This window comes from Streptococcus sanguinis, from assembly GCF_900635155.1.
GTDB classification, from domain to species: domain Bacteria; phylum Bacillota; class Bacilli; order Lactobacillales; family Streptococcaceae; genus Streptococcus; species Streptococcus sanguinis_G.
Genome location: NZ_LR134002.1, coordinates 2,076,175 through 2,191,517, shown reverse-complemented (window position 1 = coordinate 2,191,517; position 115,343 = coordinate 2,076,175). Strand labels below are relative to the sequence as shown.

Here is a 115,343-nt window from a genome sequence, read left to right as displayed (position 1 = left end):
ATGTCAGCGACCAAGAACCCTGCTGGAACTGGAACGATTGGACGAGTGGAGCAGATTGGTACGCCGCAGGAAGTGTATAACAACCCAGTTAATAAATTCGTTGCCGGCTTCATTGGCAGCCCAGCTATGAACTTCATCCCAGTTAAGCTTGAAGGGAATGAGATTGTCGCAGAAGGTCTGCGCTTGACTGTGCCAGAAGGAGCACTCAAGGTTCTTCGGGAGAAAGGTTACGAGGGCAAGGAGCTGATCTTCGGTATTCGTCCAGAGGATGTTAATGCAGAAGCTGCTTTCTTGGAAACTTTCCCTAATTCAGTTGTGCATGCCAAGATTTCTGTTTCAGAATTGCTGGGAGCAGAGTCTCATCTCTATTGTCAAGTGGGTTCTAGTGAGTTTGTAGCGCGTGTGGATTCACGGGATTACCTAGAAACTGGTGCGGGTATTGACCTAGGCTTTGACCTCAATAAAGCGCACTTCTTTGATCCAGAGACAGAGAAGACAGTCTATTAATCAGTTGATAAACAAAGAACGCAGACAGGCTTGTCTGCGTTTTTAAAATGGCTGCTATAACATCATTTTTTATTGAAAGATGCTCAGATTTTTGCTTGTTTTAGTTTTCCGATAAGAATCTCGGCTGAAATGGTGGCATGTGTAAGCTGCTCCCAATTGATTAGTTTTTTTTCAACATGAAAGAGTAAAGGAGTCATCTGCAGCAGGGCAGTTTTCTCCTCAGAATGCAGAGCATGTGTGGATTCTACAGTCTTTCTAGATAGGATTGTAAAGTGTTTCTGGAAGTGCTGGATGATATCTTGATTAGAATAATCTTTCTTGTCCAGATACTGAGCAGCTTTTTGACGAATTTCTTTCAGATGGTTTTCTGTTGGGATGACTTTAATGATAAGCCCCTCTTTTTTCAATACTCGCTGAAATTCATGATAGTTAGCTGGTGAGAAGATGTCCAGCAAGACATCTATGCTTTGATCCTGAACGGGCAAGTGTGCCAAATCACCGACGAACCATTTTACAGCAAGGCTCTGATCGCTTTTGGCAGCTAACTGGATAGAATCTTTGGATAAATCAAAAGCGTAAATTTCTTTGTTGGGAAATTCTTCCTGAATTTTTCGAGCATAGTAGCCCTCTCCGCAAGCGACGTCTAGGATGGTCTGTTCTTCAGGAAGAGCCTGCAGCAGATCCAGCAACGCGTCTAGGATATGCTGATAAAAGCCGACTTCCAAGATGAATTGCCTATTTTGAAAGCTCGTTTTGTCATAGTCTTTAGCTTGTTTAGCCTGGGGAGCTAGATTGACATAACCGAATTTGGCGATGTCGTAGGAATGGCGATTGGGGCACTTGAGGCTGTTTTCTTCCATAGCTAAGCTTTGCTGGCAGAGTGGACAGGCCAGAGCCGGAGCTTGGGCAAAGCGGGCGAGTTTTGGTTTCATAGGCGCTCTCTTTCTATTGTTTTTATATAGCTGAATGACTTCTTCTTGGTAAAACATAGAAAAATCCGATTCAGGTAATCGGATTTTTATCTTTAGTAGGTCAGGACAAAGTATTTCTTCTTACCGCGGCGGATAACTGTCAGCTCGCCTTCCAGTTTATCTGAGGAGCTGAGGACATAGTCTAAATCTTGGATGCGTTCACCATTGACATAGATAGCGCCGTTTTGGACGTCCTCGCGGGCTTGACGTTTGGAGTTTACCACGCCAACTGTCACAAGCAGTTCTACAATATTGAGGTCGTCTTCTGCTTGGACCTGATAGTTAGGAACACCTCGCAGACCTTGTTTGAGTTCCTTAACGGATAGGTTCTTGATATTTCCAGCAAAGAGCTGCTCAGTGATGTTGAGGGCTTCCTGGTAAGCTTCTTGACCGTGAACCAGACTGACCACTTCGCGAGCTAGGACTTTCTGCGCCAAGCGTTCGTGTGGTGCTGCTTCAAATTGTTGGCGAATCTCTTCGATCTCATCCAAGGATAGGAAGGTAAAAATTTTCAGGAAGCGGATAGCGTCTGCGTCCATGACATTCATCCAGAATTGATACATTTCGTAAGGAGAAGTCTTGTCAGGATTGAGCCAGACAGCATTACCTTCTGACTTGCCGAATTTTTTGCCAGTAGCGTCGGTAATGAGTGGAACGGTCATCACATGGCCAGTCTTGTCAGCCTTGCGGCGCAGGAGCTCTGTACCTGCTGTCATATTCCCCCACTGGTCAGAGCCACCGATTTGCAGGGTTATGCCGTGGTTTTGATTGAGGATATAGAAGTCATATCCTTGCATGATCTGGTAGGCGAATTCTGTATAAGAAATCCCTGTCTCAATCCGGCTCTTAACGGAATCTTTACTCATCATGTAGTTGACAGTAAAGTATTTGCCGACGTCGCGCAGGAAGTCGATAAAGCTAATGCTGCTAAACCAGTCATAATTGTTGACCATTTCGGCCTTATTATCGCCTTTTTCAAAGTCCAGAAAGCGAGAAAGCTGATTTTGGATAGATTTTACCCAGCCTTCTACGGTTTCCTTGGTTTGGAGACTGCGCTCTGCATCCTTAAAGGATGGATCGCCAATCAATCCAGTTGCTCCTCCGACTAGAGCGTAGGGTTTGTGTCCAGCTAGTTGCAAGCGACGGCTAGTCAGAATGGCTACCAAGTGGCCAAGGTGCAGGCTGTCAGCGGTCGGATCGTATCCACTATAATAAGAGACTTGTCCTTCTTCTAAGGCCTTGCGTAAAGCTGCTTCATCAGTGGTTTGGAATACCAAGCCACGTTCTTTTAGCTCATCAAAAATGTGCATCATGTCTCTCCTATTCTAAAAGCCAAGAAATTGGCTTATCTATATTTTAAATTTATGTTACTCTATTGTATCATAATGCTTTTAAATAGCAATGTTTCCTTGAAATAAATCATAGATATTTGGTATAATGGGAAGATAACAAGGAGAATCAAACTTGGAACAATTAATAGAGAAATTAAAAGAGTTCTGGGGAAAAGCCCAGCAGTTTATCAAAAAAATACATCTTCCAGAATGGAGCAAGAAGATCGTTAGTGGCAACAATGGCTGGTCTATCGGTGATGTTTTTGCTGTTTTCTTGCGGACTTTTAAACTTCTGATGAATATGGCTTTTGTGTTTATCTTCTTCGGTGGCGTCATCGGTGCTGGGATTGGGATAGGCTATGCAGCTAGTCTTTTCAGTAAGGTGGAAGTGCCCAAGCAAGAAGAGCTGGTCAAGCAGGTGAATAATATCTCTGGTATTTCTAAACTTACCTATGCCGATGGCAGCTTGATTGCAGAAGTGGACAATGATTTGCTCCGCATTCCGGTTAAGAGTGACGCCATCTCTGAAAATGTAAAAAAAGCCGTTATCGCTACAGAGGATGAGAATTTTGAAACGCATAACGGAGTGGTGCCCAAGGCTGTGCTTCGGGCTACGCTCGGTTCAGTTGTTGGAGTTGGCTCGTCTAGCGGGGGGTCAACCATTACCCAGCAGTTGATCAAGCAGCAGGTGGTGGGCGATGCGCCGACCTTCAAGCGGAAAGCGGCGGAGATTGTTGATGCGATGGCTTTGGAGCGCTACATGTCCAAGGATGATATTTTGACGACTTACTTGAACGTTTCGCCTTTCGGGCGCAACAATAAGGGGCAGAATATCGCCGGTGTGGAAGAAGCTGCTCAAGGGATTTTTGGTGTTTCTGCTAAGGATTTGACAGTGCCCCAGTCTGCTTTTATTGCTGGCTTGCCACAGAGCCCGATTGTTTATTCGCCTTATGCAGCGGATGGCAGTCTCAAGAGTGAAGGGGATATGGCTCTGGGCTTGGAACGTGCCAAGGATGTGCTCTATAATATGTATCGGACGGGCAAGCTAAGCGAGAAAGAGTACAAGGAGTACAAGGACTACGACTTGACCAAGGATTTCAAGCCTTCTGAAAGCTCGGAAAAATCTTCGCATGGCTACCTTTACTACACAGCAGTCGAAGAAGCCCAGCAGACCATGTACGAGTACTTGATTCAGCGGGATAATGTTTCTCAGCAAGAGCTGAAAAACAATGACACTGTCAAAGCCTACAAGGAATTGGCCGCTAAGGAACTGAGCGATGGCGGCTATACTGTCACCACCACAATTAACAAGAACATTCATACGGCTATGCAAAATGCAGTAGCCAACTATGGCGGCATCTTGGACGACGGAACTGGCGCAGTTGAAGTGGGAAATGTCCTCTTGGATAATAAAACCGGTGCTGTGATTGGCTTTGTAGGAGGCAGAGACTATGCTTCCAATCAGAACAATCACGCCTTTGATACGGAACGATCACCGGGTTCGACTATTAAGCCGATTCTTGCTTATGGGATTGCTATTGACCAAGGTCTGATGGGTAGTGCCAGCGTTCTTTCCAATTATCCAACTAACTTTTCAAGCGGCGATCCAATCATGCACGTGGACAGCCGTGGTACAGCCATGATGGACCTGCAAGAAGCGCTCAATACTTCTTGGAATATCCCGGCTTATTGGACTTACCGCGGATTACGCGAAAAAGGTGTCAATGTCCGTGGCTATATGGAAAAAATGGGCTATTACATTGATGACTACAGCATTGAGAGTCTGCCTATGGGCGGGGGAATTGAAGTATCTGTAGCTCAGCACACCAATGGTTTCCAAACCTTGGCTAATAATGGAACCTACCAGAAAAAATACATGGTTGAAAAAATCACAGACCGAGATGGCAAGGTGATTTACCAGCATAAGGCCAATCCTGTTCAGATTTACAGCCCAGCAGCTGCTACGATTATGCAGGAGCTCATGCGGGGAGTTATCAATTCTGGGGCTACTACGACCTACAAATCTCGAATCAGTCAGGTCAATGGAACCTTGGCTGGAGCCGATTGGATTGGTAAGACTGGAACGACCAACACCAACGGTGATATGTGGCTGATGCTTTCTACTCCAAAGATGACTTTGGGAGGCTGGATTGGTCATGATGATAATAGCTCTATGGCGGCGTTGACTGGTTATAACAATAACGCTTCCTACATGGCCTATATGGCAGATGCTATCTATCAGGCAGATCCGAATGCCTGGGGTGTTGGTGATAAGTTCACTCTTGATCCGAGTGTGATTAAGTCTGATGTACTCAAGTCCACAGGGGAAAAGCCAGGTACAGTAACGGTGAACGGCCGCTCTGTTAATCTCAGCGGTCCGACAGTGCCTAGCTATTGGGCTAAAAACGGTGCTCCGACCACGACCTACCGGTTTGGTATCGGGGCATCAGATGCGGATTATCAGAAGGCTTGGTCAGCTATACTGGGCGGTTCTACCTCTAATTCTAATTCCAGCTCCAATTCTAACAATAATCGGCAAGGGAACTAGCGCATCAAGAACAGTTTTAACTTTTCAGAAAGCGGATGAAATCCTTGCAATTTCTAGCTAAATAAGGTATAATGATAACAATAATTTGTCGTGTGCTTTATTTGAAATATTGTCCAAATAGAAGCTTACAGCAGTTAAATCAAACTTGAATAAGTCAGATTTAGCTGCTCTTTTTGTGCCTATTTTTAGGAAAAAAGAATTATGTAACCATAATTTAATTTTTCTGAAAATTAAACAAAAGGGACTGATTGTGGCTGTTTGCAGCATTGTAAATGACAGAGGATTTTCCTCTGAAAACATTTCACAGAACTCGCCCTAAAGAGCCTTGAGACAGAGACACATTTCTTCTCGCTTTATCAAGGGCTTAGTATCTTATCATAAAGGAGTAAAAACTTGGCAGGACATGAAGTTCGATACGGTAAACACCGTACCCGTCGTAGTTTTTCAAGAATTAAGGAAGTTCTTGATTTACCAAATTTGATTGAAATCCAAACGGATTCGTTCCAAGATTTCTTGGATCATGGTCTGAAGGAAGTCTTTGAAGATGTACTTCCTATTTCAAACTTTACCGACACCATGGAATTGGAATTTGTCGGCTATGAAATCCGTGAGCCTAAATATACGCTGGAAGAAGCACGCATTCACGATGCTAGCTATTCAGCGCCAATCTTTGTGACTTTCCGTCTAATTAACAAGGAAACTGGTGAAATCAAGACTCAGGAAGTCTTCTTTGGTGATTTCCCAATCATGACTGAAATGGGAACTTTCATCATCAATGGTGGTGAGCGGATTATCGTATCCCAGTTGGTGCGTTCTCCAGGGGTTTACTTTAACGATAAAGTTGACAAAAACGGAAAAGTTGGCTACGGTTCAACGGTTATTCCTAACCGCGGTGCTTGGTTAGAGTTGGAAACAGACTCAAAAGACATTGCCTACACTCGTATTGACCGGACACGGAAGATTCCATTTACCACTTTGGTGCGTGCGCTTGGTTTCTCAGGTGATGATGAGATCTTGGACATCTTTGGTGACAGCGACTTGGTGCGCAATACCATTGAAAAAGATATCCACAAGAACCCAATGGACTCTCGTACAGATGAAGCCCTGAAAGAAATCTATGAGCGTCTTCGTCCAGGGGAGCCTAAGACGGCTGAAAGTTCTCGTTCCCTTCTTGAAGCGCGTTTCTTTGATCCGCATCGTTATGACTTGGCAGCAGTAGGTCGCTACAAGATTAATAAAAAACTCAGCGTCAAGACACGCTTGCTGAACCAAACAATTGCAGAGCCATTGGTAGATGCTGAAACAGGAGAAATCTTGGTTGAAGCTGGTACAGTTATGACCCGCAGTGTGATTGACAGCATTGCAGAGCAGCTGGACAATGGTTTGAACAAAATCACTTATATTCCAAACGACTCAGCTGTCTTGACAGATCCTGTAGAATTGCAAAAGTTCAAGGTTGTGGCACCAACTGATCCAGACCGCGTTGTAACTATCATTGGTAACGCAAATCCTTCTGACAAGGTACGGATTGTAACACCAGCTGATATCTTGGCTGAGATGAGCTACTTCCTCAACTTGGCTGAAGGTATCGGTCGTGTGGACGATATTGACCACTTGGGGAACCGTCGTATTCGTGCTGTTGGTGAGCTTTTGGCTAACCAAGTCCGTCTGGGACTTTCTCGGATGGAGCGTAATGTTCGCGAACGGATGTCTGTTCAAGACAATGAAGTACTGACTCCACAGCAAATCATTAACATCCGTCCAGTGACTGCAGCCATTAAAGAATTCTTTGGTTCTTCTCAGTTGTCACAGTTCATGGACCAACACAATCCGCTGTCTGAGCTCTCTCACAAGCGCCGTCTTTCTGCCTTGGGACCTGGTGGTTTGACACGTGACCGCGCTGGTTATGAAGTGCGGGACGTGCACTATACTCACTATGGCCGTATGTGTCCAATTGAAACGCCTGAAGGACCAAACATCGGTTTGATCAATAACTTGTCTTCTTATGGACATCTTAACAAATATGGCTTTATTCAGACTCCTTACCGTAAGGTAGACCGTGAAGCTGGCGTAGTAACTAACGAAATCGTTTGGCTGACAGCTGATGAGGAAGATGAATTTATCGTAGCGCAGGCCAACTCTAAGCTGAATGAAAAAGGCGGCTTTGCTGAGCCTATCGTTATGGGACGCCACCAAGGTAATAACCAAGAATTCCCATCAGACCAAGTAGACTACATGGATGTATCGCCTAAGCAGGTAGTTGCCGTAGCGACAGCATGTATTCCTTTCTTAGAAAATGACGACTCCAACCGTGCTCTCATGGGTGCCAACATGCAGCGTCAGGCTGTGCCTTTGATTGATCCAAAAGCGCCTTATGTCGGTACTGGTATGGAATACCAAGCTGCCCACGACTCTGGTGCAGCGGTCATTGCCCAGCATGATGGTAAGGTTACCTATGCGGATGCAGACAAGGTTGAAGTTCGCCGTGAAGATGGTTCTCTTGATGTTTACCAAATTCAAAAATTCCGTCGTTCTAACTCGGGAACTGCTTACAACCAACGTACCTTGGTAAAAGTTGGCGATGTCGTTGAAAAAGGCGACTTTATCGCTGACGGACCTTCTATGGAAAATGGAGAAATGGCCCTGGGACAAAACCCAATCGTTGCCTACATGACATGGGAAGGTTACAACTTCGAGGATGCGGTTATCATGAGTGAGCGTCTGGTGAAAGACGACGTCTACACCTCTGTTCACTTGGAAGAATACGAATCAGAAACTCGTGACACCAAGCTTGGCCCAGAAGAAATTACCCGCGAAATTCCAAACGTAGGGGAAGATGCCTTGCGCAATCTGGACGAAATGGGTATTATCCGCATCGGGGCGGAAGTCAAGGAAGGTGATATCCTAGTAGGTAAAGTTACCCCTAAGGGTGAAAAAGACCTTTCTGCTGAGGAACGTCTCTTGCACGCTATCTTCGGAGACAAGTCTCGTGAAGTCCGCGATACCTCTCTGCGTGTGCCACATGGTGCCGATGGAGTGGTTCGTGACGTGAAAATCTTTACCCGTGCTAATGGTGATGAATTGCAATCTGGCGTTAATATGCTGGTTCGCGTCTACATCGCTCAAAAACGTAAAATCAAGGTCGGAGATAAGATGGCCGGTCGTCACGGAAACAAAGGGGTTGTATCCCGTATCGTTCCTGTGGAAGACATGCCTTACTTGCCAGATGGAACACCAGTTGATATCATGTTGAATCCACTCGGGGTACCATCTCGTATGAACATTGGTCAGGTTATGGAGCTTCACCTTGGTATGGCAGCACGTAACTTGGGCATCCATATTGCAACTCCAGTCTTTGATGGAGCAAGCTCAGAAGATCTCTGGGATACAGTGCGCGAAGCTGGTATGGACAGCGATGCCAAGACTATTCTTTATGACGGACGTACCGGTGAGCCGTTTGATAACCGTGTATCTGTCGGTGTCATGTACATGATCAAGCTCCACCACATGGTAGATGACAAACTCCATGCCCGCTCAGTAGGTCCTTACTCAATGGTTACTCAACAGCCGCTCGGAGGTAAAGCTCAATTTGGTGGACAACGTTTTGGTGAGATGGAAGTTTGGGCCTTGGAAGCTTACGGTGCTTCTAACGTTCTGCAAGAAATCCTGACTTACAAGTCAGATGATGTCAATGGACGTTTGAAGGCTTATGAAGCTATTACCAAAGGGAAACCAATTCCAAAACCAGGTGTGCCAGAATCCTTCCGCGTTCTTGTCAAAGAATTGCAATCTCTTGGTCTGGATATGCGCGTTCTCGATGAAGATGACAATGAAGTAGAACTGCGTGACCTAGACGAAGGTGAAGATGATGATGTGATTCACGTTGACGATCTTGAAAAAGCGCGTGAAAAAGCAGCTCAAGAAGCGAAAGCAGCTTTTGAGGCTGAAGGAAAAGAATAAGAATACACACTGATTTAGAAAATGAAGAAAGGTAAGAAATAGTGGTTGATGTAAATCGTTTTAAAAGTATGCAAATCACCCTAGCTTCTCCTAACAAGGTCCGTTCATGGTCTTATGGGGAAGTGAAGAAACCTGAAACAATCAATTACCGAACCCTGAAACCAGAACGCGAAGGCCTTTTTGACGAAGTGATCTTCGGTCCAACCAAGGACTGGGAATGTGCCTGTGGTAAGTACAAGCGGATTCGTTACAAAGGAATCGTCTGTGACCGCTGTGGTGTTGAAGTAACCCGCGCCAAGGTTCGCCGTGAGCGTATGGGCCACATTGAATTGAAGGCACCTGTTTCACATATTTGGTACTTTAAAGGAATTCCAAGCCGCATGGGGCTCACTTTGGATATGAGCCCACGTGCCTTGGAAGAAGTCATTTATTTTGCGGCTTATGTAGTGATTGACCCTAAGGATACACCGCTAGAGCACAAGTCAATCATGACGGAACGTGAGTACCGTGAGCGTTTACGCGAGTATGGTGCAGGCTCATTTGTAGCCAAAATGGGAGCAGAAGCTATTCAAGACCTCTTGAAACAAGTGGACTTGGAAGCTGAGATTGCTGTCCTCAAAGAAGAATTGAAAACTGCTTCAGGTCAAAAGCGGATCAAGGCTGTCCGTCGCTTGGATGTCTTGGATGCCTTCTACAAGTCTGGCAATAAGCCAGAATGGATGGTCCTCAACATCCTGCCGGTTATTCCGCCAGATTTGCGTCCGATGGTTCAGCTGGATGGTGGTCGTTTTGCGGCTTCTGACCTCAACGATCTCTATCGCCGTGTTATCAACCGGAACAACCGTTTGGCTCGTTTGCTTGAGTTGAATGCACCTGGTATCATCGTTCAAAATGAGAAGCGTATGCTTCAGGAAGCGGTTGACGCTTTGATTGATAACGGTCGCCGCGGCCGTCCAATTACTGGGCCAGGCAGCCGTCCGCTCAAGTCTCTGAGCCACATGCTTAAAGGGAAACAAGGTCGTTTCCGTCAAAACTTGCTGGGTAAACGGGTTGACTTCTCAGGTCGTTCCGTTATTGCTGTTGGTCCTACGTTGAAAATGTATCAATGTGGTGTGCCGCGTGAAATGGCGATTGAGCTCTTCAAGCCGTTTGTGATGCGGGAAATCGTTGCTCGCGATATCGTGCAGAACGTTAAAGCTGCCAAACGCTTGGTAGAGCGTGGAGATGAGCGTATCTGGGATATTCTGGAAGAAGTGATCAAGGAACACCCAGTGCTTCTTAACCGCGCACCGACCCTTCACCGTTTGGGAATTCAGGCCTTTGAGCCAGTTCTGATTGACGGTAAAGCTCTGCGTTTGCATCCACTGGTCTGTGAAGCCTACAATGCCGACTTTGACGGTGACCAAATGGCCATCCACGTACCATTGTCAGAGGAAGCGCAAGCTGAAGCTCGTATCCTCATGCTGGCTGCTGAGCACATCTTGAATCCAAAAGATGGTAAACCAGTTGTAACACCATCTCAGGATATGGTCTTGGGGAACTACTACCTGACCATGGAAGAGGCTGGCCGCGAAGGAGAAGGCATGATTTTCAAGGATATGGATGAGGCGGTCATGGCCCTCCGCAACGGCTATGTTCACTTGCATACTCGTGTTGGTATTGCAACGGACAGTCTCAATAAGCCTTGGACAGAAGACCAGAAGCATAAGATTTTGATTACAACTGTTGGTAAAATTCTCTTTAACGCGATTATGCCAGAGGAATTGCCTTATCTGCAAGAGCCAACTAATGCTAACTTGACAGAAGGTGTGCCAGCTAAGTACTTCTTGGAGTCAGGACAAGACATCAAGGAAGTTATTGAACAGCTTGAGATCAATGTTCCGTTTAAGAAGAAAAATCTGGGGAACATTATCGCAGAAATCTTCAAACGCTTCCGTACAACAGAAACATCTGCTCTTCTTGACCGCTTGAAGAACTTGGGTTATCACCATTCTACTTTGGCTGGTCTGACAGTGGGTATCGCTGATATCCCAGTTGTCGAAGACAAGGCTGAGATTATTGAAGAATCCCACAAGCGTGTTGAACAAATTACTAAACAATTCCGCCGTGGTATGATCACTGACGATGAACGCTACAATGCAGTTACTGCTGAGTGGCGGGCAGCTCGTGAGAAATTGGAAAAACGTCTGGTTGCCAACCAGGATCCGAAGAACCCTATCGTTATGATGATGGACTCTGGAGCGCGGGGTAACATCTCTAACTTCTCCCAGTTGGCCGGTATGCGTGGTCTGATGGCTGCGCCAAATGGACGTATCATGGAATTGCCAATCTTGTCTAACTTCCGTGAAGGTCTGTCTGTTTTGGAAATGTTCTTCTCTACCCACGGTGCTCGTAAGGGTATGACAGATACGGCCCTTAAGACTGCCGACTCAGGTTACCTGACTCGTCGTCTGGTTGACGTTGCCCAAGATGTGATTATCCGTGAAGATGACTGTGGTACAGATCGCGGCTTGCTCATCACTTCTATCACAGAAGGCAAGGAAATGATCGAGTCTCTGGAAGAGCGCCTAAATGGTCGTTACACTAAGAAAACAGTTAAACATCCAGAAACTGGTGCTGTCATTATTGGTCCAAATGAATTGATCACCGAAGACAAGGCGCGCGAAATTGTTAATGCTGGTGTTGACGAAGTGACGATTCGATCTGTCTTTACATGTAACACCCGCCATGGTGTCTGCCGTCATTGTTACGGTATCAACTTGGCAACGGGTGATGCAGTTGAAGTCGGTGAAGCAGTCGGAACCATCGCTGCCCAATCTATCGGGGAACCTGGTACACAGCTGACCATGCGGACCTTCCACACGGGTGGTGTTGCCTCTAATACCGATATCACACAAGGTCTTCCTCGTGTCCAAGAAATCTTTGAAGCCCGCAATCCGAAAGGGGAAGCGGTCATCACTGAAGTCAAGGGTGAAGTTACTGCCATCGAAGAAGATGCTTCTACTCGGACTAAGAAAGTCTTTGTTACAGGTGCGACTGGCGAAGGTGAATATGTGGTGCCATTTACAGCCCGCATGAAGGTTGAAGTGGGCGACCAAGTCTCTCGCGGTGCTGCCTTGACTGAAGGTTCTATCCAGCCGAAGCACTTGCTGGCCGTCCGCGATGTCTTGTCTGTTGAAACTTATCTGCTTGCTGAAGTACAAAAAGTTTACCGCAGCCAAGGGGTAGAAATTGGCGACAAACACATCGAAGTAATGGTTCGTCAAATGATTCGCAAGGTGCGTGTCATGGATCCAGGAGATACAGATCTTCTCATGGGAACTCTCATGGATATTACAGACTTTACAGATGCTAACCGTGATGTGGTTATCTCAGGCGGTGTGCCTGCGACAGCTCGTCCAGTCCTCATGGGAATCACCAAGGCTTCCCTTGAGACAAATAGCTTCCTGTCTGCAGCTTCCTTCCAGGAAACAACTCGTGTCCTGACAGATGCTGCTATCCGTGGTAAGAAAGACCATCTGCTTGGCCTCAAGGAAAATGTTATCATCGGTAAGATTATCCCAGCTGGTACTGGTATGGCCCGCTACCGCAATCTGGAACCTCAGGCTGTCAATGAAGTTGAAATTATCAACGAAGTGACAGAACTGCCAGATGGATTTGAAACTGAAGAAAATATTGTTCTTAAATAAAGAACTTTCCCTCCCGAAAATCGGGAGGGATTTTTGTTGTAGCCGATAATTTCTGGCCCGCCACTAGATATTATCCTATAATATAATTAGGAGCAGTGCTTTTTAAGCTCCCCTTTATGACTAAACTATTATAGGAGAATCACTCAAGATTTCCTGTTTCAGTTTTTCTATGATGCGAGATGCCATATTTATTTTTAATCAGGGAGGTAGCTGGTTTTTTTGTAGTATGATAGCGCTAGGTTATACTATTTTAAAAATCCTAAAATAGTAGGAGGGGCAGGTTTGAAATTTTAAAAAAGAGGAGGTTGGTTTTAATGGTAGTAGTCGAAGATTGTGGAGAACAGTAGCTGGCATTTATCTAGCTAGCTCATTCATGAAGGGAGGATTTTGAAATATAAAGAGTAGAAAACAATTAGATTACAAATAGAATAATATTTTATTACAATGAATAAAGATTAAAAAATATAGGTAAAAAACACAAAATTCTGCATAAATCAGGGCTTTAAGCCTATAAATTCTTTCCTTTTTATTTATTTTTTTGAGAAAACCAAAAAATTTCAGTAATTTTAAGTTACAGTTAAGTTAAGAAAATTAAAATAATCTTAAATAAGTTACCAACATGTAAATTACTATTAAGAAAGTATAAAATAATAGTTCATGCTTTGATTATTGAAACGCTTGATGGTAAAATAACTAAGGTTACTTAAAGCAAACATTTTTTAGTAAAAAGTTAATATAACAATGTTGATTTTTGGTGAGGAAAAATGAAGAAAATTAAGGTAATGGTTGTTTTTGGAACTCGTCCAGAAGCGATTAAGATGGCTCCGCTGGTTATTGAACTGAAGAAGCAGGCAGACTTGTTTGAGACAACAACAGTTGTGACTGCTCAGCATCGTCAGATGCTGGATCAGGTACTTGAAACTTTTAAGATTAAGCCTGATTATGATTTGGATATTATGGGGAAGAATCAAACCCTGACAGATATTACTGTCAAGATCTTGCATAAGCTAGATGATATCTTAAAGGAAAACAAGCCAGATATTATGCTGGTGCACGGTGATACGACAACGACTTTTGCGGCTAGTCTTGCAGCGTTTTATAATCAAGTTCGTATCGGCCATGTAGAAGCTGGCTTGCGGACTTGGAATAAATACTCTCCTTTCCCAGAAGAGATGAATCGTCAGATGACCGACTCTTTGACCGACTTATATTTTGCGCCAACGGATCAGAGTAAGGCTAACTTGCTCAAGGAAAACCATCCGGCGGAAACAGTTTTTGTAACAGGGAATACAGCTATCGACGCTCTCAAGCTGACAGTCCAGGCTGATTATCAGCACGAGGTGCTTGACCGTATTGATCCAGCTCGCAAGATGATTTTAGTGACCATGCATCGCCGGGAAAATCAAGGTGAGCCGATGAGAAGAGTTTTTCGAACTCTACGGCAGATTGTAGATGCCCATGATGATGTGGAAATTGTCTATCCCGTTCACCTGAGTCCAGCAGTTCAGGATGCGGCTAGAGAAATTCTGAGTGACAATGAGAAAATTCATCTGATTGAGCCTTTAGATGTGTTGGATTTCCATAATATCGCAGCTAAAAGCTACTTCATCATGTCAGACTCAGGCGGAGTACAAGAGGAAGCACCTTCCTTAGGTAAGCCTGTACTAGTACTTCGTGATACAACAGAGAGACCAGAAGGAGTTGAGGCCGGCACCTTGAAGCTGGTCGGTACAGAAACTCAAGCAGTAGCAGAGGCAATGGAAGCCCTGCTGACAGATGAGTCACTCTATCAGGAAATGGCCCAAGCCAGCAATCCGTATGGTGACGGTAAGGCTTCTGAGCGGATTGCTCAAGCTATTGCCCACTATTTTAAGCAAACGGCTAGACCAGAAGAATTTAAGACAGGAGTAAAAAATGTTTAGGAAAAAAGGACTAGAAAAATCATTAGCAGTCTTTGTACTGGCAATTGGACTAATTCTTTTCTACAGTTGGAATTTTGCAGCTAACATATTTTATATCGGAATCGCGCTGATTTTATTAGGTATTTTTAGTGTCTTTGTCCTATCTGATCTCTTGGTGACATGGGCTATGATTCTGGGTGTGGTTATCGCAACTCTGATCTTGCTCTTTGATGTAACCTACCTACCGGACAATCAAGTTCTCTTCTTGCTTTATGTCTTCCCTGTCAGTGCTTGGCTGACCAGCCGAGTGAATTTCTATCTCCATCAGCGCTTGGGATTAGTGCAGGATGACAGTGAAGATGCTGCTGAGGCCTATGAAGAAATGGTTCAGAAAGTAAATCAGAAACAAGCTCCAGCCTTTCAGGCTTTGTTGGTCCATTGGGCACACAATCATCATTTTTATCAAATTCACTCTCGGGAGTACAAGCGGATGCTCAAGAGAATTTTACGACTGCTTAACTGGGACTTCCAGAATGTAGAAACAGTTTACTATGTATCCAATGGTAACTTTCTCGTTCTGGTAGAAGATCTGGATCAGGAAGTCAAGGAATATTTCCAAGAGAAAGTGCGTGATGATTTAACGATGATGCACTTTGAGAATAAGAAAACTGACCAAAAAATTCAGTTTCAGTCCGGCAGTTTAAAATTGAACGCTCAAAACATTGACAAATTCCATAATTTTGATGACGCTTTGAGCAATCTGGAGCGTCAGCTTGAAACCGACATTATCGTAGAATACTAGGAGGTAAACACATGTCTTTAACAGAAGTATTTTTTATCATCTCTATGGTGCTAAGTATCTTTTTTGCTATTAGCTTTTTGGTCCTCTTCATTTATTATCTGGTTATTTACAATCGGGTCAATAAAAATTTTAGGGCGGTGACTCGTCATGATTAGTCAACTTATTATGATTGTCACTCTGTTCTCCATCTGGATGTCTCTGGCTTGGGCTTTGGTTATTCTATGCTCTTCCGTGCATTTCTGGATGAAACGCAGTGACTTCAACGTGGATACCAGCCCATTGGAACATTATCCTATGGTTACTGTCGTTGTCCCAGCTCACAATGAAGATGTGGTTATCGCTCAGACAACTAAGGCCATTCTGGACTTGGACTATCCTCATGACCGAGTGGAAGTTCTGCTCTTTGCGGACAACTGCTCGGATGACACTTATCAAGAAATGCTGAAAGTTCAGGCTATGCCTGAGTATGCTGGACGCAATATTACAATTACAGACCGTACTGGTACGGGAGGTAAGGCAGGGGTGCTGAATGACGCCCTGAAGATGGCCAAGGGTGAATATATCTGTGTCTATGATGCGGATGCCATGCCAGAAAAGAATGCTCTTTACTTCCTAGTCAAGAAAGTTTTGGAAGATCCAGAACGCCACGTTGCTTCTTTCGGACGCAACAAGACCCGCAATGCCAACCAGAACTTCCTGACACGTTGTATCAACCAAGAAATCGTTGTAACTCAGCGTGTTTACCACGTAGGTATGTGGCATCTCTTTAAGATTGGACGGATTCCAGGTACGAACTTCTTGATTAACACTGAGTTTGTTAAGAGTATTGGTGGTTGGAAAAATGGTGCCTTGACAGAGGACACGGAAATTTCCTTTAAGATTATGCAGAGCGGCAAGCTGATTGCCTTGGCTTATAACTCAGAGGCCTTCCAACAAGAGCCAGAAACCCTCAAGTCCTACTACATGCAGCGTAAGCGCTGGGCTAAGGGGAATTACGAGGTAGTTCTTGCCAACTTCAAACATCTTTTTAGTGGTGGTAACTGGCGCGTGAAACTGGAAGTGTTCAATTATTCTTGTATCTTCTTCTGGTTCAATCTGGCGATTGTCTTATCTGACTTGGTTTTCTTTGCCAATGTAGCGGCGATGATTACCCAGCTCTTTATACCGGATGTGCGGATTCCTTTCGCTTTTGATGCTCAGAATATCTATATCGTCCAGCTGATGCTCTTTAACTGGCTTCTGATGATTTTGCTTTATCTTTTGCAAATCAATATCGCCCTGGCTTCTCAGTTTGGACAGGCGACCACCAAACAGATTTGGCTGGCACTTGTGTCCTATTTGACTTACTCTCAGCTCTTTATCGTTGTCTCTTTAGATGCAGTAGGATCTGTTATCTTGGACAAGATTTTGAAGCGGAAAGAAACCAAGTGGGTTAAAACAAAACGATTTGCAGGTTAGGAGAAAGTGTGAAAAGAACAAGATTAAGATTTATTTGGTTTGTGACAATTCTGGCTGTCTTGGCTGGTATCCTGTTGTACACCCGCATGGGCAGTACTCCTAATATCAAAAAGAAGATATACAGCCAATGGTCTAAAGAATATGTCGTAACCAAGGACAAATTGTCTTATATCAGGACGACAAACAGTAAGACTGAAGATGTTGTGCTGTCTGAGGCACAGGGTTATGGCATGGTGATTGCTGTGGATGCAGCTAAGCAAGGCGATGCCAGTTCGGCTGATTTTGAAAAGCTCTACCAATATTATCTAGCTCATCGTCTGAAAGATACCCAGCTCATGTCTTGGAAACAGACGATTAAGGATGGAAAGAGCAATCATGAAGACGAAAACAATGCTACAGACGGCGATCTCTACATTGCCTATGCTTTGATTCAGGCTGCTAAGCAGTGGCCGGACAAGGCTAAAGAATACCAAGATCAGGCTCAGGCCATTCTGAAAGATGTCTTGGCATATAACTATAATGAAAGTAACGGCGTTTTGACGGTTGGGAACTGGGCAAATGCAGAATCGAAATTTTATAATCTCATGCGGACTTCTGATACATTGCCGCAGCAGTTCCAAGCTTTCTATGAGTTGACAAAGGATAAGCAGTGGCTGACAATCCGGGATAACATGCTTAGCAAACTTGAAGCAATCAGCGCTGATAATAAGACTGGTTTGATACCAGACTTTATCTGGGTTGAAGGCGACAAAGTTCGGGCAGCTGATGCTGATACGGTTGAATCTGCAAATGATGGCTATTATTCTTATAATGCCTGCCGACTTCCTTACAACCTGGCTCAAAGCAAGGATGAAAAAAGTCAAAAAATGCTGAAGAAGATGTTAAACTTCTTCCTCAGTCAAGAAAAGATCTATGCGGGCTACACTCTGAAAGGGAAGGCTCTCAATAGTAATCAGGCTGGCAGCTTTACTGCTCCAGTATTCTATGCGGCTAATAACAATATGGAATTCCGCAAATTGGTGCAGCAGAATAAATATCTCTTCATGCAAGGTTTGCCGTCAGATAATTACTATGACGCAGCTGTGACAACGATGATTGCTTTAGAAACTTTATAATGCAGAAACGAGTAAGATGAAAATTTTGCTTAAGATCATGCAGATAATAGGGTGGGACAAAATGATATTTGTCTCACCTTTTTTGAAGAAAAAGATTGAGATTTATTTCACAAACTGTTAAAATAAAATGGAAAACATTCATCATAAAATAACAATAGAAAGGATATCCTATGAAAGCCTATACTTATGTTAAACCGGGATTTGCCAAGTTTCTAGATGTTGATAAACCTGTCGTACGTAAGCCAACAGACGCTATTGTCCGTATGGTAAAGACCACTATCTGCGGGACTGATCTTCATATTATTAAAGGAGACGTACCTGCCTGCAAGAGCGGTACTATTCTAGGACATGAAGGCATCGGTATTGTTGAAGAAGTTGGTGACAGTGTAACCAATTTCAAGAAGGGCGATAAGGTTCTGATTTCCTGTGTTTGTGCCTGTGGCAAGTGCTACTATTGCAAGAAAGGTATCTACGCCCATTGTGAAGATGAAGGTGGATGGATTTTCGGGCATTTGATTGACGGAACTCAAGCTGAGTATCTGCGTGTGCCCCATGCGGATAATACTCTCTATCACACACCATCTGATTTATCAGATGAAGCCTTAGTCATGCTGTCAGACATCCTGCCAACAGCTTATGAAATAGGAGTTTTAAAAGGTAAAGTAGAGCCTGGATGTACAGTAGCTATCGTTGGCTCTGGACCAATCGGTCTCGCATCTCTGCTGACAGCTCAGTTTTATTCTCCGTCAAAGATTATCATGGTTGACATCGATGAGAATCGTTTAGATACGGCCATGGCCTTTGGGGCAACAGATAAGGTAAATTCAGCGAATGCTGAAAAAGCTGTGCAGGCTATCTTTGACTTGACAGATGGATGTGGAGTTGATGTAGCCATTGAAGCAGTAGGGATTCCAGACAGTTTTGATCTTTGTCAGAAAGTCATTGCCGTTGATGGAACCATTGCTAACTGTGGAGTTCATGGCAAACCTGTAGAGTTTGAGTTAGATCGGCTCTGGATTCGAAATATCAATGTGACGACCGGGCTGGTATCTACCAATACTACTCCACAGCTGCTAAAGGCTCTGGAAAGTCATAAGATTGAGCCAGAAAAGCTAGTGACTCATTACTTTAAGTTGAGTGAAATTGAAGAAGCTTTCAAGGTTTTCGGCCAAGCTGCGAACCATCATGCCATTAAGGTTATTATAGAAAATGACCTCTCTCCAGTCCAATAAAATTCTTAAGTTGTCTTTTACCTATCCCTTTTAATCTTTGGTTAAAAGGGGTTTTTATATTGTTTTCTGATTTTGAGCAAAATAGTTTTGTTCGTCAAAAAATTCATATATAATATACGGTACAAAGAGAGGACGAGTATGTATTGTGTAATTGAGATGTACGGGGACTATGAACCGTGGTGGTTCCTGGATGGCTGGGAAGTAGATGTCATTGCAAAGAAGCACTTCGATGATTATTATGAAGCCCTTAAATATTATAAAAACCGCTGGCTGCAGATGGAAGAGCAGTCACCTTTGTATAAGAGCCGTAGTGATTTAATGACAATTTTTTGGGATCCGGAGGATCAGCGCTGGTGCGAGGAGTGCGATGAGAATGTTCAGCAGTATCACTCGCTGTTTTTGCTGGAGAATGAGTGCAAGATTCCTAAGAGCAAGTACCGGCCAGGCTATACTAAGCAGAACGGCCTTGAAAAGCACCGAGCTTGCTCAGTCAAACTAAAAAACGCTAAGCCTCTTTAAATCGACAGAATATATTTTGCAAATCTGATAATAGAGCAGCAGAAGAGACCTAACTTGTTAGAAGTTAAGTTTCTTCCGCTGTTTTTTCTTTTTCTGGATTTTTTGCGAATAGTAAGGTGAGGAGGATGTATGGTTCAAGAAATTGCAAAAGAAATGATCAGGCAGGCTCGGCAAGAAGGGGCGCAAGATATTTACCTCATTCCTAAGACTACTTGCTATGAGCTTTATATGAGAATTGGTGATGAACGCCGCTTTATAAAGACTTATGATTTTGAACTTCTGTCAGCTGTTATCAGCCACTTTAAGTTTGTCGCAGGTATGAATGTTGGAGAGAAGCGCCGAAGTCAGCTGGGGTCTTGCGATTATGACTGTGAGGAAGCCAAGGTTTCAATCCGGCTGTCGACAGTTGGGGATTACCGTGGTTTTGAAAGTCTGGTCATCCGACTTCTGCATGATGAAGACAGGGAGCTGCGCTTTTGGTTTGAGCAATTGCCGGAGCTGCGCAAGAAAATTCAGGCTCGCGGTCTCTATCTTTTCTCGGGTCCAGTCGGCAGCGGCAAGACGACCTTGATGTACCATTTGGCTCAGCTTAAATTTTCTGGTCAGCAGGTTATGTCGATTGAAGATCCGGTTGAGATTAAGCAAGAGGCTATGCTGCAGCTGCAGCTGAACGAAACCATTGGCATGACTTATGATATTCTGATTAAGCTGTCTCTGCGACATCGACCGGATCTCTTGATTATCGGGGAAATCCGTGATCAAGAGACGGCTAGAGCAGTGGTTCGGGCAAGTTTGACTGGAGCTACAGTCTTTTCGACCATTCATGCTAAGAGTGTTCGAGGGGTCTATGAGCGGCTTTTGGAATTGGGTGTTAGCGAGGATGAGCTAAGAATGGTGTTGCAAGGTGTTTGTTACCAGCGTTTAATTGGGGGAGGGGGTGTCGTTGATTTTGTCAGTCAAAACTATCAAGAGCACGAAGCCGCAGTCTGGAATCAGCAGATTGATCAGCTTTTTGCAGAAGGACATATCAGTGCTGAGCAAAGGCAGACCGAAAAAATTGTCTACGCCTAAGCAGAAAAAGATTATTGAGCTCTTTCATAATCTCTTTAGCAGCGGTTTTCACCTAGCAGAGATTGTAGACTTTCTGAGACGAAGTGCCTTGCTGGAGGAAGTGTATGTCGCAGAAATGCGGGCAGGATTGTCAGCTGGCCAGTCCTTTTCAGAGATTGTCAGCCGACTGGGATTTTCCGACAGCGTTGTCACCCAGCTGTCCTTATCTGAGCTGCATGGCAATTTGACTCTAAGTCTGGGGAAAATTGAGGCCTATCTGGAAAATCTGTCCAAGGTTAAGAAAAAATTGATAGAGGTAGGGACTTATCCTCTCATGCTGCTGGGCTTTTTGGTCCTTATCATGCTGGGATTGCGCAACTATCTTCTGCCTCAATTGGACAGCCAGAATCTAGCTACTCGTCTGATTAATCACCTGCCTCAGATCTTTTTGTGGAGCAGCCTTGCTTTAGCTGTCTTGGTTTCAGTGGCTCTCTTTTACTATCGAAAGTCATCTAAGATTCGTTTTTTCAGCAAACTAGCAGCTCTGCCTTTTATTGGACGTTTGGTACAGGCTTACTTGACAGCTTATTATGCTCGTGAATGGGGAAATATGATTGGTCAGGGCTTGGAGTTGAGTCAGATTTTTGCGATTATGCAGGATCAACCTTCCCAACTCTTTCAGGAGATCGGAGTAGACATGGCGGCCGCTTTGCAAGCTGGACAAGGTTATGCGGACAAGGTGGCAAGCTATCCATTCTTTAAGAAAGAATTGTCCCTGATGATCGAGTATGGTGAGGTCAAGTCCAAGCTAGGCAGTGAGCTGGAAGTCTATGCAGAAAAGACTTGGGAGGAATTTTTCCTACGTATCAACCGAGCCATGAATTTCATTCAGCCCCTAGTATTTATTTTTGTTGCCTTAGTGATTGTTTTACTTTATGCGGCAATGCTCTTGCCCATTTATCAGAATATGGAGGTTCATTTGTAATGAAAAAACTTAATACCTTAAAAGTTCAAGCATTCACCCTTGTGGAAATGCTGATTGTCTTGCTGGTTATCAGCGTTCTCTTGCTGCTCTTTGTGCCTAATCTGACCAAGCAAAAAGATGCTGTTTCAGATACAGGAACTGCAGCGGTGGTCAAGGTGGTAGAAAGCCAGGCGGAGCTCTATGAGCTGAAGAATACCAATGAAAAGGCTAGCCTAAGCAAGCTGGTCAGCGCAGGAAATATCAGCCAGAAACAGGCAGATTCTTATAAGGCTTACTATGGAAAACACAGTGGCGAAACTCAAGCGGTTGCCAATTAAGGCTTTTACACTGCTGGAAAGTCTACTCGTTCTTTTTGTTGTTAGTTTTCTACTACTAGGCTTATCTGGCTCGGTAAGGGCTGGCTTCAATCAGGTTCAAGAGCAACTCTTCTTTTTAGAGTTTGAGAGACTCTATCAGGAGACGCAGAGGCTGAGCTTAGCCAGTCATGAGAAGCTTTCCCTGAAGCTTTCAGGACGGCAGATTTCCAATGGCTATCAAGAGCTGGATTTTCCGCAAACTCTGCAGGAACATGAGCAGCAGGTTATCCAGTTTGACCGGGCCGGTGGGAACTCATCGCTCAGCAAGATTATTTTTCAGACGGAGGACAGGACAGTTGTTTACCAACTTTATATGGGCAATGGCAAGTTTAAAAAGACGACAGCTTCAAGCTAGCATTCTGCTAGAAGCTCTGGTGGCCATGGCAGTTTTTGCGGCTATTGCCAGTTTGCTTTTGGGGCAGATTAGCCGGTCTCGTAAGGAGCAGCGGGTCCTTTTGCAGCAGGAAGAGGTGCTCCGGGTAGCTCGCATGGCTCTGCAGACAGGGCAGGAAGAGCTTCATATCAACGGAATTGCTGTACGTCAGCTTAAGACAGAAAAGCAGCTGCTGGTCTATCATGAGGGGGAGGTAGTCATTCGTGTTCAAAAACCTTAAAGTCAAGGCCTTTACTCTCTTGGAGGCCTTAGTAGCCTTGCTGGTTCTCAGTGGTGGCATGCTGGTCTTTCAGGCCATGACCCAGCTCTTATCTTCAGAACTGCATCAGCAGGAGAATAATCAGCAGCAAGAGTGGCTTTTGTTTGCCGACCAACTGGAGACGGAGCTTTCGCGAAGTCAATTTGATAAGGTTGAAGATAACAAAATCTACATCAGACAGGATGGCAGGGACCTGGCCTTGGGTAAATCCAAGGGGGATGATTTCCGTAAAACAGATAAGAGCGGTCGCGGCTACCAGCCGATGATTTATGGTTTGGAAGCAGCTGATATCCATCAGAAAGGTAAGCTTATTCATATGCATTTTCGCTTTGAAAAAGGCTTAGAGAGGGAGTTCATCTATCGTGTGGAAGAAGAAAGTTGATGCTGGTATTTTACTGTATGCGCTGCTGATGGCCGCTGTCTTTAGCCTACTCCTGCAGTTTTATCTCAACCGTCAAGTCAGCAGTCAGCGTTTGCAGCTTTTCAACAGGGAAAGGACGGAAGCCTATGCAATGGCAGTTCTGACAAAAGCTGGGTCCAAGGAGGATAGCGGTGAGATGGAGTTTGAACAGGGCAAGGCTGTCTATCGCAGGCAAGGGAAGAATTTTGAAATCAGCAGTCAGCTCAGCAGCGGTCATTCTTATTCCTTTACTTTTAGTACTTCTAAGAAAGATGAGGATAAAGCAAAGGAAGACAAGAAAGCAACTGACAAAAAAGAGAAAGCGATTTCGGACGAAGCTGGTAAATCGGACTAATATAACTGTAAAATCTTTGTAATTTTATATATCTTGGAAAGGTTCCTTATTTTTGGTATGATAGGATGAACGGAGGATTCCATGAATTTTGAAAAGATAGAACAAGCTTATACTCTGATTCTCGAAAACGTCCAGAATATCCAAAACGCTCTGGCGACCAATTTTTATGATGCTCTGATTGAGCAGAACGGCATTTACCTAGATGGAGATACGGACTTACAAGAGGTTCTGACCAACGATGAAAAAATCCGCTCTCTGCATTTGAACAAGGAAGAGTGGCGGAGAGCCTATCAGTTTATCCTGATGAAGGCGGCCCAGACGGAGCCCATGCAGGTCAATCATCAGTTCACTCCTGATACAATTGGTTTTCTGATTACTTTCTTATTGGACCAGCTAGCTCACGGAGAGGAAGCTGATGTATTAGAAATCGGCAGCGGAACAGGAAGTTTGGCGGAGACCATTCTCAACCATACCCAAAAGAAGATAGACTACTTAGGTCTGGAGTTGGATGACTTGTTAATCGATCTTTCAGCCAGCATTGCGGAGGTTATGAACTCTAAGGCTCACTTTGCTCAGGGGGATGCAGTTCGGCCTCAGTTTCTGAAAGAGAGTGATATCATTATCAGTGATTTACCGGTCGGTTATTATCCAGACGACAGTATCGCCTCTCGCTATGAAGTAGCGAGTACAGATGAGCACACTTATGCCCATCATCTCCTGATGGAGCAATCGCTCAAATATCTGAAGCCAGGTGGTTATGCTATATTTCTGGCGCCAAATGACCTCTTGACCAGCGCTCAAGCTCCTCTGCTGAAAAAATGGCTCCTAGCCAAGGCTCAGTTTATCGCGATGATAACCTTGCCAGAGTCTATTTTCTCAAGCAGCAAGCATGCCAAAACTCTTTTTGTATTGAGGAAACAAGAAGCGAATAATATTCAGCCTTTTATCTATCCTCTGCGGGATTTGCAGGATCATGATGAAATGTTTAAATTCCGTCAAAGTTTTCAAAACTGGTACAAAGATAGTGAAATTCAAACAAAATTTTGATATAATGATTTTGAAAACGCTTAAAGAGGTGAAGAAATGTCGAAAACAATTTCCATTAATGCAGGAAGCTCAAGCTTAAAATGGCAACTCTATCAGATGCCAGAAGAAAAGGTCTTGGCTAAGGGCCTGCTGGAACGGATTGGTCTCAAGGATTCTATTTCAACAGTGAAGTTTGATGGTCGGTCAGAGAAGCAGGTTCTTGATATTGAAGATCACACGCAGGCCGTAAAAATTTTGCTGGATGATTTGAAACGCTTTAATATCATTGAATCTTATGATGAGATTACCGGTGTGGGCCATCGTGTTGTGGCTGGCGGTGAATACTTTAAGGATTCAGCTCTCGTTGATGAAGAAGTGATTCAAAAGGTAGAGGAGTTGTCTCTTCTAGCTCCATTGCATAATCCAGCCAACGCTGCAGGCATCCGTGCTTTTAGAGAAATTCTGCCAGACATCACCAGCGTGGTAGTCTTTGATACCTCTTTCCATACCACTATGCCGGAGAAAGCTTATCGCTATCCGATTCCGACTAAATATTACACTGAAAACAAGGTTCGCAAGTACGGAGCTCACGGAACTAGCCATGAGTATGTGGCCAAGGAAGCTGCTAAAATTTTGGGTCGTCCGATTGAAGAACTCAAACTTATCACTTGCCATATCGGTAACGGAGCTTCCATCACAGCAGTTGACAAGGGCGTTTCTGTAGATACCTCTATGGGATTCACACCACTTGGCGGCGTCATGATGGGAACGCGTACAGGAGATATCGACCCCGCTATCATTCCTTACCTGATGCAATACACAGATGACTTTAATACTCCAGAAGATATTAGCCGCGTCTTGAACCGTGAGTCAGGCCTGCTGGGAGTTTCTGAGAAGTCTAGTGATATGCGTGATATCCATGAGGCAATGCGGGCAGGTGATGCCAAGGCTCAATTAGCCAACGACATTTTTGTAGACCGGATTCAGAAATACATTGGTCAGTATCTTGCTGTTTTGAATGGAGCTGATGCTATCATCTTTACCGCAGGAATCGGTGAAAATTCTGTAACCATTCGTAGATTGGTTGTTGAAGGTATCTCTTGGTTTGGCTGTAACGTGGATCCAGAAAAGAATGTGCGTGGTGCTGAAGGCGTGATTTCAAGTCCTGATGCCAAGGTCAAAGTCTTGGTTATCCCGACTGATGAAGAATTGGTCATCGCGCGTGATGTTGAACGATTCAAAAATCAATAAATTAAGAAAATCTAAAAGCTCAGTTTGACTGGGCTTTTTGTATGCGTTAAGAAAGGATTTTCTTGGTTATTGGCCTTGAAAACATTGAGCGATTCTATCTCATAGCCACTGTCAGTATTAGTTCTCAATACGTGATATACAAAATGCTTGCAGTTAAGAATTGTCTATACAAAAAGAGAAAATTAAGCTATACTAGGAAGGAAAAGGAGGAAGATATGAAAGCAATTCTAAAAAAATTAGAGTACATCCTACTGACTCTGTTTGTCTTATTTCTCAGCCAGATACCATTTATATTTATCCGACAGATGACTGCTTCTGAGAAGAGTTTTTCAGCTGGACAGACTATCTTTGTGCTGGTGGTATATCTTTTGATTATCTTTTTTGTTCTGAGAATGGCTAAGCAAGAAGAACTGCTGAGTCTTGACTTTAGCTTCTTCAAATGGTCTTCGTTGGGCTGGTTAGCTGTTTCTAATGTTGTCATGATTGGTGTCAACATGTTGGGAGCAATTATTATGATGCTGGAAGGTCAGGCCATATCCACTGCCAATCAGGATGCCTTGAATGTATTATTTCAGCATGTACCCAAGATTTTATTAGTGGTAGGAGCTGTGATTCAGGCCCCTATCTTGGAGGAAGTAGTCTTTCGTGGCTTGATTCCTCAGAAGATTTTTACCAAGCATTATGTTTTGGGATTGGTTGTAGGAGTCATTCTTTTCGGTCTTTTTCATAGTCCGACCAACATCGGCAGTTTTGTTATATATGCAGGTATGGGGGCTGTTTTAGCCGCGGTTGCTTACATATTTAAGCGTTTGGAAATGTCTATTTTGGCACACATGCTGAGAAATGGAGTTGCAGTACTCATTATGATACTGACAGGTTTGGTGAACAAGTAAGAAAGCAGAGAATATCTGCTTTTTTTGTCATTTGAGGCACAAATTAGGACATTTGAGGGGATTTCTCCCAGCTTGCTCTTACTTCTTCTATAATGAGAAGAGAAGAATGGAGAGAATATGCTGAAATTAGAGAAAATCATTCAATTGTTATTGCTGGCTATGTTGACTCAGACGGGACTGCTGCTCATACTTCATCCAATGCCTCATCGCTTGGTCTTTAGTCATGCTAATTTGCTTTTTATGGTGGGCTTGCTGGGATTGCTTTTTTGTTGTGCCTTTTATTTTTCCAGACAACTGCAGGAAATCAAAGGTTCTTTGCGTCAGTCAAGCAACTATCGACACCTGCTTTTCTTGTATTTTTTGATGATTTTGGTCAATGCTGCGGGGGTTCTTCTGCTGTGTGGTAAGGAGGCGCAGTCAGGACAGGCGATGGAGCAGATGCTAACGGAGAGTTTTCTGTCATCTTCTCTTTTGCTTCTGGGGATTGATATTGCCGTTTTATCCCCTGCGGCACCGAAATTTGTTGGTAGGGACTTCTCTCTTCGCTATCGGAAGAGCTGGGGGATTGCACTAGGTTTGCTCTGCTTTTCCCTTGCGAAAAATCTTCAGGAAACTCTGTGTTTTCTCTCCTATCTAGTTTTGGGATTAGTCTTCGCCCATCTCCTCAGGCCTTATTTTCAGCGTTTGGAGCTGTCTATGCTGGCCCATATTCTCCGAAATATGATTATTCTCAGCCTTTTACCCTTTTGCTTTTAGAAAGTGTTTTGTCAAATAGAATAATTATGGTAGAATGGTAAATGAAACAAGGGACTAGATAAGGTCTTCTTGTGAAGTCGAGTGCAGTTCATAGGACTGGATGCTGCATCTGCTGAGAGCTTTGCGGTACACTAGATGAGTGTGCCTTTTTTGTTGAAGAGCAGGGCAGTCGATAGAAATGAGATGAAAGTCAAATGGTAAATCTAAAAGCAATTGCTCCAGATGGCCGAACGGGCCTCTGTGGTATTATCAATGCGACGCCGGATTCCTTTTCAGATGGTGGGCGCTACAACACGGTTGAGACGGCATTGTCTCAGGCTAGAAAGCTGATTGCTGAGGGAGCTCACATGCTGGATATTGGTGGTGAGTCTACTCGGCCAGGCAGTCATTTTGTGGCTATTCAAGAAGAGATAGAGCGGGTGGTGCCGGTCATTGAAGCTATTCGTCGGGAAAGTGATATTGTGATTTCTGTGGACACTTGGAAGTCGGAAGTGGCTGCAGCAGCTTTGGCTGCGGGTGCAGATATTATAAACGATATTACTGGTCTCTTGGGCGATGAAAAGATGGCGGAGACGGCTGCGAAATATGGCGCGCCAGTCATTGTCATGTTTAATCCAGTGATGGCTCGTCCTCAACATGCCAGCTCAAGGATTTTCCCAGAATTTGGCTTTGGTTCAGCCGTCACAAAGGAAGAGTTATCTCTTTTTACAGAGCTGCCGATTGCAGAACTAATGTGGAAGTGTTTTGAGAAATCTTTGAAGGTGGCCGAAAATGCTGGCCTTTCGCGTGATAATATCATGCTGGATCCAGGGATTGGTTTCGGTTTAACCAAGCGGGAGAATCTTCTCATTTTGCAGGAGCTGGGTAGTCTCCATCAGGCTGGTTTCCCTATTTTTCTTGGGGTTTCTCGTAAGCGGTTTCTCGTTAGTATCTTAGAAGAAAACGGCTTTGAGATCAATCCTGAGACTCAGGAAGGCTTTGAAAACCGTGATATAGCTTCAGCCCATCTGACTAGCCTTGCGGCCAGCAGAGGTGTTGAAGTTGTCAGAGTACACGAAGTTGCTAAGCACCGGATGGCTGCTGCCGTTGGCGATGCGATTCGTCTAGCGCAGCAGACAGAAGATCTCAATCTAGGTCAGTATAAGTAAGATGAAAAAACAAGAATTACCTGATTTAAGCTGGCTGGAAGCCTATCGGACAGCCAGTCCCAATTTTGGTTTGGAGCGGATGGAGCGTTTGCTGGAGCTGCGGGGGAATCCGCATTTGCAGCTACCAGCCATTCATATTGCAGGGACGAATGGCAAGGGCTCAACCATTGCCCATCTGCGCCAACTTTTGGAGGTGCGAGACCTGCGTGTTGGCACCTTTACCTCTCCTTATCTAGTCAGCTACAATGAGCAGATTGCCATTAATGGCAATGCGATTTCCGACCAAGACCTTCAGAGATTGCTGAGCCTTTATCAAGACCTCTTGGCCCAGCATGCGGCTGACTCTAGTTTACAGGGAGTGACTGAGTTTGAGATTATAACTGCTCTGGCTTATGATTATTTTGTCCAGCAGCAGGTGGATGTGGCTATTATCGAGGTCGGCATGGGTGGGCTTTTGGACAGTACCAATGTCTGCCAGCCTTTGCTGACTGCAATCACGACAGTCGGTCTGGATCATGTGGCCCTGCTGGGTGACAGTCTAGAGGCTATTGCCCAGCAAAAAGCAGGCATTATCAAGCCTGGAGTTCCCCTTGTGACCGGTAGGTTGGAGCCGGAGGCTCTGGCAGTAGTCGAGCAAAAGGCTGCTGAAAAAGATGCTCCTCACTTTTCTTGGTCTCAAGACTATCAAGTGGAACATCAAGAGTCAGAGGAGGGGGAGTGCTTTTCCTTTTCGAATGCCTATCGGGTCAAAGACTCCTATCAAACAGCTCTGATGGGACTGCATCAGGCGGACAATGCTGGATTGGCTCTGCACTTGTGTGACCTATACTGTCAGCTGCAGTCGCTGCCCTTTTTAACAAAAGAAGAGGTTGAGAGGGCCTTGCTTGCTGCTGTATGGCCAGGGCGTTTGGAAAGGATATCGGATCAGCCGCTCATCCTTCTGGATGGAGCCCATAATCCCCATGCTCTGCGGTCGTTAGCAGCGACATTGGACCAGCATTATCCGACGTATAGAAAGCATATTTTATTTGCTTGTATCCAAACCAAGGCCTTGGATGATATGGTGGAGCTGCTGCAAAAGATTCCCAAAGCAGCTATAAGCTTGACAACCTTTGCTGATCCGCGGAGTTTTTCTAAAGAAAGTATGCAAGCCTTGGCCGAGCAGCAAGGTCTGTCTTACAAAGAATGGCCGGATTATTTAGCAGATTATTTAGCAGTAGAGCATGAGTCAGATGAGCTTTTGCTGATTACGGGTTCTCTTTATTTTCTGGCTCAGGTTAGAAAATCAATCCTTGAGAATCGCAAGTTAGACTTTGCTGAGCGTCCTTCTCAGTCAAGTCAATTATCAAAAAATAAAAATGAACATAGGAGTATATATGGACACGAAGAAAATTGAAGCGGCTGTAGCCCAGATTATTGAGGCGGTTGGAGAAGATGGAAGCCGCGAAGGTTTGCAGGAGACGCCACAGCGCATTGCTAAAATGTACCAGGAAATCTTTGCTGGGCTGGGTGGGACTGCTGAGGAGCATCTGGCTAAGTCTTTTGAAATCATTGACAATAATATGGTAGTGGAGAAGGATATTTTCTTTCATTCCATGTGTGAGCATCACTTCCTGCCATTTTACGGGAAGGTTCACATCGCCTATGTGCCTAATGGTCGGGTAGCAGGCTTGTCCAAGCTGGCCCGAACGGTAGAGGTCTATGCCAAGAAACCGCAGATTCAAGAGCGATTGACCGTAGAGATTGCTGAAGCCTTGATGGACTATCTGGGTGCTCAAGGGGCCTTGGTCTGGGTGGAAGCTGAGCATATGTGTATGAATATGCGCGGAGTCAGAAAGCCTGGCACTGCAACGGTTACTACAGCGGCGCGTGGCATTTTAGCGACGGACAAGGACCTAAAAAATGAAGCTTACAAACTGATGGGACATTGATCTTATCAGTGGTGGAGCGTGTTAGGAAAGGCCAAGTAGTTTTATTAAGGATGAAATGCAGAAACTTGAATCAGAAAGGATAAGGGAATGGATCAGCTGCGCATTAAGGATTTGGAAGTGTATGCTTATCACGGTCTGTTTGGAGCAGAGAAGGAATTGGGCCAGCGTTTTGTGCTGGATCTGATTTTGGACTATGATATGACTCGGGCTGCCAAAACAGGCGACCTGACGGCTTCTATCCACTATGGAGAATTGGCTCAAGATTTGACCCGCTGGTGTCAGGAAAGCAAGGAAGACTTGATTGAGACACTGGCTTACAAGTTGATTGATCGGGTTTTTCTGACTCACCCTTTGGTGCAGAAGGTCAGCTTGGAGGTCAAGAAGCCTTGGGCACCAGTGCCGCTGCCTTTAGAGACCTGCTCAGTCAAGCTAATGCGTCAAAAGCGGAAAGCCTTTATTGCTTTGGGTAGCAATCAAGGCAGCCCAGCTGCCAATCTGGATGCTGCTTTGGAAAAAATGGCAGAGCAAAATATAAGAATTTTGCAGGTATCAAGCCGTATCAAGACAGAGCCTTGGGGTGGCGTTGAGCAGGATCCGTTTCTCAATCAAGTTGTTGAAGTGGAGACCTGGCTCAATCCTGAGGAGTTAATGCAGACACTCTTGGCTATCGAAGCGGCACTAGGGCGCGTGCGGGAAATCAAATGGGGACCGCGTGTGATTGATCTGGATATTCTTTACATAGGACAAGAAGAGTTTTATAGTCCGGACTTGATTGTTCCTCATCCTTATGTGGCTGAACGAGCTTTTGTCTTGCAATCTCTGGTGGAAATCGCGCCACACTTTGTCGATCCAGTACAGAAAAAAAGCATCCGCCAACTCTGGGATGAGGTTGAAAAATGAGAAAAGAAGCTTGTCGTAAGGCAAGTTTTTTTATTGTCTGAAGTTTCTCTGAACTTACCCCTGTATACTAAAGAAAAATCAAAAGGAGTTCAGTATGGAACATACAGTGAAAATAGAAGGAGTCTGCAAAAAGCATGGCAGCAAGCAGATTTTAGAAGATATTTCTTTTACAGCTAGAAGCGGTCGGATTACAGCCTTTCTGGGTCCAAATGGTGCTGGTAAAAGCTCGACCTTGAGGATTCTCTTGGGGTTAGATCGAGCAACAGTAGGGACTGCAACTTTTGATGGGCGAACTTATCAGTTAATGACTTATCCGCTCAGAACGGTAGGTGCAGCCTTTGACGGCATTGGCGGTCTGCCAAATCGAAAGGTCTATGACCACTTGAGAATTATTGCGGCGAGTAATGCTATTCCCAAGTCTCGGATTGATGAGGTTTTGGAGATGACTGGAATCGCTCATAAGAGGAAGGACTTCTTGTCAAGCCTGTCTCTGGGGGAAGGTCAACGGTTGGGTTTAGCAGCAGCTTTGCTGGGTGATCCTCAGTTTCTTATATTAGATGAGCCGACTAATGGACTAGATCCAAGTGGGATTAAGTGGTTTAGAAAGTTCATCCGTCGGCAGGCTGATTTAGGGAAAACGGTACTTCTATCTTCTCATATCCTATCAGAGGTGCAAATGGTGACAGATGATGTAGTCTTGATTCATCATGGGCGAATTATTGAGCAGGGACGATTGGAAGAGGTGCTGCAAGATTCAGACAGTCTAGAAGATCTCTTCTTTGATTTGACAGAGGAGGTTTAAGATGAAAGAAACGATGTCCTTATTGTATTCAGAATGGTTGAAAATCCGCTCAACCAAGGCTTTCAAAGTGAGTGTGGCCTTCATGCTGCTATTGGTGCCTGTCGTATCCTGGTTGGAGGGCCGACAGTATCTGTCTATCGGCTTGGATGCTACGCCTGAGACGGTTCCTAATCTGATAAACGCCATTGATCCGCTGGAATATCTAGGTCTCAACGGGGCTTCTATGGCGGTCATGGTTTTGGTCATTTTAGCTGGAATTTTGGGAGCTATGGAATTTCAGTCTCATAGCTTGAGAACCAGTCTCTTGACCTGTAATAACCGCCTGAAGTTGCTTGTGGGGAAACTCATGACCTTTACTTGCTTTTCTCTTGCCACTAGCTTTTTATCAATCTACTTTAGTTATATGGTCATGCATCTCGCTTTAGGAAAGGAAGGACTTGATCCGATTTTACTTAATCAAGCTGCCTGGAGTCATCTTTTATGGAAGGCACTAGCTACTGCATTGCTAGGTCTCCTGTCATTTTTATTGGGATTACTTGGGCGGACGATGTTGCTTCCCTTACTCTTTCTCGTACCCCAGATTTATAATCTGGGAAACTACCTGGAAGCTCACACGAGTTGGGGAGCTTATCTGCCACAGCCAGCTGGAGAATTGTTTGCTGCAACGCCAACTTCCCAATATGCCAACAATCCCTTGCAAGGGCTGTTGATACTTGGTGCATGGTTACTAGTCATCGGCGGTATGACCTCTCTGCGCTTTTTGAAGACGGATTTAGGAGGGCGATACTGATGATCAAAGCTCTACTTAGAAGCGAATGGATTAAGTTCTGTTCTTACTATCTCGCTCTTGGTGCAGCCTTGGTGGCTCTGGTAATCGTTCCATTTTTTCTGATGAATCTTGACTACAGTCAGACAGCAGTTGGTCAGACGAAGGCTCTGAGCGAGGTTTTGCACGCCCTCTATCTGGCGCAGCCTGTCATCGTCATCTTTACTTCTCTCTATTTTGCCCAGGAGTTTGTCAAGTCTGGGATGCGAACGAATTTTCTAGCCGTATCAAATAGAAGGGCTTGGTTGGCTGGGAAAATCCTTTTTCTGGCCGTGCTGCTCTTGGCTCTCTATAGTGTCATTATAAGTAGCTGTTTCTTTGTTATGCTGGCTCGTTTTGACCTAAGCTTTAGCTGGTCCTTACTGGGGACACTCCTCTATTACAGCTCTTTTGGTATTCTCAGCAATCTTTTTCTGGCTTTTTTAACTGCTGGCCTCGCTTTGCTATTTCAATCTTGGGTTGTGCCGGTGTCGGTGCTCTTTCCTCTCTTGATTGGTCTCAGCCGTTTATTGGCAACATTCATCAAGGAAGCAAAATACCTGCCCGATCTAGCTACCCTAAATCTTTTTGAGTATGAAGGGCTTCAGCATTCAATAGATCTATCAGGGCTGGGAATACAGCTGTTATGGTTAGCTTTGGTTTGGGGCTCTGCTATATTCTTAACCTTGAAACGAGATGTTCGCTAGAGGTATGCTATAATGGAAATTATGAGACAGTATCGTATTTTGGTGGTTGATGACGACCGGAGCATTTTGAAGCTAGTGAAAAACGTCCTAGAGCTCGATGCTTATGATGTGACGACGCTTGATCGGATAGAAGACCTAGAGCTGACGCATTTTGTCGGATATGACTTGATTCTGCTGGATGTGATGATGGAGCCTGTTAATGGTTTTGAGCTGTGTTCCTACATTCGTCCTCATCTTTCGTGTCCAATCATCTTTCTGACGGCTAAGGAATTGGAGGCGGACAAGGTGGAAGGGCTCTTTCGCGGAGCAGATGACTATATTGTCAAGCCTTTTGGAACCAAAGAATTGCTGGCGCGTGTCAGAGCTCATCTTAGGCGGGAGGAAAGACGTGAGGAGCGATATTCTGAAATTGCTTCTTGTCAATTTTATCCAGAGCGCTATGAAGTTGCCTGTTTTGGTAAAGTCTTGAAATTTTCAGAGCGAGAGTTTAAGTTGCTGCATTTACTAGCTAGCAATCCCAAGCAGACCTTTTCAGCTGAACGCTTGCATACCTTGCTTTACCCAGAAAGCTCAGAAACACAGCTTCGTTCCATCTCAGAATACGTATATCAGATTCGTCAAAAATGCAAACAAGAAGGGCTGCAAGCAATCGCAACAGTGAGAGGAATAGGCTATAGATGGCAATTAGAACCCGAAATTTCAAAAGCCTAGTCTGGACAACCAGTTTAAAAATCGTCTTTTTCCATGTTTTGATTTTTGTGCTGATAGGCTATGAATTTACGCAAGGAAGTGATTATGTCCTTTTTACCTTGTTCTTTTGGGCAGGGAGCTTGCTACTGATTACTTTTTATCATATTTTGAAATTGCTCCGAAAAATCGACAGGGAAATAAAAATGCTAAAGAGCGAGAAGCTTTTAGAAGAAAATCAAAGTCAGCTTTTTCGGATTGAGGAAATGCTAGAAGTCTACAGCGATTTACGGAGCAGCCACCAAGAAAATGCTCGTCTTCTAGAAAGAGAGCAGCAGCATAATCAGGAGTTGATTTTACAGCTATCAGCGACATCGCACGATTTGAAGACGCCCCTAACTGTGATTAAAGGGAATGCTGAGCTCTTGGAGTTGGCGCAGTTGAGCCAGCCACAGGCAGACTATGCTTCTGAGATTTTGCAGGCTAGTCACAAGATGGAAGAGTATTGTGGCTCTTTGATTGATTATGCTAAGACCTTTCAGATTGATTCTAATCAGTTCAGTCGGCTTTCCTTAGGGAGCTTTTTGGCTTATCTCCAGGACGATTGGGCACTGTTCAGCAAACAGGAAAGCTATCGTTTTTATCTCCAAGAAGATTGTGCTCTTAGTCTGATTTTGTCGATTCATTTGGACTATCTCAAACGGGCTTTGCTCAATATTTTACTGAATGCGCTTGAACATGCAGACCAGGATCAAAAGGAAGTCAAGCTAACGGTATCAGTGCAGCAGGATCAGTTGGTTTTTGCTATCTGGAACAACGGCCCTTCATTTTCAGAGGAGATGCTGCTGGGAGCGGAACGGCTCTTTTGCCAGAGTGACCAAAGCCGCAATTCAGCTAATCCCCATCATGGTATCGGCTTAGCCTTTTCTAAGCAGGTAGCTCTCTTGCACGGTGGTCGTCTGACTCTGCTCAATCCAGACCAAGGAGGAGCCTGTGTCGAGTTGACTGTGGCTTTAAAAGGCAAATAACAGAGGAAATCAATAAAGATGATAAAAGAGAGTGGGACAGAAATCGGTAATTCGTTAGAATTCGATTTCGTCGTCCCACCTCCGCATAGTTGAGTAGGGCTGTAAAAGCTGATGAAATCAGCGTAGTAGAGCCCACTCAACCACTGCGTCTTGCTCGACAATCCAAAGACAATTGAGAGGCTAGGACTTTTGTCCCAGCCTCTTTTTTTGCCGCTTTCTTCTTGACAACATATGTAAAGGGAGCTATACTATATTTGAAAAGTAAAGTTGGTTTTACATTATGGAAAGGAGGCAGCCTTGGAAAATCGAATTCAAGAATTACGAAAAAGAAAAAAGCTCAGCCAAGAAGAACTGGCTGACAAGCTAGAGGTCACGAGACAAACGATTATTTCTTTGGAAAAAGGCCGCTACAATGCCTCGCTGCTTTTGGCTCATAAGATTGCATCCTTTTTCAATTTAAGGATTGAAGAAGTTTTTCTCTTTGAGGAGGATGAATCATGAAATGGACTTATTTGTGTAAATGGATATTGGCTATTTTGGTGGTTATTACTTTATCTTATCTCCATTTCACCGCCAATTTTATCCCTAAGGAAATCCTGCCTTTTGTGGGAATGTTCCTGATTGTAGTGATCTTGAAAATTTTTCAAGCGTATGAAAAATAGGAGGCTGACATGGAAAGACTAACGAAACAAGAATTTAGGAAAAAACTTCAAAGGAAGGTTATCGTAGGGCGTATCTTAAGCTTTATCATCTTGGTAGGACTGGCCTGGAGCCACTTTCATTCTCTGGATGATCAGCAGGAAGGAGTCATGGTCGGCATACTGCTGGGACTTTCTTTGATGACCATTCGGTATAATCTGGCCTTAAGACGGGAGGAAAATTTTGAGAAGCTCTACATTCAGGTGACTGACGAGCGCAATCGCATGATTGACGAAAAGACTCGTACTTTGCTTTTTAATATCCTTTTGCTGCTGGCAGCCTGTTTGAGTGTCCTGTCCATGATTTTCCCAATCATCTTAAGTCTCAATCAGTTTCTGACCTTGATCATTATTCTAGTTTTGGGGCTTTACTATCTCTTGCGTTTTCTCCTGTCTAAGCGTTATTAACAAAAAAAGCTGGCAGAGCCAGCTTTCTAAACAAGCTTTTAACAGAGCTTGTTTTTTTATTTTCTATAGAGTCTATCATACTGGTAAACAGGGTCCATGGTAACGTGGATGCCTAGTTTGCGCAGGACGTTTTTGTCTTCATCAGTCAGAGTGACAGTGGAGTGGGCCTCGCTGCCCTTGAGATTGCCGAGTTGCTGCATGGCATGCGCAGCATCCTGATTTTCCATGGCTGTGATTGCCAGAGCCATCAAGATTTCGTTTGAGTGGAGGCGAGGATTGCGGCTGCCCAAATGATTGATTTTCAGGCCTTGGATTGGCTTGACATACTCCGGCTCGATCAGCTTGGTCTCTTTGGCAATATTGGCTAGTTTCTTAATGGCATTAATCAATACAGCAGCCGTAGGACCAAAGAGTTCAGAGGTCTTACCGGTTACGATTTCACCGTTTGGCAATTCCAGGGCCAGAGCTGGCTCACCAGTGCTTTCAGCCTTGGCACGCGCAGCAACTGTTACCTTACGGTCCAGCGGTGTGATGCCCAAGTCGTTCATCAAGAGTTCGATTTTCTTGACAGCAGATTCAGAAACGCGCTCCGCCTTGAAGTCCAGAATAGTCTGGTAGTAGCGACGGATGATTTCCTGTTGAGATGCCTCGATGGCAGCATCGTTGTCTACAATGGCAAAGCCGACCATGTTGACGCCCATGTCTGTTGGAGAAGCATAAGGTGATTTTCCAAGGATGCGCTCTAGCATACGCTTGAGGACTGGGAAAATTTCAATATCACGATTGTAGTTGACTGTGGTTTTTCCGTAGGTTTGCAGATGGAAAGGATCTATCATGTTGACATCGTCCAGGTCTGCCGTCGCTGCCTCATAGGCTAGATTGACCGGATGGTGCAGGGGCAGATTCCAAACTGGGAAGGTTTCAAACTTGGCGTAGCCTGATTTGATGCCATTGATTTGGTCGTGGTACATGTTGGATAGGCAAGTAGCCAATTTACCAGAACCAGGACCAGGCGCGGTAACAACGACTAGATTACGGCTGGTTTTGATGTAGTCGTTTTTCCCCATACCTTCAGGTGAGATGATATGGTCCATATCGGTCGGATAGCCCTTGATCGGGTAGTGGATGTAGGAGGCGATGCCATTTTTTTCCAGCTGGCTGCGGAAGAGGTCAGCTGCTGGCTGGCCGGAATACTGGGTGATGACCACGGAGCCTACGTAAATATCCAGCTCATTAAAGGTATCGATTAGTCGCAGCACTTCCTGGTCATAGGAAATGCCCAAATCCCCACGCGCCTTAGAATGTTCAATGTTGTTGGCATTGATAGCAATGACAATCTCTACTTGGTCCTTGAGCTCTTTGAGAAGTCTGATTTTATTGTCCGGCTCATAGCCTGGCAGGACGCGGGCAGCATGGAAGTCTTCCAGCATTTTACCACCGAATTCCATGTAAAGTTTGCCCTCAAATTGATTGATGCGCTCCAAGATATGGTCGCGCTGCAGGTTTAAGTATTTCTCAGAATCAAAAGCAATTTTTTTCATGTATATTTTCACCTCTGCTAAGCATTATAACAAAATTTTCTTCAAATTGGAAAGTTGAAAGGGAAAGTATCAGACAAAAGAGATAGCAGCCCGAATGAAGAACGGACTGCTTTTTGAAATTAATAGTTGGTAATCGTGTCCACCGTTGAGCGATCCAGCTTTTTGACCAAAGCTTGCAGGAAAGCTTGGGCTTGCAAAAAATCGTCCATGGCATAGAGAGTTTGGTGAGAATGAATGTAGCGGGCGCAGACACCAATGGTAGTAGATGGTACGCCGCCACTTTGGAGATGGGCAGCACCAGCATCCGTTCCGCCCTTGCCGCAGTAGTATTGATACTTGATGCCGGCTTCCTCAGCAGTTGTCAAGAGGAAGTCCTTCATAGCTGGCAGCATGAGATGACCAGGATCAAAGAAGCGAATCAAGGTTCCGTCGCCGATGGCTCCTTGACCGCCATAGATGTCGCCCGCTGGGGAGCAATCCACAGCCAGAAAGATCTCAGGAGCAAATTTTGTCGTCGAAGCATGGGCACCACGCAGGCCAACCTCTTCTTGAACATTGGCGCCGACATAGAGTTGGTTGCCTAGTGGTTGACCAGACAAGGCTTGAGTCAATTCGCTGACCATAAGGACGCCGTAGCGATTGTCCCAGGCTTTGGAGATGATGTTCTTGCCGTTAGCTGTGAGAATAGCAGAGCTGTCTGGCACGATCGTGTCTCCTGGACGGATGCCGTAGCTTTCAGCTTCCGCCTTATCCGCAAAGCCACCGTCAAAGACAATATCTGCAATCTGTGGCATAACTGGTCCGCCAGATCCGCGTGTCAGATGAGGAGGGACAGAGCCTGAGATAAGAGGGATTTCCCGACCTTCACGGGTAAAGAGTTTGAAGCGTTGGCTGCTAACGACCAGGGGGTTCCAGCCGCCGATTTCCACCACGCGGAAGGTCCCGTCCGGCTTAATCTCGCTGACCATAAAGCCAACCTCATCCATGTGGGCCGCTACCAACACACGGGGAGCATTTTCAGCTTCTGCATGGCGTACCCCAAAGATACCGCCCAGGCCGTCGGTGACGACCTCATCGACATGGGGAGTGATTTTATCCCGCAGGTAGCTACGAACAGGTGCCTCGTGACCTGAAATGGCAGAAAGTTCTGTTACTTCCTTGATTTTTGAAAATAATGTTGTCATAAACTTACCTTCTTTCTGCCCCCTATTTTATCACTTTTTGCGGTAAATGAGTAGGTAAATCTTATAGCTTGCCTGAATCAACAGGACTGCCCATTCAAGAATCCAGCTTCTCCCAGGAAAATCTGGAATATTGTTTGTCGCCTCTGCTCTTTTGTGTTAAAATATTCTACATGAAAGCTAAAAAAATCATTTTAACCACAACCGCCCTTTTGGGGGCTGGAGCGCTGGCTTTTGGAGCAGCCAAAGTCGTACAGGAGCAGAAACGACTGCGTAATCGGGAGGAAATCGTCGAGCTTGTGCGAGATTTCTTTTCCAGTCAGGGTAGTATTTCCTGTCTCTATGTCAAGCTCTATGAGTCCACAGATGACCGCTTGGTTGGAGGTCTGGTCTTAGAGGACGACCGTCATTTCACCTTTGTCTATGAAAATGGTCAGCTAAGCTACGAGGAAGAAGTATGATTGTTCCTGTAAATATAGAGGAATTGGCTTCTTATGTCAATGATGGGGAGAAGACTGTCTTCTTTTTCACGGCTGACTGGTGCGGTGATTGCCGATTTATCCAACCTTTTCTGCCAGAGATAGAAGCTGAAAATCTTGACTATCGCTTTATCCAAGTGGACCGTGATGCCTATCTGGATCTGGCCAAAGAGTGGGACGTTTACGGGATTCCCAGCTTAGTAGTGCTGGAAAAGGGACAGGAGATTGGCCGTCTGGTCAATCGTGAACGCAAGACCAAGGGTCAAATCAATGAATTTTTAGCTAGTATAAGAGAAAAAGGGAGCGTAAAATGATTTTTACCTATAATAAAGAATATGTCGGTGATGTGCTGATGGTTATTGTTGCGGACAATCAAGGAGCTAAACTGGCGGCTGAGCGCAAGGGACGGGTAGCGCGTGTTTACCGTGAAGACAATGGCCAGACAGTAGCTTGGAATATCTTTGAACAGTCTGACCTTTTTGAAATTGCAGAGCGAGGACAGGTCTTTTTGACAGATGAGCAAGTGGCCATTCTCAATCAGGAGTTGGGCAAGGAAGGCTTCCCAGCGGACTTGATCAATGACAGTCAGCCGAAATTTGTGGTTGGAGAAATCGTTGATATGGTAGCTCATCCAGATAGTGACCACCTGAATATCTGCCAAGTGCAGGTAGCTGCTGATAAGATTGTTCAAATCGTGGCCGGTGCTCCTAATGCCAAAGTCGGCCTCAAAACGATTGTGGCTCTGCCAGGTGCCATGATGCCTAAAGGGAATGTGATTTTCCCAGGAGAACTTCGAGGCGAAAGGAGTCTTGGCATGATGTGCAGCCCACGGGAACTTCAGCTGCCTAATGCTCCGCAAAAACGTGGGGTTATTGAATTATCAGATGACCAGGTTGTTGGAACTCCATTCGACCCAACTAAACACTGGACTGCCTAGGAAGTTGTCAGTATCTGATACACCAGATAGGAGGGAATAAGGTGGCGAAAAATGTTGTGATTACAGGAGCGACATCAGGAATTGGTGAAGCGATTGCGCGTGCTTATATGGAAATGGGTGAGAATGTCGTTCTAACAGGGAGACGGACAGACAGACTAGAAGCCCTCAAGTCGGAGTTTGCAGAAACTTTTCCAAATCAAACGGTTTGGACTTTCCCACTGGATGTGACGGATATGGCCATGGTGAAGACCGTCTGTTCCGATATTCTAGAAACGATTGCTCAGATAGATATCTTGGTCAATAACGCTGGACTGGCTTTAGGACTAGCTCCTTATCAGGACTATGATGAGTTGGATATGCTGACTATGCTAGATACCAATGTCAAGGGTTTGATGGCGGTTACTCGCTGTTTCTTGCCTTCCATGGTAGCAGTCAATCAAGGTCATATTATCAATATGGGATCAACAGCAGGAATCTACGCCTATGCGGGTGCAGCGGTCTATTCAGCCACCAAGGCTGCCGTCAAGACTTTTTCAGATGGGCTTCGAATCGATACCATCGCAACAGACATCAAGGTGACAACCATTCAACCGGGGATTGTTGAAACAGATTTTTCTGCAGTACGTTTTCATGGTGACAAAGAGCGGGCTGCGACGGTTTATCAGGGAATCGAAGCCTTGCAAGCTCAAGATATCGCAGATGCAGTGGTCTATGTGACCGGTCAACCTCCTCGTGTGCAGATTACAGATATGACCATTATGGCCAATCAACAGGCGACAGGATTTATGGTTCATAAAAAGTAAAAAATTTTCATCGAAAAGTTACAAATTTCTGTAACTTTTTTTGATTTCCTGCGAATAAATAGATAGGAGGAAAGAATATGTATAATAAAGTAATTGTAATCGGCCGGCTGACGGCTACGCCTGAACTGCACAAGACTGCGAATGAAAAATCTGTGGCTCGTGCAACAGTCGCGGTTAATCGTCGTTATAAATCTCAGAGTGGTGAGCGTGAGGCGGATTTTGTAAATGTGATTGTCTGGGGGCGTCTAGCTGAGACTTTAGCCAGCTATGCAAGTAAGGGCAGCTTGATTTCTCTGGATGGTGAGCTACGGACTCGTCGCTATGAGAAGGAGGGGGCGACTCATTATGTGACAGAGGTGCTCTGTCATAGCTTCCAGCTTCTGGAAAGTCGGGCTCAGCGTGCCCTGCGTGAAAATAATAGCGCAGCTGATTTGGCAGATTTGGTGTTGGAAGAAGAGGAACTCCCCTTTTAAGCAAGAAGCAAAGACTGGGAAATGACCCAGCTCTAAAAAATCATCATTCAGTTTTGCAGGATGCAAGCTCTGTTTGACTGAAAGTCTATTTCTCTCAAGCTTTTAAAAGTTTAATTATGATTGCCGAGGTGGGACCAAGAATCAAAAATCATGGATTTTTTAGATTCTGTCTCGCCTCTTTTATTATAGCTATTTCTAGAAAGATTTTGCTTTTTGGCGGCTTTGTAATATAATAATGCTATATGTTTCATAAAGGTGCTTGCGGCGTAGGGGGTGAAAAATGGTATCAGCTACGGTCAAAAAACGGATACAGCATTATCAAAAGAAGGCTCTCTGGCCGCTTTTCATTCTGCTTATCTTGGGTTTGCTTTTTGTTTATTTCAAGGGTGTTCTGCCAGATGAGAAGCAAGTCAAGATAGGGGTGACCTACATGACTATGAACAATGACTTTTACAAGACCTTAAATGCGGAGCTGGAGAAGAAAACTAACCAGCAGGGCAGCCGACTCTATGTCCGGGATCCTGAGCTGGATGAGGGCAAGCAGAGCCAGCAGATTGACTTTTTTGTCCGAGAAAAGGTTGATGTCATTGTCATCAATCCGGTAAAAAGCAATAGTCCAAGTATTATTTCCTCTCTTCAAAAGGCTAAGAAAGCTGGTATTAAAATCATCGTAGTGGATGCGCCTATCAGTCAGGATGTAAAAGTGGATACGACAATTGTGTCTGATAACTACCAAGCAGGCGTCCTGATTGCCCAGGACATGATGAAGCGTCTGCCTTCTGCCAATATTCTTCTTCTGGAGCACCGCAATGCCGTCTCTGCCATGGACCGGATTCAGGGATTTATTGATACCATTGAAAATCAGCCTAGCTATAAGGTTGTTTCCCAGAGAGAAACATTGGGCCAGACAGAGGAAAGCATGCCGCAAGTAAAAAGTGCCTTAGACGAAGGATTGGACTTCAATGTAGTCATGGCGCTCAATGATCGGGCAGCTATCGGGGCCTTGGCTGCTATTAAAAATCAAGGTCTTGATAAGAAAATCTCCATCTACGGTGTGGATGGATCGCCAGATATCAAAAACTTTCTGGCTACGACTAGCGATATAGAAGGAACGGTGGCCCAATCTCCCATTCAGATGGGACGCAAGGTGGCGCAGGTAATTGAGCTGATGCAGGAGGGGAAATCCTACGACAGCCAATACCTGATTCCTGTTCACTTAGTTAACAGGGATAATATCAGTCAATACACAGTTACAGGGTGGCAATAATGAGACCTCAAAAAAGTATATTTTACAGCAAAATAGCCCTGATGGTCATCAATCTGGTTGCCATTGTCTATAATGCATCCATCTATCTCTTTGCGACCAACTATGTAGCGGCTAAGGGCTTCAGTCACTCGCTTTTGGAGCGTTTGGATGCCATTCCGGGCTCTCCCAGCTTGATTTTCTGGGTATCAATTAGCCTCTATGGCAGTCTGCTTTTGGTCATGTACTATCGGGAGCGCCACCCCAATCAGCTGTCCGTCTATGACAAGGCGACCATTATTGAAATCCTGCTCATGCTGGTCATTTTTTCCGTCTTGCACTCGTCCTACAATGGCTTGATTCTCTTGGTGTTTGCGGATATTTTCTATGGATCTAAGGAGTTCAATTCTTCCAAGGACAAGAAGTACTGGTTTTCTTTCATTATTTTGAGCTTTGGCATGCTGCTCTTGTCCAACTATGACCTTATGTCGCTCTTTATCAAGTTGCCTTCTCTAGATACCTATATTCGGTTTTATCCAGAGTCCGTCCGGCTGTTACTGCTTTTCGGTAAGAACTTTCTCTACTCCCTCAATATCGTTGTCTTTATGATTTCCTTGCTCTTCTACATCTTGTCGGCTATTACAGAGCGTCATCGGATTGAGGAAGAGCTGCGCATGGCTTCTCAGGCGAATCGCGAGTTAAACTCTTATCTTGCTTTGTCTGAGAAAATAGCAGAAGACCGAGAACGGAAGCGGATTGCCAGAGAGATTCACGATACATTGGGCCATGCCCTGACGGGAATTTCAGCGGGTATTGATGCGGTCAAGGTCTTGGTTGATATTGATACCAATCGGGCCAAGGAGCAGCTCAATAATGTCTCAGTCGTCGTTCGAGATGGTATCCGTGATGTCCGCGGCTCGCTCAATAAGATGCGGCCGGGAGCTCTGGAAAATAATACTTTGAAGGAAGCTCTGATTAAGATTATCCGTGAGTATGAAGCCATCTCCAATTTGGAGATTCATCTCCGCTACGAATGGGATAATATTGACTTGGATATTGCCAAGGAAGACATTGTCTTCCGGGTGATTCAGGAGTCTATTACCAACTCTGTCCGCCATGGGCATGCCAAGACTATCTGGATTGAGCTACTAGAGGAAGAAGAAGCTTATGTAATGACCATTCAGGATGATGGTGTTGGCTTTGATGAACTCCACTATGGCTATGGCCTCAAGCAGATGCAGGAGCGCCTAATGATTATTGGCGGAAGCGTCCGCTTTGAAAATAGGGACGGTTTCTACACGCATATCGAAATCCCCAAAATAGGAGGAAGACATGATTAAGGTTTTAATAGCAGACGATCAGGCCTTGATTCGCGAGTCTCTGCAAATCATTCTGTCTGCCCACGCAGATATTGAGGTAGTCGGGACAGTCGGAGACGGCAAGGAAGTGCTGGAAAAGCTTCATCGGGTACGCCCAGATGTGATTTTGATGGATATTCGCATGCCAGTCATGGACGGTGTTCTCTGTACCAAGGCTGTCAAGGAGCAGTATCCGGATGTTAAGATTATCATTCTGACGACCTTTGATGACGATGAATTTATCTTCTCCGCTCTCAAATATGGTGCGTCTGGTTATATTCTCAAAGGGGTTTCGACAGAAGAGCTTCACGAAGCTATTCAGACAGTCTATCGGGGCGGAGCCATGATCAATCCCAATATTGCCACCAAGGTCTTCAAAATCTTTTCACAGATGGCCCAGTCCAACTTTGCCATCACAGTGACAGAGGAAAATGTGGAGGACATGAGCCGGACGGAGTGGAAGATTATCCAGCAGATTGGCTTTGGGATTTCGAATAAAGAAATTGCAGCCAAACTCTTTCTATCAGAAGGGACAGTCCGAAATTACCTGTCGGGTATCCTAGCCAAGCTCAACTTGCGCGACCGAACCCAGCTGGCTATCTGGGCTGTGCAGACCGGAGTCACCCAGAGAGATTTTAGTAAGGAAAGCGACAAATGAAGTGGAGACTAAGACATGTGGCCCTGCTGGTTGTCCTGATCATATCTGTTGCTCTGGCTTTTGTCTTTTGGGCTTCGGCTCAGGAAAAAGTTCTGCGTATCGGAGTCTACGCTGGCTCTAGCTGGGATGTGCCCAATAGCCGTGAAAACAAGATCTTGGACAGCTTGATAAAGAAGTTTGAAAAGACGCATCCTCATGTCAAGGTCGTCTATGAAAGCGGGATTCCTAAGGATGATTACGCTGACTGGCTGGCGGAGCAAGTCCTGAAAGGCGAGCAGCCGGATCTCTTTATGGTACCGGAAAACGATTTTAGCATGTTGGCTTCGACTGGCGCGCTTAAATCCTTGGATACCCTCCTAACGGATGATGAACGGACAGCCTTTTATCCAGTGGCTTATGAAGCTGGGAAATATCAGGGAGTCAGCTATGCCCTTCCAGTTGAGAGCAATCCTATCATGATGTGTGTCAATAAAGACCTGCTTGAAAAGGAAGGAATTAGCATTCCTGAGTCAGGCTGGACTTTAGAGGATTTCTATGAGATTTGCAAGAAGGTAACCAAGGATACCAATGGCGATGGTGTGGTGGATCAGTACGGTATAACAGATTACACTTGGCAGCAAGCTCTGGTAGCTTACGGCGGCCATCTTACCGATAAATCCGGTATCAATGTAGACAGCTCAGAGATGCACCAAGCCTTGGCCTTTATGAGCAAGCTAGACATGCTCAGCCAGCACTATAAGGTGACTTCTAATGACTTTGATGAGGGACGGGTGGCCTTCTATCCCATGAGTCTGGCCCAGTATCGGACCTACAAGCCTTACCCTTACCATGTTGCCAAGTATTCTAGCTTTTCTTGGACCTGTATCCCCATGCCGACAGCCAATAGCCAGGTGATGGGAACACAGGTTAAGACCTCGCTCTTTGCCATGTCTTCCAATACAAAGCAAGAGAAGCTGGCTTGGGAATTTATGCTCTTGCTGTCACAGGATAAAGAAAGCCAGCAGGCCTTGTTTGAAAAATCTCAGGGGACCTCAGTTTTACCATCTGTGGTGAAAAGTCAACAGGCTAGAGAAATCTTACAGGCTGATGATTTTGGCTTGGATTCCTTGACTTCTGAGAGGCTAAACCACATGATGAATCGCTCCATCATTGACATCAGTCTAGAAGTAGACCGTCATACGATGGACCGGATGGACTATCTGATTCAAAATGCTATGCAGAATCAAGAGATTGACAGTGCCTTGCCGAGCATTCAAAGAGAAATAGAAAGCGGAAAATAATCTGCTTTCTTTTTTATTGCCAATTAAGTCAGAAAAAAGTACAGCTGCCTAGACCAATATGACAAATGTCATATTTTTCCTAACAAATGTCATCTGGGCAAAATGACATTTGACAATATGAAATCGGTTACAAACCTTGTACAATAAAATCATCAATAAATCCTTCGTCATCTAAAGCCTGACTGGGCTAAGAGCTAGAAGGATAAAGGAGGCAGGAAAGATGAAATACCTTGTACTGGTCAGCCATGGGGGACTGGCTGCAGGCGTGCAGAGTTCCTTGAAGATGTTTGCCGGAGACAAGACGGATCAGGTGATTGCGGTCGGTCTTCAGGAAGGCAAGTCAGTTGATGATTTTGCAGTTGATTTTACTCAAGCCTTGTCTGGCTTAAGCGCTGATGACAGTGTCTTAGTTCTGGCTGATATTGTAGGAGGCAGTCCTCTGACGACAGCAGCTAGCGTCTTAGCTGACATGGATAAGCTCGACTCAGCAGTTATTTTGGGCGGTTTGAACCTGACCATGGGACTGACTGGCTTGGTTATGAAAGACATCTTAGACGGAAAAGAGCTGGCTCAGGCTATCCTTTCCGAGGCCACAGCTGCTTTGCAGGAATTTGAAGTCGTAAGTGATGCAGCTGACGAAGATGATGACGACATTTAGTGCTTCCGCTATACATTATAAAAGATAAAAGGAGATTTTAAAGATGACAGTATCATTTGTACGGATTGACGACCGCATGATCCACGGTCAAACAGTCACTCGCTGGGCTAAGGAATACCCTTGTGATGGCTTGATTGCAGTTAATAATGCAGCAGCAGGAAACAAGGTTTTGATTCAGGCCTACAAGGGAGCTTCTGATAAAAAGACTTTTGTTTGGACCAAGGAAGCCTTCAAGGAAAAATCAGGCAAGGTCACCGAGTCAGACAGTCGCTATTTCCTCATTACAAAAAATCCTGTGGACATGAAGGAAATTCTAGTGGACCAAGGTTTTGTACCTGGTGATGTCAAGGAAATCATCATCGGTCCTGCTAATGACCGTCCGGGAGCTGTTAAGCTGGGCAACAATCAGTCCATCACCCAGGAAGAGGCAGAAGCGATTGAGGCGATCGAAAAAGCAGGCTACAAAGTCAAATTCCAGCTCTTGCCAGATGTTTCCATCGGTTACTGGAGCGATTTCAAGTCTAAATTTGGTTTTTAATTACAATAATGAAAAGGAGAGTCTATTATGACAATTTCTTGGCTGCAAGCCGCTTTACTGGGTCTTTTTGCTAGTTTAGCTTCTATGCCTGGTATGGGTGGTTCTAGTATTGGTAACTACACTCTGGGACGTCCTCTGGTCGGAGGTTTGATTAGCGGGTTGATTCTTGGAGATTTAAAAACAGGGATTATGGTCGGGGTAGCCCTTCAGGTCCTCTACATCGCTCTGGTAACACCAGGTGGTACAGTTTCCGCTGACGTGCGGGCGATCTCTTACATTGGGATTCCTCTCGCAATCTTGTTTGTTCACTCAAAAGGTATCACATCCGAATCTGCTATCGCTGCAGCAGCTGCACCGATTGGAGCAGCAGTTGGTACTATCGGTACAGTTCTCTTCTATGGAACAGCAACTACAAACTTGCTTTGGCAACACATTGGTTGGAAAGCCGTTGAAAAAGGCGAATTCAAAAAGCTTTACGCTGTTGACTGGGTCTATCCTTGGATCTCCCACTTCGTCTTCTCTTTCCTTCCAACCATGATTATCACGAAGTTTGGTCCGAATATGGTTGAACTGATGAAAACCCACCTGCCAATGGATGGCTTCATCATGAAATCCCTCTTTACAGTCGGAGCTCTTCTCCCATGTGTCGGTATTGCCATTCTTTTGAAACAAATCGTTACGAAAGCTGCTGACTTTATCCCATTCTTTGTGGGCTTCACCTTGGCTAAGTCACTTGGTCTTAATTTGGTTGCCAGTGCAGTTGTTTCATTGATTTTTGCAGTAATTTACTATGAATTGGAAGTAATCAAATCAGCTCGTGTGACCGCGCCGGCTGGTGGGGCTGACTTTGATGACGATGAGGAGGATATCTAAGATGGCTGAAAGAAAGAAAATAACCAAAAAGACTTTAGCGAAATCATTCCACCATTGGTACTATGGTCATTTGACTTGCTTCTCCCAAGAGCACATGCAGACTTTCGGCTACTTGACCTCTATGCTGCCAATCGTGGAAGAACTCTACAAAGACAAAGCAGAGCAGAAAGAAGCTATGCAGACCTACACGGCTTTCTTCAACACAGAACCTCAGCTCGGAGCTTTGGTAGTGGGGATTACAGCTGGTTTGGAAGAAGCGCGTGCCAATGGTGACGCTGTTGATAGCGAAACTATCAATGGTATGCGTGCCGGTCTTATGGGACCTATCGCAGGTATTGGTGACTCTTTGGTGGTTGGAACTTTGATTCCGGTTCTGCTGGGGATTGCCCTTGGCCTCTCGAAAGGGGGAAATCCTATCGGGGCTCTCTTCTACATCCTTGTCTGGAATGTTCTCATCTATGGCGGTATGCGCTTTGCCTACTTCAAAGGCTATGAATTAGGGGACAAGGCGGTAGAATTCCTTGTAGGACCTAAAGGACAGGCCCTTCGTAAGGCAATCAGTGTCATTGGTGGTATGGTTATCGGGGCAGTTGCTGCAACTTGGGTATCTGTAACGACTTCATTAGAGCTGAAGAATGCTGATGGCGAAGCCTTCCTCAAGCTGCAAGAAAAAATTGACGGTGTTTATCCAGGTCTCTTAACAGCTGGCTTTATCACCCTTTGCTGGTGGCTGATGGCCAAGAAAAAAGTATCACCAAACCTCGTTATGCTCCTCTTGGTTATCATTGCTTTGATTGGTGTAGCGCTTGGCATCTTTGACCCTCAACTGAAATACTAATTCTCGCTCAATTTTAGGCTGGCAGTAAGTCCGATTTGCTGCTCGTCTAGTATAAATTTGTTTGAGCAGAGTAAAAGAAAGAACGGAGAAGATCATGACAGAACAAGAATTGATTCAGGGCTATGAAACAGAAATTCACTACCAGAAGCATATGATTGAAAATCTAGGACGCTGGTTCAGTCTCTTCTTTGCCATTGCCAGCATCGGTCTTGTTCTGATTTATCTCTTTCATGAGACTAATCTCCTAGCGCTGATTGCAGGAATCGTCCTAGCTCTACTTGGTATCTTAGCCATGCTTTTGTTTGGCTATGGTATCTATAGAGGGCGCCTAAATCTGCAAAAAGTGATTGATGATTTTGAAGCAAAACTAAAACTTGCAAGATAGACATTTCTCCCCCTAAAGACAAGTCTGAGAGGATTTTAGCTCGGACTTGTTTTTTATTTTTTGACTTTAGGAGCAAGTAAAGCAAAAAAATAAAATTTTTCTTTCATCTAGCCGGTTTTTTTCTTGACTATTTCTGACCAAGTGATAAAATAATAACTATAGATTAGCACTCGATAGTTTAGAGTGCTAAAAATTCAATCTTTGGAGGAAAATCATGTTAAAACCATTAGGAGACCGTGTGGTCTTGAAAGTAGAAGAAAAAGAGCAGAAAGTTGGCGGATTTGTCATTGCAGGCAACGGCCAAGCAGCGACTAAGACAGCAGAAGTTGTCGCAGTCGGTCAAGGCATTCGTACTTTGAACGGTGAGCTGGTAGCCCTGAGCGTTAAGGAAGGGGACAAGGTTCTCGTAGAAAGTCATGCAGGCGTGGAAGTCAAGGACGGAGATGAAGCTTATCTCTTAGTCAGTGAAGCCAATATTCTAGCAGTTGTCGAGTAAGAGTAGAAGAGAGGAATAATAAAATGGCAAAAGATATTAAATTTTCAGCAGATGCAAGAAGCAGTATGGTTCGTGGTGTTGACATCTTAGCGAATACTGTCAAGGTGACTTTGGGTCCTAAAGGTCGCAATGTCGTTTTGGAAAAATCCTTTGGCTCACCCCTTATCACCAATGACGGTGTAACCATTGCCAAGGAAATCGAACTGGAAGACCATTTTGAAAACATGGGCGCTAAGCTGGTGTCAGAAGTTGCTTCAAAGACTAACGATATCGCTGGTGACGGAACAACAACAGCAACTGTTTTGACACAGGCTATCGTCCGCGAGGGGATTAAAAATGTTACAGCTGGTGCTAATCCAATTGGTATCCGCCGCGGGATTGAAGCAGCCGTTGCAACAGCTGTTGAAGCCCTGAAATCTAACTCAGTTCCAGTTTCTAACAAGGAAGCTATTGCTCAGGTTGCTGCCGTATCTTCTCGCAGCGAGAAAGTCGGTGAATATATCTCTGAAGCTATGGAAAAAGTTGGAAATGACGGTGTCATTACTATCGAAGAGTCCAAAGGAATGGAAACGGAGCTGGATGTAGTTGAAGGTATGCAGTTTGACCGCGGCTACTTGTCTCAGTACATGGTAACTGACAATGAAAAAATGGTAGCCGAACTGGACAATCCTTACATCCTGATTACTGACAAGAAAATTTCTAACATTCAAGAGATTCTGCCATTATTGGAAAATATCTTGAAGACCAACCGTCCGCTTTTGATTGTTGCAGATGATGTGGACGGAGAAGCTCTGCCAACGCTGGTTCTTAACAAGATTCGCGGAACCTTTAATGTCGTAGCTGTCAAGGCACCAGGCTTTGGCGATCGTCGTAAGGCTATGTTGGAAGACATCGCTATCTTGACGGGCGGTACAGTGATTACAGATGATCTTGGCCTAGAGCTCAAAGATGCTACGATTGAAGCGCTTGGACAAGCTTCTAAAGTCACTGTTGATAAAGACAGCACTGTGATTGTGGAAGGTTCTGGAAATCCTGAAGCCATTGCTAACCGTGTGGCAGTCATTAAGTCACAGATTGAAAGCAGCACTTCTGAGTTTGACCGTGAAAAACTGCAAGAGCGCCTGGCTAAATTATCCGGCGGTGTAGCTGTGATTAAGGTTGGAGCTGCCACAGAAACAGAACTCAAAGAAATGAAACTCCGCATCGAAGATGCCCTTAACGCAACCCGTGCAGCGGTAGAAGAAGGAATCGTCTCCGGTGGTGGTACTGCCTATATCAACGTACTAGACGCTGTCGCAGGTCTTGAGTTGGCAGGGGATGAAGGGACTGGTCGCAACATCGTTCTCCGCGCCTTGGAAGAGCCTGTCCGTCAAATCGCTCTGAATGCAGGCTTTGAAGGATCAATCGTCATTGACCGTCTGAAAAACTCTGAAGCTGGTACAGGCTTTAATGCTGCGACTGGCGAATGGGTTAACATGATTGAGGCTGGAATCATTGACCCAGTTAAGGTGACCCGTTCAGCCTTGCAAAATGCCGCTTCTGTTGCCAGTCTTATCTTGACAACTGAAGCAGTAGTGGCTAATCAACCAGAACCAGCAAGCCCAGCTCCAGCTATGGATCCAGGCATGATGGGCGGTATGATGTAGAAAAATAGTAGAATTATATATTCGTATAAATTAGATATAATCTTTAGCTTATATTTACAAAACAAAAAACTGAGCAGATTTGTTCAGTTTTTTTGATTATAACAAGTCTTGCCAGAAGCTTTCATAATTATGTTTGTTGTCAGAAATATATTTATATATATGATTATTTTTGTAGTCATATTATTAATATTTGTTCATTTATTAGATTATCTAATGTTACAATTTTGTTTCAAAGAATACAAAAAGGTGACGAATGAAACTGTTTCCAACTCCTATATGACAAGGTTTTTGGAGAAATAAACTGGTTTACACCCTGTGTACCAGACCAGAACCGGTTAAGGTAATTAGTTGACTTATGGTCAATCGTATGCTAGTCTAATATATGTAGTAAATTGGAAATGTAAAGAAATCTTAATGTTTTTTACATGTTCAATAAAAAGGAAAAAAGGAAAAATGGAGGGATTATTTATGAAAAAAATATCTCATACTATTGCACGCTTTTTCTCAGTAGCCTTTGTGCTCCTCTTTAGCCTGTTTTCTAGCAGTCAATCTGCCAGAGCCAACACAGTAGACGATGTTATCACATCAATAAATGTGTACAATCAAAAAGGTGAAGCACTGACTGACGGCCTTTCCCCTTGGGAAAAATTTCAAATTGACGCAAACTTTGCCTTCAATTACGGCAAGGTTCAGCCAGGAGATACGACTACCATTGGACTTCCTGTTGAGTTTGCCTTGGAGGGAGCTGATTTTGAAGTCAAAGATGATGACGGCAATCTCGTAGCGACAGCTGTGGTTGATGCAAGCTCTAAGCAGCTTACACTGACTTATACAGACTATGTCCTGACTCGCTCTCATATTGAAGGGAAAGTTCATCTCTTGGCTCGCGTTGATCATACAGTAGCCAGAGATAAAGGCTCTATTCCTCTGAAACTTATCGTTGGCAAGAAGATCATTGAGTATGGAAAAATTGATTACAAAGGTCTTCCTGGTCAAGCAACTCCTTATACTTTCATAAAATACGGCTGGAATAATGCGGATAATATCAAGAGCATTACTTACAGCTTGAATATCAACCAACAAAATCAAGAACTGGATAATGTTGTTATTTCAGATACTCTGGGCTTTAATACCGGAGAAATCGATCTCAACAGCTTCCAAATCCTTAAAGGCTCATGGGTTGTTGACCCAGCTGATAACTCTTACCGACTAAGCCAGCAACGCGAGGATGTGACAGGAAACTACACGATTAATCTTGCGGCTGACAAGCGTTCCTTTACCATTAACATGGGACATATTGGTGCTAATGAAGGCTTCTATGTTCGCTATCGTGTTAACTTCCCTACAGTTCCGGCTGATGGAACAGTCTTCCCGAACGAAGCAATTATGCGAGCAGATAATATTGAAGAGCAAAAATCATCAGTTGCTGTCCGCTACCAACGTGCGAACGGCTATGCACATGGGGATGTCTATGGTGTGCAGGTGACTAAGAAAGATGAAGCTGGTAAAGCCTTAGCAGGTGCTGAATTCACATTGTACGATGAAGATGGTGTGACAATTGTTCAAAAAGCAACCAGTGATGCTAACGGGATTGCTTCTTTCAGCAACTTGATTAAGGAGCATTATCTGATTAAGGAAACCAAGGCACCAGAAGGTTACCAACTGTCAGATGAAGAGATTCAGGTCAATGCGGCTCAGCTCAAAAATTATGGTTCTGGTATTATTTACAAAGACTTTACCAACCGTAAGGCATTGGTTACCGCTTCAGGTACCAAGACTTGGAATGATGACAACGATAAAGATGGCAAACGTCCAGACAAGATTACCGTTCGTCTCTATGCAAATGGCGTTGAAGTCGATCATAAAGAAGTTGGTCCGAATGATAAGGGTGAGTGGAAGTATGAGTTCACTGACTTGCCAGCGACTGGTGAAGATGGAAAAGATATTGTCTACTCAGTTACTGAAGACCGTGTTTATGGTTATACAGCTACTGTTGATGGTATGAACATTACCAATACACCAGTTCCAGGAGTTCCGCAACCGCCGAAACCTAGCTCGGACAATAGCTCTAAGAGCAGCTCTAGTTCAAGTAGCTCAAGCAGCAGTAGCACGATTTCTAGCTCAAGCAGCACTACAGGAAGCACTGTTGTGATCATTGAATCAGACGATGGTACTGGCGGAGGAAATGCCTCTAATGTTGGAACCAAGAAAGTTCTCCCTAAAGCGGGTGAGAATTCTAGCTGGATCATGATTGCTGCTGGAGTAGCTCTAGTAGGCTTGGTAGGCTTTGTTGTCTTCCGTTCGAAGAAGAAATAAATTTCATCTCTGTTCCCTTAAGGGACAGAGATTTTTTTACAATCAGTCACTATCTTGTATCCTTTTGTTAATCAAGACTGTGATGTTCCGTAATATAGTTGTTTTAAAATAAAAAGCAACTAAGATGTTTCCTAGAACAGATTAGTTGCTCAGAACTACGGGGAAGCTGCTTGGATGTGCAAGCGTGAAGCACATCAAAACTTGATATATATAATCTTTCTTTAATTCCTAAACTAAAAAATTATAAGACATCCTTAGGAATATGCTCGGTGTGTGATCATCTTTATCAAGTTTTCGTCAAACTTATTTTACTTCAGTCTTCTCTCGTAGTTTTTGTTATGCAATGCCCCCTCCTTTTTGTGCCTAAAGGAAGGGGATTTTTTTGTTGAAAACCCAACTGGAATTTTGGGTGACAAGAATCAGCTAAATGAAAAAAGCCTTGTAAATCAAGGCTTTTTCTTCTCTATTTCTATGCCCCCTGCAGGGATCGAACCTGCGACCCACGGATTAAGAGTCCGCTGCTCTGCCAGCTGAGCTAAGGAGGCAATAGAAAAAGCTGTATTGGTGCCGGACCTTCACGATTTGTATTGAACCCGCGCAATTAAGCAGGTGGGCAACTCGCTCTAACTGAAGCTGCTTCCGCGTGACACGGCTTGCATGCTGTTAGAAGTCTTTTGTTTCCCTAATAATACAAAAAATAGTCGGTCAACACTTAAGTGTGAAGTCGTACACCACAGCGTTTCTATAATTATGATACCATAAATTTTGAAAAATTCAAGAGAAAAATGTGATTTTTTGCAAACGATGTCATCATTTTTTTAAGTCATCAATCTTATCCTTGGTCATTCCAAGGGCTCGCTCATATTTGCCATTCTCATTAGGAGCGAAATAATTGGCGTCTTTTATCTTGTCGGGTAGATAGTCCTGCTTGACCCAATTGCCAGGATAGGAGTGAGGGTAGAGATAGTCCTGTGCGTTGCCCAGTTCCTTACTGCCGGCATAGTGGCCATCTCGTAAGTGGCGTGGGATGGGCAGATTTCCATTCTTTCGTAAGTCAGCTAAGGCCTTGTCCATAGCCACATAGGCTGAGTTGGATTTGGGGGATAGGGCCAGATCGATAACAATATTGGCAATCAGGATGCGGGCTTCAGGAAAGCCAATCCGCTGAGCTGCTTCCAGAGCTGTGACGGTATGGACTTGGGCGTCAGGATTTGCCAGACCAATATCTTCGTAAGCGATAACGGTCAAGCGTCGAGCTAGGCTAGGCAGGTCTCCTGCCTCAACGAGGCGAGCTGCGTAGTGGAGACTGGCATTGACATCGGAGCCACGGATGGACTTCTGCAGGGCAGAAAGGACATCATAATGGCCGTCCCCGTCCTTATCCATGGTGATGTAGCTCTTTTGCAGGCTGTTTTCCATGACATCGAGCGTGATGTGGCGGATTCCCTTGTCATCTTCTGGGGTAGAGAGTACGGCTAGGTCCAGTGAATTATAGGCGGAGCGCAGGTCTCCGTTGGTAGAGATGGCAATGAATTCCAGAGCCTCATCATCTAGCTCTACTGGAAAATCAAATCCTCGTTCCTTATCCGTCAAGGCTAGCTGAATGGCCGTCCGGATGTCGTCGTTGCTGAGGGGCTCAAGCTCAAATATCTGAACCCGGCTTCGAATAGCAGGGGTGACGGAAAAGAAAGGATTTTCTGTCGTCGCTCCAATCATGATGACCAGACCGCTTTCTAATAGCGGCAGCAGGAAGTCTTGCTTGGTCTTGTCCAAGCGGTGAATCTCATCCAGCAGGAGCACCAGTCCGCCGGAAAATTTAGCCTCTTCAGCGATTTCCTGCAGGCGCTTCTTGCTATCTACGGTGGCGTTAAAGGTCCGAAAGGCAAACTTAGTTGTGCCGGCAATAGCCGAGGCGATAGAGGTCTTGCCGATGCCGGGTGGTCCGTAGAGGATCATCGAGGACAGGCGGTTAGCTTCAACCATGCGACGGATGATTTTTCCAGGTCCGACCAGATGCTGCTGGCCGATAATCTGATCAATGTCAGTAGGCCGCATGCGCAGGGCGAGGTTTTCTGGCATAAGATTTCCTTTCTGCAAGTGTTTTTCTTGGCTTTTTGTGTTACTATTGTAGATAGTAATATTTTATCACAATGAAAAGAGGAAATCATGGCTAAGTACGGTTTTTTGGAGATATTGGACGAGGAAATGGAGAAGAGCTTTCCTTTTGACTATGAGATAAACTGGGACAAGAAGAATCACGCAGTCGAGGTTGCCTTTCTCTTTGAGGTGCAAAATCCAGGTGGGATTGAGACGGTTGATGCTGAGGGCAATGCCTCGGCTGAGGATATTTACTTTGAGGAAGCCGTGCTTTTCTACAATCCGGTCAAGTCTCGTTTTGAGGCAGAGGACTATCTAGTTGCCCTACCCTATGAGCCTAAGAAGGGGCTGTCACGGGAGTTTCTGGCTTATTTCGTGGATTTCCTAACCCAAACGGCTGAGTCTGGTCTCGATGCACTCATGGACTTCTTAGCAGATCCAGAGGCAGCAGAGTTTGAGCTGGCTTGGAATGCTGAGGCTTTTGAAAATGGCAGAGCAGATTTGACTGAGACTGACTTTTATTCCTATCCGAGGTATTAGGAGGCGCTTATGGCAAATGCAGAAGGACTAGATTTACTGCACAAACAGATGGAATTTTCTGGCTGCAAGATTGCCTTGATCTGTAATGATAAGTTGCTGACCATCTTGCGAGATGATATTTCAACCATTCCTTGGCCAAATATGTGGGAGCTGCCGGGAGGTGGCCGCGAGGGAGAGGAGACTCCCTTTGAATGCGTTCAACGAGAGGTTTTCGAAGAGCTTGGTTTGAAGCTTGAAGAAGCTGCTATTGTCTGGGTTAAGGAATATCAAGGAATGCTTGATCCAGACAAAACCTCTATTTTTATGGTAGGAACCATCACTCAGGAAGATTTTGCTAGTATTGCCTTTGGTGATGAGGGTCAGACTTATCAGATGATGGATGTGAGCCAGTTCTTATCAGATAAAAAGGTTATTCCGCAGTTGCAGGCCAGGTTGAGAGATTATTTGGAGGTGCGAGCATGATTCATATTGAGCGAGCAGGAGCAGAGGATTTAGAGACCATTATTGCCATTCAGCGAGCGAGTTTTAAGGCTGTTTATGAGAAATATCAGGATCAATACGACCCCTATCTGGAGGAGCGAGAGCGGATTCGCTGGAAGCTAGTTGAGCGGCCCAATAGTTTTTATTATTTTGTTAAAGACGCCGAGAAGATTCTTGGTTTTATACGCTTGAATACAAATGACGAACAGACAGCAGGCTGGATTGGGACAGTGGCGATTTTGCCGCAGTACCAGAACAAAGGATATGGCTCTGAGGGGCTTGGTCTGATAGAGGAGAAATTCTCCACCGTTATGCAATGGGATTTGTGCACGGTTTTCCAAGATAAAGGTATGGTAGCTTTTTATGAGAAAAACGGCTATCATCAGACCCATACGGAGCCTGAAAAAGAGGGCATGGATATGGTTTACATGACGAAGACAATGAAATAAACAAAGAAAGGATTGTTCAGTTAAATTTCTAAACTGAACCCGCCCTAAACACTGTGCTAAAAAGATAAGGTTCTCTTAGACGCAAGCGTCGTCAGAGAATTTCCTATTTTGGCTTTGTGTTATACGGGCTTGGTATTTTAAACATGGACACTTGGCAGGAATTAACGATTGAAGTGAAGCGGGAGGCGGAGGAAGCGGCCTCAAATATTCTGATTGAGCTGGGCAGTCAGGGTGTGGCTATTGATGACAGCGCAGATTATCTGGGGCAGGTTGACCAGTACGGTGAGCTTTTTCCAGAAGTTGAGCAGAGCGAGCGGGTCAGGATTACCGGTTATTATCCGGATTCGGTGGATGTAGAGGCCATTGCGGCCCAGGCCAATGAGCGTCTGGCTGAGCTGGATGGCTTCGGATTGGAGACGGGAGATATTCAGCTGACTCGGCAGGAACTGGCTGAGGAAGATTGGGCGGACAACTGGAAGAAGTACTTTGAGCCGGCTCGGATCACCCATGACTTGACAATTGTACCGTCCTGGACGAAGTATGAGGCAACAGCAGGTGAGAAGATTATCAAGCTGGATCCTGGCATGGCCTTTGGTACGGGCACTCACCCGACGACCAAGATGAGCCTCTTTGCGTTGGAGCAGGTCTTGCGAGGCGGAGAAACGGTGTTGGATGTGGGTACAGGCAGCGGTGTCCTCTCCATTGCCAGCTCTCTCTTGGGAGCTAAGGACATCTATGCCTATGACCTAGACGAGGTGGCGGTGCGCGTAGCTCAGGAAAATATTGAGCTCAACCCTGGTATGGAGAACATCCATGTGGCGCCGGGAGATCTTCTCCGAGGGGTAGAAATCGAGGCGAACGTCATCGTTGCCAATATCTTGGCCGATATTCTCATCCATCTGACAGAAGATGCTTATCGTCTAGTCAAGGATGAGGGCTATCTGATTATGAGTGGGATCATTTCTGAGAAGTGGGAAATGGTGCGCGAGTCAGCGGAAGCGGCAGGGTTTTTCCTAGAAACGCATATGATTCAGGGCGAATGGAATGCCTGTGTCTTTAAGAAAACGCAGGACATTTCAGGCGTGATAGGTGGTTAGATGCAGCAGTATTTTATAAAAGGAAGTCCTCAGTCCCCTCTGGTGGTCACGGATAAGGACACGGCCAAACACATATTTTCAGTCATGCGGCTCAAAGCGGGCGACCAAGTCACATTAGTCTTTGATGATGGCGTGAAACGGCTGGCTCAGGTGTTGGATCCCAGTCAGCAGAGCTTGGAAATCGTGGAGGAGCTAGCAGACAATACCGAGCTGCCGGTCCAAGTGACCATTGCTTCAGGCTTTCCCAAGGGTGATAAATTAGAATTTATCACTCAGAAGGCAACAGAGCTGGGGGCGAGTGCTATCTGGGCCTTTCCAGCTGACTGGTCAGTGGCTAAGTGGGATGGAAAAAAACTGGCTAAAAAGAGTGAAAAGCTAGAGAAAATTGCTCAGGGAGCAGCAGAGCAGAGCAAGCGTAATCTGATACCGGAGGTTCGGCTCTTTGATAAAAAGGCAGACTTTCTGGCAGCCTTGGCAGACTTTGACCGCATCATCGTGGCCTATGAAGAATCGGCCAAAGAAGGAGAAACTGCAGCTCTAGTCCGGGCTCTGTTGGGCTTGGCAGCCGGCGCAAAAGTCCTCTTTATCTTCGGACCGGAGGGCGGTCTCTCGTCAGAGGAAATAGCAGCCTTTGGCCAAGCAGGGGCTGTCTCCGCTGGTCTAGGTCCACGTATCCTGCGGGCTGAAACTGCTCCCCTTTATGCCTTGACCGCAGTCAGTGTTTTGTTGGAATTGAGCAAGGACAGTCTTTAAAAAGTAAAATCAGTAGCTATTTTGGCTACTGATTTTTTAATTATTGTCTTTCTCGTTTTTTGAAGGCGAAGATTCCTGCAAGTCCGGTCAGAACAAGTCCCAAGAGTCCGAGTGAGGACGTCTTTTCTCCGGTTGCTGGGAGGCTTTCTGCTCCTGCTTGTTTGTGAGATTTTTGCTTGTTTGTGCTAGGGTCAACAGCAGTCAAGACAGGGAAGTCTACTCTGCTATGCTGCAGATTGGCTGCTTCGACTGCGATAGTTGGAGAGCTTGGCTGCTCGATAGGCACCGCTTCTGTTTTCGGTGCGACGTAGACGAACTTGTATTCGCCGAATCCCTCTTGGGAAGATTCCGCTAGGTAGACGATGTCTCCGTCTGTGCCAATCAAGTTCTTAGCCTTATCAGCTGTCAGGAAGCGCAGGTCCAGTCCCTTGATGGTATCAGCGAAATGCCAGTTCTGATCTGCACTTGGATTGATATTTTTGACAGCCAAGATATAGTTGATGATAGCTTGGCGGTTTTCCAGATTGAGCAGACGGTTGAGACTAGCTTCTCGAACACCAGGGAAATTACCGTTAGACCGGTAGTTGTTGGTCACGACGATAAATTCCTGATTGGGGTCAATCTCTTTGCCTTGGTATTTGAGGTTACGGACCCGGCTGGCATTTGGGTTTGCTAGTTTGCCTTCGCGGTCGTATTTGTTAGGCTGGGTAATGTCAAATTCATAGGTAACACCGTCGATAACATCAAAGTTATAAGTTCGGTAGTTAGTATTGACGAGATTTTGCGGTTGGGGATTAGTCGGGTCAATGGTATTGAACTGACCAGCTGACATTTCCAACCATTCTTTGAGTTGGGCACCGTTGACCTTGAGGATAGCTGTGACATTATCGTAGAGATAGAGGTCTGCTACGTTCTTGATGGCAATAGGACCAGCTGGAATGTCTGTGTAGGCCGTTGCATCCCCACGAGTTCCTGCCTTGAAAGGCGCTGCTGCAGACAGGATAGGAAGGTTGGCTTCAGGTGTGCCAGCCAGCTCTTGCTTAGCATACCAAAGCTGGGCATTGTTGACGATTTGCACAGATGGATCGTCTTTGACCAGAGCGAAGTAGCTGGTAATCGGTGCAGTCGTGGTGCCGACTTGCTGGCGGACGTAGTTGATAGTACCTTGGTGAGATTCTTGGGCAATTTCAATGACGCGCTGATCTGCTACATTAGACTTGGTATCCACCTTGCGGATAGAGCCTTTGCTGTCAGTGACTTTCCATTTGCCATCGGTATAGTTGAGCTTGAGGTCGATGACGCCCAGATGGTCGCCGTATTTTCCAGCCATAGTTACTGGAGTGCCGTTGATTTTACCGTTGACCCCATCTACGCCAGGATATTTTTCGTAGAAGCCGCTTCCGTTTCCGCTTGGAAATTCAGCATGGGAGTGGCCGGTTACTACAGCATCCACACCTGGCAGGCTAGCGATTTGATAGCCTTCATTTTCCTCGCCTTTTTCATACTTGTCATCTCCGATACCAGAGTGAGAAAGCACCAAAGTGATGTCTGCACCAGCCTTGCGCATCTCAGGAATAATGTCTCGAATAGCCTCAACAGAATCGCGAACGACCACTTTTCCTTCTAGGTTTGCCTTATCCCAGTTGAGAATCTGCGGCGGGACAATCCCAGTAACACCAATCTTGACAGTCGTCAAACGGCCCTGAGTATCCGTAAAGGTTTTTTCGATGATTTTGTAAGGCTGATAGATGAATTTACCAGTCGCTGGATCCAGCACATTGGCATTGACAAGAGGCATGCCTGCTGTTTCAATCACGCGATTCAGATAGTCCAGACCGTAGTTGAACTCATGGTTGCCTAGCGTACCAGCTTCAAAGCCCAGAGCCTGCAGAGCAGCGTACATAGGGTGCTGCTCGCCCTTCTCCACAGGATCCACGATGGCCTTATAGGTTCCAAGCGGCGTTCCTTGGATGGTGTCGCCATTGTCAACTAATAGGACGTTTGGATTTTCTTTCTTGGCCTTCTCAATCAGCACGGCAGTCTTAGCCAGTCCCAAGGTCTCAACCGGCTTGTCCTGATAGTAGTCGTAGTTGACCAAGTTGGTATGGAGGTCGGTCGTTGCCAAGATACGAACATCGACAGTCTGTCCCTCCACGGGTTTAGTATCCTCAGTAGCTGCGACATTGCGAGCCATAGCCATCAGAGCATCAGTATTTCCACTGACATTTTCTGGGGAAATAGCAGAGCTAGGATCCGTGCTCTCTGGTGTCGCAGCAGCTTCAGTAGGATTTGCAGCAGTAGTTGGTTTTGCTTCAGCTGCGCTGCTTTCTACTGGAGCAGGATTAGCAGTGACTGCTGGAGTATTCTCATCAGCCTGAACAGCATTTACAGCTGCCGCAAGAGCCGCTGCACTCAAAAGTACAACCGTTTTTTGAAGGGATGATTTGGACATAATATCTCCTTTGTAAAAATGAATTTCAGACTTATATTATACTATATCGAAACGTTTTCATCAAGCTTTGGAAAACTATACAGTAATTAAGAAGTGTTCTAAAAATTAGAATATAGTCTTTGTTTAGTAAGCTTATAATAAAAATCTATTGGAAAATACTTGACAATCATTAACAAAAAAGTTAAAATCGTTAACATAAGATGTTCTATTAAGAACAATTAAATTATAAATAAGGAGTCCATTATGGCAGAAATTTCATTATCCCCAGAACAGCTCACCTCGCAAGCTGCGGTTTATTCTAATGCTCGCGATCAAATTGAGGCAGCTATTCAGACAGTAAATACTGCTAACGGTGAAATGCAAGCACACTGGAAAGGTAGTGCCTTCCAATCTTATCTTGAACAATATCAACAATTGCATGGTGATGTGGTTAAATTCCAAGAATTGTTGAGCTCTATCAACCAACAATTGGTTAGTTATGCTAATACTGTATCAGAACGTGATACAGCGGATGCAAATAGCTTTGGTTTCAAAGGATAAAAAAACTCTGGAATGGAGGGATGGGATTGCTTCCTATCTCTCTTTATTTTAGTCAGAATTTAGAAATAGGAGAATGGAAATGTCAGATGCATCTTATTACCAAGGATTAGCTAATCAAGAATCTCAAAATCATGATGATGCAATTTCTCAAAAAGCTGCCGTAGATGCAAAGATTTCTCGCTTAGAAACTGCCAAATCGGACTTATCCACTCAGATAAATAATTTTCAGACAGGTATTATAGATGCCTTAACGAAAATAAAAGGGGAAGATGAATCCAGTTTTAAAGGGGATCGGAAGAATAAATATGCAGAGAAGTACGATTCTGCTAATACTGCTGCTACAACCAATAAGACGAGTCACGACACAAATTTGAGTAGTATAGATGCTAAGATTGGGGAGCTTCAAGCAGAGTCAGCCAACTTACAGACAGCAGCAGATACAGCTTATAATAATATGCTTAATTATCAGTCTTTGGCAAATTCAGCTAGTTCATGATAGAGGATGGGAAGATAGATGGCAAATACAGGAACAGATTATGGTGCTTGGACGGGACTTACTTCTACAGTTAGTACAAGTATCTCTGGCATTTCAGATATGGCAGAGTTAACTTTTTCAGCAACGACAATGACTCCTTTTACATCTTTTAATGATGAAATTAAGTCATTTAATACAGCGATTAGCAGTCTCAAAACTTTCACGACAACGGATGTAACTCGTATGAATCAAGCAGCTGAAAATAAAGTGACTGATGACCAAAAGCAAGCAAATGCTAAATAGGTAAGTTAGCAGAAAGGAACGAGATAGATGAATGAGATAAGTGGCCTTTATCAAAACTCCTTGCTTCAATTAGGAATTGATGAGGGTGAGAGAGCCATTTTGGAGCAAGTGGGTCAATCCTTAATTAGTCAAGGAGATGCATTTCGTAGGCTTCAGTTGGCAATTGTCAAGAAAGAGTCCTTTTATAGCTACAGTAGCTTGCTTGGCACATCTGTTACGATGGAGTTTGATTGGGAACGAGAAAAAGTAACTCTGGCTTATTTAGGCTCGGAGCTCGTTTTGTCTATGAAAGACTTTAGGATTTGGTTATCTTGCACTGATTTACTGTTGGCTCCAATCCTCCCCTTGGGCAGTTTGGTAGAGTTAGATCGTGAGTTGCTTCCAGAGGAATTGGTATCCGAGATGGAGAAGGCAAAGGTTCCCTTTATGGCTATGATTATGGGGCGGAGATTGCTTTCTGAACCAGACGACCGGGAATATATAGATTACCTAGTTAGCATCTACCCCTATGGTATGAGACTAGATGTTGAACCTTTGTTTATTCCAAGCTATTTGATTTCTCATGTTATCCAAGAAGGTTATAGCGATACTTTGGATCAATCCTATGTAGATCGGCAGTATCGTAAGGATTATTTTCGACATAGGGTTTTTTCCATGACACATAGTATTGAAGGAGAAGATAGATGAAAATAGATATGACAGAGGTTCATAACCAGAAGACAGCATTGTCTAACTCACAAACCTCGATTACTAGTCAGCTTGAGACAGCTAAGACCTCTTTTGTAAGTTTGGTCAATTCGGAAAGTCTCAAAGGAGATGTCAAGGGAGCAATTGATGCCAAAATTAGCAATCATCAGGTTCCCTTATTGACGAATTTTTCTAATGCTTTAGCCGTTCTTTCTGCTCAATATGATAAGACTATTGAACAGTTTAAATCAACAGTCTCAGAGACAGCCACAGATGCAATTATTGATACGGATTATTTGCAGGGGCTTTTAGATGGCTTTTCGAGCATAGAGACCAATATTAGTACGGTGAATCAAGCAACGGCAAATATTTATAGTTCCATTTCTGATATTATCAGTCTGACGAATCCAGATGCCAGCACAATTACTACTCCTTTGTCAGAAGGAAAGACCATTTTGACCGATACTAAAACTAATATGGCCAGCTTTAATGGTTGGAAACGAGGAGATGAGTATAGTAAGCTCTTGCAAGTTCAGGCGACTGCTCTGAAGGGACTGGAAGGAGCAGGTAAGAGTTCCTTTACTTCAAAAGAAGCAAAGGCCTTTTATAAAGGTACTGCCTTTATGGATGGAGTTGAGGAAGTTACCAATTCTGTTTTAAATTCGACACCTATAAAGGTGTTAGACTATATTGTAGAAGAACTAAAATCTATTGCGGAATCTTTAGGAATAGATGGCTTTAAAGCAGCTTCAACTAAGGCTGGAGCAATGGTAAATTCCTTAATTAGGAAATCGGCAGGCCGTAAATTGCTTCAATACGGTGTTAGAGGAGCTAATTTTGTTATGATTAATTCTGGCACTCGTACTGGGACTCAAGCTCTTGCAAGAGCAGCTAAATCTTTTGCAAGAGGAGAAAAGATTGCTGGTTGGGCTACTAAATTTGGTAAATTCATCGGAGGCCATGTAGATGATGTGCGTTTTGTAAAAGATTCTCTAGGCCATCTTAATAAAGATATTCTTAAAGCAGATATATTCAGAAACATGAAATCTGCTGTGTCTCAGAAAGGTCTCGGAGCAGTAAAAAATGTAGGCGCTATCGGTACAGTATTAGCATTGAAAGATGGTTGGGATACATTCCAACAGAATAGGGGCAAATATGGGGATGCTCATGCACTAGCTGATGGAGTCGCCCATGCGGCAGGTACCTTTAGTGGTGCAGTAGTCGGAGCTCAGGTCGGAGCAGTTATTGGCTCTGCTATTCCAATCCCTGTAGTAGGAACGGTAATAGGAACAGTAGCAGGGACGATTATCGGAGATGCAGTTGGAAAAGGGATTAATCATGTATGGGATAAGTTTTCACACGGAGAGTGGAAGCTACCCAAGCTGTGGTAACGGGAATCCGATAAATATTAGAAAGAGGCTAGAATGTTTTTTATAAGACGTCGTATGTTTTTTAATCAATATGGCGATAAAGCTATTTATTTTGATTGTAAGACCCACGAACTTTTAGAGGCACCAAAGAGTAAACTATTAGATACAGAGAAATCAAATAAGATGAATCGACATATTCCTCTATTAGTTGTTCTCTTTATAGCTAGCGGAAGTGGCATTTCTTCCTTCTTTAGTCTATTTTTACAAGGAACTTATAGCATGACTACTTTTTGGAGTGTTATTCTTATATGGATAGCAGAGTTTACCTTTATTACTATCCTCGTAGAACGCGCCTTGTATCGAAATGTCAACAGAGCACAAGTGACCTCTCAAACGGTTTGTCGGGTGATTATGGAAAAGTCAGACGAAGCCAAGGAAGTGGAGGCAGAGATTGAGATGAGTGAAAAAGATAGCCGCAATGCTACACGCTTGATAAAAGGATTGATTTTTCTAGTCCCCTTGGTTGGATTCTTCTATGCCTATGATTTCATTTTTAATTATAAAGACTTGTTAGGTAATCCTATTGGAGGAGAGATATTTAAAATTGTTGCATCAGGACTTTTGCTAGGTGTTTCTTTTGTATTATATAATCAGAACAATCTTCCCAAAAGTTTTGATATATTGGATTTATTCCGTGCTGGAAAACTTAATGTGATATGTAGAGCTGACGACGATCCAGATGTCTATCTAGAAGTGAGCGTCGGACCGGATGGAGCTATTGTGACAAAAGAATTACATAAGTAAAGAAGAAAGTTTTGAGATGCTTTAAGATATGGAGATTAATTTTTGTTTTAAAGTCAAGAGATGCAATAGTGACTTTTTGATTTCTAGTGAATATTGTTGAACTTTATTGCGCTAAGCAATGTAGAAAAATTGGAAAAACAAGGAGAAGAAAATGACAGATAAAATTTTACCTTTGGGTTCAGTTGTAACCCTCAAAAATGGTGATGGTAGTGAAGTGATGATTGTTTCACGAGCTAGTGTAATCGAAGTGGAAGATGGTAAAGGAGGGACTAAGAGTGTCTATTTTGACTACGGTTCAGTAGTTATTCCGAACGGGATGCAGACACCAGACAATTTGTTCTTTTTCAATAGAGAAAATGTCAAAGAAGTTTTATTTGAGGGATATAGAAACGAAGATGAGAAGGCTTTTGAAGAGCATTATGATACTTGGATGAAGTCAGCAGAAGTTCCAAAAGGTTCTATTTAAATAATGATATAAGAAGAATCGCTATATTAGAGCGATTTTTCATTTATCAGTTTCTGGATTCATAGTTTAATTCAGAACGGATGACTTTGTTTTTTCTGCTTCATTACAGATAGAAGGTAGATTGACAGAGGTTCATAACCAGAAGACAGCATTGTCTAACTCACAAACCTCGATTACTAGTCAGCTTGAGACAGCTAAGACCTCTTTTGTAAGTTTGGTCAATTCGGAAAGTCTCAAAGGAGATGTCAAGGGAGCAATTGATGCCAAAATTAGCAATCATCAGGTTCCCTTATTGACGAATTTTTCCAATGCTTTAGCCGTTCTTTCTGCTCAATACGATAAGACTATCGAACAGTTTAAATCAACAGTCTCAGAGACCGCAGCAGATGCAATTATTGATACGGATTATTTGCAGGGGCTTTTAGATGGCTTTTCGAGTATAGAGACCAATATTAGTACGGTGAATCAAGCAACTGCAAATATTTATAGCTCCATCTCTGATATTATCAGTCTGACGAATCCAGATGCCAGCGCAATTACCACTCCTTTGTCAGAAGGAAAGACCATTTTGACCGATACTAAAACTAATATGGCCAGCTTTAATGGTTGGAAACGAGGAGATGAGTATAGTAAGCTCTTGCAAGTTCAGGCGACTGCTCTGAAGGGACTGGAAGGAGCAGGTAAGAGTTCCTTTACTTCAAAAGAAGCACAGGCATTTTATAAAGGCACTGCCTTTATGGATGGAGTTGAGGAAGTTACCAATTCTGTTTTAAATTCGACACCTATAAAGGTGTTAGACTATATTGTAGAAGAACTAAAATCTATTGCGGAATCTTTAGGAATAGATGGCTTTAAAGCAGCTTCAACTAAGGCTGGAGCAATGGTAAATTCCTTAATTAGGAAATCGGCAGGCCGTAAATTGCTTCAATACGGTGTTAGAGGAGCTAATTTTGTTATGATTAATTCTGGCACTCGTACTGGGACTCAAGCTCTTGCAAGAGCAGCTAAATCTTTTGCAAGAGGAGAAAAGATTGCTGGTTGGGCTACTAAATTTGGTAAATTCATCGGAGGCCATGTAGATGATGTGCGTTTTGTAAAAGATTCTCTAGGCCATCTTAATAAAGATATTCTTAAAGCAGATATATTCAGAAACATGAAATCTGCTGTGTCTCAGAAAGGTCTCGGAGCAGTAAAAAATGTAGGCGCTATCGGTACAGTATTAGCGTTGAAAGATGGTTGGGATACATTCCAACAGAATAGGGGGAAATATGGGGATGCTCATGCACTAGCTGATGGAGTCGGCCATGCAGCAGGTACCTTTAGTGGCGCGGTAGTTGGAGCTCAATTCGGAGCAGTTATTGGCTCTGCTATTCCAATCCCTGTAGTAGGAACAGTAATAGGTACAGTAGCAGGAACGATTATCGGAGATGCAGTAGGAAAAGGTATCAACCATGTATGGGATAAGTTTTCACATGGAGAGTGGAAGCTACCCAAGCTGTGGTGACGGAAGTCGGATAAGCATTAGAAAGAAGAAATATATGTTTTTTAGAAGACGTCGTTTTTATTTGAATCAATATTATGACAAAGCCATTTATTATGATCGTAAGACCCATGAAGTTTTAGAAGCTCCAAAGAGTAAACTATTAGATACAGAGAAGTCAAATAAGATGAATCGACATATTCCTCTATTAGTTGTTCTCTTTATAGCTAGCGGAAGTGGCATTTCTTCCTTCTTTAGTCTATTTTTACAAGGAACTTATAGCATGATTGCTTTTTGGAGTGTTATTCTTATCTGGATAGCAGAGTTTGCTTTCATTACTATCCTTGTAGAACGAGCCTTGTATCGAAATATCAATAGAGCGCAAGTGACTACTCAAACGGTCAGTCTTTTTACTATTTGTGATTCAGAGGATTTAAAAGAAAAGAACTTGAGCGAAAAAGAGAAGCGCAATAATACTTTTTTATTTAATGCTTTGTTGTTTACTATTCCTGCAGTGGGTTTCTACTATATCTATGATTTTATTTTCCACTTCAACAGTTTTTTAGGGCAACAGATTGGAGGAGAGATTTTTAAGATAATGTTTGCAGGGCTTTTACTTGGAGTTGCTTTTGTTATATATAATCAGAATAATATTCCTAGTATTTTAGACATAACGGAGAAATTTGAATCTGGAAAACTGAGTGTAGTATGTAGAGATGACGACAATCCTGAACTATATTTAGAAGTGAGTGTCGGACCAGATAGAGCTATTGTGACAAAAGAATTACATAAATAACATTAATGGACTTTTGATGTTTTAAGATGTAGAGATTAATTTTTTTAATGTCAAGAGATGCAATAGTGATTTTTTGACTTCTAAGAATATTGTTGAACTTTATTGCGCTAAGCAATGTAGAAAAATTGGAAAAACAAGGAGAAGAAAATGACAGATAAAATTTTACCTTTGGGTTCAGTTGTAACCCTCAAAAATGGTGATGGTAGTGAAGTGATGATTGTTTCACGAGCTAGTGTAATCGAAGTGGAAGATGGTAAAGGAGGGACTAAGAGTGTCTATTTTGACTACGGTTCAGTAGTTATTCCGAACGGGATGCAGACACCAGACAATTTGTTCTTTTTCAATAGAGAAAATGTCAAAGAAGTTTTATTTGAGGGATATAGAAACGAAGATGAGAAGGCTTTTGAAGAGCATTATGATACTTGGATGAAGTCAGCAGAAGTTCCAAAAGGTTCTATTTAAATAATGATATAAGAAGAATCGCTATATTAGAGCGATTTTTTTCTTGAGATCACTTCGTTTGTGATATAATCGCAGTCGAAATGTCCTTTCAATGTACTTTCTGATGAAAAGATTATGGGAAAGATATTTAGAGATGTTTTGAGTAGCGCAAGAAATAAAAAATACCATTAAATAAAGAGAATAGATAACACCCTGAGCAATAATATTTGAATATTAATCGGCGATAAATCAGAAGTACCTTAGGGAAGTAAGACATACCGCAATTGAATCGGGTCAGTATATTTGGATTCAGAGTTATATATCATAGTATCTAAATTTAATTAGGTGCTATATTTTTTGTCACAACAGTACAATCTGCTTGTGAATAACTGTTTGAAAGTTTGAATATTGATACAATTCGTGATAAAATAAGACTAATATTTGAATGAGACTAGTCAATATAAAATTTATTAAAGCTTGTTATGATAGGTAAATGTTGTTTAGGAATATTTATAACTTACTTATTGATGCTAAATATTTTTTAAGTCTTTTAAGCTAGAAAGCAGAGATGAAATGTTGAAAAAATCAAGTCGAGTTTTAGTGATATTTTTATTGTTATTGTTTACTGGAAGCACTGTTTATGCTAAGGACGGTGAGTTAGATTTAAAAACAGATTCGATAACGCAAAAAAAGCAGCGTTCCCAAGGTAATGAAATTGAGCATATTTATGCACCGAACTTATTTATGGATAGAATAGAGCAAGAAGCGACGAAATCTAAAACTGATGCTCAGGAAATGCTTAAGACTGCAAACCAAGCTAATTTCAGTAAGAAAGAAGTTCGGAGTGGTGATGGACTCGACCTCCAAGTTTATCGACATGCTCTTTTTCAGAACTATCAGGTTTCTGACAATATTATTGTAGACACAGAGGAATCAGGGGCCACAATGATATGGTCAATTCTTGGTGTAGTATTATTTATTGTAGCAATGATTTTAATTGGAATTTATTTAGGAAGGATTTTTCATGGGGGAAAAATATTTAAACGCAACAATTAGATATGAAGATAAGGAAATAGATATTCGCTTTTCTAAATTATTATCTTTACAGGGAGTAAAGATGTTAATGTGTTCAAACAATCTAGATAAAACATTATCTATTCATCAAAATAATTGGCATTTAGAGGTTCGAGGAAAGCTTCTAAGAATAGAACAGCATAGAGCTTTAAAGGAATATCCATTAGGGGATGGAGATGTATTGGAGGTAATTATAAATGAGTGATAAAATTGAAATTAAATATAGCAAGGAAAAGGTCAAGGTTATTCTGCCTGCCAGCCATTTTTCTCGTCAAAAATTATCTACAATTGAAAATTATGTGGATGCTTCCGTGACATTAGAAGATAATGGTTTTTATCACTAATTTATGATAAGCCAAAATATTCTTATAGTCTTAAAGAGCTTATTGCGGAAGAGATGACAGAAGTAAAGCGTTTGGAGTTGGCTCAGAAAATGGAGTCTTTGACATTCTCTGAGCATAATTTTAAGGTACCTTATATCCATCCGAAAAATATATTTCTACAAGGAAGTGTTGTTAAGATTCTTCATTTTGGGTTTAGAAGGAATTATGAGTCCTATACCTTATACTTCAGAGACGTTTCTAATGAGCTACAAGGCTTTGGTTGTCTCTATTCTACGACCAAAAACTTGATTTTGAATTACTAATAGATGGTATAGCTGCAATAAGAGATTCATTGGTACAGGATATAGCTGCATGTAAGACATATGATGAAGTAATAAAATATGTTAATGAAGCTTATGACAAAGCTTATCAAGAAGAAAAGAAAACAAAGATAGTTGTTTCAAAACGGAGTTGGCGTATTTTTTCTATTGGAATGGGAATTTTTAGCGTTACAACTGTTGCTTTAGGAGCTTTTGCAGCATATTTTTATTTTTGGTCTATCCCAGTTCAGCGTGCGACAGTGGATGCACCAAAGTCATTTTATTTCTAAACATTATGATGATGTGGCAGATGATTTACAAAAATTTCAAGTAAATCGTTTAGGTAAAGAAGCAAAATATGTTTTAGCATCCTCTTATGTTCATTTAGATAACTTGTCTGAGGAGCAGAAATCAAGCGTTTTAAATACAATCACTCCATCTAGCGAGGAAAATCTTTTAGATTATTGGATTTATCTTGGAAGGGGAGACTATAAAAAATCTCTAGATTTAGCTCAGAACATTGGGGATGATCAGTTGACCTTACACGCTTATACTAATTTATATGAACAAACCCGTGAAGATAAGAATATGAAGGGTGCTAAAAAACAAAAAAAATTAAGTGAATATCGTAAAGAAATCGAAGAGCTTTCTAAAAAACTAGGTGTAAAAGTAGGTGAAGAAAAAGATGAGTAGAGAAGATAAGAAATTTTTTTCACAATACAGAAAAAGAACCGGTTTCTAATAAAATTTCAGGGCAAATTAAAGTGGTTATATTTGGTAAGCGACTTTCTTTACTCACTTTTATGGAAGGCGACAGTGTTGAAGTGCAAGGACTTTTTTTCAACGTGAATGATAGTAAGGTCTACTCTAATGGAAAAGAATTAACCAGAGGAAAAAATACTATTGAAAATAAGACTGTTTTTGTCCTTGAAGAAGAGAGTGACATTTCTGTTAGTTACATTTCTCCTCCAAATCAAGATTTTATTATTTCAAAAGAGAAAGAAGCAGATCTCCTCATTCACTCGAAAGCCTATGTTTTGTTCTCCAATGGTAAAGTTTATCTCTATCCAAATGGCTGTGTCTTCTATTTGAACGAGCAATTGATTTCTTCTGATATTATTTCTGAATTTAAAAAAGGAGATAGTATTTTTGTAGAGAACTATTTTATAGAGTTTTTAGAAAATCAATGGCAAATTTCATCGTTCTTTGAGAAAGCAAATTTCAATAGTCAAAGTGTCCTGTTGGAAGAGAAAAAGTCAATTTATCAATCTAATTTCCCAGTTTATCGTCGTAGCCCTCGAGTACTCCCCACGATATACGATAAACGTCAGAGAATAGAAAAACCTAAAAATCCCCCAACAAAACCTAAAAATGCTATTTGGCGAGCAATTGTTCCACCTTTAGGTATGGTTGCTCTTTCTGGATTGGTAGTGGTTTTAATGGGACGAAATGCCATTATGATGTTGAGTATGGGGGGGATGAGTGTTCTTACAGCTGCATTTTCAATTACGAGTTATTTTACTGATAAAAAAGAGTATAAACAAAAGAAGATAACAAGGGTAGAAGATTACGAAGCGTACTTATTAAAACAATTATCCACTCTACATAAGCATTATGCAGAGGAAAAGAATATTCTATTTTATCAGCAACCAAATATCAATACGTTAATTGATATGATTAAGCGTTATGATGAACGTCTCTATGAACGCTTACCTTTTAATGAGGATTTTATGACTGTCTCGCTTGGCTTGGGAGATATTGATAGTCAGCTTCAAATTGATTATCAAACAGACTTTTTAACCAAAGATAAGCTGACAATTTTTTCTCAAGATTTGTTAAAGACTTATGAGAAACAAAAAGGCGTTCCAGTTACAACAACACTTGCTCAGAATATTGTTGGGCTGGTTGCTCAACATGACATAGGTCAGTTGTTTATCCAGCAACTTTTATTGCAAGTTGCGGCTTTTCATTCTTATCACGATGTAATATTTGTTAATTTGACTTCGCAGGAAGATTATGATCAAATTTGGAAGAAATGGCGGTTTTTACCTCATTTTCTGTTACCAATGATTAATGTTCGTGGTTTTGTACATGATGATCGTACGAAAGATGCTGTGCTTACAAGTCTTTATCAAGTATTACAGTCTCGCATTCAAGACAAGGAACAGAAGGAAAGAACCTTTTTACCTCAGATTGTGATTGTCATTTCAGATGATCGCTTGTTGTCTGGTCATGCTATCAACGAAAGTCTTTCACGAGCAGATTTGGCTTCTTTTGGAGTAACTGTTATTTGGGTAAAAGAAAGTCGTCGTCAATTACCTGAAACGGTAACAACGCTTATTGATTTAAAGAATGGAGATACAGCTACTTTAATCAATAATAGAGGAATATATGTAAACCAAGTTTTTACTCCGTACCCGTTGATAGATGATTATGAAGGTGCTGTTCGTAGTTTAAGTAATCTAATTCATGAGGAAACTCAAAAAAATGCACTTCCTGATGCAATTACATTCTTAGAATTGTATAATGTAGAACAAGTTGGGGACTTAAATATTTCTAGCCGATGGGCTCGAGGAGATACATCGAAGAGCCTTGCTGTTCCACTTGGGGTTCGAGGAAAAGATGATATTGTCTACTTGAACTTACATGAGCGTGCTCATGGTCCTCACGGTCTTGTTGCCGGGACAACGGGATCGGGTAAGTCGGAGATATTACAATCTTACATTTTATCGCTAGCATTAAACTTTAGTCCAGAAGATATTGGTTTTCTCCCAATAGACTTTAAAGGTGGAGGGATGGCAAATTTATTTAAAGATTTGCCACATTTGATGGGCGTTATCACAAACTTAGATGGAGCAGGAATCCAGCGCGCGTTAGCTTCCATTAGAGCAGAGTTGCAAAAGCGTCAACGCCTATTTGGTAGATTTGGGGTCAATCATATTAATGGATATACAAAATTATACAAGGAAGGCCGCTCCGGAATAGAGGGAGATTTCCCTACTGAGCCGCTTCCGCATCTATTTTTGATCTCGGATGAGTTTGCTGAGTTGAAGCAAAATGAACCGGAGTTTATGACAGAGCTGGTAACAACGGCGCGTATTGGGCGTTCCTTAGGAATTCATTTGATTCTAGCTACTCAAAAGCCTTCTGGAGTTGTTAATGATCAAATTTGGTCTAATTCTCGATTTAAGTTGGCGCTCAAAGTAGCGGAAAAAGCTGATTCAAATGAGATTATAAAAACACCAGATGCTGCAAGTATTACTCAGCCAGGTCGTGCTTATTTGCAAGTCGGGAATAATGAAATATATGAACTCTTTCAATCAGCATGGAGTGGAGCACGATATGCACCAACAGTGAAAGCTCGTAGTGAAGAAGTTGACAATAGGCTTTGGATAATCAATGAGCTGGGGCAGTATGAACTCGCTACTACAGATTTGTCTTATTTAGAAGAGATGGTTAGCACAGACGCTAATACTGATGAGACTGAACTAGATGCTGTTGTAGAGTATATTGCTCAACACGCAAAGAATGTAGATCTTTGTATACCAGCTAAGCCATGGTTACCTCCGCTTGATGAAGATATTACGTCACCAATTTTAACTACGAAATGGACAGAGAAGAAACTTCACAAAGCTCCTTTTGCTCTAATGGATATTCCTTCAGAGCAGGCTCAGCGGATGTTAGAGTTTGATTTAGAAGAGTTTAGTCACAGTATCATTTATGCTTCTCCAGGGTTTGGAAAATCTCAAGCGCTTCAGACGCTAGTTATGAATTTTGCTCGGCTTAATAGACCAGATCAAATGCATTTTAATCTGTTTGATTTTGGAACGAATGGACTTTTTCCTCTGAAAGGTCTACCGCATGTGGCAGATATTGCTACTTTAGATGATGCCGAAAAGCTATTGAAGCTCCTTAAGAGTTTACAAAAAGAGATACAAAAACGCCGTGATTTATTGGCAGAATATGGAGTTACTTCTATTGAACAGTATGAGCAGAAGACAGGTCAGTATTTACCATTTATTTTAAATATTGTTGACTCTTATGATACTGTACGTGATCATCCACTCGAAAGTTCTGTTGAATCCGCTTTTCATCAGGTGTTGCGTGAGGGAGCAAGCTTAGGTATCTATTTGATAGCAACAGTTCTTCGGAACACTACTATGAAGTTAAGTATGCGAAGTAATTTTGCTACACAGTTTGTTTTGTATTTGGTCGACAAGGATTCTAAAAAAGATCTTATTGGTTTTGATGCTCTAGCTGATCAAGTAATTCCTGGTCGTGGTCAGATTAGATTTGAAGAACCTATTCGTTTTCAAGTATACCTTGCAACAGAAGGAAGTTCCAATCTTGAAAGATTGCAGAGTTTAGAAAACGCTATTGAGGTAATGGATAAGTTATGGGATGGCTCTAGACCAGAAGCTGTTCCAATGCTGGCTAATGAAATTACTTTTGAGCAATTTGAAAATGATGTAGCTGTCCAAGAGGAACGGCAAAAATACAATATTCCAATTGGTTATGATAAGGAAACAACGTTGGTTCGCTCTATCGAACCAATGAACTATGAATTTATTCTTCTCATGGATGATACTCCTTCTCAAACATATAGTATTGAGCGTACGATATTATCTGCTTTTTCAGAGTTTTCCGGGAAAGTGGATCGCGTAGTGGTTGATACTGATGGACGTTTTGTTGGTATGAATGAATACTTTGATACTAGAATTGAGGAGGCGAATATTAGCCAATTCCTTGGTGAACTATTAGGCATTATTCAGTCTGGTAAGCGTAGAGAGCAACCAATGTTTGTTTATCTTCCAGATATAAACTTAGCTGGTGATAAGATTGTACTGATGGATAAAGATGTAAATACTTTGTTCACAAAATCTTCGTCGGTCAACATTCATTTGATTTTCCATGGTTATCAAAGTGGCATAGTTAGCAAATTCACGCCATTCTTCAAACGGCTTCGACAAAATGTTCCAATGGGAACGTTTGGTACCATCTTTAACGAACAGAAAGTTGTGCCTGGTCGTACTCAATACAATGAACCATTGGTTGAACTTAATGAAACACAGTTCTTCGTTGGTAGAAGTGTTCATCGTTTGAGAATTCCGCAAGAAAAATAGGTACATAAAGCTTCCACAATAATTTCTGAATATGCTATAATAGAAGAAATCCTACTATTTGTAATAATTATAATGATTGTAGGATGTATATTATCATGAATAAATTATAAATATTTTGATGATAATGTTAAAATCAATTTAGGAGAAAAATCCATAATGGGTATAAAAAAAGGAAAAAATCACTTGCTTAGGAAAGGCTTGGCTATTTTATGTATAGTAATTACTGTAGGACTTCTTATCTATATGGGACAGTCAGATAGCCTTTCTTTTGTTCTAGGAACTAAAGAGAAGACGCATCTTCGTATTGGGATTGTGAATCAAGACGAAGGCGAACAGTTAAATAGCGCTCAATACAATTTTGGGGATGATTTTACAAAATTACTAGCGAAGGATGAGAAAAAAAAGGCAAGCTGGAAAGTCATGTCTAGGGACCAGGCGGAGAGTCAGTACAAGGATAATTCGCTAGAAGCTATCATTTACATTCCTAAAGATTTTTCACACAATATATTGCAGCTATCTAGTTTTAATCCTGAAAAGGCCAAAATTACATATAAAGTAAAAGATTCTGTAAAAAAAGAACAATCACTTGAGATGGCTCAGCAGGTTGGAGATTATGTTAATAGTTTAAATCAGAAAACGATTCGTCTGTACTTTACAAGTGTCATTAACAACCTTGATGATGCAAAACTTCAGATGAATACAATTGTTGGTGATGAGTCGGATATCTATGATTCTTTATCTACTTCAATTGTTCAACCTGCTGATAGAAGTATCAAATCAATAGATTCGATCCCTTCAATTGCAGAGAGTGTTCAGTCTTCTAATAGATCATTTGAGCAAGCGACATCAACTTTCAAAACTTCAACTGCTGATTTATTAAAAAGAAATGCTGAATCTTTAATTGGTCAAACAGATCCAATTTTAAAGTATAAGCAAGTTCAATCACAAGTTGCTAATCATAACGCTCAGGTGGCAGGAAACTCTGTTAAGAATCAATATGATAAAGATAACAAATTATACCTTGACCTTTATAAAAATTCAATAAGTTATTTACATCTTTTTGGGAATACAGAATCACCTACTGAGCCAAATGAACCAGATTCTTATTTGCTTCGTTTAGCTAAGCACATAGAAAGTTATAATGATAAAATAAATCATTCTCAAGAGCAGATTGAGCAATCTCAAAAGGAACTGGAGTCCATTAAAAACTCTCTTGAGGGTTCTCGTGACCAAATTTCTCAGAATTATTTTAATGGGGTGCAGGTTAATACAAGTTCTTTGGGAGAAGATAAAGATGCGATTTTAAAAGCTGTTAGTGATGGTGTGGATAAAGATAATGTGAGGCAGGCGCTGGCCAAACAGGTTGTTAATACTTTATCAGATTCAGATGAGTTGCCTGGAGATTATACTAATTATGTAAATAGTACAATTGCTTCTATTAGTGTTAATTCTGGAGATTACGCAACCTTATTTAATAAACTAAAAGAGTTTGGGGCTTTAACAGATGACCAAATTGCTTCTTACTATGCAAAATTAAACTTATTAGCTAGCTATGCTAGTGTTAAAGGTGCTACTACTGGCTCAATGCCAGGCTATAATTTTATAACGGTAGCTAATGATTCTTTGCCGTCAACAGATGCAAAAACAGTTACAATGGAGCATGTTTACCCTGAGATGACTTCTGAAGGAAATGGGGGTAATAAATATACTGCAACTACTATCCGTGTGACGAATATACAGGTTCAAGGTGCTCAGGGAGCTACGGTAGTTCCAAGTGTTGATAGTATTTCTGAACCTACTAGTCTTCAACTGCAAATTCAGCTTTCTCCTAATTATGGTCTCAATACGGTTGCATTTGATCTTGAGATTGGTAGTGAGAGAATACCTTTACAATACAGTTTCTTTTATGATAACAATAAGGGAAATGATGCATTAATTAAGACAGATTTGTCTAATATTTTTGAACAACTATCTAGAATTGATACCGCGGCAGCTACGATTAAGAACCTATATGGAAGCCCATCTTCGTCCTACGATATTGATATTGCTAATCCAGCAAGTAACTCAGTGGCAAAGATGTATGGGAACATTTCGCCATCATCTGTAGCGGATAAGCTACAACTAGAAGATGTGGACCAATATAGACAGTCAGGGATTGACCTATATGTTAAGTTAAGTGCAGAGATAAATCGACTTCAGAAAAATACCGCTTCTCTTCCACAACTGACAAAAGAAGAATTACCGAATGATTATTTTGCAGCAATTGTTGGAGAACTATCTGATTGGCATCAACAAGCTGTTGACGATCTAAATAAACAGTATGAAGAGTGGAAGAAAAATGGTCCAGAACTTCTGGAAGTTTCTCCAACAAGTTCTGGTGACAGTTTATCTAATAATAGACTTTATACAACGGATGATAGTAGTAATAGTCTGCTAGATATTGTTACAAAGCTGGCGTCTAATACTCGAAATACATCTGATACAATTACCTCTAATGGGAATGCAATCGGATCTATGGATACGCAATTTAACACTTTAGCAGAGCAAGCTAAAAGGGTCCAAGGAGAAGTGAAGGAAGTTCACCAACAAACAGAGTCGCTTATTAAGAATCAGGCTAAGAATATTGAAGATAGTACTGATTTTAATAAGAACTTTCAAGGAGTATTATCGAATGCTCGTTCAAACGGAACGGATAACCAAGCTGTTTTGAATTTCTTATCCAATCCTGTTGTAACTGAAAAAACAAGCCAATCTGGTGTTTTATCAAATACTCCAATATGGGTTTACTTACTCGTAATCTTACTTTTAACCAACATTGCTACGGGTCTGACAATTAGAGAGTATACTCATAGAAAGAAAGAGAAGACGGTTGAAAAAGAAGAAGAGGAACAATTTGAATAGGTAGAATCTTAGCGATAGAAAGGCTACTGGAAGTTGTAGAAAGTAATGATGAAACCAGTTTTAATATTGTGTATATCATCTATACTTAGCTTCGTTTATTCTAATAGCTCTTAAATTATTGGATAAGGCTGTGATAGAAATGTCACAGCCTTATTTTGAATAGATAAGTAAAAGTATAGAAACCTAATCTCAAGATTAAAGCGACAACATAAAAAATGAGAATTGAGGCTCAAATAGCTGTCTTTAATGATTTCTCAAACAATTTTAATAAATTTTTTAATCAGTCTGCTGCTTGAAATATTAACTAGGTGGACTAAATAAATATTTCTTATAGATTTTATACAGAATGCTGTTTCCCTTTCAAATTTTGAGATCAACTTCCCTTTTTGCTTCAAGAATTGAAGAGGTGCTATTCAGCTATTATCCATTTCAAAATTTTAGGGTGGAGTAGTTTTGGGCTTTCTGTTTCTTTGCTTGGGTTTTGCTCAACAATTAGTATAAAATATAGCTGTTTTTTTAGTTTTAGGAGGCTAACTTCAGTTTAGATCTTACTACTTATTATTGATTCCACTTTTTTGTACTAAAACAAACACAGGATCGTCTTCTAGGTTTTCATATCGGGCTAAAAGTGATAAAATAGTAGGCAGGAATTGGAGAGACGAGATGCCAAAAGAAGTGAATTTGACGGGCGATCAGGTATTGGCCCTTACGAGAAAATATCTGGCTGCGGAGGATGTAGCCTTTATACAGAAAGCTTTGATCTATGCTATTGATTGTCACAGTGGGCAGTTTCGCAGGTCAGGTGAGCCTTATATTGTGCATCCTATTCAGGTGGCAGGGATTTTGGCCACGCTCAAGCTAGACGCGGTAACGGTCGCCTGCGGCTTCCTGCATGATGTGGTTGAGGATACCCGTGCGACGCTGGATGATTTGGAAAGAGAGTTTGGGACGGATGTACGCGTGATTGTGGATGGGGTTACCAAGCTGGGTAAGGTCAAGTACAAATCCCACGAAGAGCAGCTGGCGGAAAATCACCGTAAGATGCTGATGGCCATGTCAGAGGATATTCGGGTTATTTTGGTCAAGCTGGCAGACCGTCTCCACAATATGCGGACGCTCAAGCACCTGCGCAAGGATAAGCAGGAGCGGATTTCCCGAGAAACAATGGAGATCTACGCACCCTTGGCTCACCGCCTGGGGATTTCCAGTGTCAAGTGGGAACTAGAAGATTTGTCCTTCCGTTATCTCAATGAAGTGGAATTTTACAAAATTTCCCACATGATGAAGGAGAAGCGTCGGGAGCGTGAAGCTCTGGTAGAAGAGGTAGTCCAGAAGATTGAGACCTATGCTGGCGAGCGCAATCTGCACGGTAAGATTTATGGCCGGCCCAAGCATATCTACTCGATCTATCGCAAGATGCAGGACAAGAAGAAGCGCTTTGATGAGATTTATGATTTAATCGCCATTCGCTGTATCTTGGATACTCAGAGTGACGTCTATGCTATGCTGGGCTACATTCATGAGCTTTGGCGGCCGATGCCGGGGCGGTTCAAGGATTACATTGCCAATCGCAAGGCCAATGGCTATCAGTCTATCCATACGACCGTTTATGGCCCCAAAGGTCCGATTGAGTTTCAGATTCGGACCAAGGAAATGCATGAGGTCGCTGAGTATGGGGTTGCGGCCCACTGGGCTTATAAGAAAGGTGTCAAGGGACAGGTAGACAGCAGAGAATCAGCCATCGGGATGAACTGGATCAAGGAGCTGATGGAGCTTCAGGATCAATCCAATGATGCCAAGGACTTCGTTGACTCGGTCAAGGAGAGCTATCTAGCTGAGGAAATTTACGTTTTCACACCAGATGGGGCAGTGCGCTCTTTGCCTAAGGACTCTGGCCCCATTGACTTTGCCTATGAGATTCATACCAAGGTCGGTGAGAAAGCCACGGGAGCCAAGGTCAATGGCCGCATGGTGCCTCTGACAACCAAGCTCAGGACAGGTGATCAGGTGGAAATCATCACCAACGCTAACTCTTTCGGACCGAGCCGCGACTGGCTTAATATTGTCAAGACTAGCAAGGCTAGAAATAAAATCCGTCAGTTCTTTAAAAATCAAGACAAGGAGCTGTCTATCTCCAAAGGGCGGGAGCTCTTGCAGGCTCAATTCCAGGAGCATGGCTATGTAGCCAATAAGTACATGGACAAGAAGCACATGGAAGAAGTGCTGCAGAAGACCAGCTATAAGACTGAAGAGGCGCTTTTTGCGGCGATTGGCTTCGGTGAGATTGGTGCCATTAGCATTTTCAACCGCCTGACAGAAAAAGAGCGCCGTGAGGAAGAACGGGCCAAGGCCAGAGCAGAAGCCGAGGAATTGGTCAAGGGCGGCGAAGTCAAGGTCGAAAACAAAAAAGACACCCTCAAGGTTAAGCACGAAGGCGGTGTGGTTATTCAGGGGGCGTCTGGTCTCCTCATCCGGATTGCTAAGTGCTGTAATCCTGTACCAGGTGATGATATTGTCGGCTATATTACCAAAGGCCGCGGTGTGGCCATCCACCGGCAGGACTGCATGAATCTCAAGGCTCAGGAAAATTACGAGCAGCGGCTGATTGATGTGGAATGGGAAGACAACAACACGACCAAAGAGTACACGGCTCACATTGATATTTACGGTCTCAACCGCTCTGGTCTCCTCAACGATGTGTTGCAGGTTCTGTCTAATACCACTAAAAATATTTCAACAGTAAATGCTCAGCCGACCAAGGATATGAAATTTGCTAATATCCACGTTTCTTTTGGCATTGCTAATCTGTCCATGCTGACGACGGTGGTGGATAAGATTAAGAGCGTGCCGGAGGTCTACTCGGTCAAGCGGACTAATGGTTGATCTATTTTGGAAATCATTATCTAGCTATATGTTACCGTTAAATCAAAGGAAAAGATATGAAAATAGTGATTCAGCGCGTAAAACGTGCTCAGGTCAGCATTGACCAGCAGCTGCACAGCAGTATTGGACAAGGTCTCCTGCTCCTAGTAGGCGTAGGGCCTGACGATAGTCAGGAAGATATGGATTATGCAGTCAGGAAGATTGTCAATATGCGGATTTTTTCCGATGCTGAGCGCAAGATGAACCTGTCTATCAAGGACATTGCTGGAGAGATTTTGTCAATTTCCCAGTTCACTCTGCATGCAGATACCAAAAAGGGTAATCGGCCAGCCTTTGTTAAGGCTGCTCCGCCAGAGATGGCTAGCAATTTTTATGATGCCTTCAATCTTGCCTTGAAGCAAGAGGTGCCAACTCGGACGGGGATTTTTGGGGCAGACATGCAGGTAGAGCTAGTCAATGATGGTCCAGTGACCATTATCTTGGATACAAAGAATCGCTGAGAAGAGAAGAAGAATGAAAAGAGGCTGGGACAAAAGTCCTAGCCTCTCAATTGTCTTTGGATTGTCGAGCAAGACGCAGTGGTTGAGTGGGCTCTACTACGCTGATTTCATCAGCTTTTACAGCCCTACTCAACTGTGCGGAGGTGGGACGACGAAATCGAATTCTAACGAATTACCGATTTCTGTCCCACTCTCTAATTTTTTTAGCTTCTGCAGCAATGGGGCTGTGGCTTCAGGTTGCATTCCTAAAAACTACCAATAATTTCTTGAGGAATGACTGGTTTGATGGTCGTCACTAGCTGATTGATAAGCTTTATCGCTTCAGCGGGCTCTGTGTAGAGCTTTTGAAAATAGGTCTGTATATTTTCTTCGAAATGCTGAGGTAATAGCATGCAGTTGGTTTTTGCAAACTCTAGCATTCTCTTTTCTCCAGGGTGAGTCTGTTCGTTTAGGGCGAAGAGCAAGTCAAAATAGGAAGCAAAAAATTCACTGCTACGGTGATTGATACTGAGCAGGTCCTGACGCTTGAGCGCTTTTTCTATTTGTTTGGAGAAAGCTGGCATGGCTTGATCGAGTAAGAGGAGCTGCTTCTTGATAATATTCTTTTTCAGTTCAGCTGGATAAGGTCGTCTGTACTTGTTTTGAAGCGCTCCATAGCGACCATTTCGGTCATAGATGATTTTGCTGTGGAGCAGATTGTGCCACATACAGGTGGTGTAGGCATTCTGAGCCTGATGGTCTAGGACTACAGTCTGCAGGTCTTTATCAAAGCTATCCAGTGTACGGTAAATGAGCTCAATTTCGATCTTGCTCTTCAGCACACAGTCATCCTCTAGTTCCCAAAACTGATTGCCGATTTCCATGTAGGAGCAGTACTTGCTGAGGATATCGCGTCGAGTCGTGGGAGCAATGGAATCTGTCAAGTAGATATAAACATCATAGTCTGAGTCTTTGTCAAAATGCTGTCCAGCACGAGAGCCACCGAGAACAATAGCTTCCACTTGATCTAGCTGGGCAAATTCTTTAAAGAGTTGTTGTGGCATAATTTTTCCTCGCTGATTTTTGACATCATTGTAGCAAAATGTAAGCGGGTTGGCAAGAAGAAAAAAACAGCTTTTGGCATGGTAGCAAGCCTGTAAAATTGAAACCCTGAGGAGTAGGAAGTGGATGAGCAGGAACTGGAAGTATTTGACTAAAAAGAAAATTATCTGGGATAGATAGGCTGAATATTTGACTTTGTGTGATAAAATTTTAGGACTTTTTTCTTTCTTTAAAATCATTGTCAGTTTTCTATTTTTTTAAACTCAACGCCTTATTTTTATCTGCAACTTTTCTTGGATTTTTGAGATAAGTTTTTAAAGATTTTTTTGATATTATTTAGTCCAAAAATGATAAGCATAGTAGGCAAGCAGAAGTGGCGATAATCCTTGATTTGTTTGTGTTTATGATTTCTTTCATTCTTTAGAAATATTTTAGAATTACTTTATAAATTCTTGAAGTTTGTCTTGTATAATCATATTAAAGAAAAGAAAGGAGTTTCTTACCATGGGAAATCTAGTTCAACAGATGCTGAATGCTCTGATTCAAATTGCTTTGTTTGCGTTTCTTCCTTTTGTTTGGTGGTTGATAGCAGCCAGAAGAAAAAGTCCATTTTTAGAATGGCTTGGCTTAAAACCGCTAAAAAATACTGGCAGCCGGAAGATCTGGCTGTGGATTTTGTTGGGTTCGCTATTTTTCTTGCTTCTTTCGTTTTTGCTACTATATACTACTGTAAAAGGTCTTAAGACAGCGACTTCAAACTTTTCAGGCCTCGGCTTTCAAGCCTTGCCAGCTATTCTGATTTATGGTCTGTTTCAAACTGCTCTGCCAGAAGAACTGCTATTCAGAGGTTTTCTTTTAAAGAGATTAGCTAGCCGCTTACCCTTTGTAGTGGCCAATAGCATACAAGCTGCTCTTTTTGGTCTGATCCATGGCCTGATGTTTATAACAATACTCTCTTGGCATCAAACCCTGCTCATCATTTTGTGTACGGGTGGCATCGCGGCTTATCTGGGCTTTGTCAATGAAAAGAAATCTGATGGCTCCATTTTAGCCAGCTGGATCATGCATGCCCTAGCAAATGTAGTTGTGGGTAGTTTATCGGCATTTATGCTGATTTGATAAATCGATAATTTCACTTCAAATCAAAAAGTTCCGATTTCCCTTGAAAATCGGAACTTTAGATTTGATGACAGGTGGGCAAAGAGTTCGGTGTAAGTCAAATAAAGCCGTTTCTACTGATTTGCAGGGCTGTACAGTTTCATTTGCTCAAAAACATAAAGGAAGAAGTCTTTCGAAACTTCGAAATGTCCGTATCTTATCTGAGAAGCATATTGGCGCCACTGAGGATGTTGTCGGACTTGGTCAATGGGGCAGTCTTTGACAGGTTGGTAGTAGCTGACATCTCGCCGAAATGGGACAAAGCCTTCGAACATCTCTACTTGGTAGGCAGTGTCATCTAGAATCTTGCCAACTGCTGTAAAGGCCTGCAGCTTTTCCTGACCATTCAGTTGATACTTGGGGCTGTAGTACAGAAGATAGTCCCCCTTTTTCATTCGGTTCAATGGTGCTTTCTTTCCATGGCAGACTTGGCAAAATCCACCTTCTACACCTCTTAGGACGTGTTCTTTTGATACGACACCAATCCAAAATCTAGTCATTTTCTGCCTCCAGTTTGATTAAGAGTTGGTTTAATATTTCTGTTTTATTTCCTAATTTTCCAAAGAACGCCTGATCAATACCTTCTACCAGAGGAAGGGCTTGGTTGACCTTTTGCAGCCCCGTATCCGTTAGAAGTATGATATTGGCGCGGCTGTCCTTGGGATGGACTTCCCGCATTATCAAACCTTTCTTGACCAAGAGGCGGATGATTTGGGATACGGTCATAACATCCATGTCAGAAAATCGGGCAATATCGGTCTGACTAACCCATTCTTGCTGACGCAGGAGTGCAGCAAGAGTGGTCAGAACGACAAACTGGGGATGGGTCAAATCAATCGTTCTCAGTTTGTTTTTTATCAGCCCATGCCACTTGTGGTAGGCACGGATAAAGAGCAGACCGGTTGACTCTCGGTATTCATCCTTGTAGATGGAGTTAAACTGCGATTTTTCCATTAGCTTTCCCTCTAGATATTTTGTAAGTATACTTATTATAATTCGAAATCTTATTTTTGTCAATAAAAACCCAGTTTAGACTAAAAAGTCCGAACTGGGTTCTGTTTATAGTTTTTCCACATAAATCTGCTGGGCAATCATAGGATTGATTTGGATTTCTTGGGTTTCTGTCTTGAGAAGATAAGCCTGAGCGAAAGAATCGTATTGGATGAAGGTGATGGTTTGGCCGATTTGCAGGTTATATTTTTCCAAGTATTTGAGCAAGTCAAAGTCGTCGTGTACGCGTTTGATGATATAGTCGCCAGGGGCAGAAGCCTCTTCCAGAGTCAGTTGGTTTTCTTCGTCCAGAAGCTCTCCCTTGGCTGGGATGGTGCCTCCGTGAGGACAGATCTTGGGGTACTGGAGCATGGCATCCAGACGCTCAACGAAGCGCTCAGAAACAGTATGCTCTAGGACTTCGGCTTCCTCATGGATTTCATCAGTCGAGTAGCCGAGATGGTTGACCAGAAAGACCTCGATCAGTCGGTGCTTACGGTAGAGGTCAGAAACTAGCCTTAGCCCCAAATCAGTCAGCAGGTAGCCGGCTTTTTTATCCTTGACCAGAAGTTCTTCCGCCAGCATTTTTTTCATCATTTCCGTCACAGCCGGAGGTGAAACCTGCATGAGCTGGGCGATTTCTTTATTGGTGATTTTTTTGTGGCGGCTGCCAATCTCATAGATACACTTGAGATAGTCTTCTTTATTTGGGGTCATCTTGCATCCTCGCTGAACTTTCTATCATTAGTATAACAAAAATCGCTGCAAGAATACAGTGTAGAAGCCCTTCATTGGCCTTTGGATTTTCTTGATTTACTTGTAATCGTTTTACGATTATTATATAATCAAATCGTACGATTTAAAAAATAAAAAAGTAAAAATTCTTTAGCTGGTTTGTAAAATCTGGCCTGATTTTTACTTTTTGCAAAAGGAGAATCCTATTATGAAAAGAAGACGAATGATGGCGTCTCTAGCAGAGAAGTTTACTCGTTTTGGCATTCGCAAATGCAGTCTGGGAGCAGTCTCAGTAGCGATTGCGACTGGTCTGGCCTTTCTTGGAAGTGGAGCAGTGCAGGCAGAACAGCTGACACCTAGTCAGACAGCTGACAGTGTCGCTGTCAGCCAGGCTGTGGAGAACCAAGCTAGCACAGCTGCAACTCCGACTGTCACAGAAACCAGTCTGTCAAGCATGGATAAGGCTGCACCAGCACCGGAGGCTGTTAGTCCTGACGCTAGTCAGGTACCTGCGTCTTCCGATACCAGTGCTCAGTCTACTTCTTCTGATCCTGTAGAAAATGCTCGGCCGAAAAGTGATACTGTAGCTTCGACAGAAAATCAACCTGCTGTGGTTGAGAACTCAGAAAAAAATGATGCTTCTAATCAGCTAGCACAACCAGCTTCTGATACAGAGCGCCCCTTGGCGGCAGCAGAAGTCAAAAAGCCTCAAGGCAAGATTACCATTCAGAATAACAATCCACAGACAGGTGAATTTGATATAGTCGTGTCTGATATTGTCGCACCGGATGGACTGAAGTCTGTTTATCTACCGACTTGGTCAGCTGTTAACGACCAAGACGACGTGCAGTGGTATACCGCTGAAAAGCGTGCCGATGGGACCTATTTTAAGCATGTCAGCTACCGCAATCATAAGAACTCCTTGGGCGAGTATAATGTTCACCTCTATTTTGTAAATGATGCAGGCCAGCTGCAGGGGGCAGGTTCGGCTAAGACAATGGTTACTCGCGCCCAGCCACAGGGTAAGATTACCATTCAGAATAACAATCCACAGACAGGTGAATTTGATATTGTCGTGTCAGACGTTGTTGCCCCAGATGGTCTGAAGTCTGTTTATCTACCGACTTGGTCAGCTGCTAATGACCAAGACGACGTGCAGTGGTACACAGCCGAAAGGCGCGCTGATGGAACCTATTTCAAACACGTCAGCTACCGCAACCACAAGAACTCTCTGGGCGAGTATAATGTTCATCTCTATTTCGTGAATGATGCAGGCCAGCTGCAGGGTGCAGGTTCGGCTAAGACGGTAGTTAACCGCGCGCAGCCTCAGGGCAAGATCACCATTCAGAATAACAACCCGCAGACAGGTGAATTTGATATTGTCGTGTCGGACATTGTTGCCCCAGATGGTCTGAAGTCTGTTAGTCTTCCAACCTGGTCCACCGCTAACGACCAAGACGATGTGCAGTGGTACACCGCTGAAAGACGAGCTGATGGGACCTATTTTAAACATGTCAGCTACCGCAACCATAAGAACTCCTTGGGCGAGTATAATGTTCACCTCTATTTTGTGAATGAAGCCGGTCAATTGCAGGGTGCAGGCTCAGCTAAGACGGTGGTTACTCGCGCCCAGCCACAGGGTAAAATCACCATTCAGAACAATAATCCACAGACAGGTGAATTTGATATTGTCGTTTCTGATATTGTCGCACCGGATGGTCTGAAGTCCGTTTATCTACCGACTTGGTCAGCTGCCAATGACCAAGATGATGTGCAGTGGTACACGGCCGAAAGACGCGCCGATGGGACCTATTTCAAACATGTCAGCTACCGCAACCACAAGAACTCTCTGGGCGAGTACAATGTCCACCTCTATTTTGTGAATGATGCAGGCCAGCTGCAGGGAGCGGGTTCAGCTAAGACGGTAGTTACTCGCGCCCAGCCACAGGGCAAGATCACCATTCAGAACAACAATCCACAGACAGGTGAATTTGATATTGTTGTGTCAGATATCGTTGCCCCAGATGGTCTGAAGGCGGTCTACCTGCCAACCTGGTCCAGCAAGGATGACCAAGACGATGTGCAGTGGTACACCGCTGAAAGACGAGCCGATGGGACCTATAAAAAACATGTCCGAGCTCAGGATCATAAGTTTTCAGTGGGTGAGTACAAGGTTCATCTTTACTATCTGAACGAGGATGGCCAGATGCAAGGTGCAGGTGGCGAGAAGCTGATGATTTCTGTAGCACCTGAGAACATCCGTGCAACTGGAAAAATCAATATCCAAAACAATAATGCTCGAACAGGAACTTTTGATGTAGTTGTGACAAATATCTCCAATCCAGGCGGAATTCAAGCAGTCTATCTGCCAACTTGGTCCACAGATAAGGATCAGGATGATGTCAAGTGGTATTTAGCTCAAAAGCAGGCGAATGGTACCTATAAGATCACAGTCCGAGCTAGTGACCATAAACTTTCTACCGGCGAGTACAAGATTCATCTTTACTATAAGCAGGACAATGGTCAGCTCATCGCTGTTGATGCTACTACGACCCAGGTCTCCAAAGCAGTTTACAATACTCCGTACTACTCCCAGCGCGATGGTCGCTGGGGTGGCAGGAAGTATGGTCCTTACAGCATGGATGCGACAGGATGCGTGCCGACAACGCTAGCCATGGTTATTTCTGGAATTACTGGGACAGAAGTGCTTCCGACAACCGTTGCGGATTATCTATATAACCATACTAATGAATTTAATAAAGATGGATTTGGTACTAGCAGCCGTGGTATTGTCCGAGCTGCCCAGCACTGGGATTTGACGACTGAGACCCTGTTTACAGCTTCTGCAGTCAAAGAAGTGCTTTCGCAGGGGCATCATGTCCTAGGTGCCGTTGGTACTAGCATCTTTGCCCATTATCCAGTCACTCATGAGCTGGTTCTTAAAGGCTATGACAATGGAAAAACCTATGTCCGTGACCCTTATAATGCAGCTAATAATGGCTGGTACCCCGTAGACTATCTCTTTGGAGTCAAGAGTGTAGATCCGACGGATAATACAGAAGGATCACCCTTTATTGCCATCAAAGGATAAGAAATTCGTGAATAAGAAGACCGCTCGTTGTTTGACGGGCGGTCTTCTGCATTCTATGACTAGTATACTTGCACTCGTTCAAGAGTTTATCATTGACAAAGTCAGTAAGCGTAAAATTCATTATATGATTCTGGCCAGACACACAGGTTTTTTGGAAGCGATTGAGACGAGATTCTATTTTTGGACATATTTGTGATAAATGTTCTCAAAAAAACATGTAAATAGTTTGACAAACAAAGCTTTTCTCATTATACTATTAACATATCAGGAGGAAAAGCATGAAAAAAATCCAAAAACATGTCATTTTAGGTGCAGCAGTTCTTGCTAGTACTGGATTTGCTCACACTGTAGCTGCAGATACAACTCCAGTGGATGCAAATGCACCTGCAAACCAAGATAAGGCTCTATCTGCAAGTCCAGAAGCTCTTAAACAGCAAACTGAGCAGGTTAATCAAGCGAAAGCGGCTGTTGACCAAGCCAAAGAACAGGTTGCGACTGCTGAGACTAAGGTTGAAACAGCCAAGAAAGATAATGCTGATACAAGTGCAGAAAAAATTGCGGAGGCTCAGGCAGCTGTGGCAGAAGCTGAGAAAAAAGTTGCCCCAGCGGAAAACGCAGCCAAGCAAGCCCAAGCAGCTCTTGATACAGCTAAAAAAGCAGAAGACACACAGGCAGCTGTAGCTCAGGATGCTCAAGCTCAAGCAGCTAAGGCACAAACCGAGACTCAAACTGCTCAGGATGCTGTGAATGCAGCCCAAAAAGCTGTGGACAGCAAACTGGTGAGTGAAAAGGTAACGAAGGCAAAGGCTGAGCTTGACAAGGCTAAAAACAACTTAGCTTCTTACGAAGATCAATTGAAGACAGCTGAAGCGGAAGATGCTAAACGCCAAGCAGTGATTGATCAAGCCCAGGCAGATATCAAAGCAGCTCAAGCAGAAATCAAAGAAAAAGAAGCGAAGCTTTCGTCTCAAGATCAGGTTCACAATACTTTTACCCTATCGCAAGCTTATATAAATGCAATTAAAAGTAACAATATCAACGGTACAGCTAAATTGACATCTGAGGCACAAGAAACACTTGCTAAAGAAGCAGCTACCCTAAAATCCAGCAACAATTATATTGGTAGTCAAAAAGATGCGCAACGAATAGTTAACATCAATGCTATTCCAAATGATGTTCTGATGGAATTGAACTATTATGCACAAGATTTGATTAATCAAATCCGTAAGCAAGCAGGAACAGCACAAGTAACATTAACACAAAATAGTATTGACTATGCAGCAGCTCTAAGCCAAGCAGCCCGTGAACAAAAATATAAATACCAATCAAAAGAACCTATAACTTCACAAGTAGATGTTCCAAGAAGTGTGGTTGCTAAAGTTGGACTGGATCAGTTTGGTCATAGAGTATCAGGAACTAACGAACTCGGCCCTTATCCTATTCTTGCTAGCCAAGAGAATGTCTCTGTTGACTATTTAAAAAAGGCAATTTACGATGATATCAAATTCCAACTGTTTGATTTAGGAGATAGCAGTGCGTATAGGGAGAGAGGGACTATCTATGCCCAAAAGGTAGTGGGGCATCTTGATAATCAGAAGAAAGGTGCATATGTTGCTGTTAACTTTAGCAACAACGGCATTATTAACCGAATTAACTTCCTTCTTTTCCCAAATAATGACGGTGATATTAAAGATCCTTCCAAAATAACACCAGCCTTGATCAATCCAAATGCCAATAATCAAGAGGCAGACGCTGCTCGTAAAGATTTGGCGGCTTCACAAGCTAAGTTGGACGCTGCTCAACGTACGTTGACAAATGCTCAGAACAAGCAGGAGACAGCCCCATTACTGCGTGAGGTTGTGAAAACTGCTAAGGACAAGTTGGCCAAGGCGGAACGTACTTACCAAGCTGAACTCGAAAATAGCAAGAATTCGGCTTCTGAAGAAACCAAGGCTAAGCTTGCAGTTTTAGCTAAAGCTCAAGCAAGCTTGAAAGAAAAAGAAGCAGCCCAAGCAACTGCGCAAAAAACAGCTGAGGAAGCTAATGCCAAACTTGCCGAATTGAAAGCAGCTACAGCGACCGCTCAAGAAAAGGCAACTGCTGCGGCTACAGCTCTGGAAGAGGCTCAACGCGCTGTTCAAGCTGCTAAAGACTACGTTTCTCGCTTGCAAAATGCCCCTGCTCTTCTTAAGGAAGCAGAAGCGGCTCTCAATGATGCTAAAGCAAACTTGGCAAGTAAGGAAGAAACATATAGAGTTGAAAATGCCAAACTTGAAGCTTTGAAAGCAGCTCTTGCAGCCCTTGAGACAGACGACCCAACTAACCTCGTTTCTAAGAATGAGCGAAAGGTTCTGAAAGTCACTACAACGGGAGTGAAGAAGGGAAAGAAACCAGTTCAGACCTATCAGGCTCCGGCAGCTCTTCCAAAAACAGGTTCTACTGAATCTTCTCTAGCACTTGTAGGTCTGGGATTGCTCTCTATGCTGGGACTGGCTTTTGCAAAACGCCGTAAAGCTTAAGCGAAGTCGTTGACAAAATCGAATTCTAGATGAATTGTCCAATCGTGAAAAGTTGGAACAGCTCATTTAAACAAAACTCATACTGAGAGAGGGCCGGTTTGGTCTTCTCTTTATTTATTGAGTGATTTGTTAAGAATATTTTTATTGTTAGTACTACAAGGATTCATATTTTGTTCTTTGCTATCATGTGAGTTTGTGATAAAATCTAATTGTTCTATGTGGATTAGATTTTTTATTATAACCTCTACAGTTTTTAACTACTAGAGCTAAAAGAAAGGAGGGGACCATGTATCCGAAAGAAGAAAAAGAGCAGTTCTTTCAGCGATTGCAATCAATCGGTTGGTATCAAACAGCGCTGGAACAAGTTTTTGAAGAGATTGGTGAGCAAGGAAAAACAGTGTCAGAAGAAGGAAATTACCTGCAGGAGGCTCAGCTTTTTGGCAGCCCCTTCTTTCAAAAGCTTTGGCTGGCTGAGGAGGTTCAGAACAGCAGATTAGGAGCTCAGGAGCTGCTGGTTCTGGCTATGAGTCTTGTTAATATGCCTGAGGAGTTGAGCGGAGATAAGAGAGAGACGAATCTTCTACTGGCTCGAATTGCTCCAGACCTAACACCGCATGATTGCTTTTGGAAAATTTTCTCAAAGACCTTGCGCCAGGCTTTTCCGGCAGATGATTTTAGCCAAAAGGATGGCAATCAAAAGCTCAAAAGGCAGCTGCATCAGTTTCGCTATGTCATTTCCTGCCAGCAGGCCCAGTGGGTTCGGGACCATTTCAGAGAGGTGGGGATGACGGATGCGGAGGCCTTGGCGGCTTATTTCAAGGCCTACCCCGGACTTTCCTACAGTTTCAAGGAATCCTCTCGGTTGCACAATAAAGCCTATATTGATAAGATGTCAGAGCAAGCTATCTATCCGGATGGTCAAGCTAGTCAGGCCAATATAAAAATCCTGATTGATTTTCATACAGAGTTTATTCTGGATCAGAGAGGTCGCTTTCTCAATATTATCGATCCAGAGGGTGCTAGTCAAAATGGTATTGTGAATAGCGCCAGCTTTAACTACGGTGAGCGCAATCGTCCGGTCAATCAGGCTTCTCATACTCGCTACGATATCAAAACGCCAGCAGTCTGGGATCCTCGCTTTCGCAGGCTTGCCATTGAAAATAGCGGCTGCAAGTTCAAGTCACCTCAGAATAATCGTTGTCCGCTGGGCTATCGTTCGGCTAAAAGCCCTTATGCTCGAAAGGGGCGGAGTGCTTATAAACAGGTAAAGGCAGAGATTGCTCGGTTCAAGAAATTGCTGAATCAACCATCCGTTCTCTTGCGTTCCTGGGCTTGTTTCCGTCAGTTTTGGCAGAAGTTTTTCGCACAAAAAAATACGGACTAGCAGGTCCGTATTTTTATCTTTTACAAGCTTTTAACTGCGGCTATAGCAGCTTCGAAGTTAGGCTCGGTGTTGATATTGTCTACATACTCAGCGTAAGTTACAGTATTGTTTTCGTCCAGAACTAGGACAGCGCGGGCCAAAAGGTGCCATTCATTGATGAGGACAGCATAGTCGCGGCCGAAAGAATGGTCGAAGTAGTCAGAGAGCATGACAGCATTCTCAATGCCTTCAGCAGCACACCACTTGCCTTGAGCAAAAGGCAAGTCAACTGAAACCGTGATAACAACGGTATTATCCAAGTCAGAGAGTTCTTGGTTGAAACGGCGAGTCTGAGTCGAGCAGACACCAGTATCGATAGATGGGATGATGCTCAGGACTTTCTTTTTGCCAGCAAAATCAGCCAGAGTTTTCTTTGAAAGGTCAGTGGCTGTCAAGCTAAAATCGTGGGCGGTGTCGCCGACTTGCAGTTGCTTTCCAGTAAAGGTTACAGGATTTCCGAGAAAAGTTGTCATAGGAAGTCTCCATTCATGTTTGATAGCTTCATTGTACAGCGAATAGTGATTTTTTTCGAATAATTTGACCGGAAATTTGAGAACGACCCCATGTGGAACTCGTTCTACAAAAATAAAGAAGTTAGGATTTTGTCTTCCTAACCTTTTATCATTATTTGGCCAATCCTTCAGAAATTTTATCCAGATTGTATTTCATCATGCTGTAGTAGCTGTCGCCTTCTTCTCCTTCATCAGCGATTGAGTCAGTAAAGATTTTAGCGTAGATTGGGATCTTGGTGTCTTTAGAAACAGTCTTCATCGGACGGTCGTCCACACTTGATTCGACAAAGAGAGACGGCACTTTTGTCTTGCGTAGTTTTTCAACCAAGCTTTTGATTTGGTCTGGAGTTCCTTCTTCTTCGGTGTTGATTTCCCAGATGTAGGCTGATGGCACATTGTAGGCCTTAGAGAAGTACTTGAAGCATCCTTCACTGGTCACAATCATTTTCTTTTCTTCTGGAATATTGTTGAATTTCTCTTTGGCCTCCTTGTCCAAGGCAGTCAGTTTTTCTACATAGGCTTTGAGATTTTTCTCGTAAGTGGCCTTATTGTCAGGGTCTTTTTCAATCAAACGCTTGGCAATGTTTTGCGCATAGATAATGCCGTTTTCCAAATTGAGCCAAGCATGAGGATCTTCCTTGCCCTTTTCACTTTGCCCTTCAAGGTAAATGACGTCAACGCCATCGCTGACAGCATAGTAGTCCTTGTTTTCTTCCTTATTGGCATTTTTGACCAACTTGGTAAACCAAGCATTGCCGCCCGTTTCCAGGTTGATACCATTGTAGAAGATGAGGTCTGCTTGAGAAGTCTTTTTGACATCTTCGGGCAGGGGTTCGTATTCGTGGGGGTCTTTGCCGACTGGTACAATGCTGTGCAGGTCAATCTTATCGCCAGCTATATTTTTGGTAATATCAGCGATAATTGAGTTGGTCGCAACAACCTTGAGCTTGGACGAGTCACTGGACGCCTTCTTCTGACTGGAACAGGCAAAGAGAGTGCAGACTGCTAGCAAAAGCAGGGATAAAAAACCTAATTTTTTCATGGGATTCCTCCATTAAATTTTATTTTAGTTTAGGTCGGTTTTTAAGTTTTAAATAGCGTTGCTTAGGGGCAATAAAGAAAGAGATGAGAAAGGTGAGGGCTGAGGTCAGGACAATGCTGGATCCTGCAGCGACATTAAAGCTATAGCCGATAAAGAGTCCCAGCACAGAAGCCAGAGCTCCCAGTCCTGAGGACAGCAGGATCATAGTTTTCAGACTGTTGGCATAGAGGTAGGCCGTTGCTGCCGGCGTTATCAAGAGAGCGACAATCAGAATGGTTCCCACGCTCTGCATGGCTGTCACGGAGACCAAGGTCAAGAGAATCATCAGCAGATAGTGGTAGAAGCTAACCGGCATGCCCATTGCTTGAGCCAGCAGGGGATCAAAGGAAGTAATCAATAGCTGTTTGAAAAAGAGGGTGATGATTAAGAGCACAGCTATTCCGACTCCAATACTAATCCACATATCAATATCCTGAACAGCCAAGATATTCCCGAAGAGAATATGAAAGAGATCAGTGGAGCTATTGGCAACGCCGATCAGGATCACACCCAGAGCTAGGAAGGAAGAAAAGGTAATTCCAATGGCTGTATCGCTTTTGATAATGGAATTGCCCTTGATGTAGGTGATAATAATCGAGGCCAAAAGTCCGAAGGTGATGGCTCCGATAAAGAAATTAATCCCTAAAATGTAGGACAGGGCCACACCGGGCAGAACCGCATGAGAGATAGCGTCCCCCATGAGTGACATGCCGCGCAGAATGATAAAGCAGCCAACAGCTCCAGCAACAATCCCAATGACGATGGCTGTGATGAGGGCATTTTGCAGAAAGTGAAAGTCCCGCAGCCCTTGGAAAAATTCTAAAATCATTCTAGACACCTCCATTCATAAAGAGCTGGGAGCCGTAAGTCTTTTTCATATTGTCCTTGGTAAAGCTAGTCTCGGTAGGTCCGAAGGCAATCAGCTTACGATTGAGCAGGATAACTTGGTCGAAATAATCGACAACCTTGCTCAAGTCATGATGGACAATCAGGATAATCTTGCCTGCGGCTTTGAGACTGCGCAGGGTAGACATGATAATCTCTTCGCTGACAGAGTCAATCCCGACGAAGGGCTCGTCCAAAAAGATACAATCCGCCTCTTGAACCAAGCAACGAGCAATCAAGACCCGCTGGAATTGGCCGCCGGATAGCTGGCTAATCTGGCGCTCAGCCAAGTCTTCTAAACCGACAATTTTCAATGCCTCAGCCACCTTGTTCCAATGGGAACTCTTTAGCCCCTGAAAGAGCTTGAGCTGAGGGTAAAGTCCCAAAGAGACACACTCTTTGACTTTGATAGGAAAATGATAATCAATATTTATCTTTTGCTCTACATAGGCAACCCGCTGGAGAGAATTTTGCAAGGGCTTTTGATCCAGCAGAGTCTGACCTTGGTGGTCGATAATCCCTAGCATGCCCTTGAGCAGGGTAGATTTTCCGGCTCCGTTAGGACCGATAATCCCAGTAATAGTTGGCTCCTTAATGGTTAATGAAAGGGGCTCAAGAGCCAGCGTATCCTGATAGCTGACAGTCAAATCTTTAATCGTAATCATCTCATACACCTCTATGGTTTTAATATACATTAAAACAAAAATTAAGTCAAGTTAATTTTTAGTAAATTTTTAAAATTAATATAAGAAATGTTTGAAAAAACAAGTAGATTTTGATAAGGTTATATCAAAAGCGTGAAAGTGAGAAGAAGATGACACGACTACAAGATGATTTCTATGATGCAGTTAATGGTGAGTGGGCCAAGACGGCGGTTATTCCCGATGATAAGCCAGTGACGGGCGGCTTCATGGATTTGGCAGATGAGATTGAAGATCTTATGCTTGCCACGACAGACAAATGGCTGGCTGGCGATGGAGTGCCAGAAGATGCTATTTTGCAGAACTTCGTTGCTTACCATCGCTTGGCAGCGGATTATGACAAGCGGGAAGCGGCAGGGATTGAGCCTGCGCGTGCTTACATTGATGAAATTCGCAAGCTAACATCTTTTGAAGACTATGCTTCTAAGATTGCTGATTTTGAGCTGACTGGTAAGCCGACTTATTTTCCTTTTGGTGTGGCGCCTGACTTTATGGACGCCCGTATCAATGTCCTCTGGGCAGACGGACCGGGAACGATTTTGCCAGACACGACCTACTATGCAGAAGACCATCCGCAGAAGGAAGACCTGCTTGCAAAATGGCGCAAGGCTCAGGAAGATTTGCTGGCCAAATTTGACTTTGATGAAGAGGAAATCAAGGACCTTTTGGATAAAGTCTTGGAGCTGGATGCTGTTTTTGCTCAGTATGTTCTGTCTAGTGAAGAAAGCTCTGAGTATGCTAAGCTCTACCATCCGTATAAGTGGGAAGATTTCAAATCCTTGGTGCCGGAATTGCCTTTGGCGAATATTTTCACCAAGTTGATCGGTCAAGAACCCGACCAAGTCATTGTGCCAGAAGAGCGTTTTTGGCAGGCAGCTAAGTATATTTATACAGCCGCTAACTGGGATAAACTCCATGCTCTGTTGATTCTCTCTGCAGTTCGCAATACGACACCTTATCTAACAGATGACATCCGTGTCTTGGCAGGTGCTTATCATCGTGCTCTATCAGGGACTCCTCAGGCTCAGGACAAGAAAAAAGCAGCCTTTTACCTGGCTCAAGGTCCCTTTAATCAAGCTGTCGGTCTCTGGTATGCCGGTCAGAAGTTCTCTCCAGAAGCCAAGGCTGATGTGGAGCAGAAAGTAGCGACGATGATTGAAGTTTATAAAAATCGTCTGGCTCAGAATGACTGGCTGACACCAGAAACTCGGGACAAGGCTATTGTCAAACTCAATGTCATCAAGCCTTATATTGGCTATCCTGACGAGCTGCCTGAACGTTACTCTCGAAAGATTGTAGACGAAAAGCTGACTCTCTTTGAAAATGCTCAGAAGCTGAGCCAGATTGATATTGCTTATAGCTGGAGCAAGTGGAATCAACCAGTGGACTACAAGGAATGGGGAATGCCAGCCCATATGGTCAATGCCTACTATAATCCGCAGAAAAACCTGATTGTCTTTCCAGCAGCTATCCTACAGGCGCCTTTCTATGACCTGCACCAGTCCTCTTCAGCTAATTATGGTGGTATCGGAGCGGTCATTGCCCATGAGATTTCTCATGCTTTTGATACCAATGGCGCTTCCTTTGATGAAAATGGCAGTCTTAATAATTGGTGGACGGAGCACGACTATCAAGCCTTTACCGAGCGGACTCAAAAGGTCATTGACCAGTTCGAAGGACAGGATTCCTATGGAGCTAAGGTTAATGGCAAGCTGACCGTTTCAGAAAATGTGGCAGATCTGGGCGGTATTGCAGCAGCCTTAGAAGCAGCCAAGAAAGAAGCAGATTTTTCTGCTGAGGAATTCTTCACTAACTTTGCCCGCATTTGGCGAATGAGGGGGCGAGAGGAATATATGAAGCTCTTGGCGAGTGTCGATGTCCATGCTCCAGCCAAGCTTCGGACCAATGTGCAGCTGCCTAACTTTGACGACTTCTTTACGACCTTTGATGTCCAAGAGGGAGACGGCATGTGGCGGAGTCCAGAAGAGCGGGTGGTCATCTGGTGATGCCGAGATAAGATTCTTATAGGATAATTCGATAGGAACTAATCGAGTTATAAATAGTCTGCTTCTCATTCCTAGAAGCAGACTATTTTGTCAAAGAAAATATAAAGCGTTTACATTTTTATAGTCTTGTGCTATACTGTAGTTGATAACAAAAAATAAACAAAATATCCAAATAGAATAGATTTCAAAGTGTTTATTAATGAATAATAAAGAAAAGAGATGTTCTTATGGTAAAACGATTCATTAGTTCAAATGCTTCAGAAATTTTAAGTATGACTGCGCCGGAGCTGAAACAGAGCATCAAGGCCAGTGAGGGCCGCGTTATCCTATCTGAAAACGTAGCTTTTAAAGAATCTTATATCGGCGATGTGACCAATGCAGAGATTGCTCGGTCTTTTGGTGCTGACTTGATTTTGCTGAATGGGATTGATATCTTCCAGCCTTTTGTAGCTGGTCTGGATGCCAAAGAAGATTTCGTGCAGGAGCTTCACCGCTTGGTTGGCCGTCCTATCGGTATCAATCTAGAGCCGGTGGACAGTCAGGCCCAGATGGCAGGAGAACGCCTAATCATCGATGAGGGTCGTCAGGCTAGCCTAGCGACCATTCAGCGAGCAGAAGAGCTGGGTGTTGACTTTATCTGCCTGACGGGTAATCCGGGGACTGGTGTCACCAATCAAGCCATTATTGACACCATTCGAGTAGTGAAGGAGAATTTTTCAGGCCTCCTGATTGCAGGTAAAATGCATGCTTCAGGTGTGGATGAGCCGGTAGCAGACCTAGAAGCAATCGCTCAATTTATCGAAGCTGGTGTTGATATTGTCCTAGCACCGGCAGTCGGCAGTGTGCCAGGCTTTGATGAGCAGGACTTGAAGCAGATTGTTCGACTGGCCCATCAAAAGGGGGCTCTGGTTATGAGTGCGATCGGTACCAGCCAAGAGAGTGCTGATGAAGATATTGTCAAGCAAATGGCCATCCGTAACAAAATCTGCGGTGTAGATATCCAGCATATCGGAGATTCAGGCTACGGCTGTCTGGCTCCGGTTGAAAATATCTTTGCCATGAGCAAGGCTCTCAGAGGACAGCGCCACACCATTTCCATGATTTCACGCTCAATCAATAGATAGTAAAATGAGACAGACTTTTAGGGGTAAGCTCCTAGAAAGCCTGTCTCTATTTTTTATAAAAAAGACCGAGATTCTTGTCTCGTCTTTTATAGGTTTCCTTTTTTATCTAAAAATTCATGATAGACACAGAGGCTGACTGCAGAGCGGGCAATGCTGTATTTAGAGTAGGGGATAATGACAATCTCTGCTTGTTTTTGTTTTGGAAAGAGAGGTACTTCCTGCTCTAACTGAGCCAGGACCTGTTCGGCAATCACCGGATAGGAGAAGAGCTGGCCGTCCAGATAAATCCTTTCGCTATCAATAAGCTGGCAGAGGTTGGAAATGGAAATGGCCAGATAGCGGCAGGCAGTATGAATCAACTCAATGCTGCCCAGGTCTCCTAAGCGATAGGCAGTCATCAGACTTGTCAAATCAATATCATTAGCATCCTCTACAAGGGTCTTTAAGAGCGAGGTCTGGGAAGCCCGATACAGGATAGCTGCTTTATCAATCAGAGCGCTCTCGCTGGCATAAACCTGCAGGCAGCCCTGCTTACCGCAAGGACAGCGCTCGCCTTCAGGATTGATGACGGTATGCCCCACCTCCCCGATAAGATAATTATCCTGGCTGTAAATGCTGCCCTTGTACATGTAAGAGCAATGAATACCTCGGGCGACATGATAGACGATAAAATTGCTGTCTGTTGGATGATAGCTAAAGAGGCGTTCAGCCAGTGTCAGGCAGTGGGACTTATTGGCAAAGTAGACAGGGAGGTCAAAGGCTTCTTGAATAGTCCGCAGGTTAATCTGTCCCCAGTGGGGATTTTTAGAAATGATAAAATCACTCTCAGAGAGATTCACATGCCCCGGCAGCCCGAGGGCAATCGCTGAGATAGAGTATTGGCTGTTCTTTTTTAGAAAATCTTGAATCAGCCGGATGATTTCCTGGTCAGACGGGCCGCCTGTCACCTCAATCTGATAAGTCCGAATGCTGCTTTCTGCAATCTCACCGGTATTGTCAGCGATGACGATGGCTAGCTGTTTTTCAGAAATCTCAAAGCCTAGATAGTAGCGGCTACGAGGCGCAATATCCAGCAGGGTTTTCTTGCGGCCTACGCTCTCATCATTGAGCTCGCCTAGCTCCAGTACCAAGCCTTCCTTGATCAGTTCATTGATGATGCTGCCGGTCGTGGCTGGTGTAATTTGAGTTTCTTTTGAAATATCAATCCGGGAAATTGGTCGTTTGGCATAGAGCTGATCCAGAACAGTTGCCCTTAGCTCGTTTTGTTTTCTAGTTCGTGTCATCTTGTTTCCTCTGCTGCTATACTATCAAAAAAAGCTAGAAATCTCAAATGTAAGCGTTGACATAGTACAGAAAAATAGTTATAATGTTTATAGAATGTTAATAACATAGTGAAAAATATTCTATTTTTGGATTTTTGTTTATATATTAAAAATAAATGACAAGCGTCGTTGCAGGCTAGGTCAGATTCATAAAGGAGGATGCCGATGGAAACAAAACAGATTATGTTAGTCTGTGCAGCTGGGATGAGCACCAGTCTCATGGTCAATAAAATGCAGAAAGCTGCAGAGGAGCGAGGTTTAGCTGCGACGATATTTGCGGTGCCAGTGTCAGAAGCAGAAGACTATCTGAGCGAGAAAAAGGTTGATGTCCTTTTGCTGGGGCCTCAGGTCCGTTATCTGTTGGAGGATTTACAGGAAAAATTAGCTTCAAAAGGCATTCCGGTCGATGTCATTCCTATGACGGACTACGGAATGATGAAGGGGGATAAGGTCCTAGATCTGGCAGAGTCGCTCATGAAGTAGGTATTCCTATGGAAAATAAAGATTCCTTAGAGGTCGCTATGACCCTCATTATGTATGGCGGAGAGGCCAAGTCTTGTGCTATCGAAGCCATCGCAGCAGCTAAAAAGCAGGATTTTGACCGAGCTCAGGAGAGGTTGAGTCAGGCTCAGAAGACCCTGCTGCAAGCCCATCACGCTCAAGCTGAAATGCTGAGCAAGGAGGCACAAGGAGAGAAGACAGAACTTAGTTTATTTATGGTGCATGGGCAGGATCATCTCATGACCAGTATCGCCTTTGTTGATTTGGCAAAGGAGATTGTTGATTTACATAAAAAATTTGATGAATAGGAGAAATGCAGATGAGTAGTTTGGTTGATAAATGGCAAGCGCGTCTCATGCCTATTGCCAATAAAATCGGCAACCAAAAATTTCTGGTTGCCCTGCGGGATTCCTTTATTGGGACCATGCCTGTGATTATGACGGGCTCTTTCGCCCTCATGGTCAACGCCTTTCTATCTGACTTGCCAGGGCAGTTCGGCTGGACCTGGATTTCCTCTACCTTCCAGTGGCTGATTGATATTAACTGGCTGGTATTCAAGGGCAGTATTCCTATCGTTACCCTCTTGTTCCTCTTTACCTTCGGGGTCAATATCGCTAAAATTTACAATACTGATAAGGTGTCTGCCGGTCTGGTAGCTGTTGCTTCCTACATCATTACCATTGGTGGATCAGTTACTAAAACCTTTGAGTTAGCTGGCAAAACACCCGGGCTGAGCAAGGCGATTTCAAAACTTCCAGAGCTAAAACTTGACGGCAGTAACTTGTCTGTGACGATTAACAGTGTCATTCCAGGTGACCAAATCAGTGCGCGTGGTTACTTTACTGCCATTCTGATTGGTTTTGTATCTGTCATCATCTTCTGTAAGGTCATGAATCGTAACTGGACGATTAAACTGCCAGATTCTGTTCCGCCAGCTATCATGAAGCCGTTCCTGTCTATCATTCCGGCTGCGATTGCCATGTATGTCGTGGGAATTGCGACCTACCTCTTTAATCTGGTGACAGGCGAGCTGTTGATTGACTGGATTTACAAGATTCTTCAGGCACCGCTTCTCAGCTTGTCTCAAAGTTTCTGGGCTGTGCTGCTCATTGTCTTTCTCAATAAGATTTTCTGGTTCTTCGGACTGCACGGTGGTAATGTGCTGGCGCCAGTTATGGCCAGTCTCTTTGGTGTGACCATGCTGGCCAATCTAGAAGCTTATCAGGCTGGGCAAGCGATTCCTTACATGTGGACGGATAATTCTTTCGGTGCTTTTGTCTGGTTTGATGCGATTGGGGTTGCCATTGCCATTCTCTGGCAATCTCGGAACAAGCACTATCGCGAAGTGGCTAAGTTAGGAATTTTCCCAATGATCTTCAACATCGGTGAGCCGGTTATGTACGGTCTGCCAATCGTTTTGAATCCAATTATGTTTATTCCATACGTCCTGACGCCAATGGTCATGGTAACAGTAGCCTACTTTGCAACCTCTATGGGCTTGGTTGCGCCGGTTACTCAAAACGTTACTTGGGTCATGCCGCCGATTCTCTACGGTTTCTTTGCGACGGCCTTCGACTGGCGGGCAATTATTCTTTCGCTGGTTAATATCGCTATTTCAACCGCTATATATCTGCCCTTTGTCAAAATGGCAGATAAACAGGAGGAGCTTGGATAGATGGCAAAATTTGAAATTAAAGAAGAATTTTACCTGGATGGCAAGCCTTTTAAGATTTTATCGGGAGCTATTCAGTATTTTCGGCTTCATCCAGACCAGTGGCGAGATACCCTTTACAATCTTAAAGCTTTAGGCTTTAATACGGTAGAAACCTATATTCCTTGGGCGTTGCATGAGCCTCAAGAAGGTCAGTTTCAGGCAGAGGGCATGCTGGATTTTGAAGCATACTTCAAGTTGGTTGAGGAGATGGGGCTTTATCTCATTGTCCGTCCGACGCCTTACATCTGTGCAGAGTTTGACTTTGGCGGCCTGCCAGCTTGGCTCTTGAGATATCCTTCGATGCGCCTGCGGGTCAATCATCCGCTGTTTCTGGAAAAGGTCAGTCATTTTTATGACTGGCTCTTTCCCAAGCTTCTGCCCTATCAGAGTGATCAAGGCGGCCCTATCCTCATGATGCAGGTGGAAAATGAATACGGTTCTTACGCCGAGGACAAGGCCTACATGCGCAGCATTGCACAGATGATGAAGGTTCGTGGCGTTACGGTTCCCCTCTTTACTTCTGATGGGACATGGATAGAGGCTTTGGAGTCTGGGACCTTGATTGAGGATGATATTTTTGTGACGGGGAATTTTGGCTCCCAACCCAAGGAAAACACAGACAATCTACGAGCTTTCATGGAGCGCTATGGCAAGAAATGGCCGCTTATGTGTACTGAGTTTTGGGACGGCTGGTTCAGCCGCTGGAGCGAGGAAATCGTTCGGCGAGAAGCCGAAGATTTGGCCCAGGATGTCAAAGAAATGCTGCAGTTGGGCAGCATGAACCTCTTCTTACTGAGAGGTGGGACAAACTTTGGCTTTATCAGTGGCTGTTCAGCTCGAAAGACCAAGGATTTGCCGCAGATTACCTCCTATGATTTTGACGCTCCTATTACTGAGTGGGGGCAGCCGACCGAGAAATACTACGCTGTTCAGCGGGTGACCCACGAGGTCTTTCCCGAGTTTGAGCAGATGGAGCCTATTAGCCGACAGGCCAAGGCCTATGGCAGTTTTCCGCTGCTTGGGACTGCAAATCTGCTGGATGTTGCAGCGGACATCACAGAGGAAATTCAGCTGGATTATCCGCAGCCTATGGAGCAGATTGGGCAGAATCATGGCTATATCCTCTACCGTTCCGATATCAAAAATCAATACCATGAGGAAAGGCTCAAGGCCTTGGAGACTCATGACCGCTGTCATTTCTATATCAATCAGGAGCACCTAGCTACCCAGTATCGGGAAGAAATCGGTGATGAGATGCTCTTCTCAGCTGATACCGAGCGGATTCAGATTGATGTGCTGGTGGAAAATATGGGGCGGGTCAACTATGGTTACAAGCTGGGCGCACCCAGTCAATCCAAGGGAGTCAAGGGTGGTATCATGATTAACCACCAGTTTCGCAAGGGCTGGAAGCATTATGCTCTCAAATTTGATCAGGAAATGCTGGCCAAGCTAGACTGCTACTCAGCTCCACCGGAAAGAGTCAAAGCACCGACCTTCTATCGCTTTGAAGCAGAGTTGGATGACATTGCTGATACCTTCATCGACTGCTCTAAGTATGGGAAGGGCTGTATTTCGGTCAATGGCTTCAACCTTGGCCGCTACTGGAATGAAGGGCCTATTCACTATCTCTATGTGCCGTCTGGCTTACTCAAGGAAAAGAATGAATTTATCGTCTTTGAAACTGAAAATGTCAAGATTGAAGAGTTGACCTTGCTTGACCATCCAGTCTATAAGAAATGAGGTGTTGCGATGAAATATATGACAGTCGGGAATGAACTGAAAGAAGCCAGTCAGCTGGTTTTGGGCTGTATGCGACTGGCAGAGCACGATCCCGAAGAGGTTGTTTCCGTTCTTGAAACAGCCGTAGAAGTGGGAATTAATTTCTTTGACCACTCAGATGTTTATGCTGGTGGGCAGTCAGAAGCCAAGTTTGCGCAGGCTCTTCGCTTGGCTAAGATTCCCCGGGACCGAGTTCTCATCCAGTCTAAGTGCGGACTGCGGGATGTTCACACCAACTACCATTTTGACTTTTCTAAGGATTATATTATTCGTTCGGTTGAAGCCAGCTTGGCGCGTTTGCAGACAGACTATCTGGATGTGCTCCTCCTACACCGGCCAGATGCTCTTGTGGAGCCGGAAGAGGTGGCTGAGGCTTTCTCACAGCTACACCAAGCTGGGAAGGTCCGCCATTTCGGAGTCAGCAATCAAAATCCTTATCAGATCGAGCTACTACAGAAAAGTGTGGAGCAGCCCTTGATTGCCAACCAACTGCAGTTTGGTCCTGCCCATACTCCGATGCTGGATGCTGGGCTCAATGCCAATATGCTCAATCCGTTAGCAATCGTCCGGGATGGTAGTGTGCTGGACTATTGTCGATTGCATCATATCACGATTCAGCCTTGGTCACCATTTCAGGTTGACTTGAACCAGGGACTTTTTATGGAGCATCCTAAATATGCTCAGCTTACAGAAACTCTGCATGCCTTTGCGTCAGACTATCAAGTTTCCTTTGAAGCCTTGGTTCTGGCCTGGATTTTGCGTCATCCGGCACAAATGCAGCCGATTGTTGGCTCCATGAATCCGCAGCGAATTCGCTCAATGGTGGCTGCTTTTGATATTGAGCTCTCTCGGGCTGACTGGTATAAGATATACAAGAGCGCAGGGAATCCTCTGCCCTAAGCTTGTTTTTGCAGGGAGATTATTTGTTATTCAGAATCAATGAAGACCAAGAGCAGCGAATTGGCCTGCATATTTCATTGATTAAGCTTGACTCTGTGCCCTATGAAAGGAGAATGATATGAATAATAAGTTTTCTTGGCAAAGCCTAGCAAAATCTGCTTCTGCTGCCAAGTATGGAAGCGGCTTGCTGCTATGTGCTTCCCTCTTGTCCTTAGCAGCTTTGACGTGCGTCTCAAGAGTTGAAGCGGAAGATGTTGCGCCTGCTCCTGCCGCAGTAGCTGAAACGCCGGCTTCTCCAGCAGCCCAAGCAAGTCCTGAGGCTGAAAATCCAGCTGTGGCTGAACCCCAAGCAGCTCCTGCAAGTCAGGCCGAATCAGCTACAGCTGCTACCGAGTTGCCAGCCAGTCAGGTCATGTCCGATGAGCAGAAGCAGCGCGCCATTGCTCAGATGGGAGCCAATCAAGGGGATGTCTGGGTTTGGTCGGAGGAAAATGTCGTTGAAGAAAATGGGGAGCGGCAAAAGCGTGGCCCTAATGGCGGCCCCGGCCAATTTAATGGCGGAGCCGTCGTGTTAGGCGGTCGTCCGACTTATGACCCCGCAGCTGATTGGTACTACCTAGCTTATAAAGGCGAAGGGATGACCGACGAAGAAGCGCAGGCTGTCTTTGACAAGGAACGCGGCAAATGGATGAATGAATTTGATCCTTGGGGCGTTGTGATGGAAATGACGGACAATAAGGCTGGCAATGCTTGGGCGGATATTCGGAACATGCAGGCTTTCGTCCTTCGGAAGGACTCCAATGTCTGGGAGAAAATTGTAGATCACCCTCAAGGGGTTCAATGGGTTTCTCAATTCAAGGGGAATATGTCGAGCAACGTAGGAGATGCACGGCAGGAAGCCTTGGCTGGCGGAGGAACAGCTATTGAGGTCTTACCTAAGCAGGATCGGGTTGCCCACTGGGGTTCTGATCAGGCCCGTGATATTCCAAATCCTCAAACCATTCGAGCTGTTTTAGTTTCCGTAGAAGCTCGTATTTCTGAAAAATCTGACCCAGATGCCAAGCTTGGTATTCAAGTTGGCGGTGACTGGAAATTTGCTGAAGAAGTGAGCAAGCCGCTCTGGTATCCAGGAGCTGGTCTGGCTGGTATTCAGCGACTGACCAAGGATTGGGCTCGTTACTATTTTGTCAGCCTCACTGGTATTCAAGATGCAGTCGAAGAAAGGGCCATTTCACAAGATGAGTTTATGAAGAGTATCGTGCCGCTGGCCGATATGGAGCAGGCTCCCCAAAATCAAGCCCAGCAGCCAACTCCTGCAAGACCTGATCCAAAGGGGAGCCAGGTGGAAAATCTGACCTACAAAGCAAGCGGCCAGACGGACCCTCAAGCAGCGTCTCAACAGCCAACTCTTGAGCAAGCTTCTTCCAAACAACTGCCTAAGACCGGCAGTCAAAGCAGCCTATTGGCCAATCTGCTTGGGCTCGGGCTCTTAGGACTGGTAGCTGGTTTCCTTGGCTTGAAGAAAAAATATTAGGTTTTGCAAGCTAGAGGGAAAAATAATCTACAAAAAAGCAACAGCAGATTCTAGCTGTTGCTTTGTGTTTGATTTAGGTTTTGCACGACAGGTTGTCCAAAATTAGGTGCTTGCGTAGCGGGAGGACTGCAGACTGACTCCTGGTATTTTTGAGTAAAGCGGCATCTTGGGAAATTGGAGCAGCCCCAAAATTTCTGACCGGTCTTAAAACCTTTGGCTGCTGTACGGAGCACCAATCCATGCTGGCAGCGAGGGCAGATTTTTTCTGCTTGTATTCTCTGTTTCTGCTGAGCAATGCTGTTAATATGACGCTCTTTGATGGCCTGCTTTCGCTTGGTCAAGGGCAGGAGCATACGATAGAGATCGTCAATCTGCTCAGGCGACAGGTAGACTTGACTTTGGCAGGCCTGCCGGTCAATTGTCCCGATCACTTGCCAGGTCTGAATAACCTTATGCCTGTCACTGTTTAGATGGATTTCTTTAAGCTGACAGTCATTGCCAAAGACGATATAGGAGTACAGGTTGGGCGTGTATTTGTTGAGATAGTAGCTCAGCCATTTGAGATGAACTTTATTTTGAATAATGGGATTGAAAAAAGAATGCTTGTAAGATTTTCCGCGTCCACCGGAAAGAACCTGAGTCCAGTATTGCTGGTTTTCTGAGCCAAAGATCCAGCCCTTGTAGTTTTTGGACTCAAAAATGTAAATTCCAGATGGATGAATCAGCAGGGCATCAATCTCAGTAGTAGAGCCATCTTCTTTGAAAATATAGAGATTGTACAAAATCTTTTTATAGCCATAGAGCTGGTTCAAGACCTGACCAAGCTGGTACTCTCCCTGTTTTCCCTTGTTGTATTTGAGTTCCCAAGGGGCAGTCTGAGTTTGCTGGAAATAGTCAGGCTCTTGGCTTTGGCTGGACGACCAATCCGAGTCTGTATCTTCTCGGTCTTCAAGTAGCTTATAACTGATAAAAAAGACGATGCCAAAGACAGCCACAAATGCGACGAAAAAGAATCCAATCATTTCCTAATCTCCCTTAAAATCCCTAATTCGAGTATAGCACAAAATAAAGAACGAAAGATTTTTATAAGTGTAAAAACACAGCAATTGAACAATAGAACAAAATGTGTCTAAAAATAGAAAGCTATCCTTTAAAAACTTATTTTCCAAAAACACCTCACAAACCTAAAAAATCATGTATAATAAAAAGACAGGAAAAGAATAGGAGTTATCATGTCTCAGGAATTAATCAGTGTTATCATCCCTGTTTACAATGTTGAGCAGTATTTAGCAGAATGTGTGAACAGCGTCTGTCGTCAGACCTATCAAAATCTGGAGATTATTCTAGTCAATGATGGTTCAACAGATGCTTCGGGCCAGATTTGCCAAGAGCTGGCTGACCAGGATGCGAGGATTCGTCTCATTCATCAGGACAATCAAGGCTTGTCCGGTGCCCGCAATACAGGGATTGAGCACTCCAGTGCAGACTATTTGATTTTTGTTGATTCAGATGACTGGCTGCCTGAGCAGCATGTTGCCCGTCTTTATGAAAAGCTGAAAGAGTACGATGCGGATATTGCCATTGGTCACCACTGTAGTTTTCGTGCAGAGGATTCAGCCTTCCTCTACTATTCGACAGAGCATTTTGAAACCCTCTATACGCGAGAAGAGATGATTGAGGAGTACCCTAGACGGCGCATGGTAGACGGTGTCTTTCTTTGTGCCTGGGCCAAGCTCTATAAGCGTAAGCTCTTTGATACAGTGCGCTATCCAGTCGGCCGAGTGGCAGAAGATGCTTTTACGACTTATAAGCTTTATCTTCAGTCAGACAAGATTATCTATCTCAATGAACCGCTCTATTACTATCGCTTACGTCCAAATAGCATCTCCATGACTTGGAATGAGCAGTGGTTTCGAGACTTGATTGTAGGTTTTGAGGAGCAGCTAGCCATTCTAGGTAAGCTGGGCTATGACCTCAGCTTCTACTACAAGTACTACACTTTCCTGCTCCAGTATTGTCGCGACAGCGCTGCAGCCGTCGGTATGCAGTCCAGTCGGGTGTATCAGGAAATTGAAAGCAAACTCAGACTGTTTGGAGAATAAACAAAACAAGCCACCTTTCAACCATAGGGCTGAAAGCGTAGCTTGTTTTTTTAGTGTTTTAAAAATTAAAGACTAAAAATAACAATTAATGTCATGCTTCAAAAAGACATCTTGGTATTCAAATAAGTCTTCGGGGTGCAAGGCCTTGACATCTTCCATGGCATACTTTCGGCCGAGTAATTTGTATTTATTTTCGCCAAATTGATGGAAAGGAAGCAGCTGGACTTGATCGATGGATAGTTCATTAAACAGGGTCGCAAACTGCTCCGCATCTTCTAAAGAGTCGTTAAAATCTGGAATGACAGGAATGCGCAGAACAATCGTCTTTTGATGAGTGAAGGCGTAGTGGATATTCTGAACAATTAATTCGTTTTTTACTCCAGTCACCTTGCGGTGGTGGACAGAGTTATAGTGTTTCAGATCGGTATAGATGAAATCAACGTACTGGATGAGATCCACGAATTTTTCATGTTCTACAAAGGCAGTTGTTTCGATAGCAGTATGAATCCCTTTTTCCTTAGCGGCTTTGAGAATGGCCTTGGCAAATTCAAACTGGGCGAAAATCTCTCCGCCAGATAAGGTCAGGCCACCGCCAGATTCTTCATAAAAATCTCTGTCCTTTAGGACTTCGTTGATAATCTCCTCGACACTTCTTTCCTCCCCCATAGTGATGCTTTTTTTGGTAGTGGCATCCAGCATAGGCTCGGGTCTGAATTGCTGTGATTCTGGGTTAGAGCACCAAGGGCAGCGCAGAGGACAGCCCTTGAGGAAAACCGTTGTACGAATCCCTGGTCCATCATGAATACTGAAATGTTGGATGTTGAAAATAATTCCTTTTGTTGTTTCCATACTCAGGCCTCCTTTGGATACAATCATTATAACTTATTTTAGAAAGAAAAACAATTACGAATGAAAGTTATTTTTATTTTATTTTTAAGACGTCTTTTGTTACAATAATAGCAGAGGTGATAGAATGGAACGTTTAGATGAAATTGTTAAATTAGTATCTGAATTTGAACGAATCGATGTCAATACTTTGTCTGACCGCTTAAAAGTGTCCAAAGTAACGATTCGCAAAGACTTGGATAAGCTGGAAACCAAAGGTCTGTTGCGCAGAGAGCATGGCTATGCTGTTTTAAATAGCGGCGATGATCTGAATGTCAGGCTTTCCTTTCATTATGATACCAAGCGCCGGATTGCTCAGGAAGCAGCAAAAATCGTTCAGGATAATGAAACCATTATGATCGAATCAGGCTCGACCTGTGCCTTACTAGCTGAGGAAATCTGCCGAACGAAGAAGAATGTCAAGATTATTACCAATTCTTATTTTATTGCGGATTATATAAAACAAACTGATTCTTGTAAAATTATCTTACTGGGCGGAGAATTTCAGAAAGATTCTCAAGTGACAGTAGGGCCTCTTCTCAAGGAAATGATCCGCTTTTTTCACGTAGAACATGCTTTTGTCGGAACAGATGGCTATGATGAAAATCTAGGCTTTACAGGCAAGGATCTGATGCGGAGTGAGGTTGTGCAGTATATGTCAGAGGCATCTGACCAGATGATTGTCTTGACGGACTCAAGCAAGTTTACCAGAAAAGGAATAGTTAAGAGATTCGGCTTCAAGCAGATTGCCCAAGTGGTGACTGACAAGGCGATTCCTAAAGAGGCTGTTGAGCGCTTGAAAGCTGCCGATATCAAGCTGACTCTGATCTAGCAGAGAAGGAGATAAGATGAAAAATGAAAGAAAAAAACTATTGGCAAAAATTGCTTATCTCTACTATATCGAAGAAAGAAGCCAGTCTGACATTGCGGCTGAGACAGGGATTTATCGCACCACCATTAGCCGAATGCTGGCAGAAGCTAAAAAAGAGGGCATTGTAAAGATTGAGATTGAAGACTTTGATACCCGCTTGTTCCATTTGGAAAACTATGTAAAAGAAAAATATGGGCTCAAGGGAATCGAAATTGTCAGTAATTTAGTGGATGAATCTCCAGCAGACCTGGAAGAGAGGTTGGCTCAAGCTGCTGCAGGTATGCTACGCAGCCTTATTAAAGACAATGATAAAGTGGGATTTTCTTGGGGCAAGAGCTTGAGCCTTTTAGTAGAGCACTCCAGCAGCAAGCATTTGACAAATGTCCATTTCTTTCCTTTGGCAGGTGGTCCCAGTCATATCCATGCACGTTACCATGTGAATACGCTCATCTATAGTATGGCTGGAAAATACCATGGGGACTGCCGTTTTATAAATTCCACGATTATTCAGGAAGATGAGCAGCTGACAAATGGAATTTTAGCTTCTAAATATTTTGAAGATCTAAAAAGCAGCTGGCAGGAGCTGGATGTGGCTGTGGTTGGTATTGGAGGGCAGGTTGACACGGGAAATCGCCAATGGCTGGACATGCTGACCTCAGAGGATTTTCTTGCTCTAGAGAGTCAGGATGCTGTCGGAGAAATCTGCTGTCGCTTCTTTAATAAAAAAGGGGAGATGGTCTACCAGCATTTGCAAAATCGAACGATTGCTATCTCTTTGGAAAATTTGAAAAAGGTGCAGCTTAGTCTAGCCTTTGCCTATGGCAGTCAAAAATCTGCTGCTATCTTAGCGGTGTTGCGAGCTGGCTATGTCAATCATTTAGTTACGGATGAAGCGACTATTTTGAAAATGCTAGACTTGGATGGAGATAGGAGTTCCTTCACTTCTTGATGTCAGTGGAATCTCAGGTGCAAGAGATTTTCAAGACGGAATTTAGGGATTCTATTTTTTAATAGTGGATTAGCGGCTATGTATGGAGGTGGATTGTTGATTTGAAAAAGCCTATGAAACAAAAATTGACTAGTTTAGCCACAGGGGAGCTAGTCGCTGTGCTAGTATTTTGGATAAATTTTTTCCTGCTAAAAAAATGGATTTTTACTACTGGAGCTTTGATTTCTATTTCTTTCTCCTTGTTTGTACTGAGTTTTATTCTGATACAGGGCTCTGTTTTCTGGTGGATTTTGATAAAAAGGATTTCCAATCCAGGATTTGCTGAAATATATACAGGCAAAATTTACAAGATACTAAAGATTTTAGACCTTATTTTACTGGGTGTGGGAGCCCTGATAATTATTTTAAATTACAGTGAACTTTGCACAGGCATAATCTCTTTAGCAATTTGTTTTTTTGCTGTCATCGAGTGGATTAATTATTTTAAATTGCAATTATCCTACAGTCTGAATCCTGCTGTTTTATTGAAATACATCTTCCATAGGAAATTGCGGAAAAGTAAAATAGCAAAGGAAATTGAGAAAGCTGTTTAAAAAGATAAGTTTCGGTTTCTTAAAATAGCATATATGAGGAAGTAGAAGCAAGTAGCTGCTGCTTCTTTTTTTGTGTCGAATCTGCTTATCGCTCGTATCTAATAGAGTGCCTTTGATTCGCAGATGAATACAGCTGTATAGGAGTTGTTTTTTGTGGAGGCTCCTTTTTGCACAAATGTGCTAAAAAATTTAAATTAGCTATTTTGTTCTATAATGTATTGACGGACTGAGCTAAAGGTGATACATTCTAGTTACAAACAAAAATAAATCACTTTCAAACAAAAGAACAGGTTTTTGTTAATTATAAAGATAGGAGCGGTTGTAACATATGGAAATGATTGTAGCAGATCAAATTATCATGGGCCTTATCTTAGACGCTGGTGATGCCAAGCAGCATATTTATCAGGCTTTATCACTAGCTAAAGATGGTAAGTTTTCAGAATGCGATGAGCAGATTAAGCTTGCAGATAAGGCGCTGTTAGAGGCTCATAACTTGCAGACCAAGTTCCTAGCTCAGGAAGCTGGAGGAACGAAAACAGAGATTACAGCGCTGTTTGTTCATTCTCAAGATCATTTGATGACTAGCATTACAGAGATTAACCTCATCAAAGAAATCATCGACTTGAGAAGAGAATTACAAGGGAAAAAATGAATCATCAGGAGGATGAAAAGATGGTTAAGATTGGTTTGTTCTGCGCGGCAGGTTTTTCAACAGGAATGTTGGTCAACAATATGAAGATAGCTGCAGCTGAAAAAGGGCTGGAAGCTGAGATTGAAGCCTACTCTCAGGCTAAGCTGGCTGATTATGCAGCGGATCTGGATGTCGCTTTATTGGGCCCGCAGGTAGCCTATACACTAGACAAATCTACAGCTATTTGCGACAGCTGCCATACTCCGATTGCAGTTATTCCGATGGCTGATTACGGTATGCTAGATGGTAAAAAAGTGCTAAACCTCGCTTTTAGTTTGTTGGATAAACATTAAAATCAAGGAGCTTCGTCATGTCTAAAGTGGATACTCAAAAAATCATTGCGCCGATTATGAAATTTGTCAATATGCGCGGGATTATCGCCTTAAAAGACGGTATGTTGGCAATTTTGCCTCTTACAGTTGTGGGAAGTCTATTCTTGATTGTAGGGCAATTGCCGTTTGAAGGTCTAAATCAAGCCATTGCTGGTGTATTTGGAGCAGACTGGACTGAACCGTTTATGCAGGTTTATTCAGGAACCTTTGCCATTATGGGGCTGATTTCCTGTTTTTCAATTGGCTATTCTTATGCCAAGAACAGCGGTGTGGAGCCTCTGCCGGCAGGAGTGCTGTCTCTTTCTTCCTTCTTTATCCTTTTGAAATCCTCCTACATACCAGAAAAGGGTGAAGCGATTGGAGATGCGATTGCCAAGGTCTGGTTTGGCGGTCAAGGAATCATTGGGGCCATTCTCATTGGTTTGGCAGTTGGCAGTATCTATACGATTTTCATTCAAAAGCATATTGTCATCAAAATGCCAGAGCAGGTTCCTCAGGCGATTGCCAAGCAGTTTGAAGCCATGATTCCAGCTTTCGTTATTTTCTTGCTGTCAATGCTTGTTTATATTATTGCCAAGATAGCGACTGGTGGCGGTACCTTTATTGAGATGATTTACGATGTCATTCAGGTGCCTCTGCAAGGTCTGACAGGCTCTCTGTATGGAGCTATCGGTATTGCTTTCTTTATTTCTTTCTTATGGTGGTTCGGCGTTCACGGCCAGTCCGTTGTCAATGGTGTCGTAACAGCCTTGCTGCTGTCAAATCTGGATGCTAATAAGGCCCTGCTTGCTGCAGATAAGCTGTCTGTCAGTCAAGGTGCTCATATTGTGACCCAGCAATTTTTGGATAGCTTTCTTATCTTATCGGGCTCAGGTATTACTTTCGGAGTGGTCGTAGCCATGCTCTTTGCTGCCAAGTCTAAGCAGTATAAGGCTCTGGGGAAAGTTGCTGCTTTCCCGGCAATCTTTAATGTCA

General features: G+C 43.5%; 112 protein-coding genes and 1 tRNA gene (2 of these 113 only partly in view). 95 read left to right on the top strand and 18 right to left on the bottom strand.

Annotated features, from left to right (window positions below):
• A protein-coding gene (locus ELZ47_RS10855) for an ABC transporter ATP-binding protein (RefSeq protein WP_002903507.1) crosses the window boundary here: on the top strand, positions 1–507 show its end. 624 nt of this gene lie to the left of the window's left edge; only the last 507 of its 1,131 coding nucleotides appear in the window; its start codon lies beyond the left edge, outside the window; it ends in the stop codon at positions 505–507.
• Positions 508–590: 83 nt separating this feature from the next.
• Here ELZ47_RS10855 and ELZ47_RS10850 read toward each other — a convergent pair whose 3' ends face one another.
• Positions 591–1,439 (bottom strand): putative RNA methyltransferase, encoded by an 849-nt coding sequence (locus tag ELZ47_RS10850; protein WP_126436012.1) that lies wholly within the window; start codon positions 1,437–1,439, stop codon positions 591–593.
• A 92-nt stretch (positions 1,440–1,531) separates the two neighbouring features.
• On the bottom strand, positions 1,532–2,788 hold the full coding sequence (gene tyrS, locus ELZ47_RS10845) for a tyrosine--tRNA ligase (protein ID WP_126436119.1): 1,257 nt from the start codon (positions 2,786–2,788) through the stop codon (positions 1,532–1,534).
• A 154-nt stretch (positions 2,789–2,942) separates the two neighbouring features.
• On the opposite strand from tyrS, the gene pbp1b reads away from it, so the two are divergent.
• From pbp1b to ELZ47_RS10675, 33 genes are all read left to right on the top strand, one after another.
• Positions 2,943–5,357: a penicillin-binding protein PBP1B gene (gene pbp1b, locus ELZ47_RS10840; RefSeq protein ID WP_126436011.1), complete on the top strand. Its 2,415-nt coding sequence runs from the start codon at positions 2,943–2,945 to the stop codon at positions 5,355–5,357.
• A gap of 393 nt (positions 5,358–5,750) precedes the next feature.
• Positions 5,751–9,317 carry a DNA-directed RNA polymerase subunit beta gene (gene rpoB / locus ELZ47_RS10835; protein ID WP_002919872.1) on the top strand — a complete coding sequence of 1,189 codons (3,567 nt, stop codon included), beginning with the start codon at positions 5,751–5,753 and terminating at the stop codon, positions 9,315–9,317.
• A gap of 41 nt (positions 9,318–9,358) precedes the next feature.
• Complete coding sequence (gene rpoC, locus ELZ47_RS10830) at positions 9,359–13,006, top strand: DNA-directed RNA polymerase subunit beta' (RefSeq protein WP_126436010.1); 3,648 nt, start codon at positions 9,359–9,361, stop codon at positions 13,004–13,006.
• Between the two features lie 764 nt (positions 13,007–13,770).
• On the top strand, positions 13,771–14,928 hold the full coding sequence (gene wecB, locus ELZ47_RS10825; RefSeq protein WP_126436009.1) for a non-hydrolyzing UDP-N-acetylglucosamine 2-epimerase: 1,158 nt from the start codon (positions 13,771–13,773) through the stop codon (positions 14,926–14,928).
• Positions 14,921–15,709, top strand: coding sequence for a hypothetical protein (locus ELZ47_RS10820; RefSeq protein ID WP_002896779.1), 789 nt, complete (start codon positions 14,921–14,923; stop codon positions 15,707–15,709). Before wecB ends, ELZ47_RS10820 begins: the two co-directional genes overlap by 8 nt.
• An 11-nt stretch (positions 15,710–15,720) precedes the next feature.
• Entirely contained in the window at positions 15,721–15,864 is a 144-nt protein-coding gene (locus ELZ47_RS10815; protein ID WP_002896778.1) for a hypothetical protein, read from the top strand.
• Complete coding sequence (locus tag ELZ47_RS10810) at positions 15,857–17,167, top strand: glycosyltransferase family 2 protein (protein WP_002901729.1); 1,311 nt, start codon at positions 15,857–15,859, stop codon at positions 17,165–17,167. The genes ELZ47_RS10815 and ELZ47_RS10810 overlap by 8 nt, the downstream gene beginning before the upstream one ends.
• An 8-nt stretch (positions 17,168–17,175) precedes the next feature.
• Positions 17,176–18,282, top strand: coding sequence for a glycosyl hydrolase family 8 (locus ELZ47_RS10805; RefSeq protein ID WP_002896776.1), 1,107 nt, complete (start codon positions 17,176–17,178; stop codon positions 18,280–18,282).
• 170 nt (positions 18,283–18,452) lie between these two features.
• Positions 18,453–19,514 carry a zinc-dependent alcohol dehydrogenase family protein gene (locus tag ELZ47_RS10800; protein ID WP_126436008.1) on the top strand — a complete coding sequence of 354 codons (1,062 nt, stop codon included), beginning with the start codon at positions 18,453–18,455 and terminating at the stop codon, positions 19,512–19,514.
• A gap of 138 nt (positions 19,515–19,652) precedes the next feature.
• Entirely contained in the window at positions 19,653–20,033 is a 381-nt protein-coding gene (locus ELZ47_RS10795) for a DUF1033 family protein (RefSeq protein WP_126436007.1), read from the top strand.
• A gap of 129 nt (positions 20,034–20,162) precedes the next feature.
• Positions 20,163–21,104: a competence type IV pilus ATPase ComGA gene (comGA, locus tag ELZ47_RS10790; protein WP_126436006.1), complete on the top strand. Its 942-nt coding sequence runs from the start codon at positions 20,163–20,165 to the stop codon at positions 21,102–21,104.
• Complete coding sequence (gene comGB, locus ELZ47_RS10785; protein ID WP_269460457.1) at positions 21,034–22,068, top strand: competence type IV pilus assembly protein ComGB; 1,035 nt, start codon at positions 21,034–21,036, stop codon at positions 22,066–22,068. Before comGA ends, comGB begins: the two co-directional genes overlap by 71 nt.
• Positions 22,068–22,385 carry a competence type IV pilus major pilin ComGC gene (comGC, locus tag ELZ47_RS10780; protein ID WP_002896769.1) on the top strand — a complete coding sequence of 106 codons (318 nt, stop codon included), beginning with the start codon at positions 22,068–22,070 and terminating at the stop codon, positions 22,383–22,385. Before comGB ends, comGC begins: the two co-directional genes overlap by 1 nt.
• On the top strand, positions 22,345–22,779 hold the full coding sequence (gene comGD, locus ELZ47_RS10775) for a competence type IV pilus minor pilin ComGD (protein ID WP_164549615.1): 435 nt from the start codon (positions 22,345–22,347) through the stop codon (positions 22,777–22,779). Before comGC ends, comGD begins: the two co-directional genes overlap by 41 nt.
• Complete coding sequence (comGE, locus tag ELZ47_RS10770; RefSeq protein ID WP_126436003.1) at positions 22,745–23,038, top strand: competence type IV pilus minor pilin ComGE; 294 nt, start codon at positions 22,745–22,747, stop codon at positions 23,036–23,038. Before comGD ends, comGE begins: the two co-directional genes overlap by 35 nt.
• Positions 23,022–23,459: a competence type IV pilus minor pilin ComGF gene (gene comGF, locus ELZ47_RS10765; RefSeq protein ID WP_126436002.1), complete on the top strand. Its 438-nt coding sequence runs from the start codon at positions 23,022–23,024 to the stop codon at positions 23,457–23,459. Before comGE ends, comGF begins: the two co-directional genes overlap by 17 nt.
• Complete coding sequence (gene comGG, locus ELZ47_RS10760; protein WP_126436001.1) at positions 23,440–23,832, top strand: competence type IV pilus minor pilin ComGG; 393 nt, start codon at positions 23,440–23,442, stop codon at positions 23,830–23,832. Before comGF ends, comGG begins: the two co-directional genes overlap by 20 nt.
• Before the next feature lie 81 nt (positions 23,833–23,913).
• A complete protein-coding gene (locus tag ELZ47_RS10755) occupies positions 23,914–24,879 on the top strand; it encodes a class I SAM-dependent methyltransferase (protein ID WP_126436000.1) in 966 nt (321 codons plus the stop codon).
• A gap of 36 nt (positions 24,880–24,915) precedes the next feature.
• Complete coding sequence (locus tag ELZ47_RS10750; RefSeq protein WP_126435999.1) at positions 24,916–26,109, top strand: acetate kinase; 1,194 nt, start codon at positions 24,916–24,918, stop codon at positions 26,107–26,109.
• 143 nt (positions 26,110–26,252) lie between these two features.
• On the top strand, positions 26,253–27,002 hold the full coding sequence (locus tag ELZ47_RS10745; RefSeq protein ID WP_164549614.1) for a CPBP family intramembrane glutamic endopeptidase: 750 nt from the start codon (positions 26,253–26,255) through the stop codon (positions 27,000–27,002).
• Between the two features lie 117 nt (positions 27,003–27,119).
• The gene (locus ELZ47_RS10740; RefSeq protein ID WP_126435997.1) at positions 27,120–27,758 is read left to right on the top strand and encodes a CAAX protease family protein; all 639 of its coding nucleotides are present in this window, start codon (positions 27,120–27,122) and stop codon (positions 27,756–27,758) included.
• Positions 27,759–27,952: 194 nt separating this feature from the next.
• Positions 27,953–28,906, top strand: coding sequence for a dihydropteroate synthase (folP, locus tag ELZ47_RS10735; protein WP_126435996.1), 954 nt, complete (start codon positions 27,953–27,955; stop codon positions 28,904–28,906).
• 1 nt (position 28,907) lies between these two features.
• Positions 28,908–30,302, top strand: coding sequence for a bifunctional folylpolyglutamate synthase/dihydrofolate synthase (locus ELZ47_RS10730; protein ID WP_126435995.1), 1,395 nt, complete (start codon positions 28,908–28,910; stop codon positions 30,300–30,302).
• Complete coding sequence (gene folE, locus ELZ47_RS10725) at positions 30,283–30,837, top strand: GTP cyclohydrolase I FolE (protein WP_126435994.1); 555 nt, start codon at positions 30,283–30,285, stop codon at positions 30,835–30,837. The genes ELZ47_RS10730 and folE overlap by 20 nt, the downstream gene beginning before the upstream one ends.
• A gap of 87 nt (positions 30,838–30,924) precedes the next feature.
• Entirely contained in the window at positions 30,925–31,737 is an 813-nt protein-coding gene (folK, locus tag ELZ47_RS10720) for a 2-amino-4-hydroxy-6-hydroxymethyldihydropteridine diphosphokinase (protein ID WP_126435993.1), read from the top strand.
• 94 nt (positions 31,738–31,831) lie between these two features.
• On the top strand, positions 31,832–32,539 hold the full coding sequence (locus ELZ47_RS10715) for an ABC transporter ATP-binding protein (RefSeq protein WP_002928938.1): 708 nt from the start codon (positions 31,832–31,834) through the stop codon (positions 32,537–32,539).
• A gap of 1 nt (position 32,540) precedes the next feature.
• Positions 32,541–33,329, top strand: coding sequence for an ABC transporter permease (locus ELZ47_RS10710; protein ID WP_126435992.1), 789 nt, complete (start codon positions 32,541–32,543; stop codon positions 33,327–33,329).
• Positions 33,329–34,051, top strand: a complete 723-nt coding sequence (locus ELZ47_RS10705; RefSeq protein ID WP_126435991.1) for a lantibiotic ABC transporter permease — start codon at positions 33,329–33,331, stop codon at positions 34,049–34,051. Before ELZ47_RS10710 ends, ELZ47_RS10705 begins: the two co-directional genes overlap by 1 nt.
• A 12-nt stretch (positions 34,052–34,063) precedes the next feature.
• On the top strand, positions 34,064–34,762 hold the full coding sequence (locus ELZ47_RS10700) for a response regulator transcription factor (RefSeq protein WP_126435990.1): 699 nt from the start codon (positions 34,064–34,066) through the stop codon (positions 34,760–34,762).
• Positions 34,729–35,766: a sensor histidine kinase gene (locus ELZ47_RS10695; protein ID WP_126435989.1), complete on the top strand. Its 1,038-nt coding sequence runs from the start codon at positions 34,729–34,731 to the stop codon at positions 35,764–35,766. The genes ELZ47_RS10700 and ELZ47_RS10695 overlap by 34 nt, the downstream gene beginning before the upstream one ends.
• 297 nt (positions 35,767–36,063) lie before the next feature.
• Entirely contained in the window at positions 36,064–36,267 is a 204-nt protein-coding gene (locus ELZ47_RS10685) for a helix-turn-helix transcriptional regulator (protein WP_126435988.1), read from the top strand.
• A complete protein-coding gene (locus ELZ47_RS10680) occupies positions 36,264–36,428 on the top strand; it encodes a hypothetical protein (RefSeq protein ID WP_126435987.1) in 165 nt (54 codons plus the stop codon). The genes ELZ47_RS10685 and ELZ47_RS10680 overlap by 4 nt, the downstream gene beginning before the upstream one ends.
• A 9-nt stretch (positions 36,429–36,437) precedes the next feature.
• Positions 36,438–36,872 carry a hypothetical protein gene (locus tag ELZ47_RS10675; protein ID WP_126435986.1) on the top strand — a complete coding sequence of 145 codons (435 nt, stop codon included), beginning with the start codon at positions 36,438–36,440 and terminating at the stop codon, positions 36,870–36,872.
• Positions 36,873–36,928: 56 nt separating this feature from the next.
• Here the strand turns inward: ELZ47_RS10675 and ELZ47_RS10670 are convergent, their stop codons facing one another.
• Positions 36,929–38,413, bottom strand: a complete 1,485-nt coding sequence (locus ELZ47_RS10670; RefSeq protein ID WP_126435985.1) for a DUF1846 domain-containing protein — start codon at positions 38,411–38,413, stop codon at positions 36,929–36,931.
• A 119-nt stretch (positions 38,414–38,532) separates the two neighbouring features.
• Complete coding sequence (gene pepA, locus ELZ47_RS10665; protein ID WP_126435984.1) at positions 38,533–39,597, bottom strand: glutamyl aminopeptidase; 1,065 nt, start codon at positions 39,595–39,597, stop codon at positions 38,533–38,535.
• A gap of 170 nt (positions 39,598–39,767) precedes the next feature.
• Between pepA and ELZ47_RS10660 the strand changes: the two genes are divergently transcribed.
• The 17 genes from ELZ47_RS10660 to ELZ47_RS10580 all read left to right on the top strand — a co-directional run bounded on the left by ELZ47_RS10660 (position 39,768) and on the right by ELZ47_RS10580 (position 54,575).
• Positions 39,768–40,055: a DUF4651 domain-containing protein gene (locus ELZ47_RS10660; RefSeq protein WP_125342633.1), complete on the top strand. Its 288-nt coding sequence runs from the start codon at positions 39,768–39,770 to the stop codon at positions 40,053–40,055.
• The gene (locus ELZ47_RS10655; protein ID WP_126435983.1) at positions 40,052–40,387 is read left to right on the top strand and encodes a thioredoxin family protein; all 336 of its coding nucleotides are present in this window, start codon (positions 40,052–40,054) and stop codon (positions 40,385–40,387) included. Before ELZ47_RS10660 ends, ELZ47_RS10655 begins: the two co-directional genes overlap by 4 nt.
• Positions 40,384–41,010, top strand: coding sequence for a YtpR family tRNA-binding protein (gene ytpR, locus ELZ47_RS10650; RefSeq protein WP_126435982.1), 627 nt, complete (start codon positions 40,384–40,386; stop codon positions 41,008–41,010). Before ELZ47_RS10655 ends, ytpR begins: the two co-directional genes overlap by 4 nt.
• Before the next feature lie 41 nt (positions 41,011–41,051).
• Positions 41,052–41,813 (top strand): SDR family NAD(P)-dependent oxidoreductase, encoded by a 762-nt coding sequence (locus ELZ47_RS10645; RefSeq protein ID WP_002928958.1) that lies wholly within the window; start codon positions 41,052–41,054, stop codon positions 41,811–41,813.
• A 77-nt stretch (positions 41,814–41,890) separates the two neighbouring features.
• Positions 41,891–42,286, top strand: coding sequence for a single-stranded DNA-binding protein (locus ELZ47_RS10640; RefSeq protein WP_126435981.1), 396 nt, complete (start codon positions 41,891–41,893; stop codon positions 42,284–42,286).
• A 280-nt stretch (positions 42,287–42,566) separates the two neighbouring features.
• Positions 42,567–43,553 (top strand): substrate-binding domain-containing protein, encoded by a 987-nt coding sequence (locus ELZ47_RS10635; protein WP_072073287.1) that lies wholly within the window; start codon positions 42,567–42,569, stop codon positions 43,551–43,553.
• Entirely contained in the window at positions 43,553–44,869 is a 1,317-nt protein-coding gene (locus tag ELZ47_RS10630) for a sensor histidine kinase (protein ID WP_002898587.1), read from the top strand. Before ELZ47_RS10635 ends, ELZ47_RS10630 begins: the two co-directional genes overlap by 1 nt.
• A complete protein-coding gene (locus tag ELZ47_RS10625) occupies positions 44,862–45,545 on the top strand; it encodes a response regulator transcription factor (RefSeq protein ID WP_012130913.1) in 684 nt (227 codons plus the stop codon). Before ELZ47_RS10630 ends, ELZ47_RS10625 begins: the two co-directional genes overlap by 8 nt.
• Positions 45,542–46,825 carry an ABC transporter substrate-binding protein gene (locus tag ELZ47_RS10620; RefSeq protein ID WP_126435980.1) on the top strand — a complete coding sequence of 428 codons (1,284 nt, stop codon included), beginning with the start codon at positions 45,542–45,544 and terminating at the stop codon, positions 46,823–46,825. Before ELZ47_RS10625 ends, ELZ47_RS10620 begins: the two co-directional genes overlap by 4 nt.
• Before the next feature lie 220 nt (positions 46,826–47,045).
• Positions 47,046–47,483 (top strand): PTS sugar transporter subunit IIA, encoded by a 438-nt coding sequence (locus ELZ47_RS10615; RefSeq protein ID WP_126435979.1) that lies wholly within the window; start codon positions 47,046–47,048, stop codon positions 47,481–47,483.
• A 43-nt stretch (positions 47,484–47,526) separates the two neighbouring features.
• A complete protein-coding gene (locus ELZ47_RS10610) occupies positions 47,527–48,021 on the top strand; it encodes a PTS system mannose/fructose/N-acetylgalactosamine-transporter subunit IIB (RefSeq protein WP_126435978.1) in 495 nt (164 codons plus the stop codon).
• A gap of 27 nt (positions 48,022–48,048) precedes the next feature.
• Entirely contained in the window at positions 48,049–48,894 is an 846-nt protein-coding gene (locus tag ELZ47_RS10605; RefSeq protein ID WP_002896728.1) for a PTS mannose/fructose/sorbose/N-acetylgalactosamine transporter subunit IIC, read from the top strand.
• Positions 48,878–49,732 (top strand): PTS system mannose/fructose/sorbose family transporter subunit IID, encoded by an 855-nt coding sequence (locus ELZ47_RS10600; RefSeq protein WP_164549644.1) that lies wholly within the window; start codon positions 48,878–48,880, stop codon positions 49,730–49,732. The genes ELZ47_RS10605 and ELZ47_RS10600 overlap by 17 nt, the downstream gene beginning before the upstream one ends.
• 94 nt (positions 49,733–49,826) lie before the next feature.
• Entirely contained in the window at positions 49,827–50,117 is a 291-nt protein-coding gene (locus ELZ47_RS10595) for a hypothetical protein (RefSeq protein WP_002901670.1), read from the top strand.
• Between the two features lie 214 nt (positions 50,118–50,331).
• Positions 50,332–50,613: a co-chaperone GroES gene (gene groES / locus ELZ47_RS10590; RefSeq protein WP_002919847.1), complete on the top strand. Its 282-nt coding sequence runs from the start codon at positions 50,332–50,334 to the stop codon at positions 50,611–50,613.
• Positions 50,614–50,636: 23 nt separating this feature from the next.
• The gene (gene groL / locus ELZ47_RS10585; RefSeq protein WP_002898576.1) at positions 50,637–52,259 is read left to right on the top strand and encodes a chaperonin GroEL; all 1,623 of its coding nucleotides are present in this window, start codon (positions 50,637–50,639) and stop codon (positions 52,257–52,259) included.
• A gap of 468 nt (positions 52,260–52,727) precedes the next feature.
• A complete protein-coding gene (locus ELZ47_RS10580; protein WP_126435976.1) occupies positions 52,728–54,575 on the top strand; it encodes a Cna B-type domain-containing protein in 1,848 nt (615 codons plus the stop codon).
• A 472-nt stretch (positions 54,576–55,047) separates the two neighbouring features.
• On the opposite strand, the gene ELZ47_RS10575 is transcribed toward ELZ47_RS10580, so the two are convergent.
• Together ELZ47_RS10575 and ELZ47_RS10570 are read right to left on the bottom strand one after the other, a co-directional pair.
• Positions 55,048–55,120, bottom strand: a tRNA-Lys gene (locus tag ELZ47_RS10575).
• A 265-nt stretch (positions 55,121–55,385) separates the two neighbouring features.
• Positions 55,386–56,654, bottom strand: a complete 1,269-nt coding sequence (locus ELZ47_RS10570) for a replication-associated recombination protein A (RefSeq protein WP_126435975.1) — start codon at positions 56,652–56,654, stop codon at positions 55,386–55,388.
• A gap of 87 nt (positions 56,655–56,741) precedes the next feature.
• On the opposite strand from ELZ47_RS10570, the gene ELZ47_RS10565 reads away from it, so the two are divergent.
• The 5 genes from ELZ47_RS10565 to ELZ47_RS10545 all read left to right on the top strand — a co-directional run bounded on the left by ELZ47_RS10565 (position 56,742) and on the right by ELZ47_RS10545 (position 59,991).
• Positions 56,742–57,212: a DUF3013 family protein gene (locus tag ELZ47_RS10565; RefSeq protein ID WP_125331866.1), complete on the top strand. Its 471-nt coding sequence runs from the start codon at positions 56,742–56,744 to the stop codon at positions 57,210–57,212.
• 9 nt (positions 57,213–57,221) lie between these two features.
• Positions 57,222–57,674: an NUDIX hydrolase gene (locus ELZ47_RS10560; protein WP_125331868.1), complete on the top strand. Its 453-nt coding sequence runs from the start codon at positions 57,222–57,224 to the stop codon at positions 57,672–57,674.
• On the top strand, positions 57,671–58,141 hold the full coding sequence (locus ELZ47_RS10555; RefSeq protein WP_002928986.1) for a GNAT family N-acetyltransferase: 471 nt from the start codon (positions 57,671–57,673) through the stop codon (positions 58,139–58,141). Before ELZ47_RS10560 ends, ELZ47_RS10555 begins: the two co-directional genes overlap by 4 nt.
• A 143-nt stretch (positions 58,142–58,284) precedes the next feature.
• Positions 58,285–59,238 (top strand): 50S ribosomal protein L11 methyltransferase, encoded by a 954-nt coding sequence (gene prmA / locus ELZ47_RS10550; protein WP_125331870.1) that lies wholly within the window; start codon positions 58,285–58,287, stop codon positions 59,236–59,238.
• Positions 59,239–59,991 carry a 16S rRNA (uracil(1498)-N(3))-methyltransferase gene (locus ELZ47_RS10545; protein WP_126435974.1) on the top strand — a complete coding sequence of 251 codons (753 nt, stop codon included), beginning with the start codon at positions 59,239–59,241 and terminating at the stop codon, positions 59,989–59,991.
• A gap of 40 nt (positions 59,992–60,031) precedes the next feature.
• Here ELZ47_RS10545 and ELZ47_RS10540 read toward each other — a convergent pair whose 3' ends face one another.
• Entirely contained in the window at positions 60,032–62,443 is a 2,412-nt protein-coding gene (locus ELZ47_RS10540; protein ID WP_126435973.1) for a bifunctional 2',3'-cyclic-nucleotide 2'-phosphodiesterase/3'-nucleotidase, read from the bottom strand.
• 243 nt (positions 62,444–62,686) lie between these two features.
• On the opposite strand from ELZ47_RS10540, the gene ELZ47_RS10535 reads away from it, so the two are divergent.
• From ELZ47_RS10535 to dtd, 19 genes are all read left to right on the top strand, one after another.
• Positions 62,687–62,983 carry a WXG100 family type VII secretion target gene (locus ELZ47_RS10535; protein WP_111676673.1) on the top strand — a complete coding sequence of 99 codons (297 nt, stop codon included), beginning with the start codon at positions 62,687–62,689 and terminating at the stop codon, positions 62,981–62,983.
• Between the two features lie 79 nt (positions 62,984–63,062).
• Entirely contained in the window at positions 63,063–63,479 is a 417-nt protein-coding gene (locus ELZ47_RS10530; RefSeq protein ID WP_126435972.1) for a DUF5082 family protein, read from the top strand.
• A gap of 18 nt (positions 63,480–63,497) precedes the next feature.
• Positions 63,498–63,761 carry a hypothetical protein gene (locus ELZ47_RS10525; protein WP_126435971.1) on the top strand — a complete coding sequence of 88 codons (264 nt, stop codon included), beginning with the start codon at positions 63,498–63,500 and terminating at the stop codon, positions 63,759–63,761.
• Positions 63,762–63,788: 27 nt separating this feature from the next.
• Complete coding sequence (locus tag ELZ47_RS10520; RefSeq protein WP_126435970.1) at positions 63,789–64,448, top strand: DUF4176 domain-containing protein; 660 nt, start codon at positions 63,789–63,791, stop codon at positions 64,446–64,448.
• On the top strand, positions 64,445–65,839 hold the full coding sequence (locus tag ELZ47_RS10515; protein WP_126435969.1) for a T7SS effector LXG polymorphic toxin: 1,395 nt from the start codon (positions 64,445–64,447) through the stop codon (positions 65,837–65,839). The genes ELZ47_RS10520 and ELZ47_RS10515 overlap by 4 nt, the downstream gene beginning before the upstream one ends.
• Before the next feature lie 54 nt (positions 65,840–65,893).
• Positions 65,894–66,622 (top strand): hypothetical protein, encoded by a 729-nt coding sequence (locus ELZ47_RS10510; protein WP_126436118.1) that lies wholly within the window; start codon positions 65,894–65,896, stop codon positions 66,620–66,622.
• Between the two features lie 151 nt (positions 66,623–66,773).
• Entirely contained in the window at positions 66,774–67,088 is a 315-nt protein-coding gene (locus ELZ47_RS10505) for a DUF4176 domain-containing protein (RefSeq protein ID WP_126435966.1), read from the top strand.
• A gap of 121 nt (positions 67,089–67,209) precedes the next feature.
• Positions 67,210–68,592 (top strand): T7SS effector LXG polymorphic toxin, encoded by a 1,383-nt coding sequence (locus tag ELZ47_RS10500; RefSeq protein WP_126435968.1) that lies wholly within the window; start codon positions 67,210–67,212, stop codon positions 68,590–68,592.
• Positions 68,593–68,626: 34 nt separating this feature from the next.
• A complete protein-coding gene (locus ELZ47_RS10495) occupies positions 68,627–69,364 on the top strand; it encodes a hypothetical protein (RefSeq protein ID WP_126435967.1) in 738 nt (245 codons plus the stop codon).
• Positions 69,365–69,511: 147 nt separating this feature from the next.
• A complete protein-coding gene (locus ELZ47_RS10490) occupies positions 69,512–69,826 on the top strand; it encodes a DUF4176 domain-containing protein (RefSeq protein ID WP_126435966.1) in 315 nt (104 codons plus the stop codon).
• A 552-nt stretch (positions 69,827–70,378) separates the two neighbouring features.
• Positions 70,379–70,861, top strand: a complete 483-nt coding sequence (locus tag ELZ47_RS10485; protein WP_002919814.1) for a type VII secretion EssA family protein — start codon at positions 70,379–70,381, stop codon at positions 70,859–70,861.
• Positions 70,830–71,084: a hypothetical protein gene (locus ELZ47_RS10480; protein ID WP_002916152.1), complete on the top strand. Its 255-nt coding sequence runs from the start codon at positions 70,830–70,832 to the stop codon at positions 71,082–71,084. The genes ELZ47_RS10485 and ELZ47_RS10480 overlap by 32 nt, the downstream gene beginning before the upstream one ends.
• Complete coding sequence (locus tag ELZ47_RS12030) at positions 71,077–71,223, top strand: hypothetical protein (protein WP_232011363.1); 147 nt, start codon at positions 71,077–71,079, stop codon at positions 71,221–71,223. The genes ELZ47_RS10480 and ELZ47_RS12030 overlap by 8 nt, the downstream gene beginning before the upstream one ends.
• 259 nt (positions 71,224–71,482) lie before the next feature.
• The gene (locus ELZ47_RS12025) at positions 71,483–71,812 is read left to right on the top strand and encodes a type VII secretion protein EssB/YukC (RefSeq protein ID WP_232011362.1); all 330 of its coding nucleotides are present in this window, start codon (positions 71,483–71,485) and stop codon (positions 71,810–71,812) included.
• Positions 71,787–72,215 carry a type VII secretion protein EssB/YukC gene (locus ELZ47_RS12020; RefSeq protein WP_232011361.1) on the top strand — a complete coding sequence of 143 codons (429 nt, stop codon included), beginning with the start codon at positions 71,787–71,789 and terminating at the stop codon, positions 72,213–72,215. The genes ELZ47_RS12025 and ELZ47_RS12020 overlap by 26 nt, the downstream gene beginning before the upstream one ends.
• 71 nt (positions 72,216–72,286) lie before the next feature.
• On the top strand, positions 72,287–76,645 hold the full coding sequence (essC, locus tag ELZ47_RS10470; protein WP_232011360.1) for a type VII secretion protein EssC: 4,359 nt from the start codon (positions 72,287–72,289) through the stop codon (positions 76,643–76,645).
• A 156-nt stretch (positions 76,646–76,801) separates the two neighbouring features.
• A complete protein-coding gene (gene esaA / locus ELZ47_RS10465; RefSeq protein ID WP_125330821.1) occupies positions 76,802–79,546 on the top strand; it encodes a type VII secretion protein EsaA in 2,745 nt (914 codons plus the stop codon).
• A gap of 663 nt (positions 79,547–80,209) precedes the next feature.
• A complete protein-coding gene (locus ELZ47_RS10460) occupies positions 80,210–82,429 on the top strand; it encodes a RelA/SpoT family protein (RefSeq protein ID WP_049543311.1) in 2,220 nt (739 codons plus the stop codon).
• Positions 82,430–82,485: 56 nt separating this feature from the next.
• Complete coding sequence (dtd, locus tag ELZ47_RS10455; protein ID WP_125330822.1) at positions 82,486–82,929, top strand: D-aminoacyl-tRNA deacylase; 444 nt, start codon at positions 82,486–82,488, stop codon at positions 82,927–82,929.
• Between the two features lie 245 nt (positions 82,930–83,174).
• On the opposite strand, the gene ELZ47_RS10445 is transcribed toward dtd, so the two are convergent.
• On the bottom strand, positions 83,175–83,972 hold the full coding sequence (locus ELZ47_RS10445; protein WP_125330915.1) for a nucleotidyltransferase domain-containing protein: 798 nt from the start codon (positions 83,970–83,972) through the stop codon (positions 83,175–83,177).
• A 502-nt stretch (positions 83,973–84,474) separates the two neighbouring features.
• Between ELZ47_RS10445 and ELZ47_RS10435 the strand changes: the two genes are divergently transcribed.
• A complete protein-coding gene (locus tag ELZ47_RS10435; RefSeq protein ID WP_125330823.1) occupies positions 84,475–85,089 on the top strand; it encodes a CPBP family intramembrane glutamic endopeptidase in 615 nt (204 codons plus the stop codon).
• A gap of 113 nt (positions 85,090–85,202) precedes the next feature.
• Here ELZ47_RS10435 and ELZ47_RS10430 read toward each other — a convergent pair whose 3' ends face one another.
• The 3 genes from ELZ47_RS10430 to ELZ47_RS10420 all read right to left on the bottom strand — a co-directional run bounded on the left by ELZ47_RS10430 (position 85,203) and on the right by ELZ47_RS10420 (position 86,835).
• Positions 85,203–85,628, bottom strand: a complete 426-nt coding sequence (locus ELZ47_RS10430; protein WP_002918239.1) for an EVE domain-containing protein — start codon at positions 85,626–85,628, stop codon at positions 85,203–85,205.
• On the bottom strand, positions 85,621–86,082 hold the full coding sequence (locus ELZ47_RS10425; RefSeq protein ID WP_125330824.1) for a MarR family winged helix-turn-helix transcriptional regulator: 462 nt from the start codon (positions 86,080–86,082) through the stop codon (positions 85,621–85,623). The genes ELZ47_RS10430 and ELZ47_RS10425 overlap by 8 nt, the downstream gene beginning before the upstream one ends.
• Before the next feature lie 105 nt (positions 86,083–86,187).
• The gene (locus ELZ47_RS10420) at positions 86,188–86,835 is read right to left on the bottom strand and encodes a metal-dependent transcriptional regulator (protein WP_125330825.1); all 648 of its coding nucleotides are present in this window, start codon (positions 86,833–86,835) and stop codon (positions 86,188–86,190) included.
• A gap of 226 nt (positions 86,836–87,061) precedes the next feature.
• Between ELZ47_RS10420 and ELZ47_RS10415 the strand changes: the two genes are divergently transcribed.
• From ELZ47_RS10415 to ELZ47_RS10405, 4 genes are all read left to right on the top strand, one after another.
• A complete protein-coding gene (locus tag ELZ47_RS10415) occupies positions 87,062–89,944 on the top strand; it encodes a GBS Bsp-like repeat-containing protein (protein ID WP_125330826.1) in 2,883 nt (960 codons plus the stop codon).
• Positions 89,945–89,951: 7 nt separating this feature from the next.
• The gene (locus ELZ47_RS11895; protein WP_164549526.1) at positions 89,952–90,140 is read left to right on the top strand and encodes a hypothetical protein; all 189 of its coding nucleotides are present in this window, start codon (positions 89,952–89,954) and stop codon (positions 90,138–90,140) included.
• Positions 90,141–90,222: 82 nt separating this feature from the next.
• The gene (locus ELZ47_RS10410) at positions 90,223–92,463 is read left to right on the top strand and encodes an SEC10/PgrA surface exclusion domain-containing protein (RefSeq protein WP_126435965.1); all 2,241 of its coding nucleotides are present in this window, start codon (positions 90,223–90,225) and stop codon (positions 92,461–92,463) included.
• Positions 92,464–92,749: 286 nt separating this feature from the next.
• On the top strand, positions 92,750–93,847 hold the full coding sequence (locus tag ELZ47_RS10405) for a DUF3114 domain-containing protein (protein WP_126435964.1): 1,098 nt from the start codon (positions 92,750–92,752) through the stop codon (positions 93,845–93,847).
• Between the two features lie 20 nt (positions 93,848–93,867).
• On the opposite strand, the gene tpx is transcribed toward ELZ47_RS10405, so the two are convergent.
• The 4 genes from tpx to ELZ47_RS10385 form a co-directional block, all read right to left on the bottom strand.
• Positions 93,868–94,359, bottom strand: a complete 492-nt coding sequence (tpx, locus tag ELZ47_RS10400; protein WP_126435963.1) for a thiol peroxidase — start codon at positions 94,357–94,359, stop codon at positions 93,868–93,870.
• 151 nt (positions 94,360–94,510) lie between these two features.
• Complete coding sequence (ssaB, locus tag ELZ47_RS10395) at positions 94,511–95,440, bottom strand: metal ABC transporter substrate-binding lipoprotein/adhesin SsaB (protein ID WP_126435962.1); 930 nt, start codon at positions 95,438–95,440, stop codon at positions 94,511–94,513.
• Positions 95,441–95,459: 19 nt separating this feature from the next.
• Entirely contained in the window at positions 95,460–96,308 is an 849-nt protein-coding gene (locus ELZ47_RS10390) for a metal ABC transporter permease (RefSeq protein ID WP_331852791.1), read from the bottom strand.
• A 1-nt stretch (position 96,309) separates the two neighbouring features.
• The gene (locus tag ELZ47_RS10385; protein WP_164549613.1) at positions 96,310–97,029 is read right to left on the bottom strand and encodes a metal ABC transporter ATP-binding protein; all 720 of its coding nucleotides are present in this window, start codon (positions 97,027–97,029) and stop codon (positions 96,310–96,312) included.
• Positions 97,030–97,178: 149 nt separating this feature from the next.
• On the opposite strand from ELZ47_RS10385, the gene ELZ47_RS10380 reads away from it, so the two are divergent.
• Together ELZ47_RS10380 and ELZ47_RS10375 are read left to right on the top strand one after the other, a co-directional pair.
• On the top strand, positions 97,179–99,071 hold the full coding sequence (locus ELZ47_RS10380) for a M13-type metalloendopeptidase (RefSeq protein WP_126435959.1): 1,893 nt from the start codon (positions 97,179–97,181) through the stop codon (positions 99,069–99,071).
• Positions 99,072–99,298: 227 nt separating this feature from the next.
• Positions 99,299–100,195 (top strand): PEP phosphonomutase, encoded by an 897-nt coding sequence (locus tag ELZ47_RS10375; RefSeq protein ID WP_002919793.1) that lies wholly within the window; start codon positions 99,299–99,301, stop codon positions 100,193–100,195.
• An 86-nt stretch (positions 100,196–100,281) separates the two neighbouring features.
• Here the strand turns inward: ELZ47_RS10375 and ELZ47_RS10370 are convergent, their stop codons facing one another.
• On the bottom strand, positions 100,282–101,478 hold the full coding sequence (locus ELZ47_RS10370) for an ROK family protein (protein ID WP_126435958.1): 1,197 nt from the start codon (positions 101,476–101,478) through the stop codon (positions 100,282–100,284).
• Positions 101,479–101,682: 204 nt separating this feature from the next.
• On the opposite strand from ELZ47_RS10370, the gene ELZ47_RS10365 reads away from it, so the two are divergent.
• The 6 genes from ELZ47_RS10365 to ELZ47_RS10340 all read left to right on the top strand — a co-directional run bounded on the left by ELZ47_RS10365 (position 101,683) and on the right by ELZ47_RS10340 (position 107,945).
• Positions 101,683–102,000, top strand: coding sequence for a PTS sugar transporter subunit IIB (locus ELZ47_RS10365; protein ID WP_004188921.1), 318 nt, complete (start codon positions 101,683–101,685; stop codon positions 101,998–102,000).
• Between the two features lie 8 nt (positions 102,001–102,008).
• Entirely contained in the window at positions 102,009–102,326 is a 318-nt protein-coding gene (locus ELZ47_RS10360; protein ID WP_126435957.1) for a PTS lactose/cellobiose transporter subunit IIA, read from the top strand.
• Positions 102,327–102,331: 5 nt separating this feature from the next.
• Positions 102,332–103,693: a PTS sugar transporter subunit IIC gene (locus ELZ47_RS10355; protein ID WP_126435956.1), complete on the top strand. Its 1,362-nt coding sequence runs from the start codon at positions 102,332–102,334 to the stop codon at positions 103,691–103,693.
• Positions 103,694–105,472, top strand: coding sequence for a glycoside hydrolase family 35 protein (locus ELZ47_RS10350; RefSeq protein WP_126435955.1), 1,779 nt, complete (start codon positions 103,694–103,696; stop codon positions 105,470–105,472).
• 9 nt (positions 105,473–105,481) lie between these two features.
• Positions 105,482–106,411 carry an aldo/keto reductase gene (locus ELZ47_RS10345; RefSeq protein WP_126435954.1) on the top strand — a complete coding sequence of 310 codons (930 nt, stop codon included), beginning with the start codon at positions 105,482–105,484 and terminating at the stop codon, positions 106,409–106,411.
• A gap of 118 nt (positions 106,412–106,529) precedes the next feature.
• Complete coding sequence (locus ELZ47_RS10340) at positions 106,530–107,945, top strand: LPXTG cell wall anchor domain-containing protein (RefSeq protein WP_126435953.1); 1,416 nt, start codon at positions 106,530–106,532, stop codon at positions 107,943–107,945.
• A gap of 50 nt (positions 107,946–107,995) precedes the next feature.
• Here the strand turns inward: ELZ47_RS10340 and ELZ47_RS10335 are convergent, their stop codons facing one another.
• Positions 107,996–108,967 carry a nuclease-related domain-containing protein gene (locus ELZ47_RS10335; RefSeq protein ID WP_126435952.1) on the bottom strand — a complete coding sequence of 324 codons (972 nt, stop codon included), beginning with the start codon at positions 108,965–108,967 and terminating at the stop codon, positions 107,996–107,998.
• A 210-nt stretch (positions 108,968–109,177) separates the two neighbouring features.
• Here ELZ47_RS10335 and ELZ47_RS10330 point away from each other — a divergent pair, with 210 nt between their 5' ends.
• On the top strand, positions 109,178–110,047 hold the full coding sequence (locus tag ELZ47_RS10330) for a glycosyltransferase family 2 protein (protein WP_126435951.1): 870 nt from the start codon (positions 109,178–109,180) through the stop codon (positions 110,045–110,047).
• Between the two features lie 72 nt (positions 110,048–110,119).
• Here ELZ47_RS10330 and ELZ47_RS10325 read toward each other — a convergent pair whose 3' ends face one another.
• Positions 110,120–110,896: a glycyl-radical enzyme activating protein gene (locus tag ELZ47_RS10325; RefSeq protein WP_164549612.1), complete on the bottom strand. Its 777-nt coding sequence runs from the start codon at positions 110,894–110,896 to the stop codon at positions 110,120–110,122.
• A 124-nt stretch (positions 110,897–111,020) separates the two neighbouring features.
• Between ELZ47_RS10325 and ELZ47_RS10320 the strand changes: the two genes are divergently transcribed.
• The 6 genes from ELZ47_RS10320 to ELZ47_RS10295 form a co-directional block, all read left to right on the top strand.
• Positions 111,021–111,764, top strand: coding sequence for a DeoR/GlpR family DNA-binding transcription regulator (locus ELZ47_RS10320; protein ID WP_002916109.1), 744 nt, complete (start codon positions 111,021–111,023; stop codon positions 111,762–111,764).
• 16 nt (positions 111,765–111,780) lie between these two features.
• Positions 111,781–112,752, top strand: a complete 972-nt coding sequence (locus ELZ47_RS10315) for a sugar-binding transcriptional regulator (RefSeq protein WP_126435949.1) — start codon at positions 111,781–111,783, stop codon at positions 112,750–112,752.
• A gap of 101 nt (positions 112,753–112,853) precedes the next feature.
• Positions 112,854–113,345 carry a hypothetical protein gene (locus tag ELZ47_RS10310; protein WP_197715323.1) on the top strand — a complete coding sequence of 164 codons (492 nt, stop codon included), beginning with the start codon at positions 112,854–112,856 and terminating at the stop codon, positions 113,343–113,345.
• A gap of 328 nt (positions 113,346–113,673) precedes the next feature.
• The gene (locus tag ELZ47_RS10305) at positions 113,674–113,997 is read left to right on the top strand and encodes a PTS lactose/cellobiose transporter subunit IIA (RefSeq protein WP_126435947.1); all 324 of its coding nucleotides are present in this window, start codon (positions 113,674–113,676) and stop codon (positions 113,995–113,997) included.
• Between the two features lie 20 nt (positions 113,998–114,017).
• Positions 114,018–114,329 carry a PTS sugar transporter subunit IIB gene (locus tag ELZ47_RS10300; RefSeq protein ID WP_126435946.1) on the top strand — a complete coding sequence of 104 codons (312 nt, stop codon included), beginning with the start codon at positions 114,018–114,020 and terminating at the stop codon, positions 114,327–114,329.
• A gap of 17 nt (positions 114,330–114,346) precedes the next feature.
• A protein-coding gene (locus ELZ47_RS10295) for a PTS sugar transporter subunit IIC (RefSeq protein WP_126435945.1) crosses the window boundary here: on the top strand, positions 114,347–115,343 show its 5' portion. The gene runs 305 nt beyond the window's last position; only the first 997 of its 1,302 coding nucleotides appear in the window; its start codon is at positions 114,347–114,349; the stop codon falls past the right edge of the window.

Excerpts from the sequence above, each read along its gene's own strand:
- ELZ47_RS10740 (WP_126435997.1), top strand. The coding sequence starts at position 27,120 with ATGCTGAAATTAGAGAAAATCATTCAATTGTTATTGCTGGCTATGTTG.
- ELZ47_RS10730 (WP_126435995.1), top strand. The coding sequence starts at position 28,908 with ATGAAAAAACAAGAATTACCTGATTTAAGCTGGCTGGAAGCCTATCGG.
- folK (WP_126435993.1), top strand. The coding sequence starts at position 30,925 with ATGGATCAGCTGCGCATTAAGGATTTGGAAGTGTATGCTTATCACGGT.
- ELZ47_RS10390 (WP_331852791.1), bottom strand. The coding sequence starts at position 96,308 with ATGATTTTAGAATTTTTCCAAGGGCTGCGGGACTTTCACTTTCTGCAA.
- ELZ47_RS10655 (WP_126435983.1), top strand. The coding sequence starts at position 40,052 with ATGATTGTTCCTGTAAATATAGAGGAATTGGCTTCTTATGTCAATGAT.
- ELZ47_RS10810 (WP_002901729.1), top strand. The coding sequence starts at position 15,857 with ATGATTAGTCAACTTATTATGATTGTCACTCTGTTCTCCATCTGGATG.
- ELZ47_RS10715 (WP_002928938.1), top strand. The coding sequence starts at position 31,832 with ATGGAACATACAGTGAAAATAGAAGGAGTCTGCAAAAAGCATGGCAGC.
- ELZ47_RS10620 (WP_126435980.1), top strand. The coding sequence starts at position 45,542 with ATGAAGTGGAGACTAAGACATGTGGCCCTGCTGGTTGTCCTGATCATA.
- ELZ47_RS10535 (WP_111676673.1), top strand. The coding sequence starts at position 62,687 with ATGGCAGAAATTTCATTATCCCCAGAACAGCTCACCTCGCAAGCTGCG.
- ELZ47_RS12030 (WP_232011363.1), top strand. The coding sequence starts at position 71,077 with ATGAGTGATAAAATTGAAATTAAATATAGCAAGGAAAAGGTCAAGGTT.
- ELZ47_RS10325 (WP_164549612.1), bottom strand. The coding sequence starts at position 110,896 with ATGGAAACAACAAAAGGAATTATTTTCAACATCCAACATTTCAGTATT.
- ssaB (WP_126435962.1), bottom strand. The coding sequence starts at position 95,440 with ATGAAAAAATTAGGTTTTTTATCCCTGCTTTTGCTAGCAGTCTGCACT.
- ELZ47_RS10320 (WP_002916109.1), top strand. The coding sequence starts at position 111,021 with ATGGAACGTTTAGATGAAATTGTTAAATTAGTATCTGAATTTGAACGA.
- ELZ47_RS10635 (WP_072073287.1), top strand. The coding sequence starts at position 42,567 with ATGGTATCAGCTACGGTCAAAAAACGGATACAGCATTATCAAAAGAAG.
- ELZ47_RS10345 (WP_126435954.1), top strand. The coding sequence starts at position 105,482 with ATGAAATATATGACAGTCGGGAATGAACTGAAAGAAGCCAGTCAGCTG.
- groES (WP_002919847.1), top strand. The coding sequence starts at position 50,332 with ATGTTAAAACCATTAGGAGACCGTGTGGTCTTGAAAGTAGAAGAAAAA.
- ELZ47_RS10680 (WP_126435987.1), top strand. The coding sequence starts at position 36,264 with ATGAAATGGACTTATTTGTGTAAATGGATATTGGCTATTTTGGTGGTT.
- ELZ47_RS10795 (WP_126436007.1), top strand. The coding sequence starts at position 19,653 with ATGTATTGTGTAATTGAGATGTACGGGGACTATGAACCGTGGTGGTTC.
- ELZ47_RS10705 (WP_126435991.1), top strand. The coding sequence starts at position 33,329 with ATGATCAAAGCTCTACTTAGAAGCGAATGGATTAAGTTCTGTTCTTAC.
- ELZ47_RS10430 (WP_002918239.1), bottom strand. The coding sequence starts at position 85,628 with ATGACTAGATTTTGGATTGGTGTCGTATCAAAAGAACACGTCCTAAGA.
- ELZ47_RS10670 (WP_126435985.1), bottom strand. The coding sequence starts at position 38,413 with ATGAAAAAAATTGCTTTTGATTCTGAGAAATACTTAAACCTGCAGCGC.
- ELZ47_RS10565 (WP_125331866.1), top strand. The coding sequence starts at position 56,742 with ATGGCTAAGTACGGTTTTTTGGAGATATTGGACGAGGAAATGGAGAAG.
- pepA (WP_126435984.1), bottom strand. The coding sequence starts at position 39,597 with ATGACAACATTATTTTCAAAAATCAAGGAAGTAACAGAACTTTCTGCC.
- ELZ47_RS10520 (WP_126435970.1), top strand. The coding sequence starts at position 63,789 with ATGAATGAGATAAGTGGCCTTTATCAAAACTCCTTGCTTCAATTAGGA.
- ELZ47_RS10410 (WP_126435965.1), top strand. The coding sequence starts at position 90,223 with ATGAAAAAAATCCAAAAACATGTCATTTTAGGTGCAGCAGTTCTTGCT.
- ELZ47_RS12020 (WP_232011361.1), top strand. The coding sequence starts at position 71,787 with ATGCACCAAAGTCATTTTATTTCTAAACATTATGATGATGTGGCAGAT.
- ELZ47_RS10600 (WP_164549644.1), top strand. The coding sequence starts at position 48,878 with ATGAGGAGGATATCTAAGATGGCTGAAAGAAAGAAAATAACCAAAAAG.
- ELZ47_RS10545 (WP_126435974.1), top strand. The coding sequence starts at position 59,239 with ATGCAGCAGTATTTTATAAAAGGAAGTCCTCAGTCCCCTCTGGTGGTC.
- ELZ47_RS10300 (WP_126435946.1), top strand. The coding sequence starts at position 114,018 with ATGGTTAAGATTGGTTTGTTCTGCGCGGCAGGTTTTTCAACAGGAATG.
- ELZ47_RS10435 (WP_125330823.1), top strand. The coding sequence starts at position 84,475 with ATGGGAAATCTAGTTCAACAGATGCTGAATGCTCTGATTCAAATTGCT.
- ELZ47_RS10365 (WP_004188921.1), top strand. The coding sequence starts at position 101,683 with ATGGAAACAAAACAGATTATGTTAGTCTGTGCAGCTGGGATGAGCACC.
- ELZ47_RS10700 (WP_126435990.1), top strand. The coding sequence starts at position 34,064 with ATGGAAATTATGAGACAGTATCGTATTTTGGTGGTTGATGACGACCGG.
- comGD (WP_164549615.1), top strand. The coding sequence starts at position 22,345 with ATGGAAAACACAGTGGCGAAACTCAAGCGGTTGCCAATTAAGGCTTTT.
- ELZ47_RS10525 (WP_126435971.1), top strand. The coding sequence starts at position 63,498 with ATGGCAAATACAGGAACAGATTATGGTGCTTGGACGGGACTTACTTCT.
- esaA (WP_125330821.1), top strand. The coding sequence starts at position 76,802 with ATGGGTATAAAAAAAGGAAAAAATCACTTGCTTAGGAAAGGCTTGGCT.
- tyrS (WP_126436119.1), bottom strand. The coding sequence starts at position 2,788 with ATGCACATTTTTGATGAGCTAAAAGAACGTGGCTTGGTATTCCAAACC.
- ELZ47_RS10555 (WP_002928986.1), top strand. The coding sequence starts at position 57,671 with ATGATTCATATTGAGCGAGCAGGAGCAGAGGATTTAGAGACCATTATT.
- ELZ47_RS10800 (WP_126436008.1), top strand. The coding sequence starts at position 18,453 with ATGAAAGCCTATACTTATGTTAAACCGGGATTTGCCAAGTTTCTAGAT.
- wecB (WP_126436009.1), top strand. The coding sequence starts at position 13,771 with ATGAAGAAAATTAAGGTAATGGTTGTTTTTGGAACTCGTCCAGAAGCG.
- ELZ47_RS10405 (WP_126435964.1), top strand. The coding sequence starts at position 92,750 with ATGTATCCGAAAGAAGAAAAAGAGCAGTTCTTTCAGCGATTGCAATCA.
- tpx (WP_126435963.1), bottom strand. The coding sequence starts at position 94,359 with ATGACAACTTTTCTCGGAAATCCTGTAACCTTTACTGGAAAGCAACTG.
- ELZ47_RS10610 (WP_126435978.1), top strand. The coding sequence starts at position 47,527 with ATGACAGTATCATTTGTACGGATTGACGACCGCATGATCCACGGTCAA.
- ELZ47_RS10335 (WP_126435952.1), bottom strand. The coding sequence starts at position 108,967 with ATGATTGGATTCTTTTTCGTCGCATTTGTGGCTGTCTTTGGCATCGTC.
- ELZ47_RS10330 (WP_126435951.1), top strand. The coding sequence starts at position 109,178 with ATGTCTCAGGAATTAATCAGTGTTATCATCCCTGTTTACAATGTTGAG.
- comGA (WP_126436006.1), top strand. The coding sequence starts at position 20,163 with ATGGTTCAAGAAATTGCAAAAGAAATGATCAGGCAGGCTCGGCAAGAA.
- ELZ47_RS10530 (WP_126435972.1), top strand. The coding sequence starts at position 63,063 with ATGTCAGATGCATCTTATTACCAAGGATTAGCTAATCAAGAATCTCAA.
- ELZ47_RS10370 (WP_126435958.1), bottom strand. The coding sequence starts at position 101,478 with ATGACACGAACTAGAAAACAAAACGAGCTAAGGGCAACTGTTCTGGAT.
- ELZ47_RS10615 (WP_126435979.1), top strand. The coding sequence starts at position 47,046 with ATGAAATACCTTGTACTGGTCAGCCATGGGGGACTGGCTGCAGGCGTG.
- ELZ47_RS10850 (WP_126436012.1), bottom strand. The coding sequence starts at position 1,439 with ATGAAACCAAAACTCGCCCGCTTTGCCCAAGCTCCGGCTCTGGCCTGT.
- ELZ47_RS10460 (WP_049543311.1), top strand. The coding sequence starts at position 80,210 with ATGCCAAAAGAAGTGAATTTGACGGGCGATCAGGTATTGGCCCTTACG.
- ELZ47_RS10630 (WP_002898587.1), top strand. The coding sequence starts at position 43,553 with ATGAGACCTCAAAAAAGTATATTTTACAGCAAAATAGCCCTGATGGTC.
- ELZ47_RS10305 (WP_126435947.1), top strand. The coding sequence starts at position 113,674 with ATGGAAATGATTGTAGCAGATCAAATTATCATGGGCCTTATCTTAGAC.
- dtd (WP_125330822.1), top strand. The coding sequence starts at position 82,486 with ATGAAAATAGTGATTCAGCGCGTAAAACGTGCTCAGGTCAGCATTGAC.
- ELZ47_RS10570 (WP_126435975.1), bottom strand. The coding sequence starts at position 56,654 with ATGCCAGAAAACCTCGCCCTGCGCATGCGGCCTACTGACATTGATCAG.
- ELZ47_RS10675 (WP_126435986.1), top strand. The coding sequence starts at position 36,438 with ATGGAAAGACTAACGAAACAAGAATTTAGGAAAAAACTTCAAAGGAAG.
- ELZ47_RS10480 (WP_002916152.1), top strand. The coding sequence starts at position 70,830 with ATGGGGGAAAAATATTTAAACGCAACAATTAGATATGAAGATAAGGAA.
- ELZ47_RS10605 (WP_002896728.1), top strand. The coding sequence starts at position 48,049 with ATGACAATTTCTTGGCTGCAAGCCGCTTTACTGGGTCTTTTTGCTAGT.
- comGC (WP_002896769.1), top strand. The coding sequence starts at position 22,068 with ATGAAAAAACTTAATACCTTAAAAGTTCAAGCATTCACCCTTGTGGAA.
- ELZ47_RS10380 (WP_126435959.1), top strand. The coding sequence starts at position 97,179 with ATGACACGACTACAAGATGATTTCTATGATGCAGTTAATGGTGAGTGG.
- ELZ47_RS10415 (WP_125330826.1), top strand. The coding sequence starts at position 87,062 with ATGAAAAGAAGACGAATGATGGCGTCTCTAGCAGAGAAGTTTACTCGT.
- folE (WP_126435994.1), top strand. The coding sequence starts at position 30,283 with ATGGACACGAAGAAAATTGAAGCGGCTGTAGCCCAGATTATTGAGGCG.
- ELZ47_RS10490 (WP_126435966.1), top strand. The coding sequence starts at position 69,512 with ATGACAGATAAAATTTTACCTTTGGGTTCAGTTGTAACCCTCAAAAAT.
- ELZ47_RS10340 (WP_126435953.1), top strand. The coding sequence starts at position 106,530 with ATGAATAATAAGTTTTCTTGGCAAAGCCTAGCAAAATCTGCTTCTGCT.
- ELZ47_RS10820 (WP_002896779.1), top strand. The coding sequence starts at position 14,921 with ATGTTTAGGAAAAAAGGACTAGAAAAATCATTAGCAGTCTTTGTACTG.
- ELZ47_RS10510 (WP_126436118.1), top strand. The coding sequence starts at position 65,894 with ATGTTTTTTAATCAATATGGCGATAAAGCTATTTATTTTGATTGTAAG.
- ELZ47_RS10580 (WP_126435976.1), top strand. The coding sequence starts at position 52,728 with ATGAAAAAAATATCTCATACTATTGCACGCTTTTTCTCAGTAGCCTTT.
- ytpR (WP_126435982.1), top strand. The coding sequence starts at position 40,384 with ATGATTTTTACCTATAATAAAGAATATGTCGGTGATGTGCTGATGGTT.
- ELZ47_RS10755 (WP_126436000.1), top strand. The coding sequence starts at position 23,914 with ATGAATTTTGAAAAGATAGAACAAGCTTATACTCTGATTCTCGAAAAC.
- groL (WP_002898576.1), top strand. The coding sequence starts at position 50,637 with ATGGCAAAAGATATTAAATTTTCAGCAGATGCAAGAAGCAGTATGGTT.
- comGE (WP_126436003.1), top strand. The coding sequence starts at position 22,745 with ATGGCAAGTTTAAAAAGACGACAGCTTCAAGCTAGCATTCTGCTAGAA.
- ELZ47_RS10540 (WP_126435973.1), bottom strand. The coding sequence starts at position 62,443 with ATGTCCAAATCATCCCTTCAAAAAACGGTTGTACTTTTGAGTGCAGCG.
- ELZ47_RS10515 (WP_126435969.1), top strand. The coding sequence starts at position 64,445 with ATGAAAATAGATATGACAGAGGTTCATAACCAGAAGACAGCATTGTCT.
- ELZ47_RS10560 (WP_125331868.1), top strand. The coding sequence starts at position 57,222 with ATGGCAAATGCAGAAGGACTAGATTTACTGCACAAACAGATGGAATTT.
- ELZ47_RS10695 (WP_126435989.1), top strand. The coding sequence starts at position 34,729 with ATGGCAATTAGAACCCGAAATTTCAAAAGCCTAGTCTGGACAACCAGT.
- ELZ47_RS10425 (WP_125330824.1), bottom strand. The coding sequence starts at position 86,082 with ATGGAAAAATCGCAGTTTAACTCCATCTACAAGGATGAATACCGAGAG.
- ELZ47_RS10385 (WP_164549613.1), bottom strand. The coding sequence starts at position 97,029 with ATGATTACGATTAAAGATTTGACTGTCAGCTATCAGGATACGCTGGCT.
- folP (WP_126435996.1), top strand. The coding sequence starts at position 27,953 with ATGGTAAATCTAAAAGCAATTGCTCCAGATGGCCGAACGGGCCTCTGT.
- ELZ47_RS10505 (WP_126435966.1), top strand. The coding sequence starts at position 66,774 with ATGACAGATAAAATTTTACCTTTGGGTTCAGTTGTAACCCTCAAAAAT.
- ELZ47_RS10625 (WP_012130913.1), top strand. The coding sequence starts at position 44,862 with ATGATTAAGGTTTTAATAGCAGACGATCAGGCCTTGATTCGCGAGTCT.
- ELZ47_RS10350 (WP_126435955.1), top strand. The coding sequence starts at position 103,694 with ATGGCAAAATTTGAAATTAAAGAAGAATTTTACCTGGATGGCAAGCCT.
- ELZ47_RS10355 (WP_126435956.1), top strand. The coding sequence starts at position 102,332 with ATGCAGATGAGTAGTTTGGTTGATAAATGGCAAGCGCGTCTCATGCCT.
- prmA (WP_125331870.1), top strand. The coding sequence starts at position 58,285 with ATGGACACTTGGCAGGAATTAACGATTGAAGTGAAGCGGGAGGCGGAG.
- ELZ47_RS10660 (WP_125342633.1), top strand. The coding sequence starts at position 39,768 with ATGAAAGCTAAAAAAATCATTTTAACCACAACCGCCCTTTTGGGGGCT.
- ELZ47_RS10710 (WP_126435992.1), top strand. The coding sequence starts at position 32,541 with ATGAAAGAAACGATGTCCTTATTGTATTCAGAATGGTTGAAAATCCGC.
- ELZ47_RS10640 (WP_126435981.1), top strand. The coding sequence starts at position 41,891 with ATGTATAATAAAGTAATTGTAATCGGCCGGCTGACGGCTACGCCTGAA.
- ELZ47_RS10485 (WP_002919814.1), top strand. The coding sequence starts at position 70,379 with ATGTTGAAAAAATCAAGTCGAGTTTTAGTGATATTTTTATTGTTATTG.
- ELZ47_RS10360 (WP_126435957.1), top strand. The coding sequence starts at position 102,009 with ATGGAAAATAAAGATTCCTTAGAGGTCGCTATGACCCTCATTATGTAT.
- ELZ47_RS10595 (WP_002901670.1), top strand. The coding sequence starts at position 49,827 with ATGACAGAACAAGAATTGATTCAGGGCTATGAAACAGAAATTCACTAC.
- ELZ47_RS10315 (WP_126435949.1), top strand. The coding sequence starts at position 111,781 with ATGAAAAATGAAAGAAAAAAACTATTGGCAAAAATTGCTTATCTCTAC.
- ELZ47_RS10445 (WP_125330915.1), bottom strand. The coding sequence starts at position 83,972 with ATGCCACAACAACTCTTTAAAGAATTTGCCCAGCTAGATCAAGTGGAA.
- ELZ47_RS10495 (WP_126435967.1), top strand. The coding sequence starts at position 68,627 with ATGTTTTTTAGAAGACGTCGTTTTTATTTGAATCAATATTATGACAAA.
- ELZ47_RS10745 (WP_164549614.1), top strand. The coding sequence starts at position 26,253 with ATGCTTGCAGTTAAGAATTGTCTATACAAAAAGAGAAAATTAAGCTAT.
- ELZ47_RS10750 (WP_126435999.1), top strand. The coding sequence starts at position 24,916 with ATGTCGAAAACAATTTCCATTAATGCAGGAAGCTCAAGCTTAAAATGG.
- ELZ47_RS10420 (WP_125330825.1), bottom strand. The coding sequence starts at position 86,835 with ATGACCCCAAATAAAGAAGACTATCTCAAGTGTATCTATGAGATTGGC.
- ELZ47_RS10375 (WP_002919793.1), top strand. The coding sequence starts at position 99,299 with ATGGTAAAACGATTCATTAGTTCAAATGCTTCAGAAATTTTAAGTATG.
- ELZ47_RS10815 (WP_002896778.1), top strand. The coding sequence starts at position 15,721 with ATGTCTTTAACAGAAGTATTTTTTATCATCTCTATGGTGCTAAGTATC.